This window comes from Sorangium sp. So ce327, from assembly GCF_051530205.1.
Lineage (GTDB): Bacteria > Myxococcota_A > Polyangia > Polyangiales > Polyangiaceae > Sorangium > Sorangium cellulosum_B.
The window spans coordinates 13140990-13256332 of the sequence record NZ_CP150330.1 but is presented as its reverse complement, the minus strand read 5'-3'; the positions used below and the strand labels follow the sequence as shown (position 1 = coordinate 13256332).

Sequence of the window (115343 nt, the reverse complement as noted above, 5' to 3'; positions counted from 1 at the left end):
CTCGACGGGGTCACGATCGTCATCTCTCCGCTGATCGCGCTGATGAAGGATCAGATCGATTTCCTCAGCGCGCGCGGCATCGCCGCGGTCCGGCTCGACTCGTCGCTGTCAGCCGACGACGCCGCGGAGGCGCACAGGGATCTGCGCTCGGGCAAGACGAAGCTGCTCTATGTCGCCCCCGAGCGGTTCGTGAGCGAGCGGTTCATGGCGCTGCTGAAAGAGCTCAAGATCGCCCTCTTCGCGGTGGACGAGGCCCACTGCATCTCCGAGTGGGGACACAACTTCCGCCCCGACTACCTGAGGCTCGCGGACACCGCCCGGGCGCTCGGCGTGCCGCGCGTGCTCGCGTTGACGGCCACCGCGACGCCCGGGGTCGTGCGCGACGTCTGCGCCACCTTCGGCATCCGCGAGGAGCACACGGTCATCACCGGCTTCTACCGACCGAACCTCGAGCTCCGCGCGACGGCGGTGAGCGCGAGCGCGCGCGACCGGGTCCTGATCGAGCGCCTGCGATCCCGGCCGCCCGGCTCCACCATCGTCTATGTCACGCTCCAGAAGACCGCCGAGCACGTGGCCGAGAAGCTCGCTTCTGCGGGGCTGCCGGCGCGCGCGTACCACGCCGGGATGGAGGCGGCGGAGCGCGCGCGCGTGCAGGACGACTGGATGCAGAGCGACCGCGGCATCGTGGTCGCCACCATCGCGTTCGGGATGGGGATCGACAAGCCCGATGTGCGTTATGTCGACCATTACAATCTCCCGAAGAGCCTCGAGAGTTACAGTCAGGAGATCGGCCGAGCCGGCAGGGATCAGGCGCACTCGGTGGTCGAGATCTTCGTGTGCGGCGACGATCTGCCGGTCCTCGAGAACTTCGCGTACGGCGACACGCCGACCGAGGACGCGCTCCACGGGGTGGTCGGCGCCGTGCTCGCCGCGCCCCAGGTGGAGCTCGGCCTGCACGCGCTGGGGACGCGCCACGACGTCCGGCCGCTCGTGCTCCGCACCGCGCTGACCTACCTCGAGCTGATGGGCGCGGTCCGGCAGCTCACGCCGCACTACGCCGGCTACGAGGTGCGGCTCCACCGCACGCTCGAGGAGGTCATCGCGTCGGTGAAGGGCGAGCCGGCGCGGTTCCTCGAGGCGCTCTTCGGCCATGCGAAGAAGGGGCGAGTCCTGTACGCGATCGACCCGGCCGCCGCCGCCGCCGCGCTGGAGCAGCCGCGCGAGCGGGTGGTGCGCGCGCTCGAGTACCTCGAGCGGCAGGGGCTCGCGGAGCTCAAGGCGTCGGACATCCGGCACCGCTTCGTGCGCGTGGCCTCGATGGACGACGCGGGCGCCCTCGTCGGCGAGCTCCTCGCGCGCTTCGCGAGGCGCGAGGACGCCGAGATCGGGCGCGTGCGGCAGGTGATCGAGCTGCTCACCTCGGCGCGCTGTCACGCCGCCGCGCTCGCCGCGTACTTCGGCGAACGCCTCGACGCCGCGTGCGGGCGCTGCACCTTCTGCCGCGCCGGCGTCGCCGTGACGCTGCCGGAGCCGGCGCACGCGCCGCCGATGCCGGTGGGGCTCGACGTCGACGCGTTCACGGCGCTGCGCGCGGCGCACGCGGGCGCCCTGGGCCATCCTCGCCAGGCGGCGCGGTTCCTCTGCGGCCTCTCGAGCCCGGCGACCACCCAGGCCAAGCTCGCGCGCGATCCGCTCTTCGGCGTCCTCATCACGCGCCGGTTCGCCGAGGTGCTCGACTGGTGCGCCGGGCTCCCCCGCCTCGTCGGCGCCGCAGCGGCGACCTGACCCTGAGCGAGCATCTCCATGACGAGGAGCGACGCAACAGCTCGCCGCTCGCGACATGCGGCTCCGCCAGCGATCCGAACAACCAGCATCTCCGCGGCGCGCTCCAATCCCAGCTTCGCGATCTTCCGGTCGCAGCCTCTTGGCTAGATAGGGGTGAAAGCCAGTCGAGCCCATGGGGTCGCGATCAGCTGCGCGGACCGACGCCGACGGCGTCCACGTCGGTCACGGGCCCGCCCACGGCTGGCGCCCGCGCAGCTCGCGCACGTCGAGCTCGCCGGCGTCGAGCAGGCCGGAGGCAGCGTCGTGGATCTGATAGGCCATCTTCGCGCCGCCGAGCGGCTGGCTCTCGACGAAGATGCAGCGCAGCTCGCCTGGGGCGAAGCCGCACTGGTCCTGGATCGCGCGCAGCAAGCCATCGCCGTGCAGGTGGCCGTCGCCGAAGTTCCAGCCGAGCGCGAGGCCGCCAACGAGCTCGCCGTCGAGGTACTCGTACTCGTGGAGCGGGCCCTCGATCGCCTTCGGCAGCAGGACCGGCAGCGCGCGGCCCTGGAGGTGCATGAGGCGGAACGCGAGCACCTTGCCGACGAGGCCGACCGACGTGGCGTGGTCGTAGAGCCGGCCGAGCTGGTCGTAGATCCACGGCGCGGCCTTCACGAGCCGGTCGAGCTTTCGATAGCTGTCGCCGCGGAACAGCCACACGCTATAGGGCCAGTTTCCGGCGTAGTACCGCATCGCGAGCAGGAACGAGATCCGCCCTGGCGCGATGTTGCCGAGGAGCGGAACAGCGACGAGCATGATCGCGAGGAGCGCGCCGAGCTGAGGCGGGCCGACGTCGAACGGGTACGCGCCGGGGTGGGCCCAGAACAGCGCGAACACGCCGTAGACCACCATCAGGTTCCACTCGATCGGCGCGCCCATCGGCACATTGCTCGTGATGAAGGCGTGGAGCGCGAGCGCCATCGCGATGCCGACGGCGATCGCCGTCTCGCCGGTCGAGCACGCGAGCACGATGGGCACGCCGAGCTCGAGCGCGGTGCCGGCGTGGCTCATCGCGATCGCGAGTCGCGACGGGCGCAGGTCGTCCGGATAGCGGACGTACATGCGCCGCCGCAGCCATGCGAAGCGGGCGAACGGGCTATTGCTCGTCATCACGCACACGACGGTCGGGAAGTGGTGATTGAGCTTCGAGACGCCGGCCCAGAGCCAGAGCGCGAGCTGGACCGCCTTTGCGCCGCCGATCCAGTCGGCGGTGGCCGCGAACACGACGACGGTGGTCCAGTAGTGTTCGGCGCGCAGCGCGAGGAAGATGGTGCGATCGGCGACGGCGAGGACGGGCACGAGCGCGGCGATCGGCACGAGGTGCGAGACGCCGAGCGCGGGGGCGAGCAGCGCGCGCACGAGCAGGGCGAGCAGCGCGAAGTAGAGCGCGACGTCGAGCGGGGTGCGCCGCGTGCCGCCGAGGAGCGGCGCGCGCGGGAACAGCGCGAGCTTCGTGGTGCCGGGGCGGAGGAAGTAGAGGGCGCCGCCGACGGGCGGGGCGTAGCGTCCGCTGAGCGGACCGAACCCGCAGCCGAAGCCCAGGCCCTCGAACAGCATGCTCCACAGGATCGCCTTCTGGAACGCGAGCGGGTGCAGCCACCAGTCGCCGATCGTCGAGAGGCCGCCGAGGCTCGGCGAGGTGCTGCAGAACAGGACCCAGGCGCCGGCATAGAGGGCGAGCTTGACCGCGTGGAGCACGTAGACGGCGAGCGGCGCGCCGGAGCCCTGCAGCGCCCACGCCTCGCAGACCATGCGCGCGCGCTCGGGGAACGGCCGCTTCACCCAGTCGAGCGGATCGTACGGCGGGGCGAGCGGACGCAGCAGGGGCACGGCCGCGATGCTATCCGAAGCCGTCCCCCGGCTCACACAATCGACGCGCGGCGGGCCTGCCATTCATCGCGGGAGAGCATGCGTTCCGGGCCAGACCAGCGCCCGGACGGACAGGTGTGCCCACGGCACGCCGATGCGCCCCGCAGCGCGCTCGGCGCCGCCCGGACCACGCTCTTTCGACCCAGGACCGAGCCATCACGACGCTCGCCGTCCCACCCTTCAGGTTTGCTGCGCTACACTTCCTCGCGAAGGGCGCTGTGGGCTCAGGTCGCGCCGGGTCAGCGGGCGACCGAGCTCAGTTGACGACCGGGGTGAAGCAACCGATCGACGTGTCGATGCGGAAGTTCGACTCGGTCGTGTGGCGCTCGGCGAAGAAGAAGTCGAGCGTGTAGCTGTTGCCCGGCGTGATGCCGAACTCCTCAGCGCGCGCGTCGAGGTCGATGGTCGCGCTCTCCGGCCTGTGAACACCGCCCAGATCGATCGCGAGGTGGCCGTTGATGAAGGTGAAGAGGTCGTCGTCGCCCGAGAAGGTGAACACCTCGCCGCCCTCGTATTCAAACTTGGTGCGGAGCTCGAGCGTGAAGTGGTAGTTGTGGCTCCGGTCCTCGTTGCCAAACCCCATGTCGTCGATCGGGAAGAAGTCGGTGCTGTCGTACGTGGACGTGCCATTCCCGCTGTCGGCGAGCGGGATCGATATCTGGACGGCGGTGTTCACGTCGGGCACGTCGCGGAACCACTGATCGAAGGCCTCTTTGCCGGTCGTGGTCCGCGTGCCCTCGCTGTCGCCCGCATACACCGGCTTGCCGTCCGCGCCGAGCTGAGCCTCCACGAGGCCCCGGTCGCTCCCGAACCGGCCCGCCTCGAAATCAGGGTGCGTGTCCTTGAAGTCGCGGGCGATTGCGATGAGATCGCTGCCGCACGCGTCGTCGCCCGAGCTCGGGTTACCGCCCGAGCTACCCTCGATCTCGCCGAAAGGAGGATCTTGCCCGAAGTCGCCGCCGCTCGCCGTCCCGGTGCCGCCGCTCGCCGTCCCGGTGCCGCCGCTCGCCGTCCCGGCGCCGTAGGAGGCAGCGTCACCAGCGTCGCTGGCCCCTCCTGCACACGCGGTCGCCGCCACGAGGGTCACGCACGCCGACACCGCCACCACCATCCGCCGATAAGCCATCATGTCTCGCCCCTTTTCCCGATCGCCAGAAGCCATCGAACCCGCACGGGACGACGTCGGAGGCCCCACGTCGCCAGCGTCCTTCCCGGTGGGCAGCGGTGGGTCGAACGGGTCAAAAATTCTTCGACAAAAAAGCTCGGCGTCCCCGGCCGCAACCCCGGAGACCTTCTGCATCAGGAGCAGAAAATTCAAACGTATCCGAAGCTCGTCATGGCGCTCTTCGCTCAGGCGTCCCCATGCGGAGCGTGACCTCGCGCGCCGTGCCGAGCAGCCGGCAGCGGAGGGCGTCTCCGTTGTAGAAGAAGCGTGCTCGACCGCACAAGGCTGGGCCTTGAAGGATCTCCTCTGTGATCGCGCCGTCGCCCTCGCCAGAGGCGACGCCCCCCCACGCCTGCAACGACTCACGCCTATCTGACGTCGAAGGTGTTCGTGGAGCGCCAACGCCAGTCGAGCAAGCACGTGAGGCCGAAGTCGAAGCCGCGCCAGTTGTTTCCGCCCCCGCAGCCGGCAGGGTGCGAGCTGTTGCGAATCGTGCGGTCCGAGGCGCTCCAGGACCAGCCGAGGGACGCGGGCGCGCCATTGCAATCGCGCAGGTGGATCCAGGCCGTGTTCTCGCGCACGTCCAGGTGGATGCACTTGTTCGCGGCGACGTTGCGCGGCGATCCGTCGCCGCCGAAGATCCAGCGCGAGGCGGGGCCGCCCGTGTTGTTCACGGCGAATGTCGCTATCCGCCTGCGCTGTCATCTGCTGGAGGAACGCCTGAAAAGAAGCGCCGAACGTCGACGGATCGAGGTTGGGGTCGGGATCTTCGACACCTCCGCCGCCCAGGCTACACGCGCCACGGCGGCCATGGATCTCTCCTTCGGCGGCGCGGCGCAGGGGGCACCGGCTCGCGTGCCCGCGCGGGGCCCGGCGGACCGCTCGGCGGCGCGCCCATTGACCGCGGCCCGTGCCGGCGCGAGTCATCCATCATGAACGCGCCAACGTACGAGCTGTACTACTGGCCTGGCATTCAGGGCCGCGGCGAATTCGTGCGCCTCGCGCTCGAGGACGCCGGCGCTCCTTATGTCGATGTCGCCCGGCTGCCCGCGGCGAAGCACGGCGGCGTCGCCGTCATGCAGAAGCTCATGAAGAGCCACGCGCTCGCGCTCGAGCCCTTCGCGCCGCCGTTCCTTCGCTCCGGCGATCTCGTGATCGCCCAGGTGGCCAACATCCTCTTCTACCTCGGCCCGCGCCTCGGCCTCGCGCCGGACGACGAGGCGAGCAGGCTCGGCGCCCATCAGCTCCAGCTCACCATCACCGATCTGGTCGCCGAGGTGCACGACACGCACCACCCCCTCTCTGTCGAGCTCTATTACGAGGACCAGAAGCCCGAGGCCCTCCGCCGCAGCCAGGCCTTCCTCGCCGAACGCATGCCCAAGTTCCTCGGCTATTTCGAGCGCGTCCTCGAGCGCCACGGCGGCCGTCACGTCCTGGGAGGCGCGATATCCTACGTGGATCTCTCGTTGTTCCAGGTAATCGCGGGCCTCCGCTACGCGTTCCCGCACGCCATGGCCGCCTTCGCGCCCAGGATCCCCGGGCTCGTCGCCCTGCACGACCGCGTGGCCGAGCGCCCGCGGATCGCGGCCTACCTGGCCTCGGATCGGCGGATACCCTTCAACGAAGACGGCATCTTCCGGCACTATCCGGAGCTCGATCCGGCGCCGTCGAAGAGGCGGTGAATCCGCCCGACGCGATCTCGAGCTTCGTGCGGGTCGCGCTCGCGCAGGGAGCGCTCGCGACGCTGCACCGCGCGTGCGTCACGCGTCGTCCCGACGCTGAGCCGCTGGGGCGGCGTGGAGCAGCTCGCTCGGCGCCGCCCGGACCACGCTCTTTCGACCCAGGACCGAGCCATCACGACGCTCGCGCTCCCACCCTTTCGCTCTGCCGCGCTACGCTTCATCGCGCGGCGATCCGGCTTGATTTACCTACGCGCCGAGATGACAAAGCCGAGAGCGTCGCGGTGCGCATTGCAATACCGGAACATTGACCGAGGCCTCGTTCCGAAGGAGACTCGCCGCATGGGACTGCTGACCTTCGCCATCAACGTCACCCTGGACGGCTGCGTCGACCACCAGGAGGGGATCGCCGACGACGAGACGCGCGCCTTCTTCACCCGCCTCATGGACGAGAGCGGCGCGATGCTGTGGGGCCGCGTCACCTACGAGATGATGGAGAGCTACTGGCCGGCGGTCGCCCGCGGCGACGAGGAGGCGCCTCCGGCGGTGCGCGAGTGGGCGGTCAAGCTGGAGACCAAGCCGAAGTATGTGGTGTCGTCCACGCGCAAGGACTTCCCGTGGACCAGCAGCCACCACATCGCCGGCGATCTGCGCATGGGCGTGCAGAAGCTCAAGGACGCGACCCCGGCCGGCGTGCTCCTCGGCAGCGGCAAGCTCGCGACCGAGCTGGATCGGCTGGATCTCATCGACGAGTACAAGTTCCTCGTCCACGCCAGGATCGCCGGCCACGGCCCGACCCTGTACCAGAGCGGGCTGCCCGCCACGCGGCGGCTCGAGCTGGTCTCGGCCAAGCCGCTCCGCTGCGGCGCGGTGGCGATGCACTACCGGCGCGCGCGCTGACTCAGAGGAGCCCCATCGCGCCCAGCGAACCAGCCGCGCGGCGCACCTCGGCGGGCACCACGAAGGCCGGCTCGGGACAGAGCGCGAGGGCGCGCAGCTGGGCGGTGAGCCACTCGTCCTGCCGCACCGGCTCGAACCGCGCGTCCGCTGGCGGAGAGCGTGACGACGGATCGCACCCCCTGAAAGCATGGACCCAACCCGGGCCCAAGGGTCAAGCCCCGGGCCTGGGGAGCTCGCCGTGACCGACCCGTCGCCTCGGGCGGCCGTGGTCGCCTCGCTCGCCAGCCCCCTGAGCCGCGCCGTCGCCCTCGAGGATGAGGTGGCGGCCCGGGTCGTTCACGAGGCGCTCGGCCGGCTGCTCGGGCTGTCGGTGGCACGGAGGGGTGAGCAAGCTTGGACCGAACGTCGAGCCCGCCGCTCGCGTCGGCTCACGATTCCGTGATCCCGGCGCCCGGCTCCGAACATAGCGGCAGCAGACCATGATCAGCGCGACCTTGGCCGCCCCCCCTGCGCGCGCGGAGGCGGCACGCGACGCGCGCCATGACAGCTCACGCCCACTCCTCTACCCCTCCCGCCGAGCGTGGCACACGGCTGCACAATCTGTCAGTCGTGAAAGTCGTTGCCATGGCGCGTGGGGGCACGAGCATCAAGTTTGACCGTGGATATTGCGCAACAAAATCGAATGGAATGTTTGTTGCGAAGTGGCACGCATTTGAGTGACCACGCATTTCAAGGAGGCGATCGATCATGGGCAGACAATTGAATTCGCGTGACCAATGGATCTTGAGCGCCGGCATCCTTGCCGGCCTGTGGCTGACGGCTGGGTGCCAGATCGATATCAAGGGGTCGCCAGGCGCAGAAGCGGCAGGCGGCGCGGGCGGTCAGGGCGGTGCGGGCGGCGCGGGCGGTCAGGGCGGCGCGGCGGTGACGTGCGATTCGGGGCCGGGCAACCACGACGACGCCTGTCCTGCGGACGCGCCTTGCGCGATCACGCTCGACGTGGAGGTGACCTGCACCGAGTACAACTTTGCGTTCGGCGGAGTGATGGCCGCGCCGGCGGCGGGCGCGACGTACCTCGTGGCGCTCGGCAACGACCCGACGCGGCTGTTCGAGCTCGACCAGGAGGGGGCGACGCAACGCGATCTCGACATGGAGGCCGGTTCCATGCACGTGGCGCTCTCGCCGGATGGAGAGGCGTACGCCGCGGCGGATGAGACGCAGGCCAGCCCAGGCGCCTTTCCCGGCGGTCTCGTATTCCTGCCGCTCGCCGGCGGCGCGACCGAGAAGCAGCCGGTGTTCGACCACGAGGACAAGGCCGTGCCGGTTTACGGCTTCGCGATGGACTCCCGGGGCGAGCCGCACATCTGGTTCGATGGGGACGGGCCCGATCGCTTCGTCCACGCGACGCGCGCGCCGAGCGGCACCTGGGACCTCGCGCCGGCGAGCCGGCCGAGCCGCAGCGACTGGACCCGTTTCGGCCTCGCGCCAGACGGCGCGCCGCTGGCCTTTGGGTTCGCCGAGGCGGATTCGTTGAGCTGGCAGCTCAAGGTGCTCGATGGCACCACGGAGCGGAGCCTCGGCGCTCCGGTCGCCGGATATTGGCCGCTCGAATACGGCGTCATCGCGCCGCCGCAGCCCGCCGGGGAAGCGATGGTTCCGCGCGTTGCCGCGGTCGTGCAGCACCCCGACGGGCTGCGGCTGGCGAGCGCCGCCGAGGGCGCCGGCTTCGACGAGATCGCGATCCCCGGAACCGCGACACCGACGCTCGAATGTTCGCGCGGCTGGGAGGCCGCGGACTTGAGCGAACCCACCGGCGGCTGCCCGGCCGAGTGCCACGACGTGACCTCGGGGCTCGGGTGGTCGGCCTTCTCGGCCGCGCGCACGAGCGATGGCGACGTATGGATCGCCGTCGTGATCAGCCATATCGACTGGACGATCGACTACGAGGTGCAGAACATCAACGGATCGCTCATGTGCGCCGGCAACGTCGCGGTGGACGAAAGCCGGGGCGAGCTGCGCCTCGTGCGCGTGCCGTCGGCCGGCGGCGCCCCGGAGGTCACGCTGGTGCTGCCGCTCCCCGCGCTCGGGAACAGCGGCATCATCGAGTCGAGCCGGGAGCAACCGCTCGTCCACGCTTCCGCGTTCGGCGCGGAGCTCACCGTCGCGGTGCGCACGCAGGCGTCTCCTATGGGGCCCTACACGGCGCGCGCCCTACGCATCGACACCTCGCTCCTTGCCCCTGTCGCGCCAGACGACTGAGGCGCGACGCACCCTCTGCCGTCCTCGCCCGCAGGCTGCTTCGTTCAGGCGGCCCCTTCGATGCATGGATACGTTGTTGATTTGGTGTCGTTTTTCTTAGGCGGTCCGGATCGTGTAGAAGAATCTTCTGTCAACCCGGAGCAGGTCCCGCACTTCGGGCTCGCCGAAAGCAGCGCGCGCACCCGGCGGTCGCGCAGCCCGAGCCCTCCCCAGAGGAACGCGGCGACGTAGATCGGGAAGAGCGTGCGGCTGAACATAGACCCCCCGCGGGCGTCAAGAATCATCGGTCGCCTCCAGAAAAAATCGCGCGCCTGGCCGGCTCCGCTCCCGGCCCGTGGCGACCCCGGAGAGCAGCCGGGGCCGCCCTGCCGGCCCCGGGACGACGAGCTCCCCGTCCGGGTCCACCGTCCAGCTCCGCCCGCCAGAAGAAAACCTCGTGACTACGAAGCCTTAGGTGTCATTCAAAGAAAGATCGCCCCGCGTGTCGATCGCGTGGTCGCCCGTTCGTCGTGACAGTGGAGGCGGGGCCGGGCGGTCGACGCCGCCGGGGCGCTCCTCTTCGAACCGGAAGGAAACTCGACGATGCGATTCATGATCACCGCTTCACGGGCGACCGACGACGCGAAGCACGACGCACAGGCAGCGGCGGATGCGCCCCCGGACGAGGCGCTGTTCGCCGCGTACATGAAATACAACGAAGACATGCAGAAGGCCGGCGTGCTGATCGCATCCGAGGGCCTCAATCCCGCCGGGGCGCGCGCGCGCGTCGGGATTTCGGGGGGGAAGCGCGTCCTGCTCGACGGGCCCTTCGCCGAGTCGAAGGAGCTCGTCGGCGGCTTCTACCTGATCGAGGTGGGCTCGAAGGAAGAGGCGATCGCCTGGGCGCTGCGCTGCCCCGTCGGGCTCGGGAGCGCCGAGGTGCTCACGATCCACCAGATGACGGAGCTCTCGGACATCCCGCCGCGGTTCAGGGAGATCATCGCCGAGGTGGCGCCGACGTGGAGCGTGTCCTTCTCGAGGGCGCAGTAGGCCGGGCGACGAAGCGCCGGCGGAAGAGCGGTTCGAGCCGCCGGATGAGACGCCGCACGAGCTGTCGCGAAGGGAGAAGGAATATGGTCATGAAGCGCGTCTTGATCGCGATGTGCCTGATCGTCGCTGCATGTGGGGGTGAGGAGGACGACGCGCCCGTCGCGTGGGAGGACATGAGCTTCGATCAGCGCTTCGCGTTCATGGAGGATGTCGTCCTGCCGGAGATGAAGGAGACCTTCGTCGCGTTCGACGCGAAGCTCGAGGGAATGACGTGCGTGACCTGTCACGGCAGCGGCGCGGCCGACGGGACCTTCGCGATGCCGAGCCCCGACCTCCCCCCGCTCCCCGCCACCGAGGAGGCGTTCGCCGAGTACGTGAAGGATCCGGAGATCGAGCGGTGGGGTACATGGATGTTCGAGACGGTCATGCCTCGGATGGCCGATGTGCTGCAGATCGCCGCGTACGACCCGATGACCAACACCGGCGACTTCTCGTGCAATGGCTGCCACACGCTTGAGGGCGTCGAGCAGTGAAACCGCCGGGCACGCCGCCGGCTGGATCTCATCGACGAGTACAAGTTCCTCGTCCACGCCAGGATCGCCGGCCACGGCCCGACCCTGTACCAGAGCGGGCTGCCCGCCACGCGGCGGCTCGAGCTGGTCTCGGCCAAGCCGCTCCGCTGCGGCGCGGTGGCGATGCACGACCGGCGCGCGCGCTGACTCAGAGGAGCCCCATCGCGCCCAGCTCGCGGGCCAGCGCGTCGTCGGGAGCCTTCTCGCCGCGCAGCACCGCGGCGATGTTCGGGGTAAGAGCTTGATTTGCAGAGAATCCCGCCCGAGCTCCGCGCCCTCTTCGCGCGCGTGCCGAGGCGGCGGCCCTCGCGCGCCTCGCGCCGCCCGCGTGAATGCGCAGCGCCGAGAAGGAGGACCGCGCTCGTCGCGCTCCCCGGCGCCCCTCCCGCGCGATGGCTTCAGGACGATCGCGCCGTCGTGCCAAGCGTGGCGAGGAGCTCATCGAGCTGCTCGAACGTCTCGCCCATCCCGCTGTACGCGCCCGAGGCCAGGGCGGCGTCGCGCGCTTGCTTCGATCGATAGAGCTCGTGCAGCACCTGCAGCGTCTTGCCGCCTTTTTCCTCGAGGGTCACGGTCGTGACGGCGCCATCGTCGCCCGCTTCGTCGTTCGTCCACACGATGCGCGAATGCGGTGTCACTTCGAGGTACGTGCCGAAGAACGCCATCGGCTGCGCGGCATCGTGACCAAAGACCAGGCGGTAGCTGCCGCCGGCGCGAATATCCGCTTCGTAGGAAAGTAGAGGCACGGGCATCGACTTCGGTATCCACCACCGCCTGAACAGCTCCGGCGTCGTCCACGCCTGGAACACGATGCGCGCCGGGGCATCGAAGGTCCGTGTGACGACGATCTCGCGATCGGACTTGGGTTCCACCGTCGTGCGATTACTCGTCAATTTGGGCTCACTCTCTTTACTTGCGTCCATCGACGTTCTCCTTTCGTTTCAGCTCCTCGATGACCTTGTCCAGCTCGTCGAAGCGTGCGGCCCAGAGCTGGCGGTACCTCTCGATCCACGCCGTCTCTTCGTCGAGCCGGCGCGGGCCGAGCTTGCAGGTACGCACGCGGCCGACCTTCTCGGTGGTGACGAGCCCGGCCCGCTCGAGGACGCCGACGTGCTTCTTCATGCCCGTGAGGGTCATGTGAAACGCCTCGGCGAGGTCCGTGATCGAAGCGTCGGCTCGTCCGAGCTGCTCCAGAACGCCGCGCCGGGTCGCGTCGGAGAGCGCGGCGAAGGAGGCATCCAGGCGGGCACTCGAATACTGAACCATGTGGTTCAGTATTTAACGCGCGCGTCGGCGTCGTGCAAGAGGAGATCGAGCGCGTGCTCCGTCGCGCGCCGACTCACCCCAAGGCGGTGGGGCGGGGCGGAGTGGGCCGCCGTGGTCACGCTGGCGACGCCCGCGGCCGCGTCAGGGCGCCGCGCACTCGAACGACGCGGCGTCGTCCGGATCTCCCGCCCCGCGATACCTCGCGAAGGTTGGATACCTGCAGAGCGGTCGCGTGCGCCCCGGCACGCCCGCCAGGTCCGTGACGACCTCGGCGTCACCAGGGTCCTCGCCGGCCTCGACCCACCTCTCGAGCGCGCTGAGGCCATCCCAGGACACCTGGAAGACGGTGCTCACGGAGTGCTGGAACCCAGGGACCTCGTAGTAGCGCAGCATCGCGCCGGCGGCCGTCGCGCCGAGCGACGCCTGCAACCCGTCCACGTAGCGCTCCGTCGTCCGCGGGCTCGTCAGCATGTCGCCCGTGCCATGGAGCAACAGGAGCTTTCCGCCCCGCGCGGCGAAGCCGCCCATGTCGGCGTCCCCCACGTCGAGCGCAGACAGCTCCTGTACGCGCGTAGCGTGGGGGCCGAACGTCCGCACGTCGAAGGTCCGATAGTCGAATGACGGATCCCTGACGACGACGTGGCGCATGAAGCCGTCGACGAGGGCCGCCGCGAACGAGCTGGTGAGCGGGTCGACAGGAAAGGTCGGGGCGCGCGAGCCAAGGTCGACGGACTGCACGTGAGGCTCCAGCGGCGAATCGGTCCCGACGCCCTGTGCAGCCGAGTACACGTTGAAGCCAGCAAACTCGGTGTCACCGTTGGCGAGCGGCGACGCCAGCCGTACGGGCGCGTCGATGGCCTCCAAGGCGTGGATCTGCGCGTCAGACAGGCACGCGTCGCCGGTGTCCTCACCACCCATACAACGCAGCGCCGTCACGTCGAATCGCCCGTTGCAGCTCGCCACGTCGCCGACCACGCCGTCGGCCAGACCGTCGAGAGCATCGCATTCAGCCAGCACCGCGTCCCATACGAGGCTGCGCTTCGCCGCGCTCGGGAACGCCCCTGGAGCCGACAGCGCCTGCAGCGTCGCGACGAGGCCGAGCGTCAAGCTCACCACGTCGCGCGCCGGGTACAACACGAGCGCGCCATCCCAGTCGGCCGGGGAGCGCGCCGTCGCGAACAGCGCTTCGCGCCCGCCCGTCGAGCTCCCCACCGCGTAGAAGCGCGCCGCGTCGACCCCGTAATACGCCCGGATGATCTGGCCCGCCACGTCGCGCGCCTTCTTGGGGGCGTCGGAGAGCCAGTTGCGATAGGCCTCCTCGTTCGCGAGCGCAGAGGCGTCCGCGCCGGGCGAGGCGGCCGTCGATTGGTGTCCACCATCGCTCGCGAACACGGCGTACCCGCGCGCGAGCGGCGTCGGCGCGAGCGTGTTGAGCGAGTTGCCCGTCACGTCGGGGATGACGCCGTCGAAGCCGCCGCCGCCGAGCCACACCGCCTTCTCGTTCCACCGGGTCGGCAGGGCTACCGCCAGGAGGATCGACGGCGCCTTCGGATCGACGGGGAGCACCTCCGCCGAGACCAGGCAATGCTCCGGCTTCGTGACCTGCCCGTCGGTGCGCGCCGGGACCTCCACCGCGGATACGATCTTTGCACCGCCCGTGGGCAAGCCGATCTGAGCCGCCGTGAACCGCGTCTCCGCGAGCCCGGCGCAGCTCCCAGCCTGGTCGTCCTCGCCAGGCTGGTCGCCCACGCATCCGAAGAGCGTGCCTGTCGTTATCGATGCGGCGCACAGCGCATTCATCCCGCGTCTGAACCTCATGTCGCCACTATCGTGCTGGCGCCAGCGATCGTCAATGCGCGCTCCTGATAAGCTGGTTTCCAGCCATGAAAAACGAGCAGGCCGAGCCGCGGCCCGCGTTTATCGTTTTTGCAAACCGAATTGGCGCCGGTGCGCGTTGCGCGGCAGCTCGCCCAGCCTCAGTGCCGGCGCATGCGTGCGGCGTTACGCCGGGTTCGCCAGCGCGAGAGTGGCCCAGGCGGAGGTGACGGCCCCCTTGTCTCGGCAGTGAAAGAACATCTTCTCGGCGGGCCCCGTCTCGAACCAGTAATAGAGCATGGGCTCGCCCTCCCAGCCGTCGGGCTTTTTGCGCGCGCGAAGCCACGATTTTGCCTTCCGGAGGGCGGCCGTGCCCGCTTCGCCCAGGGCTTCGAGCGCGAGCACCGCCGCCGAGGTCTCGAGCACCGTCTCGCCCCAGCTGCCGTCGTGGCCCTGGGTCGCGAGAATGAAGGCGGTCGCCCGCCATAGCTGGGGGCGGTACCTCTCGCCGTGAATGCCCAAGAGCTTGGCGGCGTGCAGCGTCGTCACGAACTTCGAAGAGAACCAGATGCTGCTCCAGTAGCCTTCCGGCTCTTGCAGCCCCGCGACGTACTGCGTGCAGGCGCCGACTTCTTGCGGGTAGCGCTCTGGCGCGACGCGGTGCAAGAGGTGGCCGGCGTGGGCCGACACGTACACGGAGGGCCCGAGCCAGTAGTCGGCGAGCCCCTGCGCGCACCCTTTGATCTCGGCCCGGCGCTCCGACAGGCTGTGAAACGCGCCTTGCGGCCGAGAGTAAAAGAGCTCGACCAGGCGGTCTAGCTTCGGCTGAAGTACGTCGCGGCCCACGCCCGCCGCGAGCAGGCCCTCCAAGACGAGCAGGCTGTCGTCGGCCGTCACGCCGAAGCCAACCTGATACTCCCACAGCGATTCGCGCGCGCTTTGCAGCAGATATTCGGTGAGCGGCCGGCTCGGGTTCGCGTGCAGCAGTAGCCCGTAGTAAGAAATGTTGCACTCGCTCTTGGTCTGAACGAACGCGGGCCGCTCGCCCGCCAGTCGGTAGATGGTCGTCTCGATCAACGTCTGCGAGCGAAACGCCTCGACCTCGGCCGGCACGTCGAGGTACGCCCGCACGCTCTCGGCCGCCCTCTTGCCAGACTGCAAGGCCTGGGTCGTGCCAAAGGGCAGAACGTTGTCTGGCTCGACGAAGACGTAGTCGCCGGCCAAGAAGATGCGTTCGCAGGCGCGGGCCTCCCAGTCGGTCCAATCGGCGTAACTCGCGGGCGAGATGCGAGGGCCTACCGTGGGCCAGCGGTGCACGTCCGCGAAGCGGAGCGTCTTCTCGGAGAGCGCGCCGACCTTCAGCGCGCGGGCGTGCTCGAGCGTCCGGCGGACGATCTCTTCGTGCGGCAGGCCGCTCAGCGCCTCGGACGCTTCGCCCACGTAGTACACGAAGAGGGTGTCGGGCTTGCCGTCTCGCCCCCGATGCTTGATGACGGTGTTGAACGGCAGGTCGGGGGTGACGATGTAGCTGAAGTCGGCGAGGTCGGCGCCCTCGAGGCCGAGCACCACCACGGTGCCTTCGCCGTACCGGAGCGAATCGAGGAAGACCCGGCACCGATCGTTGGTGAGGGTGGTGACGAGCCGCCTCGCCACCGGCGCCGGCGCCGTGCACACCACGGCGCGGGCGGCGAGGGTGTGGGGCTCTTCGCCGCGCCGGAAGACCACCTCCACCGAGCCGCCCTTCTCGGTCAGCGAGAGCACCTCGACGCCGGTCTCGAGCCGGCCCTCGAGCGGCCGCGCCAGCCCCTCGACGAGCGAGCCGTTCGCCGTCTCGTAGTGCCGCGTGGGAAACTTGATGAAGGCGTCGTGCTGCCGCTGCGGCAGGTACTCTCTCATGTCGCCCGGGTGAATGAGGCGAAAGAAGCTGTTGAGGTGCCGGTATGCGCCCGGCAAGAGGGTGCTCGCGTCCTTCTCGGGGTCGGTTTCGAACGCGTCGAGCGTGTCGAGCTCGTGCGGCGCCAGGTCGAGCTGGCGCAGGCACTCTCTCACCGAGGTGCCGTAGTGAACGTTGCCCTGGGCGAAGAGCCCGATGCGCTCGCTCTCGTGGTGCAGCGCGGGCGTCCGCAGGGCGATCGGCGCCGCCGCGGGGTCGTAGGCGAACACCGCGCCGAGGTCGTAGAAGCTCTCGCCCGCCGACTTCGTGTAGACGCGGCCCCCCGGGCGCGGCTCTTTCTCGAGGACGATGATGTTCCGGTCGCGCAGCGCGTGCGCGGCCGCCAGGCCCGCCAGGCCGGCCCCGATGATGGCCACGTCATAGGGGCCCGTGTTCTCGTGTTCGAAGAGTGTCACGTCATTCTCCCGCAAGGTTGGCGCCTACGAGGCGGCGTCGAGCACCACGAGGCTGACGACGGTCAGCAGCCGGCTCCCGAAGAAGGTCACGTCGGGTACCGCCAAGCGCAGCACGCGGTCTCGGCGTTGATCGAGCGGCGCCGCGAGCAGCGCGACGACGCTACCCCGCCAGAGAACGGCGGGCGCGAAGCAGACGAGCAAGAGCCTGCGCTGCTCGGGGCCGGCGAGGGCGCCGGTGAGCGAGAGCCCCGCCGCGGCGGCGAGCCAGAGCAAGGCCGCGGCGAGGCTGCTGCCCCTGCGCCCGAGCAGCGCGGCGAGCGTCTTGAGGCCCGCCCTCCGCTCTTCGGCGGCGTCGACGGCGCTCTCGGAGAGGAACACCGCGTACTCGGACAGCGAGACGAAGAAGAAGGCCGGGCCCCACGCGGCCAGCGCGCGCGCGCCGCCCGAGGTGTGCAGGCCAAGGCCCGCGCCCCAGAGGGCGAAGTAGCTGACCAGGCAGGTCAGAAGGTGCCCCCACCAGTACGCCTTCAAGCGCCTGGCGGCCGCGGTGCCGGGTGACAGGTAATTGTAGGAGTAAAGCACCGTAAGCGCGAGAAACGCGCCGAGCCCGAGGCCGGCCAAGGCGCGCCCCCGGGCCAGCAGCCAGCCGATACCGGCCGCGCTCGCCAAGAGCTCGGCCGCCAGGGCGCGGACGGTGAAGGTGCGGCTCACCGACAGCCAGCGGTAGAGCTCGGGCTTGGCGCTCGCGTCGAGCTCGGCGTCGGTGAGGACGTTGACGTGGGTCATGAACGCGGAGCTCGCGAGCAACGTGAGCAGCGCGACGGCGGCGGCGCCGGCGTCGACGGGCGCGGGCGAGACCAGCATGCCGCCGAAGAGGAGAAGGGTGAGCGGCAGGTTTTTCTTCCAACGCGCCGCGCGCCACAGCCCGAGAAAGGCAGGGGGCGGGCGCGCGGCGCTCGTGGGGCGCGAAACGGTAATGGAAGGCGGCGAATGGAGCGAGGATGTCGGCATGGTGGTCCTGCCAGGCGCGCGGCGGCGGGCTGGGCTTTGTGCAATGGCCGTTCGGAACGCCGACGAAGTCGGGGTCGTCGCGCCCGAACGGTCGAAGCCGGTTTTGCTCGTAAGGTCGTTAGGATCCGGTCCAAAATAACTTTTGTGCGCGGCCCATCGCACTTCGCCGGCCCCGCCGGCCGAGGCCTCAGGCGAACGAGAGGCGGTTCAGCGCGTCGAAGTACCGCCACATGGCGCGCATCATCTCTTCGGCCGCGCCCCAGAATTGGCGCAGCCGCTCGGGGTCTTGGGGCAGGTGGCGGGGCACCTCGTAGATGCCCTGGACGTGCTCGAGCTCGACGACGTCGTGGCACTGCGACCAGCGCATGGCCCCCTCCGACAGCCCGAGCCGCCCCATCACCTGGCTGATATGAACGGTGATGTCCGAAGCGATGATCTCGGTGCCGACGTAGGCGCCGAGGCTCTGGTCGACGTCGTCCGAGCCGAGGCACTGCTTCAGCTCTTGAATCAGCCGCTTCTGCGGCTCGCGCATGAACTCCATCGCCGCGCCGTCGGCCCAAGCCTCGAGCCCCTTGACCATGTCGCGGTACAGGTTGGGGTGGCCGTCGTCGGTGAACTTGCCCCGGCCGAGCTCGTCGTGCACCTGGCTCACGAGAATGCTGACCACGGGCTTGTTGGTGTCCCACAGCCGGTGCGCCAGCAGAGTGAGGTAGCGGCCCAGCACCTCGCTGAACTCGAAGCCGAGCTGCAACATCGTGCGCAAGAACCGAGGGTCTTTGGCGTCGGCGCGCTGAAAGAACGGGTGGTGGCGCATCATCAGATGCCCGAGCCGCGGCTCAACCTCACTGACCACGGCGCCCGGCCGCGGCTCGATGTTCGTCGCAAGTTCCATGGTTCACTCCGTGACGTTCGAAGCGCGTCGCCGAGGCCGCCCGGCCGGCGCGCGGTGCCCCCGCGCGCCGGGGCGCCCTCGCGCGGGCCGAGCCCACGACGGCGCACCACGGCCGCCGAGCGCGACGGCCTTGTCCCCCCACGAGGCGCTCTCGGCGACCTCGTGCGACGAGCTTGCCTGCCGCGGCCCCGGCGGTCGATTGGTTATTTTCGCCAGACCCTGTGCGCCGGTGCACGGGGGGTCACGAGCGCCTCTCGCTTTCGATGGAGGCTTATGCGCGGCGCCTGCCGCGGCTGACATCGCATGCCGCCTTCTTCATCGCTCGCTCCCCGAGGACGCCGCCTTTACGTGCAGCAGGACGCGAGCCGAACCCGCGCTCGACCCGGCGCCGCCCCGATCGAGGTGGTCGGCGGATGCCGCACCTGCAGGACCGCGGGCGCACCGTCGACCTGCGCGTGACATCAGGGCCCAGGTGAGCAGCTTCGCGCGCCGCGCGGGAGCTCTGGCCTCGCGCCGCACGGCCTCGCGCCGCAACCTGGGTCGGTTCAAGGATGTCGGGGGCGAATCGCCACGCTACTGTTTCCGGCGACCGTTCGCCCTCGAACGGTTGTTCTGGCGGATCCCCTGGGATCTCGGAGGGGCATGACGGCGGATCGTCCCCCCTCGGGAGGCGTGGGCCCACCCCGGGCCCTGGGGAGCTCGCCGTGACCGAGCCGTCGCAATCGACGACGGAGATGACGCCGCGCCCGCGACCGCGGAGTTCACGAAGGGACCCGCCGGCCGGCGCGGGTGATCATCCGATCAAGCCGATCGATCCGTTCGATCCATCCCTCCGCGCGCTCCAGCCACCACGTCCAGGCCTCGGAGGGTAGCCGCGGGGGGCGGAGCGTGCGTGGTGTGGCGCGCGGCGCCCCGGCCGCGGCTGCTTGACTGCGCGACCGAGGTTCGAGAGAATCTCAACAGGTATGTATTCAGCCCTCTTTCGGAACGTGCTCGTCGAACCGCCCGGGCCGGACCTGCACGCCGGGTGGTGTGGCAGGGGACGCGAGGGATCGCCTCGGGCCCCTGTGCCGATTCTGGGGTCCCTTCGATCGGCGGGTTTGGAGGATCAAGATGGCTGACGATCGAGCTCTCGCGTCCTTCTTAGACACTTCTCCTGCGCCCGTGGCCGAGCCAGAGCCGAGCGAGGCCCTGCGCGGCGCGCTCACGTTCGGCACCTACCGAGTCAGTGGCGAGACGGCCGCGCGCTTGGTGACGAGCGCGCTCGAAGCGGGGGTGCGCAGCGTCGACACGGCCCACCTGTACAAGAACGAGCCGGCCGTATTCGCTGCGGTGCGCGCCTTCGAAGCCGCGCATCCCGAGCTGCCGCAGATTCGTGTTTGTACGAAGATCTTCAAGCATCTGCTGTTCGATCAAACGTTGCGTGCGGTCGAAGGCTCTGTCGTGCGGCTCGGTCGCGCGCTCGATTTGGTGCTGCTGCATCGCCCGCTGCCCGCCGCGATGTGGCGCGCGCTCGATGCCGCGGTCGCACGCGGACTGGTGAATGAAATCGGGATTTCGAACTATTCCGCTGCGCGTTTGAAGGAGCTGCTGATGCTCTGCGACGGCGTGACAGGCGAGCCTTGCCGTCGCCCCGCGGTGAATCAAGTGGAGCTCCACCCCTTTGTCGGACCCGTGCAGCCACTCTTGGCGCTGTGCCGCGCGGAGGGGATCCGCGTGCAAGGACACACGGTGCTTGCGCGCGGGCAATTCCTCGAGTTTCCGCCGCTCGTGCGCCTCGCGCGGTCGCTCGGGGTTTCGACCGCGGTGGTCATGCTGCGTTGGGCACAACAGCTCGGTGCCGAAGTCGTGTTTCACACGACCCAGGCGCAACATCTGCGTGAGGTGATCGACGCGACGCGCGCCGCCGAGCCGGTGCTCAGCGCGCTTCAGCTGGCCGAGATCAGCGGCTACTATGGTTTCGAAACGCGTCGCTTCTTTCCGGAGGCGGCCACACCCTCGCTCGACGCCGAGCTCGGCGAGGTGACCGACACCGGGACCTACGTCGAACGGGTGGCGACGCGCTTGGCCGAAGATCGCCGTGCCCTCGAAGCCGGGCTGCCCGTGTCCGACCTGGCGCTGAACCTGCCCGCGAACTCCAATCGCCAGCTCTCGACGGACCCCGTGGCCAACCAGCTCGCGCTGCGTCTCTTCCCAGTCGAGGGCGACAAGACCGCGGTATCCAGCTATGGGCGTTTTCGCGATCTCGTGCGCAAGCTGCGTTCGCGCGCGCAAGCACAAAAAGAAGCACAACTCAAAAGCAGGACACCGATCTGCTCGCTCAAGCCGGGTCACCCGGCACTTCGTCCGCTGCGTTTCGTCGACGGCGAGCCGGTGTCCATGGCCGTGGCCTATCCCGAAGCCATGCCGGTAGAGGTCGCGCCCGCGCACGAGCTCGCCCCCTTCTTCGACTTTCTGCGGGATCCGGAGCGCCTCGGCTCCTCGCCGCCGGATCTCGGCGAGGCACCGCTCATCTTCCAGCGCGGCGCTTACTACGCGGACGAACGCATGGACCTGTGCAAGCAGGTCGTGGGGCCCGCTCACATCGCCGCGCTGTGCGAAGCCGTGGAGCGACCGTTCAGCGCGGCGCACGCGCCGCGCTGGGGCCGGGTGCGGCACTTCCTGCTCGGAAATAACATCGCGTGCCAGGGCGCGGGCGATGAAGGGGCGCGTGCGTTCGCGCGTCTGATGTCCAATCCCGAGGTGACGATCGAGACCTGGTACCTCGCAGGCAATTGCATCGACGCGGAGGACATGGGCATCATTGCCCAAGCGCTCGAAGACAATCGCCATGCGCGCGCGTTGTGGTTGAAGCGCAATCCGCTCGGCGCGGGAGGCGCAGCGCATCTCGGCCGTTTGTTGGCCAAGAACAGCACCCTGTCGCTCCTCGACGTGCACAACACGGGTCTATTCGACGAGGGCATCGAAGCCTTGGCGGACGCCTTCGAAGCCGCAGGTGGCGTTCTGCATCTCCGCCACCTGTACGCTGCTGCCAATGCGTTCTCACCGCGCAGCATCGCCGCGCTGCGCCGTCTGTTCAGCAGACAGCTGCCAGAACCGAGCTCGCTCGTGTCGCTGTCATTGTCTCTCAATCGCTTGGGCAACCCGGGCTGCGATGCGTTCGTCGACCTGCTCGAGACCGGTGCGCTCGCCCGCCTCGAACGCCTGGATCTCGGCTCGATCGGCCTCGATCGATTGGATTCGACGCGGCTCGTGGACGGACTCATCGCCCACTGTCCGAAGCTTCGCAGCCTGAACCTGGGCACGTACCTGAGCACGCGCGACCTGGGCGAAAAGACCAATCTGCTTCGGCCGGAGGTCAGCGCGCTCGTTCGCTTGCTTCGCGAGCACCCGACGCTCGAGCTGCTCGACGTTTCGATCTGCGGCTTACCCCAGGCCTCCATCGACGAGCTCGTCGCTGCCTGCGGCGCTCACCAATCGCTCCACGGCGTTGGCGGCCATGCGCTTCATCATACGGAGCGCGAACGGCGCTTCTTGAAGCACCCCGAGCGCGTGCTGCACATCGACTCGATCTATCGGGGACGGGCGTAAACCTGGCGGCCGCGGCGGTGCGCGTCGCGGGATCCACGAGCCACGGGCCCGGGCGGTGCCCAGGGCGCGGTGGTGTCGTACCCGTGACGGTAGAAGACGTCGCTCACGGATCCCGCGCGCACCGGACCCCGATGCCGGCTGCGCGGTTCGTCGGAACCCGATGATCGCGGGTGGAGAGGAGCAGCGCCTCCGGGACGCTGCGCCAGCCGCCGCCGCGCATCACCCGCTCCGTCCCGCCCGTCGTTACGGAGCAGTCCACGCAGTCGGGCGTATAATCCGCGTGCCAGTCCAGCGCCCACTCCCACACGCCCCCCGCCAGATCCGCTTGCTTGAACAGCCCGTCTCCCTGCGGTGACCTCGATCCGACCGGAAGGACGTCCTCGATCACGCACCCCGCCGCATCGCTACCATTGCAGGCATAGACGGCGTGGTCCGGATCGATGGCCACATCGTCCGGCGAGGCGGACCACGGATATGGACGCTGCTCGGCGCCGCCGGCCGCCGCGTAGCCCAGCTCCGCGTCTGTCGGCAGCCGGCCGCCGTCCCACGCGCAGAACGCAAACGCCAGGTGCCAGCTCACGCAGTTCATCGCCAGGCGCTCGTTCGCGCCGGGCTCATCCGTCCACACCCACGCCGTGCCCTCCGAATCGCAGAGCAGCCCTTCCAGGAGCTTCGCTCTGTCCGCCGGCAGATGTTCGTCCCACGTCGCGTACCACCCGCTGCCCGCGATCCTCGGGTGAGCGCCCGCGTCCACGGCGGGCCGGCTCCCGGGATACGCGTCCACGAACGCGCGGAACCGCCCCAGCGTGACCTCGAACCGATCCAGCAGGAAGTCGCTCACGGTGGCCGGGAAAGCCGGGTCGTTGCTCCGGTTGAACGTGCCGCCGGTCACCAGCTCGCTCGCACAGCAGCTCTCGTCTTCCGCCGGCCCGCACGTCGCAGGCAGCCCGACGCAGCGACTGCCGGTTTCCACGCTGCCGCCACCACCACCACGGCCGCCGCCGCCGTCGGCGCCGCCGCCGCCGCCGCCACCGCTGCCGCCGTGCTCCTCTACTGGATGGTAGGGCTTGTCCAGCCCGACGATCGTCGTGCACCCGACGCCCGGCAGGCACAGCGCCACCCAGGACCACCGCGCAGATCGCTTCCTCATGCTCGTATCTCTGTTATCGAGGCGAGAGCCAGGAATCAATAGAGCGCTGCTGGATGGTCGGAGGGGCATCCTCGTGTGACGCGCGCGGGCGCGGCTCGGCCGCAGGACGCGCGAGGTGGATCAAGGGCCGACATCCACGGCCTCGAGGCCGTAGCGCCCGAATGAGCAGAGCGCGCGGTCGCCGGAGAGATGCCCTGAGGGGTGTTCCACGAACGAGTTGACGATGCGCGCCGAGGACCGTAGCTTTCGCCGCCCAAATGGCACCAAGCGGTTATCTCGAGCGAATCCTGCGCGCCCGCGTCTACGACGTGGCCCAGGAGAGCCCCCTGGAGGATGCGCCGCGGCTCTCCGCGCGCCTGGGCAACCGCGTGCTGATCAAGCGCGAGGACCTGCAGCCCGTCTTCTCCTTCAAGCTGCGCGGCGCTTACAACAAGATCTCCTCGCTGAGCGCGGCCGAGAAGGGGCGCGGCGTGATCGCCGCCTCGGCGGGCAACCACGCGCAGGGGGTGGCCCTCGCCGCCCAGCGGCTCGGCATCCGCGCCTGCATTGTGATGCCGACCACGACTCCCCGGATCAAGGTCGACGCCGTGCGCGCGCTCGGCGCGGAGATCGAGCTGATCGGGGATTCTTACGATGAAGCCTACGCCCATGCCAAGACGCTCGAAGCGAGCGAGGGGCTGACCTTCGTGCACCCGTACGACGACCCGGACGTGATCGCGGGTCAGGGCACCATTGCCCTGGAGATCATGCGCCAGCATCGCGGGTCGCTGGACGCCATCTTCGTGCCCGTGGGCGGCGGCGGGCTGATCGCCGGTATCGGCGCGTATATCAAGCATCTGTACCCCGAGATCGACCTCAGCATGGACGAGATGGCCAAGTTGCACGTGCGCTACATGGTCGGCGGGCGCGCCCCGACAGCGAACGAGCGGCTCCTACGTTTCGAGGTCCCGGAGCGCCCCGGGGCGCTGATGCAGTTCCTCACGCACATCGGCGGGCGCTGGAACATCAGCCTGTTCCACTACCGCAACCACGGGGCCGCGTTCGGGCGAGTCCTCGCCGCCTTGCAGGTCCCGGAGCCGGAATACGACGAGTTCGACCGTTTTCTCACCGACCTCGGTTATCCATTCATCGAAGAAACGAAGAATGCGGCCTATCATCTCTTCTTGAGATGATGAAACACCAGCACTCGCCGGTGGGGATGTACGTCACGTCCGTCACCCAGACTTGGTTGGGCGCTTGGTGGGCGTGCTCAGGTGAGCGTCGACTCTAATCCTGGCGGGACGATTCCGCGGCGGCGAACCGTCGCGATCCGGTGCTTTGCCCCGAATTTCAGGGAGGCGTGACGACGGATCGCTGCCCGTCGGAGGGGTTGGGCCCAACCCGGGCCCAACCGGCGAGCCTCGATCCTGGGAAGCTCGCGTCGGCCGGCGCGTCGCCTCGGGCCCGGAGATCCGCGGAAACCGAGCTGTCTTGGCCTTGGCCGGCACTGTCGGAGATGGCGGCCGATGTGGCACAAGACAGCTGTTCGCGCCCGATCGAGTGAACGAGCTGAGCCCTTGGGTCGCCGCGTCTCCGACGCCTGCTCTCCGTGTTCACGGAGACCAAGCCCCGGGCCGACCGAACATCCAGTACGACACGCCATCGAGGACGAACAGGATCCGGAGATCGATTCACGTTGCCGATATCGTGGAGGCTCGGCCAGCGCGAGCGGCGGCGCGTCAGCGCGACAGGTCGAGCTCGAAGAGCGGGAGCAGCCGGCCAGGGATGCTGGCAGAGCCCTTCTCGCCCACGCGCCGCGCGCCGCAGGCCTCGTAGAATCGCCCGGCGTTCGGATCGCCCTGGATCACGAGGACGCGGTACCCGCGTCGCCGCGCTTCGTCGCGCGCGTGCGCCAGGAGCGCGCGGCCATGACCGCGCCCGATCTCCTCCGGCTCGACGAAGAGGTGGCCGAGCTCCACCCGGGTCGAGCTCAGGGCCTCGAGCGTGTAAAACCCGAGCGCCTCGTCTCCGCGCACCAGGACGAAGGTCGGATGCCGCGCCACGTACGCCGGCGAGATCGAGAGCTCCGCGCGGCACGCCTCCATGAACTCGCGCGTGTAGCCCCAGTGCGCCTTGGAACGGAGGGCGAGCGCGCCGAGGAGCTCAGCCTCCTCGGGGCGAGCGGCCCGGATCACGGGGACCTCAGGCAGGCGAGCCGACCGGGCGCGCCGGGGACGGCGGCGCGCCGGTCTCCGCCGGGCGGTGTCTGCTGGCGCAAGGGCATGGCTTCGGCATTCTAGCGACGGGCTCCCGACCTCGCGATGTGCTGCGAGCGGAAGAGCTCTCCGCGCGACGGCGTCTGCAACCGGCCCCGTCGGGTGATAAGAGAACGTCATGGGGTTCGATGTGCCTTTGATCCGAGAAGCACGGCCGGAGGACGCGCCGCTGCTCGCGGCAGCCGAGCGCGCGATCGCGAGCGTTCCGGGGAAGCTCGCCTCGATGCCCGACGAAATCGTCGACGACGACCTTCGAAAGAAGATCGTCGAGCTCGACGATCGCTGCGGCGGCACCTATCTCGTCGCCGAACACGCGGGCACGGTCGTCGGGCATGCGTTCTTGGAACCGCTCTCACTTGCCGCGACGTCGCACGTCGTCAGGCTGATGATCGCCGTTCACGAAGGCCATCAACGCCAAGGCGTTGGCAGAGCCCTCATGAACTCGCTCTTGCGCTGGGCGCGGTCGAACCCGCGCGTTGAAAAAGTCGAGCTTCAGGTGCGCTCGTCGAACGAGCCCGCGATCGCGCTTTATCGATCGCTCGGGTTCGTCGAAGAGGGGCGTAAGACGAGGCGGCTGAAGATCGGTCCGAACGAGTATCTCGACGACGTTTACATGGCTCTGTGGGTTGGTCCGTAAAGCGCGAACCTTGCGCGCTCTCTAGAACGATACTCTTGCGTTCTGGCTTGTATGGGAGGTGCCGGCCACTGCGAATCGCCAACGTTGACGTTGCGTGGTTCTGAGTGCGGCGATGCAACTACCAGTCCCGCGCCGGTCGGCCCGACCGCGCGCGAGAGGTGCGGCAGGAAGTAGCCCGTGCCGGCCCCGAGATCGGCGACGCGCATGCCGGGGGCGAGCCGCATGGCGGCGATGACCTCCGCGGGCTTCTGCCTGGCGTCGCGCTCGGGGCCCTCGAACGCGGGAACCCAGTCGTCGGCCCGCTCGAAGCGGTGCACGAGCGGTCCTCCGCCGTGGGCGTGCCCGCCATGCCCTCCGTGGTGGCCGGCGTTGCCGCCGTGGCGGCCGGCGTGCCCGCCGTGAGCGCCGGCATGACCGGCTGGACCGGCGCCGTGCTGCCCGTGCGCGGGGGCCTGGTCAGGGGAGGCGGCGTCGGGCGTGGCGCTGCAACTGCTGAGGAGCGCGGTGAGGGCGGCGCAGGAGGCGGCGGGGAAGGCGGCGGTGCATCGCTCCCTACCAAGAACCGCGGGCCGGAGTCCCCTGCGGGGCGCTGTCGCGCAAGTTGCGCAAGCTCTCGCCCATTTGAGCAAGCCCCTGCCCGATCCGGACCGCCCGGGGACCGCGGAGAGGCGTGAACCCCGCAAGAGCCGCGTGGCCCGACTCCTGCCAAGGGAACCACGCCTCCGCAACACGGCGACGGACCCCCGATGGCGCGTCGCCGAGGCCTCCTCGACACGGCGATCGCCGCGTCGAGCAACGCGTCGATCCTTCGCTTCGACGCTGCGGATGTCGCCGCCGCGGAGGGAAGTGCTCGTGCATTGCAACCGCCTCGCCGGGAACGGCGCGGCCCCATGGAGAGACATCATGAACGTTCAGCGTCGTATCAACAATCATCGATTCGCCTCCGCGCTCTGGCTCGCGCTCTCGATGGCCCCGTTCGCCGCGGGCTGTCAGGTGGAGGTGGCCGACGAGGCCGTCGAGCCGATCGCCTCCGAGGCGCAGGAGGCGAGGGCAGGCGGCACCATCTCGGTGGCCCTCTGCGGCGGCCTGCTCGGCCTCACCTGCAAGCCCGGCTTCTTCTGTGATTACGAGATCGATGCCATGTGTGGCGCGGGCGATCAGTGGGGCGCCTGCACGCCCATCCCGAAGATGTGCACGAAGGAGTACGACCCTGTCTGCGGCTGCGACGGCAAGACGTACGGCAACGAGTGCGCGGCGAACGCGGCGGGCGTGTCGGTGGCGTCGCTCGGCGCGTGCGGGGCTCCCGAGGAGCAGGCGTGCGGCGGCATCGCCGGCCTCGCGTGCGAGCGCGGGTTCTTCTGCGACTACGGCCCGGAGACCCAGTGCGGCGCGGGCGATCAGACGGGCACCTGCGAGCGCATCCCGGAGGCGTGCCTGGACGTGTACGACCCGGTCTGCGGCTGCGACGGGAAGACGTATGGCAACGCCTGTTACGCGAACGCGGCGGGCGTGTCGGTTGCGTCGTCCGGCGAGTGCGGGGATGTCGGGGAGCAGGCGTGTGGCGGCATCGCCGGCCTCGCGTGCGAGCGCGGGTTCTTCTGCGACTACAGCCCGGAGGCCCAGTGCGGCGCGGGCGATCAGATGGGCACGTGCGAGCCCACCCCGCAGGCCTGCCTCCATGTGTACGCCCCGGTCTGCGGCTGCGACGGGCGGACGTACAGCAACGCCTGCACCGCGAACGCGGCGGGGGTGTCGGTGGCGTCGCGCGGCGCCTGCGACGCGCGCCTGTGAGAGGGCGCTTTGGACACCCTCTGCCATACCGGCGGTGGAGCGGATGATCCGATCGACGCACAGCAGGGCGTCGGCCCCTCGATGCCCCTGAATCGAGGGGCCGACTGCGCCTCGCACCGCGCTGAAGGAGGCGCGAAACCGCCTCCCACGTGCGCACTCTTCAGCAAGTACGCTATACGCCCATCGGGCAGGAGCTCGATTCGATCGAGTGCGAAGGCCGGGCGGGAGCAGTACCGCACGAGCCTCTCGCGCGCGGGTCGTCGACCGCCGTCATCCGCTGCGATGCGCACCGCGCAATGCACGTCGAACTCCAGAATCAGGCGAACCAGGGCGCACCGCCGAACGAGCTCGTGGATCTGGTGGGCCGCACCACGCCGGGCATCGACAATCCGAGCCCCGAATTGTTGATACAGCGTCGCTTTTTCTCGAGGGATGCGGATCGCGTGAGGTTCTCTATGTCAACCAGCGCGTGCATCGTGGCCGTACGGTGATGCCGCGGGCCCTTCACCGCGGGCGACGCGGCGGTGCAGGGCGCTCCGTTGGGCCACACCGAAGCCACCCGCGGCGGCGTAAAAGGCGGAAACTATTAAAATCGCTGCTGTTTTCGGCGACCGCTCGCCATCGAGCGGCTTTCTGGCGGGATGATTTCGCGGGGGCGAACCGGTGCGATCCGTCGCTTCCCTGGGGATATGGGGGGAGCGTGACGACGGATCGCACCCCCTCGGCAGGCATGGGCTCAACCCGGGCCCAAGCGTCAAGCCTCGGGCCTGGGGAGCTCGCGTCGGCCGACGCGTCGCCTCGGGCCCTCGTGGTTGCCTCGCTCGCCGGCCCCCTGAACCGCGCCGTCGCCCTTGGGGATGAGGAGGCGGCGCGGATCGTTCACGAGGCGAAAGGGAGGCTGCTCGGCCTGGTGCCAGCACCGGAGGGGAGAGAAAGGTCGCGCCGACGGTAGCACGCCGCATTGACGAGGCGCCCGGATAGGACAGGTGCGGAGATCCGCGGAAACCGAACTGTCTTGGCCTTGGCCGGCACTGTCGGAGATGGCGGCCGATGTGGCACAGGACAGCTATCCAGCGAGCTCCGACGCCACGAGCACGGGGACGTCCGGCGGGGGCGGCGGCTTGCCCGCTTGCGATGATGGGCAGACCTTCTGCTCCGGATTCTGCGCGGACACGAGCTCCGGCATCGCCCACGCATCGTGAGCGAGCTGATCGAGTCGGCACCACTCATGGCGTGTCTGTCGGATCGCGAGCGGCTTCTCCGCTCGATGCTGCGCCGCGCGACCGGGCAATGTGCTCTTGTCTTTGTTGAGCTCCTCGTGACGGTGAGCGACTGGTCCACGAGGACGTCGTCGCCGAGCTCGACCCAGTTCGGGTGTGCGTAGAAGTCCTGCACCGCGTGAAGCGAACGGGAAAGGGCCAGGCGACACCTCGCCACGCGCGTCCGCGCAGGGCGCGTGTTGGTCGAGGCTCCTTCCGGGCGAGTTTGCGGTGCAGGACCGTGGTTATCGGCTTGGCCTGTCCAGGCCGCACGGCACCACCATCACTGCGTCATGAACCGTCCGCGCGACGCGGGCGAGGTCAGCGCTCTCTCCGCCACGCGGACGGAGCCCACTGCACTGCCACGCGACATTCGCTTGCTGGCCTTGCGGACGCTGGGTAGAAGTTGCGGATGCTGGCGGCGGCCTGCGGCCGCCAGGCCTGATCCGCCGGCGCCTTACCAGCCTGCCAGCCGGGGGACGAGCACCCGGATGCTGACGCCGGCGATGAGCAGGCAGCCGGCCAGAAACAGCATGGGGGCGAGCTGGCTGCCGGTCGCGTCGTAGATGCGCGGCACCACGTTCTGGGCCACGAAGCCGCCGAGGTTGCCCACCGAGTTGATGGCGGCGATGCCAGCGGCGGCGTGCGGGCCCGCGAGGAGCTTCTGGGGCACGCTCCAGAACACCGGCTGGCCGGCGAAGATGGCGGCGGCGGCGACGCACAGCAGGGCGAACTTGGGCGCTGCGCCCGGCACGACCACGCTCAGCACCAGGGTGACGGCGCCGAGCAGCATGGGGCCGGAGATGTGCCAGGCGCTGACGCCGTTGCGGGCGGCATGGCGCGGCACCCACCAGAGCGCCAAGGCGACGAAGACCCAGGGGATGACGTTGATGAAGCCGTTCTGGATGTTCGAGGCGCCGAAGCCCTTCACGAGGGTGGGCAGCCAGTAGCTGAGGCCGTAAGCGCCGAGCGGCAAGCCGACATACAGGCCGGCGAGCGCGATCACTCGTATGTCCAGCAAGGCCCGCCAGGGGGAGCCTTCCGCCTGTTGGCGGGGCTCCGCGGCGAGGGTCCTGGCGAGCCAGGCCTTCTGGTCGGGGGTGAGGAAGCGGGCCTGCTCGGGGTGGCTCGGCAGGCGCCAGAGGACGTAGGGCGCGAGCAGGACGGCGGGAGCGCCGGTGGCCACGAACACCCACTGCCAGCCAGCCAGTCCCAGGAGGCCGTCGAGATCGAGCAGCGCGCCGCCGACGACCGAGCCCACCGCGTTGGCCACGGCGCTGGCCATCATGAAGGCGCCGATCATGCGGGCGCGGTGCGCATGCGGGTACCAGAGGGTCAGGACGTAGAGCACGCCCGGGAAGAAGCCGGCCTCCGCCACGCCCAGCAGGAAGCGCAGGACGAAGAACATGGCCGGGCTCTGGGTGAACCCCAGCGCGATGGTGACGAGGCCCCAGGTGCCCATGATCCGGCTGAACCAGACCCCGGCGCCGACGCGGACGAGGATCAGGTTGGCCGGCGCCTCGAACAGGAAGTAGCCGAGGAAGAACAGCGAGGCGCCGAGGCCGTATGCGGCTTCGGTGAGGCCCAGGGCGCCCACCATCTCCAGCTTGGCATAGGAGACGTTCTGCCGGTCGATGTACGCGATCAGGTACATCAGGCAGAAGAGCGGCATCAGGCCACGGGTGATCCGCTTCAGGGTCGCGGCGCCGATGTCCGGGGTCGCGACGCCCATGTCCGGGGCCGCGGGGCCCATGTCCGGGGCTGCGCCCCCTGCGTGCTGCATGCCATCCTCCAATCCTCTCGATAGGCCAAGAAATCCAAACTCGATCCGAAAGTCAAGTTCCTCTCGTAGCGGCCGTCCAATCGTACAGCCACGCTGCATGCGATGGTTGACATGCGCTTGGCTGTGGGTTGCCGTGTCGCCGCTCCGCGGAGCGGCTACTCCTGCGGAACAGCCATCTAAGCGGATAGGCAACCATAGAGCTCTCGCGCGTCTCAAGCGCCGCGGGAACGACGCCTGGCGAGCCGTCGTTGCGAACAACTCCCCTTCGAGCAGCCGCCCCCAGTGCAAGACCGAGATCAGGGTCGGCTCGACTCGCACCGTGGGCTCGGCATGCGCGAGCGACCTCGCTGAGAGCGCCGGCGGAGCGCACGGCGACGCGGGCGCGGGCGATGCGGGCGCGGGCGCGGCGGGCAGAGGCGCGTGCCCCGCGCACGGCTCAGACTTCGCGGCGCGGGCCGGAGGTTTGGGTGTCACGCGAGAGCGCCACGACGAGCGAGGCGCGAACACGCCATGGTATCTCACAAGCGGGATCTTCGGCTGCAAATCAGCTTCACCGCTGATCATCCAGACCTGGCGGGATTGGGCTGGCGTGCGCGTCGGCTCAAAGGTCAGGCCGCCGGGAAATATCGACTTGAAGACCTCGCGGAGATCGACCGCTCCGGCTACTCCTTCAGGCGGAACCCTAGCTTGTCCAGTACCTGCTGGCCGAGTTGCGCGTTTTGTGGGGATTGCGCGAGGTGAGCCGCTAGTCCGGCGATTGTCAGCCGGCCGCGTCGGATGGAGTCGAGAATTCTCTCGTATTGCTCGACGGCGGCTCTCATGAGTCTTCTCGCCGAGCCCTCGGCGATCAGCTGGCTCAACGCTTGGCGCGCCGATCCGTCGTGTTCGATCTCGATCGCACACAGCGTAACTTCGTCCGTTCCATCAAAGACGATCAGTCGCTTGTCGAAGTTGCCGCCGTTCTCTCGGTCGCGCGTGAGGTAGTCGACGTCCTCTCCGGGGATCCAGCGAACCGAGGCCAGTCGTATGTGGAACTGGTTGTATACTTTGGGATCTAGCTTGCCTTTCGGCGAAAACTGAGAGTAGTTGATCTGCTCACTGTCGCTGGCGATCGTGATCGCCTTGTTTTCGACGATCTCTCTGCGCCTGTTGAGCGTCTGGCGGACCAACAGGACTTCGAATTGCACATTTGAAAATTCCACCGCCACGGGCGAGAGCATCTCCAGTACGCGATTTGCGGAATCGCCGGAGACCATGGTCTCGCAAAAGCCAATTCTAACCGATTTACCATTGTACAAGCCTATGTAGCGGCGCAGCGCGGCTCGTACGTTCTCCGCGATCGTTCCTCGATCTAATTCGTGTTGCCTGGTGGCCCACTCTCGCCACTTCGATATCTTGAAGAACTGCGGGGGATGCGCGACATCGAAAAGCATGCGATTCTCGATGTGGTCGGACAGCAGGGCGCCGCCGCGTTCGATGCTGAACACGGCGACGCACGATCTGGCGTACGGGATCAAGGATCGAACCGCGGTCGTCATCTCGTCGAGGAACGGGAGATATAGGTATCCCTTGTTGCGGTTGAAGCCTTGGTCCTTGCCCCGCATCTCTTCGATCGCCTTGGCGCGTTGTCTATCGTCTTGCGTATTCAGGACCTTGTTGATGACCAGATAGTTGGCCAGACAGCTCTCGTAGTTCCCAGCGTGTGTCACCGGCAGGAACCTGGCGGTGAGCCTCACGCGCACGAGCCTGTGTATTTGCCTTTGCCTCGGCTTGGGCAGCCTCAACCCGAGGCTGCTGGATTCGCTGTATACGAGGCCGATCATGGACTCGCTCAGCGAGCCTGCGCCGGCCTGGCGATACATACCGCGCAAGAATGCGATAGCTCGACTGGCGTCCTGATTGAACATCCGGAGCGCCTCTCTGGCGATGATCAGGTTGTCACGGAATCCGCCCCGGTTCCGGATCAGCCCCAGTATGAGAGAGAGCTGGCGGTCCCGGGGGTTTCCCGAGGGGGGAGCGACGAGCGCTCTCGCCAGCTGGATCGCACCCGAGGATTTCGATCCCTCCGCCGCCCATCGCCCCATCAGCTCCGCCTCCGCTTCCAGCGCTGGATCCGTGGCCGGATGCGGAGCGGGCTTCATCTGGGCTGCCGCCGGGTGCGGCGGCCTGGCGTCAACGTTCCCGAACGTCGGCTTCGCCTGCGCCACGGTCGCCGGGTGCGGCGGCCTGACGGCCGCGTTCCCGAACGTCGGCTTCGCCTGCGCCACGGTCGCCGGGTGCGGCGGCCTGACGGCCGCGTTCCCGAACGTCGGCTTCGCCTGCGCCACGGTCGCCGGGTGCGGCGGCTTCGGAGCCACCAGCTCCAACGCCTGCGTCGGCTGCGCCACCGTCGCTGGATGGGGAGGCTTCACCACGGTCGCCGGGTTGGGCTCGTCTGGCCTCTTCGGGGGAGTCGGCGGCATGGTCCTCCTGTGCCCCCCATGCTGCTGCACGCGCGCCAGACGGGCCAAGTTCGCCTGCCGTGCTGGCGAAATAGCCGTTTGCCTGTGCTCGGGCTGGGCGGCGGCGAAGTACCTGGTCGCGCCGGGGCCTACCGGCCTCTCCGGCGCGCCATCGGGCCCCGCTCCCAATCTGGACGCGTGTGTAGTATGGCGGTAGCCGCGGGGCCTGATGGGACACGCTTACTTGCTAAAGTTGCTCGGCATTTCTGGATGGCACGACCACGTCGTGGTTGTGGCATTAGGTTAACTGGAGGGCGAGGCAATGTGGTCGTGGACCAGCCGAACCCGTTTGCGAAGCGGATAGGAAACCATAGAGCTCTCGCCCGTGTCAGGCCCCGCGGGAACGGCGCCGGGCGACCCGTCTATCGCGCATCAAACACCCGCTCGCCCCGTCGCAGGGAGCGCGCGCCGTGCATTGGGTGCAGCTCTGGCTCGACGACCGCGACGTGCGTTCGCCATGACGGGCTCGGGCCGGGTGCCCACCTACGCCGCGTCGAACCCGAACGCCATCGGTTCCCACGTTGGATCGCGCGCGGGTGCTGCCGTTCGGGGCTGCGAGGTCAAGTTCAGGTGATCGAGGATGCGGCGCATCACCCGTGCCCCGCGCACGGCTCAGACTTCGCGGCGCGGGCCGGAGGTTTGGGTGTCACGAGAGAGCGCCACGACGAGCGAGGCGCGAACACGCCATGGTATCTCACAAGCGGGATCTTCGGCGGAGGAATCAAAGCCGCGAGCCGGGCCATGAACTCCATTGGACTGATGACGCGGTGAGTGCGTCCCCGCCGAGGTGTCTTCAGCAAGTACGCTATACGCCCATCGGGCAGGGGCTCGATTCAGATCCCGGCCGTCTGGCAGAGGACCACCCGCCACCCGTCGGGGTCCTCGAAGGTGAACCCTTTGTCGCGCCAGTAGGGGTTCTCGGGCTCAACCAGGTGGTGCCCCAGCGCCTCCAGCCTGCCGCGCACCTGCTCGAGTTCGACAGGATCGGGGACGTAGAGCACGAGGAGATTGTCGCGCGAAGGCGCCGGGCACGCGCTGCCTGCCTCGTGCTGGGTGAACTCGAGGTGGTACTCGCAGCCCGACAGGCCCAGCACGACCCCGTCGTAGCCGGCGTGTCCCTCGAACGCGCAGAGGCGCGGCAAGCCGAGGCCCTGCTCGTAAAACGCGACGACCTCCTTGAGACGCCGGCCGACACGCGCAGGTCTTTTCCCACGAGCCGTGATGCGCGACCAGGCGCCGCCCAACACAGAATTGGACCTGACGGCGCTTCGCGCCGCAGGTCAATTCAACGTTGGGCTGGCAGAGTGCGGGCACGCAGGCACGATCCCGAAACAGGCGGCAGCGCATCGAGGGGCCCGACAACAGGGCGGCGAGCGAAGGAGAATCCCGCGGCGCTGCGCCGCCAGGCCAGGCGCCGACCCCGATCGGTGATGCCGCGGGCCCTTCACCGCGGGCGACGCGACGGCGGAGGGCGCCCCGTTGGGCCACACCAGAGCCGCCCTCGGCGGCGAAACAGGCGGAAGCCATGAGAATCGCTGCTGTTTCCAGCGACCGCTCGTCATCGACCGGTTTCTCTGGCGGGATTTCTGAGCCGCGGTACCCGTCTCGAGGTGGGCATAGCTGCCTGACACCGGGCAGCTGTGCCCTCGTCGAGACTAGGGCCGAGCGGCGCCCGGCGCGGCGCCCTCGGCTCCTCGCTCCGCTTCACGCGCCGCCTCGGCGTACTCGCGCCGGAGCAGCGGGTCGAGCTCGAAGGCGCGCCCCAGCGAGGCCTGGGCCTCTCGCGCTTCCTGGCGGCGCGCCCTCGCGTCGGCCGCCCCGCGCGCCCGCGAGAGCAGGAGCCCGCCGCGCACGGCGTGGGCGTGCGCGAGGAGCGGATCGCGACGCAGCGCCTGCTCGACGTGCTTCAGCCCCTCGTCGGCGGCGCCGCGGGCCTCGGCCGGCGACGACGCCCGCGCGAGGTGCCAGCAGGCGCGCGCGAGCTCGACGTGGCCCTCGGCGTGGGGGTAGATCTCGATGGCCCGCCGCGCGTCGTCGCGCGCCCTCCGCAGCGCGGGCAGGGGTGAACGCCCTCTCTGCCGCGCCCATTGCGCCTCGACCGCGCCGAGCTGCGCGCCGGCGAGCAGGCAGCCGAGGCAGCTCGGCTCTGCCCGGTAGGCCTCGGCCAGCGCGGCCCGCCCGGCCTCGAGATCGTCGCTCGGGTCTCCGCCCGAGCGCAGGGCGTGGAGCGCGGCCAGGCGGTGGCCCTCGGCGCGGTAGGACGAGGTCCGCCCCGCGGCGGGGTTGATGGCGCGCGATCGGTCGAGGTGGACGAATGCGCGCTCGATCGGCGGGCGCGGGTCGGCGCCGCGCGCGGCGAGGTGCTGCGCCAGGGTCAGCTCGGCCACCGCGGCCTGGTTGAGCGCCTGGTAGAACTGGGCGTCGAGCGCGAGGGCCCGGCGCCCGATCTCGAGCGCCCTCTGCACCGTGTCCTGCGGGTCGAACCCGTGCGCGAGGTCGTACGAGGCCCAGTCGTTGTAGAGGTCGCCGAGGTTCCAGTAGGGAAAGAGGTATTTCGGATCGCTCTCGATCGCCTGGCGATAGGAGCGCGCGGCCTCGGCGTACTCGGGGCGCGGGTCCTGGCCCTTGTCGCGCCGGTGGTTGCCCTTCCAGCGGTGGACGTTCGCGAGATCGTTGAGCGCCCAGGGGTAGTTGGGCTCCAGCTCGAGGGCCCGCGTCAGCTGGACGTGGGCCTCGTCCCAGGCAGGGCCCGGGTCGAGGCCGGCGCGCGCCTGCTCGAACCCCCGCGTGAAGTGGGCCAGCCCCGCGGCGTCGTGCGCGTACACGTCGCTCGGGTCGAGCGCGATGGCGCGCGCGGCGGTGGCGAGCCACTCCTCGAGGATGGGCTCGGGCTCGAGGCCGCCGCCTTCGTCCTTCATGAGCTGATACCAGCTCATCAGGACCTGGGCCCTCCGGGTGTGGCCCGAAGCGCGCCCCGGCGCCGCCCGCACCGCCTTGCCCGAGGCATCGAGGGCGCGCTCGAGCGCTTCTTTGCGGGGCCTGCCCTGCCGCTCGTCGACCTCGGCCCGCTTCAGCCAGGCCACGGCGAGCGCCTCGTACGCCAGCGCGTCGCTGCGCCCCACCTCGAGCGCCTCGTCATACCGCGCGACCGCCCGCTCGAGATCGGCGCGCGCGCCGTCGTAATCCCCTCGATCGAAGCGATCGACCGCCTGCGCGTGGGCGATGTCGCCGGCGAGGCGGAAGGCCTCGTACGACCAGGGCGCCTCGCGGCCGGCGAGCTCCGCGGCGCGCGCGGCGGCGTCGTGGTCGCGGCGATAGAGGGCGATGAGCCCCTCGAGGTGGTGGGGCGACTCGAGCCCGAGCCCGCGGCTCTTCTCGAGCGCGGCGAGCGCGGGCAGGAGGTACTGCTCCTCGAGCGCGCGCCGCCGCCCGGCCACCCACGCGACGCCGCCGCTGCGCCGGGCGTCCTCGATGGCGCGGCGGTACAGCTCGCCGAGCGCGCGCCCGAGCGCGTGGTGGAGCTCGGGCGAGTCGACCCCGAGCGCACGGGCGCGCTCGAGCTGCTCGCGCGCCTCGTCGAACTCGAGCAGGGCCAGGTGCCCGCGCCCGAGCGCGTAGCGCGCGAGCCCCGCGCCGGCGCCGCCCGTCTCGACGTGGCGGGCCGCGATGCGCGCCATGCGCTCGCGGACGCGGGCCTGCTCGCGGCCGGTGTCGTGCAGCGGCAGGCCGTAGGCGACGCGCAAGAACCACTCGATCTCCTTGACCTCCTGTCCGATCTCCTCGCCGAGCCTCGCCCGCTCGGCCGCCTCGGCCCGGGCGCGCCGCGCCTCGAGCTGCGAGCGCAGGCCGAGGGCGCCGAGCGCCGCGATGAGCGCGAGCGAGAGGGCCGAGACGGCCACGAGCGCGCGGTGCTTGCGCGCGAGCCGCTTCAGCCGGAAGGACAGGCGGGGGCGCCGGCCGAGGATCGGCTCGCCGTCGAGGAAGCGCCCGAGGTCCTCGCCGAGGGCCCTCGCCGTGGGGTAGCGCTGCTCGGGCTCCTTGTGGAGGCACTTGAGGGTGATGGTCTCGAGGTCGGCGGGCAGCTCGGGCGCGAGCGCGCGCGGGGGTCGGGGCTCTTCGTGCAGCACCTTGAGGAGCGTTGCGGCGGGCGTGGCGCCCTCGAACGGCGCTGCGCCGCAGAGGAGCTGGTGGAGCGTGGCGCCGAGGCCATAGACGTCCGAGCGCTGGTCGGCGCCGTGCACCTGGCCGCGCGCCTGCTCGGGCGCCATGTACGCGGGCGTGCCCAGGAGCGCCCCGGTCTCGGTGAGGCTCTGCTCGCCGCCGGCCTCGTAGGCGAGGCCGAAATCGACGACCACCGGGTGGAAGCTCCCGTCCTCGACCCGCTCGATCAGGATGTTCGAGGGCTTCAGATCGCGGTGCACGATGCCGAGCCTGTGCGCCTCGTGCACCGCCTCGGCCACCGCGCGCATCGCCCGCACCTTGGCGGGAAGCGACATCTCGCTCGCCGCCTCGTCGAACCTCCGGCCGCGCACGAGCTGCATCGCGATGTACGCTTTGCCCGCGACCTCGCCGACCTCGTAGACCTTGCAGACGTTCGGGTGGTCGATGCGCGCCTGGGCGCGGGCCTCCTGCAAGAGGCGCAGGGCGCGGTCGGGGTCGGCCCCGCGAATGAACTTGAGCGCGACCGCTCGGCCCAGGCGCTTGTCGCGCGCCTCGACCACCTCCCCCATGCCGCCCCGCCCGAGCGGCCGGACGAGCTCGTAACGGCTCCACGCAGCGACGGGAACCCCGGCCGCTCCGGCCGCGGCGCCGCGCGTGGGCGCGCCCCCTTCCGTTTCGGTGTCAGACGCGTGCGCCTCTTCGGCCGGAGGGAGGGGCCGAGTCGGCGCCGAGGCGTCTGCCGGCGGCATCGTCATCGACGCCGGGTCGCTCGTCTGCGCCGGGCCCGCGGCAAGCGGGCCGGGGCGCTCCGGCGGGAGCGTGGGGTCTTCTTCCGGCGCCGGCATGGTTGAAGCGCTGACAGGGTGGCACAGCCAGGCGGGCGGCGAAACGTGTCCATGGGGGCCAGGCCGATGGCGCTCTGCGGGAGGCTCCTCCGCTCGCGTGTTCGGCGCGGCCCAACTCATCACGTCGCCCTGGGGGGGGTGGACACCACACCAAGGGACGCTCGGATCTAGTCAAGTGGATCTACCCGTGGTGCTGGACGGCGCGATGAGGGCGAGGAGGATGATAGGCGCGAGTCGCCGACGCGGGTTTCCGGCACATCGTGGACAAAGTAACCGAACGGCTCAAAATTCCCCTCCAGAAGTACCGCACCGACCTCGTCCAGACTACCGGAGATGATCTCATTATGGTTGGCATCCCATGCGGCGAAACGACCGTCCGGCCCCTCCCTCAGGAACGCGACTCCACCGGCAAAAGGCGATGCTTTCCGCAGCCAGAGCTGGTACCACCTTCGTTCGCCAAGGATACTATCAACACAATCAATAAACTCCGAAATCTTCGCATCGTCGTTGCGATAGGGCGCAAGGAGAAGACGGACATATTCTCGTTTTTCGGGAAGCGCAGCCGTTCGGAGATAATCTTGATCCGACAACGCTCGGTTGACCGCGAGTTCCCACGCTGGGTGCCGCGGCGACAACGATCGCCAGGAGTCGTCGTCCCACTGCGGAATATCCCTGAGGGCTGCCGTTAGACGCTCCGCGATTGTCGCCAGAATCGCGCTAGCAGAGAGATCTTGATCGTAGGAGAGCAATGGAAGCTTGGCTTCATTCACTGCCCTGTGAAGAACGATGACCTCGGTGGGGTCGGACACAGCAAACAGATCTTTCATAATCCTCAACACGGATCGGAGCCAGCGAACGTAATGTCGACATGCCGCCCGAAGCGGAGGGTGCCTCGATGGATCAGTTCATCGACATTCTTTCCTGCCTCGAAGGACACGCCAGGTTTTGGCTGAAATTCGATCACATACGCACCTCGTCCAGCATGGGCTGGGACTCGCCGTCACCAGAGCTTCACATCGTGGTTTGCCGAAAAGCCCTTTGCCGTCAGCTCAAACAATAATCCTCTGAGCGCCAGTGCCATGGCATCTGCCTCCGTGTCCGCGTACGAGCGGCCGCTGATCACCCGCATGGTCTCCCCTGCCAGCACCGTCTGCGCGGGCGTCAGCGGCGGCACAACGGCATCTGGATCGTAGACGTGAGCAGTGGCTACTGCCATCCATTTCCGGGCCGGCACGTTCGGGTCCGAGGGAGCATCGATGACCTCGAAAGCTGTAATCTGGCACGTGATCCCACGCCTATAGCTCATCACACTATCTCCCTTCGTCGAATGACTCATCTACACGCTCCCCACACGCATACGCCCATGTTGGGCTGGAGGATGTCCTGCAACAGAGTTGACCGCGTCACGATCGTGGAGGAGAGCCTCACGAACATGTCGGACGTGGGCGGATGCAGAACCAGGTTCGGCGCCGTGCCTCCGGCGGAGCTCCTCGCCGCTCACCCGGCGCTCGTTCTTGTTCGATCGATCGCTCCAGACGAAGTCGATCTCGCGACGCCCGGTCGTCCCATCGCTGTGGGACGTGTACTCGCTCTTGTCGATCAGCCGCGGCGTCGTGTGGTACGAGCCGTCGGGACCAACCTCCCCGGCGCCCGGCAGACGGGGAGGCTGCCAGCTGCCCCGAAGAGACCCCGATCCCTGGGATGGCGCGCGAGGTGGCGCTCCTGGGGTGTCCGACGGCCGCCGCGCACGTCGCGCGGCCGGACCCCGGCGCTCTCTACTGCCCGCCGGGCACGCAGATCGCCGTCGCCGAGCCCGCGCCCATGCACGAGAAGCCCGCCGCGCAGTCGGTGTTCGCCGCGCAGGGGAAGGCGCACTTGCCCACGGCCGTGTTGCACTTGTGCGTGCCGCAGACCATGTCGTTCGAACACGGGAGCGCGAGCGGGCCCGGCTGCCCCGTCGTCGCCGGAGCGGTCGTGCCCGGCTGCTGGTACTGGCCGGGCTGCTGATACCCCGGCTGCTGGTACTGCCCGGGCTGCTGATACTGCCCAGGTTGCTGGTACTGCCCGGGTTGCTGGTATCCCGGCTGCTGGTACTGCCCAGGCTGCTGGTACCCCTGCTGCTGCTGGTTGTACGCGTTGTACTGCGGATCCGACGGATCCTCGGCGTCTCGGCCCCGGCTGCACGCGGAGGTCAGGAGCCCGAGGCCTCCGAGGGCAAGGACGACCGAGGCGGCCGAGCGCGCGCTGGTGAACCACATGGATCGCTTCATCAAGGTCTCCTCGAGGTGCGGGGCTCTCCCCGCGTGAGCGACGGGCCGGTGACGGCCCGTCGCTGAGATCTGAGCCCCGGCCCCCGGAGGAGGAACCGCAGGCCCTTCGCCGGCGAGCGCCGCGCCGCGGGCCCGCTGGACAGGAGCGTACCCCCGGTCGGCGGCCGCGCGCCCCTCAAAAAGGACGCGCCACCGCGCGCTCACCGCGCCGCAGCATCCTTGCAGCAACGAAACCCTTGCTCGTAGCCGTAGTCCTCTTCCTTGTGGAACCCCACCGTGGGGCGGCAGCGGCCGCGCATGGGGCCCCACCAGCCGCCCTTCAGCCCGCTCCGCTCCGGCGACTTGCGGCCCGGCCGCACGACCCACTCGTTGATGTTGCCGTTGAGATCGTAGGCGCCGAACGGCGACACACACGCCGGCATCGAGCCCGCAGGCACGCGCTGATCGAGCCGCTCGAGCTCCGCCTTGCACTTGGGGTGCCGCATGCACCGCTCGTAGTGGTAGAGCGTCACCTCGCGCTGGCGAAAGGGCCGGTCGATGTTGCACTTCGTCGCGTCGCGGGCGAAGCCGTACGTGTACGGGAGCATCTCCTCGCCCTCGCAGGCGAAGTTGAACTCGTCCTCCGTGCAGAGGCGCTTGCCGACGCCCTCGCACGCCTTGACGGCCTGGCGCCACGAGACGAGCAGCGCCGGGAGCTCGCCCTTCCTGTTGGGCCACTCGTACCGGTCGACGCAGAACCGCATCGGCGCGCGCTTCTTCGAGAGGCACTCGCTCGGGCGCCTGTACTCGAGGCACCGCTCGCTGACGGTGGTCGGGCCCTCGGCCTCGTTGGAGGGCGTCGCCCGTCGCTCCTGGTCCTTCTCGTACTCCTTGTGGTGCTTCAGGCAGATCTGATCGACCACGGGGCAGTAGTCGCCCTCGACGAGGACCATGTCGTCCGGGCACCCCTCGGAGCTGCCGGGCAGCCCCGCGTCCGGAGCGCCGCCGTCGAGGGCTGCCGCCGCGGCGTCCGGCGAGCCGCCGTCGAGGGCTGCCGCCGCGGCGTCCGGCGCGCCGCCGTCGAGGGCTGCCGCCGCGGCGTCCGGCGCCGCTGCCACGTACGACATTGCTGCCCCTGCGTCCGGCGGCGCCGCCGGGGTGTAGGCAAGCTCCACCGCGGCGTCCGGCGGCTCCGCCGGGGTGTAGGCAAGCTCCGCCGCGGCGTCCGACAGCTGTGCCGCAGCGGCGTCGGGCGGCGCCGGCTCGGCATCCGCAGCTGCGCCGGCGCGCTCGGGCGCTCCGGAGGCCACGGCGCCGGTCGCCGCGGGCGGCGGGCTGTCGCAGGCGAGCATCGCGGCCGCGAGGCCGCAGAGGAAGGCGAGGCTGACCGCGCAGGGCCCTCGTGGAGCCCTGCGCCGTCGAGGTGGCGCGACCGGCGGCGCGGCGCGGCGATGGCGCCGGCTCATCGGCCGGGGGCGGGGATGACCTTGAGCGGCACCCGGGTCCCGCCGCGATCCACCTCGATCTCGACCTCGCGGCCCGGCTCGAGATCGCCGAGCGCGAACATGAAATCGTGGATGTTGGTGACGGCGTGGGCGCCGATGCGCATGATCACGTCCCCCGCCTGCATGCCGGCGCGCGACGCCGGCGCGTCGGGCCGCACGCCCGTGAGCTTCACGCCGGGCCCCTGGTACGCGTAGTCCGGCATCGTGCCGAGCGACGCGCGGAAGCCGCCGCGCATGCTGCGGTGCGGGTCGGCGGGCGCGTCGGTGAAGGCGAGGCGCGCGTCGCGCCGCGACAGGGCGAGCGCCATCCGCGCCGCGAGCACCGAGCACCGCGAGACGCCCGCGGCGTTGATCTTGTCCGCCGTGTCGCTCGGCCGGTGGTAGTCCTCGTGGACGCCCGTGAACAGGAAGGCGATCGGGACGCGCGACGCCGTGAACGACGCGTGATCGCTCGCGCCGAAGCCCTCGACGCCGAACTGGAGCGTGAGGCCGAGCCCGCGGGCGGCGTCGTCCACGATCGACTTCCAGTCGGGCGAGGTCCCCAGGCCGTCGACCAGGAGCTTGTCGTCCCGCATCCGGCCGACCATGTCGGCGTTGATCATGGCCACGATCGGCTTCATCCCCGCGAGCGGCGCCGGCGGGTGATCGACGAAGTGGCGCGAGCCGATGGTGCCGAGCTCCTCGGCGCCGAACGCGATGAACAGGAGGTTCCGGGCCGGCCGCTCGGGGAGCGAGGCGAACCGCCGCGCCACCTCGAGGAGCATCGCGGTCCCCGAGGCGTTGTCGTCGGCGCCCGGGTGGACCGCATGCACGCCGGGCGCGCGCGAGAACGACGTGCCCCCGTAGCCGAGGTGATCGTAGTGCGCGCCGACGACGACGTACTCACCGGCATGCGGCGAGCCGTCCCGCGCCGGGAGCAGGCCGATCACGTTCGACGCCGGCGCCATCCGCGCGGTGACCTTGGTCGTGATCTCGACGGTGGCGCCGCCGAGCGGCTTCGGCGCGGCGGCCTTGGTCGCGGCCGGGGGCTTCGCCGGGGCCGGCTTCGCGTCGGCCGGCTTCACCGCGGCCGGCTTCGCGGGCGGCGCGAGCCCGGCCGCGGGGAAGAGCGCGCGGGCCGCGGAGCGCGTGATCACCACGGCCGGGATGCCCATGCTCGCCGCGTCGTCCGACACCCGCGGGAGCTCGTCGCCCGCCGCGACCAGGATCACCCCGGCGGCCTTGTGCTCGCGGGCGGTGCGGAGCTTGTAGCGGACGCTGCCGAAGTCGCGGAGCGCGTCCGCCGGCCGCTGAGGCGGCGCATGATGATGAGGATCGGCGGGCGCTGCGCCGGCATGCGCTCCGCCGCCGTGCGCTGCGCCGCCGTGCGCTGCACCGGCATGCGCTCCACCGCCGTGCGCTGCACCGGCATGCGCTGCGCCGCCGTGCGGACCGGCAGTCGCAGCGCCGCCGTGCGGCCCCCCGGGCGCTGCGCCGCCATGCGCGCCGGCCTGCGCCGCTCCACCCGGACCGCCGTCCAGCGTGGGCACGCCGTCGAGCACGATCGCGATCTTCCCCTCGATATCGCGGCCGGCGTAGTCGTCCCAGGAGAGCGCCGGCGCGGTCACTCCATGGCCGACGAGCACCGCGGCCCCCGACACCGTGCCGCTCGCGCTCCCGTCGGCCGTGACCAGCTTGCCGGCCTCGACGCTCTGCTTCCGGCCCGCGCGCTGCACCGCGAGCGCCGCGGGCGCCACGTCGGCGCCGACCCGCGCGTCGAACACCTGCCGGTACGCCTTCGCGTCGCTCCCCGGCCCGCCCAGCGGCGAGAGCTTGAGCTCCGCGAACCGGCGCGCGATGAACTCGGCCGCGCGATCGGCGCCGGGCTCGCCCGTCCCGCGCCCCGCGAGCTCGGGCGACGCGAGGTACGCGACGTCCGCCGCGATCCGCGCCTCCGCGGCGGGATCGACCTCCACCGAGGCCGGCGCGGCGGGCGCCGGCGCGGCAGGCTTCGAGGCCGGCGGCGCGTCAGGCTGGCGGGGCGGCGCGGCCGGCGGAGCGCACGCCGCGACCGCGGCGAGCAGGCCGGCGGCGAAGGCGCGGCGAAGGCCCCATGCGCGGGGCGACAGCGGGGCCGCGGCGCGCCCGGCGCTCACCACGGCGACGCCTTCTGCGCCGCGCGGACCAGCTCGAGCGCGCGACGGCCGATGTACTCCTCCACGTCGGCGGGCGCGATGTGGCGGTCCTTCGCGAAGTCGAACTCGCGCGGCTTGCCGTCGCCGAACGTCACCCGGACGATCGCGGACTCCCGCAGGAGCTCCAGGGAGAGGCTGAAATCGCCGAGCGCGAGCCGGTGCTTGTCCTGCTCCTGGGCGAACGCGATGGGCTGCCCCTTCTCCTGCAGCCTCTCGTGCGCGAACTTCAGCGACTCGGCCCCCAGCGACACGGCCGACTCCGCGGCCGCGAGCGCCTCGGCGACCCGCTTCTTGTGCCGCGCGAGCTCTTCAGCCTCGCGCTCCGCCTTCGATTTCACGGCTTCGATGAGCTCATCACGCCAGGTAGCCACAGTGCACCTCGGCGCGAACACTCTTCCGAAACGTGCGTTTTGTCCAGCCCGACACGCGCCGGTCACCCGACCACCCCGGCCAGCCCGACGCGCGCCGGAGACGGAAATGGCCGCGCTGCCAGCACAAAAACAGGAAGCCCGGAAGCTCCGGAGAGGACGACCTCCTCCTCGAGCGCTCCCGGGCTCCCTGCCCCTGGATCGTGCGCCGCGGCTTCGCGCGCCGGCCGGACGCCGGCCGCGCCGGACCGCGCGCCGCTACTGCGTGTCGGCGCCCCCGGCCTTCGCCGGGGCGAACTTGCTCAGGTCCTCGGCCACGGTGGCCTTCGGGTTCATGAGCTCGTGGAACGCGCGCTTCGCGAGCGCGCCCGTCTCCCCCTGCTCGTGCCGCAGGGCCATGAGCACGCCCTTCTCCTTCATGAACTTGAGCGTCTCGATCGCGCCCTTCTTCTTCGCGCCGTCGCCGCTCTTGGCCTCCTGGAAGAGCCGGTAGCGCAGCACCACGCGGGTCTCCGAGTGCGGGCCGTTGTCGTACTTCAGGTTGTCGAACTGGGCCTGGAGCCGCTGCCGCGCCCACTCCTGCGGCGCGTCGGCGACCTTCACCCGCGTGATCGCCTCGGCGTTCGCGACGTACCGGTAGAGGTTGCCGCGCTTGAAGTCCTCGTCCGACCAGTAGCCGAAGGCGCGGTAGTAGTGGTCCTTCAGGTCGTCGAGCGCGGACTTGTCGAAGTCGGCGTACATCGCGACCGTCCGCGCCGCGGTGTCGCTCGTGCCGCCGAGGATGAGCGCGAGCGCCGCCGCGTTCCGCACCTCGACGTCCTTGAGCTTCTCGAACAGCTGCCCCTGCACCGCCTCGTCGAAGCCGCCGACGCCGATGGCGCGCGCGATGGCCATGCGCACCCCGGGCTCGACGTCGGCCGCGAGGAGCGGCACGAGCTCGGCGGCCGCGCCGGGCACCGGCCGGAGCGCGAGCGACGACGCGTAGCAGGCGCCGATGAGCTGCTTGCGCGGCTCCTTCTTGCTCGCGAACTCCTTCGCCTTCTTCGCCACCTCGATCATCGTCTTGTCGTCGGCGCACCAGGCGATCGCCTCGCAGGCGGCCTGGCGGGCCTCCTCGTGCCACATCTCGTCCTCGATGAGCTTCGTCAGCCTCTCCACCGCGCGCGGGTCGCCCCACTCGGCGAGCCCCTGCGACGCGCCGTAGGCGACCGCGCGGAGCGCCATCCCCAGCATCGCGAGCCCGGCGCCCTGGAGCGCGTCCTGGGTGATGTCCAGCTTCGGGTCCTTCTTCCGGTTGAACTGATCGAGGAGCTTCGGGTACGAGGGCTCGTCCTTCATGCGCCCGATGTACCGGAGCGCGCTCTGCGCGGTCTCGAAGGCCGCGGGGAACGGCGGCTGCTGCCCCTCCTTGGGGAGCGGGTCCGTCGGGAAGGCCCAGTCGCGCATGTCCTTCAGGATCTTCTCGGAGCGGACCGTGGCGAGGAAGCGCAGGCCGTTCGCGTGCGGCTGCGGGCGATCCTTGAGCCACAGGATGACCGGGGCCTCGGCCGCGGCCTTCAGCTCGGCGGCCTTGTCCGCGTGGATCGAGGCGAGATCGGCGAGCATGCGGGCGCCGACGACGCGCGGCAGATCGGTGCGCGACAGGTGCCCGCCCTCGTCCGCCTCCCAGAACTTCTCGAGCTTGTAGAGCTTGAGCGGGTCGGCCAGCAGCCGCTCGCCGAGGAACTTGGCGGCGCGGATGTCGCCGACCTCGGCGAGCCGCGTCCCCGCCTCGCCCTGCCAGTGCAGCGGCGGCTTCCTGGCCTCGATCCACTTCACGAGCGGGTCGGCCGACCGCGGGTCGGCGAGCTCGCGCAGCATCTCCATGATCTGCTTCGTCTGGAACCAGGTCGTCTCCTCGGGGTCCTGCTTCACGCTGTCGAGGGCGAGGACGAGCCCCTCGCCGCCGATGCCGTCGCGCAGCGCCTCGAGGAAGCGCTGGCGGCTGGCCTTGTCGGCGTTCGCGAGGGCCTCGAGGAGCGGGGCGCGCGCCGTCTCGTCGCCGATCCTCCCGAGGCCGTTCGCGGCCTCGCGCGCGACCTCGACGTCCTTGTCCTTCACGAGCGTGATGAGCGCGCTCGTCCACTTGGGCTCGGCGTTGCGCGACAGGACCGTCGCGACCAGCTGCCGCACCGACGAGCTCTCGTCGGTCGCGAGCTTCGAGAGCTCCTCGAGCGACACGAGGCCGGCGAGCTTCTCGGGGTCGAAGGCGATGCCGCCGCCGAGCCGCTCGACCTTCGAGAGGAACCCCTTCCTGTACTGGTCCATCGCGTCCTTGAACGCGGCCGGCTCCTTGAGCTCGACGAGGGCCCAGACGATCTGGGGCCTGTCGCTCTCGTCCGCGACCTTGAGCGCCTCGAGCAGCGCGGGCTTGGCGCTGTCGGCCTTGGGCGAGCCGTAGTACGCGAGCACCTGCGCGGCGACACCCTTCACGCGGTGGTCGGGCAGCGCGAGCGCGTTCTGCGCGTGGGTGACGCCCTCGGGGTCGTCGGCCCACGCGAGCTGCATGAGCGCCTCCTGCTGGAGCGACAGCTCGGCGCTCGCGGCGGCCCACTTGCGCCACAGGGGCAGCTGGTCCTTCTTGGGCAGGACGAAGATGTTCTTCTTCTCCTTGGAGACGGCGTCGACCGTCATCTTCTGGCTGTCCTGCTTGACGCCGAGCCAGATGGCGCCCGCGGCGCCGAGCGCGACGACGAGGCCGACCACGATCGACACGGGGCTGAACCGCCCGCGCTTGAAGTTGCCGTCGTCCGCGAAGCCGCCGCCCGCGGGCGCCGGCGGGGCGCCGGGCAGATCGTTGTCATCGGGGGGCCACTTGGCCGCCTGCTTGGCCGGAAGGGGCCCCGGCGGCGGGCGCCGTCCGCGCGGCCCCGCGGGATTCTCTCGTGAAAGATTCGGACGATCGAGCATGGTTCCTCCAGCGCGCGGGCGACGACGTGACCCGAACGGCGGTGGCATCGCGCGGCGTGCCGCGCTGCGCCCCCGACCCCTCCCGGCGGCGGCGGCGTCGCACGGCGAGCCGCGCTGCGCCCCCGCCCCCGGGCCAGGCGGCAAAGCGCCCGGCCGGTCGAGGCGCCGGACCGTACCAGAGCCGCTCGGACGTAGGCCCAAAGATTTGCTATGAAGCCCAGGGCCCGTATGGCCGAACCCCAGCCCAATTCCGGCAAGATTCTCTATCCTGCAGTCGCGTTGCTCATCGCCCTGAGCGCGCTGATTGGTCTTGTGATCCTGCCGCGCCTTGCGCCGGGGGCCTCGGGCATGGTCGGCGCGGAGGCCCCCGACGTGACGCTGCCGGTCGCCGCCAACGGCGAGCCCGGCGCGCGCATGCAGATCGCCGAGCTGAGGGGCCAGCCGGTGATCCTGGATTTCTGGGCGACGTGGTGCGGGCCCTGCGCGGTCCAGGCGCCGATCCTCGACCGGATCGCGCGCCGCTACGAGAAGAAGGGGCTCGTGGTGCTCGGCGTCAACGTGGACGACCCGCCCCAGGTGGCCAGCCAGTACGCGCTCAAGAAGGGCCTCTCGTATCCCATCCTGATCGACGACGCGAAGGAGGCCTCGGCCCACTACGGGGTCGACAAGCTGCCGAGCCTCGTGGTGATCGACCGGCAGGGGAAGGTCGCGGCCTACCTGACCGGCGTCGTCGACGAGGCGAGCCTCTCCGAGATCATCGAGGCGGCCCTCTGATCTCGCTCGACGCGCCCCGCTCGCTCCACGTGCCTCTCTAGCTCGACGTGCCCCGCTCGCTCCACGTGCCTCTCTAGCTCGACGTGCCCCGCTCGCTCCACGTGCCTCTCTAGCTCGACGTGCCCCGCTCGCTCCACGTGCCTCCTCCCTCCCGTCCCTTGCACCTCGTGCTGGCGGCGCTCGCCGCCGCCGCGCCGGCCTGCTCCCGCGGCGACGCCGATCGCGGCCGCGACGCGGGCGCGCCGCCTCCGGCCAGCGCCTCCGCGCCGCCTCCGGGCCCGGCGGCCTCCGCCCCGGAGGCGCCGGCCCCTCGGGCCTCCGGCGAGCCCGGCGCGGTCAGCGGCGACGCCGGCGCGCCCGGGGCGGTCGGGGATCCGATGGCGACCCACTACGAGGCGCGCGAGGATCTGGTGCGGCTCTTCTCGCTGAAGGAGTTCTCGGAGCGAGAGCGGAAGCTCAAGAACCCCGAGCTCTTCCTGGAGAAGAACTTCGGCGGCGGCTCCCCTGCCCGGCTCAACCAGGGCAACAAGGAGCTCGCGCGGCACACGCGATCGAAGGAGCAGTGCCTGGAGGGCCTCCGGGGCGTCGTCCTCCAGACGGAGGAGCAGCGCGCCCGCTGCGGCGGCCACGAGAACATGGTGCCCGTCTTCAAACACGCGCGCGGGAAGCCGGCGTCGGCCGAGTTCTGCATCGACATCTTCGAGTTTCCCAACAAGCCGTGCGAGCTGCCGATGGTCTGGGCGAGCCCGACGCAGGCGGCGGCCGTGTGCAGCCTGCAGGGCAAGCGCCTCTGCACCGAGGACGAGTGGAGCCTCGCGTGCCGCGGCGATCCCGAGGGCGGCAAGCCGAGGACGTACGCCTACGGCGACGAGCTCGATCTCGCCGTCTGCCACACGCAGACGCCGCACCGCGACATCGACGGCAAGCCGTGCGACGGCGACACCGCGCGCTCTGCCTACAAGACCTGCGCGACCGACACCGAGCCTGCCGGGTCCTTCCCCGCGTGCCGCTCGCGGTTCGGGGTGTTCGATCAGCACGGCAACGTGGCCGAGATCATGACCCGCCGCGACCGCGACGACGGCAAGCTGTACAGCCAGCTCAAGGGGAGCGCCTGGTTCTATGTCGAGGTAGCCCGCGAGCACGACGCCCCGAGGCCGAAGGGCCGCGAGACCTACCCCGATCACTGCGCCTACAGCCCGCGCTGGCACGTCGAGCCGATGGAGGACGCGTGGCACGCGAACTACCACCTCGGGCTGAGGTGCTGTAAGACGATCCGCTGAGTTGACACGCCCTGCGCGCGCGGCTGGCTCGCGCCCGCGTCGACGGGTACCCTTCCCCTGCGATGCAAGCGCTGGCGCCTCGCGCTCGGATCACCCGCGGCAACTCCGCTGAGGGCCGCTGGGAGATCGCGACGCGGCCCCCGGCGCCGAACCTCCGCCCGTACATCCGCGACTACAGCGGCTACACGGAGGAGACGCCCGGGCCGCTGCGGCGGCGCGAGCTCCCGGCGCCGCAGATCGTCGTGATCATCGAGTTCGGACCGCCGCTGCGCGTGTTCGACGCGGGGAGCGATCGCCGTCATTCCTCGCACCCCGGCGGCTTCGTCGCGGGCCTCGACGCCACCTTCACGATCACCGAGCACGACGGGTTCCAGCGCGGGCTCCAGGTGAACCTCACCCCCATCGGGGCGCGGCTCTTCTTCGGCGTGCCCATGGAGGAGCTGACCGGGCGCGTGATCCCGGCGCGCGATCTGCTGCCCAGGAAGCACGCCCGGCTGGCGGAGCGCCTCGAGGAGCTCCCGACGTGGGACGCGCGCTTCGACCTGATCGAGCGGGCGCTCAGCGAGCGCGTGGACGAGGCGCGGCTCGAGGTCGGCGTTGTCTCGTGGGCGTTCCGGCGGATCGAGGAGCGCGGGGGCGCCGTCGACATGCGCGCCCTCGCGCGCGAGCTCGGCTACAGCCAGAAGCACGTGATCGGCCTGTTCCGCGAGCACGTCGGCGTCCCGCCCAAGCTCCTCGCGCGGCTCGTGCGCTTCGACCGGCTGGTGCGGCACCTCAAGACGGGCGCCACGGGGACCTGGGCGGAGCTCGCCCAGCGGTTCGGCTACTACGACCAGGCGCACCTCGCGCGGGACGTGAAGCAGTTCAGCGGGACGACCCCGACCCGGACGCGCGCAGCGCTGATCGACGTCGCCGGCATGAGCCCGTAGCGGGCGAGCGCTCTTCGGGGCCTCGGGCGTCGGGCGCGCCGGGTCGAACGTGGGACTCCCTGTACGCGGCGAGGGCGGCGCTCGCGTGGAAAAGCTGCGCGCGCCGTTCGCGGAGGAAAGGAATCTTCTCATCGAACGTAGACCTGGCTGAGCAGCGCAGTCGCCCGGAAGGCGCCGCGCCCAGCGCTTCCAGGCGCTGTGGCGTCGCCTGGAGGGCCACGCGGGCCTGCTCAAGGTGAACGTCCTCGTTCTTTCAAGGAGATCTCGACATGACACGGATGAAGCTTCTCGGGTTTCTGATGGCTGGTCTCGCGCTCGTGGCTTGCGGCGATGATGAGGGGAATGGCGATGGCGGTAGCGGGAGCGACATCGAAGGCAAAGAGCTCGGCGCGCTGACGGCCGACGAGGCCGACGGCCTGTGCGACGACCTCCGCGGGCAGGCCAAGACGATCTCGAAGGAGGACTCGTGCGAGGCCGCGGGGGTGCTTGCCTCTCTGTTCGGAACGGAGTGTGAGACCACCAGGCAGGAGTGCATCAGCGCTCCGGAGGAGCCCGAGGAGACGGACGACCTCGAAGCGTGCGGAGCGTCCCAGTTCACCGGCTGCACCGCCACGGTCGCGGAGGTCAGGGCCTGCGTGGACGCCATGGTAGGCACCATCAAGGCGCTCACATGCGAATCGACGCTCACTGACCTCGCGGAGAAGCCGGCGGCGTGCGCCGCGATCGAGGAGAAGTGCCCGGGGGCCTTGGGCGGAGGGGAAGGGGAAGAAGAGGAAGACGAGAGCGAGGGCTAACACTCCTGAGCGCAGCACCCGCCCCGCCGCGCGGCTCGGTCTCGCTGGCACGAGCCCGCGGCGGGGTAAAATCTTTACAAGACCGCCGGCATCGCCTTCTCCAGGATAGGCTTCGAAGGGACGAACACCATGTCGAGCCTGTCTCCCACGCCTCCCACGCCCCCCACGAATGCTCCTCCTGGTCTCCGTTCCGAAGAGTTCCAGAGGCTCGCGCTGTCGCTTCCCGAGGCCGAGGAGCAGGACCATTTCGGCAAACCATCGTTCCGCGTGCGAGGGAAGATCTTCGCGACCCACTGGGTGGCGGAGGAGCGCGCCGTCCTCAAGCTGTCCCTCGAGGAGCAAGACAGCCTGGTGCAGGCGCAGCCCGACGTCTTCTCCGTGACGCCGTGGGGACACCAGGGCTGGACCCGGGTGGAGCTCCGCCGCGTCGATCGGACGCTCCTGGAAGAGCTGCTCGTGGGCGCCTGGCGTCGCGTGGCGCCGAAGCGCGTGGTCGCGCAGTGGGACGCGGGCCGCAGCGGGGAGCCGGCGGCGCCGCCGGGCTCTCCCTCACCTCCCCGGAGACGCCGGCGCGCGACGTGACCGGCGCCGGGATGCGCGGTCCGGAGAGCGCCTCGGCCGCGCGCGGCGAGCCCCGGGCCGGAGGCTGCGGTCCATTTTCCGATGGTGAGGAAGGAAAGTTCGATACTGGTCGTAGTAGGTTCACGCATGGGCGCCTGCCTGATCGACGGGGCAGCCCGCCCGCTTCCTCCGGCGGAGCCGTCTCGAGCGCCGCGCGGACACCCAGGTGGACCTTCTCGATGATGGAGTACTCGATGACACGAATGAAGCTTCTTGGACTCTTGATGGCCGGGCTCTCGCTCGTGGCGTGCGGCGATGACGAGGCAGGCAATGGGGCCGAGACCGGCGGCAACACCAGCGGCGGGGGCGATCTCGACGGCAAGCAGCTCGACGAGCTGACGGCCGCGGAGTCCCAGCAGGTGTGCGCGGACATCGCAGGGTCGATCGAGTTGTCGAAGGAGGACTCGTGCGAGCTCATCGGGCTGGGCAACACCATCCTCGGGGGGGATTGCGAGACCTTCAAGGACCAGTGCATCAGCGAGCCGGAGGATCCCGAGCCGATCGGCTCGTGCGATCCGTCCGAGTTCGCGGGGTGCACCGCCACGGTCGCAGAGATGAAGGCCTGTATGACCGCAATGACGAGCGCCATGAGAGCGCTCACGTGTGAATCGAGCATCGCGGACCTGGCGCAGCAGCCCGCCGCGTGCGCGGTCGTCAACGAGAAGTGCCCGGAGCTCGGCGAGACCGAAGGCGAAGGCGAGGGCTCCTGAGGTCGCCCCTCTCCCAGATCACCGGTCGATCTCGGGCGTCACGACCTCGAAGCGCGCGATGAGCGCCACGAGGTCGGCCAGGAACAGCCCGGGGAGCTTGGCCTCATCGCCATGGCGGTGAAGCCCCCTGTCCGGAACCGCGCCCGTCACGCCTCCTCTCCGACCAGGCCATGACATGCGGTGGGCCGAGCACCTCCGCGAGCTGCGCGCGACCGTGCATGGCTCGAGCGCCATCCCGCGCTTTCCGCCGATCTGAGCCTCACCGACGAGACCGTCGACCGCGTGGCACGCAAGGCCGACGTGGCGCTCCGGATGGGACGCTGCCCGAGCGCGCGGAGCGCGGGTATCGTCGGGGCGACGGGGCGCCTGCGGGTCCTGAACGGCCAGGAACGCACCTTCCTCGTCAAGGAGAGCTCGAATGAGACGGATGACGCTTCTCGAGGTCCTGGCGGCTGGGCTCGCGCTCGCGGCGTGCGGCGACGATGGGGGCGAGACCGCAAGCGCCCTCGACGAGAACCGGCAGCTCGGCGAGCTGACGAGCCGAGAGGCCACCCAGGTGTGCGACGACCTCAAAGAGCCGATGAAGCTCGCGAGAGCAGACCAGTGCGATCTCATCGGACTGCTCAACGCCTCTGACATAGAGGAGTGCGCGGCCATCTGGCGGGCGTGCCTCCTCTCTGCCAATGAACCTCTGACGTCGACCAGGTGCTTCACGTACGACTTCAAGGGGTGCACCGTCACGGTCGCGGAGGCCAAGACCTGCCTGATCGCCATGGCCGGCACCCTCAAGGCGCTCTCGTGCGGGTCCAGCCTCGACCTCTTGCAGCCTCCCGCGGAGTGCGCGGGCGTCCGCGCGCTCTGCCCGTCGATCCTCGAAAACGGCGAAGGCTTCTGAGGTCGCCTCTCGCCCGCTTACCGGCCGCCCGGCCGCTCTCGATCTGGCTGCACAGCCGGCGTCCGCCGCGTCACCGCATCGCCTCGCGCCCATGCCTTCGGTCGTCGAGCGCGAGCGTCGAGCTGTCGGGCGCGCCGCTGACGAAGAGCCTGTCCCGAATCGGCCGGAGGCCCGAGGAGCGCATCGACGCTCCGGCCGAGGTCCTCCCTGGACGACAAACATGTTGAAGATCGTCTAGTTCCGATCCCCAAGGCTTCGAGAACACCGGGCCTTTCGCGCGGATCACGTCATCAACGATGGGACTGTTCACGTAGGCGCGATCGATGTGGAGTTCGATCGGTCGGACGCTCCGTGATCTTCGACACGAACACCGCACGCCTCTCGCCCTCCGTCATCGCGCCGGACCGAACAAGCGCCACGGTCCGCTCCAGCAGCATCCGGTCCATCTCGTGCGCGACCATGACTTCAGCGAGCGATCGAGGTAGGGAGCATGCGAGGACGAATGACGTCGAACCGGGGACCGTCGTGGAGCGGGTGTCGAAAGAAAACCACGGGAGCGTTGCTCTTCCCCGTGCTGCTCGCGGTGGAGGCCTGCTCTAGCCCGCAGCTCTCCACGCCCAGGCCAGGGCTGCTCCCTCCGGGCGGCCCACCGCCTGCTGGCCAGCTCGATCGCGGGCAAGCGGGGCCAGTGGCGACGTCCAGCGACGGCGCGGAGCCTGAGCCCCTGCGCTGTCCGACGCGGGACAGCGATTCCAGCACGACGGGCGATTGGGTGATGGCCAGCGGAGGGCGCCTCTGCTGCGCGACGCGGTCACCTGCCCCGGGCTGGCAGCAGTCCGACGTCGAGGAGTGCCTTCGTTCGGCAGCGCCCGCGCTCGCCAAGCCGGTGCTCCTTGACCGTTCTCTGGACGGGGGCCCGCTTCTGCAGCCCGTCCGCTTCGCGCGCGGCTCGGCCAAGCTGGGAGGGCCGTTGCTCGACATCGCGCAGCTTCTCACAACACATCCCGGCATCCAGCTCTTCGTCCACGGGACGACACGCTGTGGCGAGACAGCGTCCGAAGCCGCGGCCGCGCGGCTCGCTGCGGACCGGGTGTCTGCCGTTCGAAACGACCTCGCGCAGCACGGCGCGAAGGACTCGCAGCTCGTGACGCACGATCAATCCGAGTTCCTGCGCACGCGCGAGGATCTCCGGCACCGCGAGGCGCTCGCCCTGCTCGATGCGCCTTCGGTGCTCGTCTACTCGCCTTCCAGCAACGAGCCCCGGCCTCCGCAGTCCCTGCATCATCAATGCGTGCCGGGGGCCATCGCGACGCTCCTCCTCCCGACGGCCGAGCTCCAGGGAAGTCGCCTCACCATCGAGACGTGTCACGCTGCCCGGTGTGCCAGCGCGTCACTCTCGCTGGACACCTTGCGCTGGGGCGACCGCCTCGTGCTCACGCTCGAAGGTGGGCTCTCCGCGGGTGCGCTGCTCAGCTGGACCCATCCGGACGGCGCCGTCCTGAGGGTGGGCACGGCGATGGGCAAGGCGAGGCTCGCCTCGGGCGACTGGTTCTCGCTGCGCGTGAAGGTCGACGAGGGCGTCGTCGCGCACGTCGAGGAACCGCTGAAGTATATCCAGGAGAAGAACCTCACCGCTTGGCGCGGGCCGTGCCTGCGCGCGCAGGTAGGGGGCGACGTGCCGTTCCCTTGACGAGGCGCCGGCCCCCGGGATCGTGGCGCCTCGTCGCGGCGCACCCTATGGCTGCGGGAGCTCGTGGCGACCTCGGCCTGCCGTCAACGTACGTGGTTGGTGAGAGGAGGAGAGCGCTTGATCCGGAAGCCATCGTGGGACTCATGCCGACCGCGTATCGCCGCGACGCTCGGGCTCGCCGTGCTCCTCGCCGTGGCGGCGTGCGGGAGCCCGCAATCCTCAGCGCCGAACGCGGGGCCACCACCGTCGGACGCGGCGCCGCACGTCGAGCCGCCCGGGCACGGCGCGGTGGGCGACGGGCCAGCGCGCCCGGCGAGCGAGGCCTCGGCGCCCAGCGACGCCGGGGATTCCGGGCTGCTCCGCTGTCCGGCGCCGGGCAGCGATTCCACCGGTGCAGGCTGGATCATGCGCGAGGAGGGCCGCATCTGCTGCGCGCCACGCGCGCCTGTCCCGGGCTGGAAGCCGACGACGCTGGAGGGCTGCCTCGACGCGGTCGCGAAGGGCCTCGCGCCGCCGAACTATGTTGTTCATCCGGTCGAGAGGAGGCCTGTCTACGAGACCATCCCCTTCGCGCGAGGCTCGTCCGGGCCCACGCACCCCGCGCCGCTGGAGAGCCTGGCGCGGCTGCTTTCCGAGTATCCTGACGGCAACGTCCTCGTCCATGGGACGACGCCGTGTGGCGAATCTCCCTCCGAGGCGGCGGCCGCGCGCCTCGCGGCGAGCCGAGTGGCCGCCGTCCGAGGCGAGCTCGAGCGGCGCGGCGTCCCCGCCTCGCGGCTCCAGACGCTGGATCGGGACACGTTCTTCTCTTTCCGGGGGGAGATGCATCACGAGGAGGTGGTCATCCTCGCGGGCTCGCCAGCGGTCCTCCTCCGCGCGTACCTGTCGAAGCCGAGAAGGGAAGCGGAGCTCTCGGGCGATCGCTGCCTGCCAGGCGCCAGCGCGGCGCTCTCGCTCCCGGCGGCAAAAATGGCGGGAGGCACCGTCACGATCGAGGCCTGTCATGCCGCCCGATGCGCCACCGCGCAGCTCTCGCTCGCCGGGATGCGCTCGAGCGATCGCGTCGCGCTCGCGCTCTCGGGGCAGCTCTCCGCGGGCGTGTTCCTCGCGTGGAAGGAGCAGACGCGCTGGGCGCTCGACGTGCGCACCGTGGTGGAGGACGAGCAGACACTCGCCCCGGGCAACGTGTTCTCGCTGCGGGTGCAGGTCGACGGGCGCCCCGTCGCGCAAGTACAGGAGCCGTTGACGTACACCAAGGAGAAGCAGCACCCCGGCTCTCGCTTCACATGCCTTCAGGCGCGGGTTCAGGACAGGTCGCAGACCGCCGATGGGGCCCCGCGCCGGTAGCCGTCAAGGCCAGCATGATCCCCGTGACCGGCACCCTCAAGGCGCTCTCGTGCGGGTCCAGCCTCGACCTCTTGCAGCCTCCTGAGGAGTGCGCGGGCGTCCGCGCGATGTGCCCGTCGATCCTCGAAAACGGCGAAGGCTTCTGAGGTCGCCCCTCGCCCGCTTACTGGCCGCCCGACCGCTCTTGATCCGGCCGCACGCCCTGCGCCTCACATCTTACATCCGCGCACCTGGAGCGGCCCGCGCCCGGACCCGCGCCGGCCGGGCATCCCGGACCTTGACAGGTGACCATTTGGTAACATATCAAGGAGGTGACGGACGACGATCGCGTCTTCAAGGCGCTGGCCGATCCCACCCGGCGCTCCCTCCTCGACCGGCTCTTCGCGCGTGACGGCCTCACGCTCACGGAGCTCGAGTCCGAGCTCGAGATGTCGCGGTTCGGCGTGATGAAGCACCTTCGGGTGCTCGAAGCCGCGGGGCTCGTCGTCACGGTTCGATCGGGCCGGAAGAAGCTCCACTACCTGAACCCGGTCCCCATTCGCCAGATCCACGATCGTTGGATCGACAAGTACACCGAGGGGCGCATTTCGGCGCTCGTTGATCTGAAGAAACACCTGGAGAAGAACAATGACGACGAAGAGTGAGAAGCCGGTCCACATCTACCGAGTCCACATCAAGGCGACGCCCGAGGCCGTCTGGGAGGCGATCACGAAGCCCGAGTGGATCGAGAGGTACGGTTACTGCGCCCGCGCGGAGTACGATCTGCGCCCCGGCGGCAAATACCAGGCGTTCGCGAACGCGGAGATGTCCCAGCACGGCGGCCCCAGCGTGATCATCGATGGAGAGGTCATCGAGGCCGATCCCCCGCGAAAGCTCGTTCAGACGTGGCGCATCCTCTGGGATCCCGAGATGAAGGAGGAAGGCTTCAGGCGACTTACCTGGGAGATCGAGGTGAGCCCCTACGGCATCACGTCGCTGACCGTGACCCACGAGGTCGGCGACGCGCCCAAGACAGCCGCCATCACCTCGGGCGTGATCAAGGAAGCCGGCGGTGGCTGGAGCTATATCCTGAGCGATCTGAAGACGCTGCTCGAGACAGGCAAGACGCTGTCGGCGGCTTGAACGCGCTGCGCCGCGCGTCCGGACAGCCGATCGCGCCGTCGGCCCGCGTCACCCGGCGCGGGCCCAGCGCCAGAGCTCGCGGAGGGTCGGCGTCGATCCATGGGAGAGGACGCCTATCCGGAAGATCCTTGCGGCGACCCAGATGAAGAGCAGCACGGTCGCGCCTGTGCCGCCGATGGCGACGAGGATCTGCCAGAGCGGCGGGTCGGAGACGAGGACCCGGACGAACATCACCATCGGGGCGTAGATCGGGATCATCGAGAGCACGACGGCGAGCGTCGAGCCGGGGTGACCGGCGATCACCACGAGGAAAAACGGCGGCGCGGAGAGCGCCATCGAGATCGGGCTCATCAGCTGCTGCGCGGCCTTCTCGGAGCTCGCGGCCGCGCCCCCGACGGCATAGACAGCCACGTTCACGAGGTATCCAAGGACGAAGAACACGACGAAGTACACGGCGACCATGGGGCGAAGCAGGGTCTCGGCGTCGATGAGGCGCGGCCCTCCCAGCGCGCCTATCGCGACGCCCGCGACAGCCGCCATCCCGAGCCACACGACGATCTGCGTGAGGCCGGCGGCGGCGAGGCCGAGGATCCTCCCGGACAGGAGCTCGAACGGGGTCACCGAGGAGAGGAGGATCTCCATGATCCGGTCCGACTTCTCCTGCACGATGCGGCGCAAGATCTCGCGACCATTCAAGAGGATCGCGACGAAGAGCAGGCCGCCGAAGCCGAAGGCGACGAGCAGGTCGAGGTCTCCGCCGGGGCCCCCGGGGCCGCTCGAGGAGAGAGGCGCCGAGTCGAACGCAGGGGGCGACAGGAGGCCCTCTATCTCGGCGGCGTCGCGGCCGCGCGCCGTCCACCGCGCCACGGCGACGCCGCGCGCCACCACCGCCGCGGCGTGCTCGACGGCATCGAGGTCAGCCCCCTTCGCGTACAGCGCGCCCCGCGCGCCGGGGTCCTCGAGCATCGCGGGCGGGAGCACCACCACGCCGTCCACGGCGTGCCCTCCCGTCTCGACGCCCGCCCTGGCGTCGTCGAGCAGCGCCGCGACGGTCGCGCTCGTGGCGGCGGCGTCCCCGGGGGCCACGTAGGTGAGCCGCAGCCGGGCGGCCCTCGGGAGCACGGCGCTGCCCATCGCGGCGCCGAGCGACCTCGTGGAGGACCGCGCCGACGCCTCCTCGGCCAGGCTCGCGGAGGCGGCCTCCACGACCCCGCGGAGCCGGCCTGTCCCGTCGACCACGACGACCGAGCGATCTCCGGCGCCGACGGCGACGAGGAGCGCAGGGAGCAGGCCCACCGCCGCGAAGAGGACCGGCAGGAGGAGCGTCGTGAGGGCGAAGGACGCGGTCTTCACCGAGGCGACGTACTCACGCTTCAGCACGACGAGGACGCGGCTCATGACGCCTCCAGCGCCACTTCGCGACCCGCGCGCGCCCTGTGGGCGAGCGGCGGCGGGGCGCCCTCGCCGACGACGCGAGAGAAGATCTCGCCGAGCGACGGCGACGAGACCTCGAACCGCCGCACCTGGAGGCGCGAGAGCGCGGCCGAGAGCGCCCGCTGCGCGTCGCCGGCGTCGCGCAGCACGAGCTCCGCCGCGCCGGGCTCGATCCGCGCGCTCACCACGCCGTCGACGCCGAGGAGGAAGGTCCCGTCGCCGTCGAACTCGATCCGCGCTGTGTTGCCGGCGAAGGACGCCTTCACCTCGCCGACGGGCCCCTCCAGGACGACGCGCCCCCGATCGACGACGACCACGTGGTCGGCCAGGCTCTCGGCGAGCGGCATGACGTGGGTCGAGAGCAAGAGGGTCTTTCCGGCGGCGCGGAGCTCCCCGAAGAGCCGCTTCACGAGCACGGCGTTGACGGGATCGAGGCCCGACATCGGCTCGTCGAGGACGAGGATCTCCGGGTCGTGGACGAGCGCGCCGCAGAGCTGCACCTTCTGCTGGTTGCCCTTCGACAGCGTCTCGATCCTCGCGCGCGCGACGTGCTCGAGCTCGAGCGACCGGAGGAGCCGCGCGGCGCTCTCGCGCGCGCGGCGCGGGCGGACGCCCTTGAGCTCGCCGAGGAAGGCCAGGTGCTCGGCGACCGGCATCTGCTTGTACAGGCCTCGCTCCTCCGGGAGGTAGCCGACGCGATCGCGGATCGCGACGCTGTCGCTCCTGCCCCCGAGCACCTCGACCGCGCCCTCGTCGGGGAGGAGGATGCCTGTCACGAGGCGCATCGTCGTCGTCTTCCCGGCGCCGTTCCGGCCGAGGAGGGCTGTGGCGCCGCCGCGCCGCACCTCGAACGACACGGCGTCGACGGCCCGCCGCGACGCGAAGACCTTCGTCGCCCCGCGGAGCGAGATCGCGGGCGTCATCGGCGCTCCGGCGCCGAGGCGCTCGCGGCGCGGCGATAACACACCTCGCGCAGCGCCACGCGCTTGAACTCGTCCGCGTCGGCGAAGCCGGCGGAGCGCAGCGCGCCCGCCGGATCGGGCGGCACGGGCGTGCCAAGGCATCGCTCGAAATACCACCGGATCAGGTCGCCTTCGACCATCCCGGCGTCGGAGAAGGCGGGGTTCGACAGGCCGAGCTCGGCGAGGCGCTGCTGCTTGTCGCGGGCCCGGGAGAGCAGCTCCGCGTACTCGCCGGAGACCGAGAGGTGGTCGCGGACGTGGCCTTGCGCGACCTCGTCGACCGCCTTCTCGACCCAGCCGATGAGCGCCTCGTCGCGGAGCAGCCGCGTCAGCTCGCCCCAGCCGACGCTGAACCGACCCATCCACGCCTTCACGTCGTCCGGCTCGTAGAGCCGCCGCTCGCGGCGGAAGGCGTCGGACGCCCGCTCCAGCGCGGCGTTGTCCACGGTGAGCCCGCGCCGCTCGGCCTCCTGCAGCGCGAGGTACCGGAGCATGGCGCCGCGCTTCGCCCGGCCGTAAGCCGCCGCGTCGAGGCGGAGCTCGTCCAGGATGCTGTCGAGGGCGACTGTCTCATACGGCGACGGGTCGCCGGCGCTCGGGCGCTCCGCGGCGACCATCTCGCCGGCGGCCTGCTCGGCGCGGCACCAGAACTCGGTGACCTCGAACCTGTACGTGACGGTCTTCAGCGAGAAGCCTGCCTCGGCGCGCGCGCGGAGGTGCCGGAGCAGCGCGATCGCGTCGTCGCGCTTCTGGTTGACGCGCCCCTTCGGCAGGAAGTCGCGCAGCGACGTGAGCTCGCTTTGCGGGACGCCGTGGCGGGACGCGGCCTCGAGGATCACGGGATAGACGCGGTCGGGATAGTAAAGAGACTTTGCGACCGCCGTGAGCGCGTCGCGCGTGGCGGCGGTGATCACGCCCGCGGCCGCCGCGGCGTCGAACGTCCTGCGGATATTGACCATCGCCTCGGAGCCGGCGCGAAAGCCGCTGTCCGCGGGGCCGTGGACGACGGCCACCTCGTCGTCGTCCTCGAGGAGGCCGTCGCGGTACGCCTCGAAGATGGCGCCCACGCCTTCCATGCCGAAGGCCGAGAGCTCGGCGGCGCGCAGCGCCCCCATGCTGGAGCTCCCGAAGACGTGGATGCCCTGCGCCATCGCGAAGAGGATCTCCTTGTGCCAGACCGCCGGGACCCGCTCGAAGTAGCCGTCGATGATCGCGATGGCGCTCGGGCGCTTCGCGCATGCCCGGTAGACGTCGCCCTGCGAGACCGGCGGCAGATAGGTGGCGTCGAGCTCCGCCCGCGCGGCCTCGAGCGAGAGGGTCGGACCGACAAAGACGATGATGCTCATACGATCTCCTTCAGGCTCGCCGCGCTCCCGCTCCGGCGCTCGAGCGCGCGGCGGAACCGGCGGCCAGGGATGTAGTTGGGGAACGAGTGGATCCCCTCGAGCCCGGGAATCACGATCTTGACGACGGGGATGCCGAACTCCGGCTTCGTGAGATCGAAGGCGACGACGCTGTCGATCCCGACCGCGCGCAGCCGCTCGAGCTGCCAGGCGACGTCGTCCTCGAACGTCTCGCCCGCGAACGTCGGGCCTGCGGAGAACGGGCGCTCTCCGCGCGCCGTCAGCAGCCGGCGGAGGTGCCGGACCTGATCGGGGCTCCGGTGGCGGTCGTACTCGGTCCGGAGGAGATCGTCGCGCGCGCCCGAGATGACCGTCAGCCGGGTCTGCGCGGCCTCGGTGAGGGCGCGCAGCAGCGCGACGGCGCGAGACGGGTGGCAGCCTTGCCCGCCGGAGCCGTGGAGCGCCCGGACGGCGTCCTCCGTCCGCTCGGCGATCAGACACTCGTACGAGGGGATACCGACGTCGGAGGTGGTCTCCCACGCGCCGACGGCGATCCCGGCGGCAGAGAATCGCGCGAGCACCTCGCGGCAGCCGGGATCATCGATGCTGTCGAGATCGAGCCGCCTCGCGTCCCGCTCCTCGTCGGTGAGCGCCCCCCACACGGCCGTGGCGTCGCGCTCGACCACCTCGCAGATACCGTAGCTCACCGCCTCGAGGATCCCGTTCCCCGACGAGAGCCCGTTGGTCGAGCAGCAGAAGATACCCGGGTTGACGCGGCCCGTGGCGGTGGCGTTGACGTGCACGAGCTCGTAGGGGACCCACACCGGGGCGCCGCGCATGAGGTCGTAGCCCTCGGCCCACAGGAGCGGGGTGTCCTCGTCGAGCGGCACGCTCGAGGTCCGCGGCAGCGCGGAGACGTCGGCTATCGCGTGGGAGCGCCGGAGCTCGCGCGAGGAGCCGAGGAGCAGCGGCCGGACGATGTTCTCGCCGTGATAGGCCTCGATCGACTCCATCAGCCCCGAGACCTTCGCCGCCGCGAGCGTCAGCCCCTTTCCCTGGCTGACCGAGAGAGAGCGCGAGTTCGGGCGGCAGACGACGACGACCGGTATCCCGATCGCGTCGAGCCCCGTGACGTTGGCGATCCGCGTGATCCCCATCGCCGGCATGAAGCCCTTGATCCGATCCAGGGTCTCCTCGGGCGAGGCCGCGCGGTGGGTGCCGTTCATGAAGCGCTTCTTCTCGGGGCCCGAGAGCCCCGGCATGGGCGGAAGCTTGGTCTGAGTCTCCACGATGCTTCTCCTTCGCTCTGCGCCGATGGCGGGCGCGGCTCGAGTTCGTTCTCGTTCAAGTGCTCTGCAAACCGAGGACCACCGGCCTGTCGCGGCGGCCGTCGCCGCGGCAGGCGTCGCGCCGCGCGCGGGCGATGGCCGTGACGAGCCGCCGCTCCTCCGGCGGGACGCCCGGGGTGAGCTCCGCGGCGCGCGCGAGCGCGGCCGCCCTGCCTGCGTCGTCCTCCGCGGAGGCGGCGACGTCGGCCTCGAGGTGCGCCGCGGCGAGCGCGAGCAGGGGCGCGCTCCGCGGGGCGGCCCCCCCGAGCGCGGCGAGGCGCGCGCGCAGGCGATCGAGGTGCGCCCCCGCCGCACCGGCCTCCCCCCGCGCGAGGGCCGACTCGGCGCGCGCGTAGAGCACGGCGAGCTCGCCGTAGGGCGAGCGCCACACGCGGGCGCGCGCCGGCCGCGCGCCGTCGAGCCACGCGCGGACCGGGGCCGCGTCGCGGCGCGCGAGGCCGAGCGAGATCGCGTTCTGCGCGGCGAGCGACGCGAGGTCGAAGAGGCCGATCCACGCCGCGTGACAGGCCGCGATCTCGAAGAGCGCCGCCGCCTCGGCGAGCTCGCCCGCGGCCGCGACGCTGCTCGCGAGGCGCACGCGCACCATGAGGGCGCGGCGGAAATCGGCGAGCTGCTCGGCGAAGGCGAGCGCCCGGCGCTGGTGCGCGAGGCCGCGCTCGTGCTCGCCGCTGGCCGCGTGCGCGGCGCCGCGCCACGCGTGCGCGGCGGCGAGGCACTGCGGCGGCGCGTCGCCGCGCGGCGCGGCGAGCAGGGCGTCGAGCCGCGCCTCGTGCTCGGCGCGGCGCTCGTCGGTCGCGCACGCGAGCGCGGCGTCGAGCTCCGCCCAGCAGCGCTCCGCGGCGGACGCGCCGGGCGCGAAGCGCTGCGGGGCGACCTCGTCCCGGAGCGCGTCGAGCGCGGCGGTCTCACCCAGGTTGTGGAGCGCGGCGAGGAGGACGCGCCGCGCGAGCGCGCGGCGGCGCTCCGGGAGGCCGAGGCGGAGCGCCGCCTCCGCCGCCTGCCGCGCGAGGGCGGGGCGCGACATGCGGAGCATCGTCCTCGCGAGCGCCACGAGCGCGTCGGCCCGCGCCTCGGGCGAGAGGCCGGGCGACGCCAGGGCGTCGCCGAGGATCGCGGCGGCCTCGTGCAGCGCGCCGGCGCGGCAGAACGCTTCGCCCCGCGCGACCATCGCGGGCCCCGGCGTCACGGCGGGGGCGGCCGCTTCGCCTTCGGGCGCGGGCGCGGCCGCGACGCGGAGGAGCCCCGGCCCCTCCTCGATCTCGGCCACGATCGCGGCCCACCCGGGGCTCGGGCGCCCGCTCGCGGTGATGACGAGGGCGAGCGGCTCCGTCTCCAGGGCGCGCGCGAGGAACGCGACGGCGTGCTGCGTGTCGGCGTCGGCGCCGTCGACGTCGCGGAGGACGAGCACCGTGGGCTCGAGCGTGTGCTCCGCGAGGAAGGCGCGGAGCGCCTCGGCCACGGAAGCCGGGTCGGGCGGCAGCGGGCACTCCGGCGCGTCGTGCGCGGCCTCGATGCGGCCGAGGGCAGCGAGGAGCGCGCCGCCCGCCGGGTGGGCGTCCGCGAGGGCGCGCAGCAGCGCGAAGGGCGCGGACATCCCGCCGGCGGGCGCGGCGGGCGCGATGAACCGGAGGCCGTCGCGGCGGGCTGCGTCGCGGAGCGCGTCGAGCGCGGCGTTTTCGCCAGGGTCGAGGAGCGCGGTGACGGGCCGGCGCTGCTCGGCCGCGCGGGCGAGGCGCTGCCACGCCTCGCCCGGCGAGGCGCCCGGCGGGCGAGCCCGCGGCGGCTCGCGCGGGGCGCCTGCCTCGGCGAGCGCGTCGGCCACCCACACCTCGAAGGCGAGCGTGAGCCCGAGGCGGTTGTGGAACGTGTGGGCGAGGTTGGTCACGACGGTCGCCAGCGGCATGCCGAGCGCTCCGCGCCGCGACGCCTCGGCGAGCTCGGGCAGGTCTGCGTCGAACGCGGTGAGGAGCGCGCGCTCGCCGTCGACGAGCTCGCCGAGCGCGGCGAGCCCCTCTCCCCGCACGAGCGCGCGCACCAGCGCGATCGACTCGGCGTCCGGCGCTGCGCAGACGAGCTCCATGCCCGAGATCGCGCGGGCGAACGTGCGCCAGTGCCGCGCGTACCCCGCGAGGAACGACCGCCGCGCGTCGCCCGCGATGCCCGCGCGCGCGAGCAGCGCGTCGAGCGCGCAGGCCGCGACGAGGGCGCGCGCCCGCGGTCGCCCCGCCGTCTTCCGGATGCAGCCGAGCGCGAACCTGCTCGACGCGAAGAACTGCCGCTCCGCGATCTCCATCCCCGCGGGCCCTCCGTGCTTCTCGAGCTCCGGCTCGTACGCGGCGGCCTCCGCGCGCGACACGGCGGCGCAGCACGCCGCCGCGGCGTCCACGCGCGCCGCCACGTCGACGGGGTCGTGCCCGGGCGCCACGCGCGCGCGCAGCCGCAGGTGGTCGCCTCCCTCGGCGTACCGGAGGAAGAAGAAGCGATCGATCGCGCCGCGCTGCTCGAGCTCGGACACGAGCGGATCGATGAGCCCGAGGAGGAGCGCGTCGGTCCCCTCGCCCTCGAGGCCCCGATCGTGGAACAGCTTCCGGTAGATCCAGCTCATCGCGCGCTCCTCTCGCCGTCGATCTCGACAAGCAGCTCCGCCGCGTGCGGCCTCCCGTCGAGGCGCAGCCACGACGCCTCGGGCTCGGGCAGGAGCTCGGTGAAGACGAGGTACCCGTCGCCGGGACCGCCGAGCAGGCGAGCCAGCCCGATCAGCGTGAACGGGCTCTCCCAGTCGACGTACATGTTCGTCTCGGTGAAGCCGTAGCCGGCCACCTCCCGCCCGACGTACCGGGCGAACCCCCGGCTCGGGAGATCGAGCTCGCGCCGCAGGCGCGCGATCGCGCGGAAGTACGACGCATACGGCTGCTTCGGCTCCTTGCGCGGGATCGCGCTCACCGGGATCGCCCACCGCGCGCGCTCCACCACGACGCGACCGACCGTGAGGCGCGGGCGCCGCGGGGCCAGCGCGACGCCCCGGGCCAGATCGAGGCGATCGAGCACGTTGTAGAGGTCCGCGCGCTCCGCCACCGTGTCGTCGCGGAGCCGCGGCGAGAGCGCGCGGAGCAGGAAGTGCGGATCGGGCAGCGCGGCGTCCCGCAGGAAGCCGAGGTGGATCGGCTCGATCTCGCGGCCGAGGCGCCGCGATCGCAGCCGGAGCTCGACCGCCGCCGCGTCGAAGCGGAGGGAGAGATCGCGGAGCGGCAGGACCTTGTCGCCGGGCGCGCTCGGCTCCCACGGGAGCTCGAGCGCCCACGCCGTGAGGCGCGGGTGCACCTGGAAGTTGAGGCCGAGCGTGGGCGAGAGCTCGACGGGCAGCGGACCGTCCTGCTGCGCCAGGCGGCGGCGGATCGCCTCGAGGGCCTCGGGGGCGCGCCCCTCGGCGTCCACGAGGTAGCGCGACAGGTACTTCGCGCGCCCGGCCTGCGCGCCGTTGAGCACGACGCGCGGCGCTCCGCCGTCGCGCGGGCAGGGAGGCGCGATCTGGAGGAAGAGCGCCATCGACGACGGCGCGTCCGGGGCGGCGAGCCCCTCGAAGAGGCCTGGATCGAGGCGCACGACGTCGCCCGTCGCCGCGGCGGCGACGCGGCCGAGCTCCGCGTCGATCCAGCGGATCGGCTCGGACGCGCCGCGGATGACCGCGACGCGCCGCGGGTCCTCGAGGATCTCGGTCACGAAGCCGCCGACGTCGTCGCACACGCCGTCACGACCGAACCGCTCGATGAACGCCGCGCAGAGCCGGCGGTGCGCGGCCCCGCAGGCGCTCGCGCGCACGAAGCGCACGACCGGCTCGAGCGCCTCGGCGAGGGCCCCGCGTGGGACAGGGAGCTCCGCGCCGAAGGCGCCGTCCACCATGACATCCTCGAGCAAGGCCGAGCGCCCAGGGCCGCGGCCGAGCTCGACGGCGAGGCGCGCGCGGGTCTCGACGCCGGCGGTCGCGTAGTCCTCGAGGCGCCGCGCGACCGAGCGGAGCTCGTCCGGCGCGCCCGCGCACCCCATCTCACCCAGGGCGTCTGCCGCGGCGCGCAGCCCCGCAGGGGTCGGCCCCATCGGGACGCTCGCCGGCTCGAGCATGCCCGCCTCGACGAGCTGCTCGAGCACGTCGCGGCACGCTCGCTCGTCGGCGTCGTCCGACGCGAGCGCCCGGGCGGCGTCCTCGATCGTGCGCCCCTCGGCGCCCTCGACGAGACGGGCGACGGCGGGCGTCCACCCGAGCGACATCAGCTCGCCCGACCCGGCGCGCGAGAACACGACCGACGGCGCGGCGCCCGCCACGAAGCGCCGGAGCGGGTTCATCCGGAGCGGCAGGCGCGCGCGTGCGTGGGCGTGAGCCGCCGGCTGAGAGGACATCGCGCGCGCGACGAGCTCCCCGGCGTGCGCGAGCGCGAGCTGCGGGAGGCTGCGCCACCGCGCTTCCTCGGCCGTGGGAGGCGCGCTGCAGACGCCTTCGGGCGACGCGGAGAGGTCGAGCAGCGCGACGCCCGCGAACCCCGCGAACGGCGTCGTGCGCGCCGTGGCGCGGAAGACGTAACGCGCGATCGTGGCCTCGCGGATCTGCTGCGCCGAGGTGAGCGGCGCGCCGCTCGGGATCTCCGCGAGCTTCTGCGCCGTGGTATGATGGTCGGCGCTCGAGAGCAGGATCCCCCCGAGCAGGCGCGAGCTCCCGAGCGTCCTCCGGAAGCGCTCCGACGCCGCGATCCACTCCGCGGCGAACGTCGCCTCGTAGCGCTCCTCCAGCGCGGCGCACCGGGCCGCGCGCGCGTCGACGAGCGCGAGCGCGGCGCGCGCCCCTTCCGGCGGCGCGGTCCTCGCGCCCTCGAGCGCGCCGGCCGCCACGGCCTTTCCATTGAACAGCCGCCGCTTCACCTCGAGCGCCGCGCGGCGCAGCGCCTCGTCGTCGCACCCGCGCACGACGTCGAACATGCGCGCCGCCGCGTCCGCCCGCGCGGCCGCGAGCTCGAGCTCGGCCACGGCGAGCTCGCGTTCGACCGCGGGGCTCTCGCGGAGCCGGAGCCCGGCGAGCGCGTCGGCCGGCATCCCCGCGACGCGCAGCGCGCCCCACGGCGCGATCTGGAGCCCGCGGCTCATCGCGGCTGCCCTCCGCGAGGCGCCTCTCGGGGCGTCGGCTGGCGGGGCCCTCCGACGGCGAACGCGAAGAACGCGGTATGATCGCGGCCGTCGAGCCCGAGGACCTCGTCGACGACCGCGGGGGCGAAGCCGCCGGTCGCCGTGTAGGTGAGCCCGAGCGTCTCCGCGACGAGGTAAAGGCGATCGGTGAGCCACCCCGCCGCGAACGCCGCGCCCCGGTAGCCGCGATCGCCGAACGCCACGAGCCACCGCCCGATCGGGACCACCAGGAAGAGCACCGCCGCGCCCATGGCGTGCTCGCGCTGCAGGATCGCGGTCTCGGCCATCCACGCGCGCGGCGCCGGGCCGATCGGCGCGAGGCGGTGCTCGCCGCGGTCGTAGCGGTGCGCGCCGGGCGGGACACCGTCGACGTCGAAGACCACCGGAAACAGCAGCGGATCGAGCGTCGCGTCCGCGAGCCCCGCCGGCCGCGCCGCGGCGGCCGCGAGCAGCGTCCCGAGCGTCGCCGCGTCGATCGCCCCCGCCGAGAGCCTCCCGCTCCGCCGCGCGGCGATGACCGACGCGAGCGAGCGCTGGACCGGCTCGAGCGCGCGCGGCGCGGGCAGCGAGAGGGCGCGCTCCGCGTCCCCGGGCAGCGGCGACGGCGCGGGGAGCGCCGGCTCCGGCGACGGCCGCGTCTCGGGGTAGCGGCTCGCGACGACGAGCTCGGCGACCCCCCGCAGGGGCTGGGTCGCCGCGGCGAGCGTGGACGAGATCCTGTGATCAGCGAGAGACATCGCGGGCCTCCGTGGCTGCGCCCCTGAGCGCGATGAGGAGATGCGGTGCGAGATCGATGCCATCGACGCCGACAACGCGCGCGACGACCTCGTCGTCGAACGTCCAGACCGCCGTCGCCGCGAGGCCGAGCTCCTGGGCGAGGAGCTCCACGCGGTGGGCCATCAACCCGGCGTCGAGCAGCGCGTAGGTGTACCCGCGCGCGTAGTACTTGGAGCACGCCCGCGCGACCGAGCCGACGACGACGATCACGGCGCCCGCGGACTCCACGGCCGCGGCGTGCTCGGCGCTCCCGCCCGCCAGCGCGGCGCGCGCGAGGGCGCCCGAGGCCACGCCGGCGCGGAGCGGCGTGAGCGCGCGCGCGGCGAGCTCGAACCGGTGGACGCCCGCCGCGATCCCGGGGACCCGCGCCACGGCGACGTACGCCTCCGCCGAGCCGAGGTTCCCTGCCGACGCGGTGGTGCGACGCACGTGGGCCTCGCCCTCGGCGCGGCGCTCGACGCGCCCCCCGAAGCTCAGCTCGAGCAGCGCGGCGAGCGCGCCCGCGTCGAGCGTGCCCGTCGCGTCGCGCCGTCGCGACAGCGCGGCCCCCACCGGCGCGCCGAACGCGGCGCCGAGCGGCGTGGCGTTCGTCGCACCGGCGCCCTCCGGAGACCGCCGCGGCGACGGCGCGGCCGGCGTGCTTTGCAGCTTCCGCACCTCCGGGCTGATGTGCGCCTGCATCCCCGCGTGCTGGCCGATGTGCCACGGCTGGACGACCGTCGTGTTGTGGAACATCCGCGCCAGGCTCTCCGCGTGGCCGGACGGGAGCGTCGCCGTCCGCGGCGGCGCGTCGCCGCCGCAGAGCGGACAGCTGGGCAGCCTGGTCATGAAGGGGTGGAGCGCCGTCTCGCCGGCGCCGGGCCGCCACACCTCGACGTGCTCCAGCGGGGCCACCGCGAGCAGCCCGCTCGCGTGGAAGATCACGTGCTGCGCGACCCGGCTCACGAGCGCGCGCCCCCAGAGCGCGCGAAGAGCGCCGTCGTCGAGCGCCGGATCCGCCGCGGCAGCGCCGATCTGGAGCCGGACGCACGCCGGGCACGCGGACGCCCCGGGCATCGTGAGCGGCCCGATCGTCCACGTGCCGGGGTTCGCCGCGAGCATCGGGACGCGCGCCGCGATGCACGCGCGCGCCGCCGCCTCGAGCGCCTCCTGGTCGCCGATCACCACGGCCAGATCGACCTCGCCCTGCGCGAGCTCCCCGGCGCTCGCGGCGAGGCGGACGTCGGCGACGCCCGCCTCGCGGAGCATCGTCACGAGCATCCCCGCGAGCGACGCGTCGCCGTCCCCCAGGGCGCGCACGCGCGCGCCTTCGAGCGCCCGCTGCGCTTCCCCCCGGCTGCGGTTGCGCCCGGTCCGGCGGAGGTACCTGCTGAAGAACGCGCGCTGCGCCCGGCGCGGCTCCTCGGCCTCGTCGGCCGCGGCGCCCTCGCCCTCCTCGAGCATGCCGTGCATGTGCATCAGGTGGATCGCGTCCCGCAGGTCGGAGGCGACCACGCCCGGAAACGCGGCCTCGACGTCGCCGACGGTGCGCGTCCCGTCGAGCAGCGGCACGAGGTTCTCCATCACCCACGGGAGCGACGCCCCCTGGATGATCTGCGCCTCGCCGCCGAGGACGTGGAGCTCTCCGCCCGGGAGCGTCACGCGGAGGAGATCCTCGACGAAGCGCGGGCGCTCCGGGCAGCGGAGCTCCCAGTAAAGCTCGGCGAAGCGGCTGAGATCGCGGGCCTCGTAGGCATCATCGGACGGGCTCATCGGTCACCTCCCACGCCGGACGATCCGGCGATCGCGAGCGGGTGCTCGGCGAAGTACCCCGCGAGCGACGCCCCCCGCCCCGCCGCGTGCTCGCCGGCGGCGCACCGCCCGCACAGCCCGACCCGGGCGAAGCGCCGCGCGCGGAGCGCGCCCGACGTGACGTCGCACTCCCAGAAGCGCCCCATGCGCGCGGCTCCGGCGCGGGGCGGCTCCGGCGCGCCGCGCTCCCTGGAGAGCGCGAGCGCCTCCGCGGCGAGCAGCGCCGCGGCCTGCTCGGTGACGGCCGCGAGCTCGCCCTGGAACCAGGGGCCAGGGTCGCCCGAGGCCCCGAGCGCCTCGAGGGCGTCGTGCGCCTCGAGGTCCAGCGCGACCGAGCGCACGCGCCGCGAGAAGCAGGCGAAGCACGGCGTGCGGCCTGGGATGATCGACGGCCCGATCCGGAGCTCGTGCGCGAGCAGCGTGCCGGACGTCCAGGCGACCTGCGCCGCGAACGCCGCCGCGTCGAGCGCGAGCGCCGCCGCGGGCCGGGGGCGATCGGTCGCGAGGACGATCACCGCGTCGGGCAGCGCCTCCGGCGCGCCCGTGCCCAGCGCCGACGTCGTGACCCGCGCCCCCGCGCCGGTCAGGAGCTCCGCGCAGCGGGCGCCGAGCTCTCCGTCACGGAGGACGTGCACCGCGGGCGCGCCGGCGGCGCGCTCCGAGGCCGGGCTCTCCTCAGGCGAACGGGATCGGATCATCGGTGATCGACTCCTCTGTGCGAGCGCCGTACCCGAGCCTCTCCGGCGCGTCGTACAGGCGGGGGTGCGCGAGGTACCGCGCGTGGTGGGTGAAGCTGATGGGCAGGAGCTCGGGCACGATCACCTTCACGACGACGATCCCGAAGTCGCGGACCTCGGGCATCGTCACGTCGACGGCGACCACCTCCATGCCGAGCGCCGCGAGCCGCGCGACGATCGCCGCGAGCGGGTCGTCGCCCTCGATCGGGCGGGGGAAGGCGGTCGCGACCGGCGCCTCGCGCGTGGCGAACGCGAACCGCGCGGGGCCGTCCGGTCCCGCGTAGAGGCGCCCGAACGACTCGGGTGTCTGATCGGCGTCGGTGAAGAACGACGCCCGGGTGACCGGCGGCGCGGGCTCGCTCAGCGCCACCCGCAGGCTCCCCACCTCCTCGAGGACGCGCGCCGCCGCGGCCTCGCCGTCGGGGCGGCAGGCCGCCATCGCGATCGCGTGCGGCGCGCCGTGCGCGCACGTCTGCACGGCGCCGATCACGGGGACGCCGACGTCGGTCGTGAGATCGAGCAGCGCCGTCTCCGTGCCCGCGGCCTCGGCGCTGCGGAGGAGCGCCGCGACGAGCGGGCTCCGCGCGCTCCCGGGCGCGATGCGCGGCATCCGGAGCTGGTGCAGCCAGAACAGCGCGAGGCTGTCGCGCTCGATCACCTCGCACAGGCCGGAGAGGATCGCCTGCCGGAAGCTCGCGCCCGCCGCGAACCCCGTCGAGAGCGGGAAGAGCGCGTGCTCGCGGATCGGCAGCGGCAACCCCATGTACGTCGCCGTGAGCGGCACCCAGATCGGGCGCCCGTGGGTGAGCGAGAAGCCGCGCACCCAGAGCTCGTCGCGATCCGGATCGGGCTCGCGCAGGCGGAAGGCCGACGGCGCGCGGGCCCGCTCGCGCGCAGAGCAGCGCGGCAGCCGCGCGGGGTCGAGCGCGCGATCGCCGAGCGAGCGCGGCGTTGCGCGCAGCACCCCCTCGGTCGGGTACATGACGCCGCAGTAGCGCTCCAGGGCCTCGCAGACGGCCCGGATCTGGGCGGTGGTCTCGTCGACGGCCGTGCCGGAGCCCGTGAGCGACCCGAGCTTCGAGCCCGTGCGGGACGGGCCCGGGTGGAGCGCCGCGGGCCTGCCGAGGAACGCGGTGAAGCCGTGCATCTGCCCCTCGAAGCCGGGGGGAAAAATGAAGCGCCGAACACGGCGGATGATCCCGCAGCGCTCGTCGATGAGCGGCGCGAGGCGATCGATGAGCGAGATCTCCGACATGACGGCGGCTCCTTGAACGGGGCAGGCGGCGCCCCGGGAGCCCGGACGCGCGACGCGCGTCCGGGCCGCCCGGGGTGCGCCTACGGGTTCACTTCTTGTCGGCGCCGAGCTCGACGCCCTTGGCGATCGCGGCCGAGACGAGGGCGTCCTGGCCCATGACGTCGAGCGCCTTGTCGTGCATGCGGATGACGCTCTCGAGCTGCCCCTCGTCGAGGCTGTCGAAGGACGAGTTCGACGCGACCTCGATCGAGCTGATCGAGGAGAAGCACCCGCTCGTACAGGCGGAGCTCAGCGGGGCGGCCTGGAGCGTCTCGTTGCTCTTCTCGCTGATCTTCTTGAGGGTGAGCTCGAGACGCTGCACGCCGGCCTTCGTGTCGACGACGTCGGTCGCGCCGGCGGTCGTCTGCGTCTCGAACATCGACTCGGTATTCTGGATGGTGAGCATGGCAATCTCCTTACAGACGTTGACTACGTATCGACGCGCGCGGTCGCTCGCGAGGATTCGCGAACGACCGCGCGCGCCCTCTCGGATGCGCTCCGAAGAGTCCTTGAGGCCCAAGGCGGCATGTCGCCTTTGACACCCCGTGAGCGTCGGACAGCGAGCGTGCCTTCCGGCGCCGCTCCAGCCCTGAAGCTCGCGTTCCTTCGTTCCTTCACGTCAAAGCAACGCGCATGCCGCGGGGCCCGAGCTCACGACCGCAGCCCGGGACCGGCGGAGCGCCGGCCAGGGCGCGGGCGGCATCCCCACGATGCGGCCCTCGATGCGCAACTACGCGCCCAAGTGAGCAAGGTTTCGCTCAACATGCGCAGGCGGGTCTCCGAGGGCGCCTCGGGGACGAGGAGCGCGTATCGTTCCCGCGAGGCACCGAAGCACCATGCGTCTAGACCGGCTCGCCCTCTCTCTCCTGCAGATCGCGCTGCTCGCGGCGTGCGTGCAGCGCCTCGACCCGGTCGGCGGCCCGGGGACGGACGCCGGGCCCACGTTCCCGTGCCCACCGGGCGCGGTGGAGACCGGCGCGGGCTGCGAGCCGGCGGGGGTCCCGCCCGGGCGGTGCGGGAGCGGCTTCACGCCCGACGGAGCGCAGGGCTGCGTGCCCGTGCTGCCGGCGGAGGCGGGCCCGCCAGGGCAGATGGCCGTCCCCGGCGAGGCGGCGTGGCGCGAGGTCGCTCCGTGCGGGGCGGGCCCGTGGGGCGGCGCGCCGATCGAAGAGACGACCGAGTTCGTCGACGCGGCCTACGCCGGGGCGGACAGCGACGGCACGGAGGCCAGACCGTGGACGACGATCCAGGACGCGATCGACCGCGCGGCCGAGGGCGCCCTGATCGCGATCGCGGAGGGCAGCTACGTCGAAGAGCTGCTGATCTCAGGGCAGCCCGTGCGGCTCTGGGGCCGGTGCCCCGCGCGCGTCGAGATCGTCGGGCCGCCCTCGGCGATCGCCGTCCAGATCGAGAGGGGCGCGAGCGCCACGGAGATCCACGATCTCGCGATCCGCGGGCAGGGCATGGGTCTCGGCGTGGCGAACGCGCGCGATGTCCTTGTCGAGCGGGTCTGGATCCACGACACCAACGATGTCGGCGTCCTCGCCGCAAGCCTGGGCTCCGAAACGAGCCTGACCGTGCGCGGGGCGCTCGTGGAGCACACAACGGGCGCGGGCATGGTCGTGGCGGACGCCGCCGTGACGCTGGAGGGCACGGTCCTGCGCGATATCGATCTCGCCACCGGGGACCGGGGGCACCCGTTCTACGGCCATGCGATAGCGATGCAGGTCGAGTCGTTCGAGCGCCGCGCGAGCGTGACGGCGCGATCCGTCGTTATCGAGCGCGTCGGGGGGCTCGGGTTCAGGTTCTCCGGGGCGGACGGCGTCGTCGAGGACAGCGTCGTCCGCGACGTCGCCTGGCTCGCGGCGGAGCTGCCGGGCACAGGGCTCACGGCGACCCATATCCCGGACTTCGATCCGGGGACCCTCACGGTCCGGGGCAGCGTCCTGGAGCGGAATCACACCGCCGCCATCGCGATGATCGGCGCCGAGGCGACCATCGAGGCGACGGTCGTGCGCGACACGGGTCTGGTGCTGACGGAGGGTGATCCGGGCCACGGCATGGGCCTCTACACCGAGCCGAGCCGCGTCGACGGCCGCCCCGCCCTCGTGGCGCTGCGGCACGTCCTTGTCGAGCGGAGCCGCGAGAGGGGGGTCGTCATCAACGGCTCCGACGTCGAGATCGATGGCCTCCTCGTGCGGGAGATCCTCCCCGGCGCGCCCGACTACGGCGCGGGGATCGAGATCGCGCACGATCAACGGCGCTCGAGCGCCCAGGTGCGCGGCAGCGCGGTGGAAGGCAGTTACGGGATGGGGATCGCCGTCTTCGGGGCCGACGCGACCCTGGACTCGACCGTGGTGCGCGACACGAGGCCGCTGCCGTCGAACGAGGAAGTCGGCCGGGGCGTCAATGTCCAGTCGCTGCCCGATCTCGGCGAGCGCGCGAGCGCTCACCTGCGCAATGTCCTTATCGAGTCGAGCAGGGACGGCGGCCTCTTCCTCAGCGACTCGGACGCGACAGTCGACGCGACGACGATCACGGACACCCTGGGGCGCACGCTCGACGGCGGGGACGGCTACGGCTACGGCATCATCGCCTACAACAACGAGACGGGCCAGGCGGAGGCCCTCGTCCGGGACAGCGTGATCGAGCGGAGCACCGCGGCCGGCATCTACAACGTCGGCGCGACGGTGCGGCTCGCGTCGACGACCTTCACGTGCGAGCCGCTCGACCTCGTGAGGTACGTCGATGAGCGCTCCCCGGCGGTCTACGAGGATCTGGGCGGGAACGTCTGTGGCTGCGATGGCCGCACCGTCGCCTGCAAGGCGGAGCCGACGCGCCTCGAGCCCCCCCGCGCGCTGCCGCCGCCCCCGCCGCTGCCCGCAAGCGAGGACTGAGACAGCCATTCGCCGGCTACCACCTCGAGCCCCTCGCCCGCTCACCTGTCGATCTCGGGCGCCACGACGTCGAAGCTCGCGATGAGCGCCACGAGGTCGGCCAGGAACAGCCCGGGGCTCTTGGCCTCGATCATCGCCATCGCGGTGAAGCTCCCTGTCCGGAAGCGCGCCCGGTACGCCTCCTCCGCGCCACGCCCGATGACGTAACAGCCCATGTCGCCGCGGGCGCTCTCGATGCGAGCGTACGCCTCCCCGTCGGGCCGCATCTTCTTCGGCAGCTTGCCCAGGATGTCGTCCTCGGGGTGCTCGTCGATCTTGTCGAGCGCCTGGCGGAGGATCTTCGCCGACTCGCGGCACTCCTCGACACGGACGTAGAACCGGTCCCAGCAGTCTCCCACGGTCCCGTAGCGCCCGCGGCCCACGGGGACGTCGAACTCGAGCTCGGGGTAGACCGAATACGCGTCCTCCTTGCGGAGATCCCATTTCACGCCGGACCCGCGCAGGTTGGGGCCGACGAGCCCCCAGTCCTTCGCCTCCTCGGCCGTGACCACGGCGACGTTGGCGAGGCGCTTGATGAAGATGTCGTTCAGGCTGATGAGCCGGTCGAACTCGACCATGATCGGCTCGAAGCGGTCGAGCCAGTGCCTCACCTTGTCGGCCCACCCCTTCGGCATGTCGAACGACACGCCGCCGATGCGGTGGTAATTGAAGGTGAGCCGCGCGCCGCACAGCTCCTCGATGAAGTCGTTGATGTACTCCCGCTCTCGCAGCGCCCACGGGAACGGCGTGACCGCGCCGACGTCCATCGCCATCGCGCCGAGCGCGATCATGTGGCTCCCGATCCGGTTGAGCTCACAGGAGATGACGCGGAGGTACTGCGCCCGCTTCGGCACCTCGATGCCCATCAGCTTCTCGCAGGCGCTCGCCCAGGCCTCGTTGGCGAACATCGCGGCGATGTAGTCGACGCGATCCGTGTACGGCATGAAGCCGCTGTACGTGCAGCGCTCGCCGATCTTCTCGATGCTCCGGTGCAGGTAGCCGACGTCCGGCACCGCCTTCCGGATGATCTCGCCGTCCGTCGAGATGATGAAGCGGAGCACGCCGTGGGTCGACGGGTGATGAGGCCCCATGTTGAGGGTCATCTCGTCTTCCATCTCGGCGCCCGGCGCCGCGCCCCCGCGATCGACGCTGAAGATGACCTGGCTCATGACGCCTCCGCGTCCTTCTTCGGGAGCTTGATCTTGAAGAGCTCGACGGGGTTCGGCCGCTGCGTCGGGATGCCGCGGTACTCGGCCTTCTCCTGCCAGTCCTTGCGCAGCGGGTGCCCCTCCCAGTCGTCGGGCAGGAGCAGGCGGCGGAGATCCGGGTGCCCCTCGAAGCGCACGCCGAGCAGGTCGAAGCACTCCCGCTCCTGCCAGTTGGCCGCCGACCACACGTCGACGAGCGTCGACACGGCGGGGCTCTCCCGGTCGAGGAACACCTTCAGGACGACCCGGTGCTTCTTCGCGTACGAGTAGATGTGATAGACGACGACGATCTTCTTGAGATCGGGATAGTCGACCCCGGTGATGCACTCCAGGTAATCGAAATCGAGCTCCGGCGCCTCGCGCAGGAGCCGGCACACGGCCTCGAGCTTCGCGGGCGCGACCTGGAGCCAGGCGTCGCGATCCTTCGGGGACACGGGGTGGAAGTCGAAGACCGCGTCTTCGCCGAGCTTCGCCTGGAGCGCCTGGAAGATCTCTTCGGGTGACATGGGGGTACGGGAGGTGTCGAGTCGAGAGGAGGGGGCTCAGCCGCCCGTCGCGCCGCGGCGGCCGAGGGCCCGCTCGCTCTTGATCTTCTCCTGGATCTTGAGGAGCCCTTCGAGCAGCGCCTCGGGGCGCGGGGGGCAGCCGGGCACGTAGACGTCGACCGGGATGATCTGATCCACGCCCTTGCAGACCGAGTAGGCGTACTGGAAGAGGCCCCCGCAGTTCGAGCAGCTGCCCATCGAGATGACGAAGCGCGGCTCCGACATCTGGTCATAGAGGCGCTTCACGCGGGTCGCCATCTTGTAGGTCAGCGTCCCCGCGATGATGAACAGGTCGCTCGACCGGGGGCTCGGCCGCGGCGCGGCCCCGAAGCGCTCGAGATCGCCGCGGGGGCCGCCGGTCTGCATGAGCTCGATGGCGCAGCAGGCCAGGCCGAAGAGCATGTACCAGACGCTGTTCGACCGGCCCCAGTTGAGCAGCCAGTTGACGGTCTGATCGACGCTCGTCGTGATGACGCCGCCGCCGTCGCTCTCGTACTTCGCTTCCCACCCGCGGGGCGGGGCCATCAGGTTCAGGTTCGATGTCATGACTCCGCACCTCCCTCGGCGGCCGCCGCCTGACCCGGGAGGCCCGCCGGCGCGCCTTCGCCCGCGCCCGCGAGCGGCGCGCGCGGTCGAGCCCGGCTGCTCACGTTCTGAGCCCCGCGCGGATCCCCCTTGATGGAGCGGATCCAGTTGAAATCGCCCTTCACCCAGACATAGGCGAAGCCGAGCATCAGGATGGCCACGAAGAGGAAGATCTCGATCAGCGCGAAGAGCCCGTTGCCCTGGTCCACCCAGCGCTTGAACACGGCCGCGACCGGGTAGATGAACGCTATCTCGACGTCGAAGATGATGTAGACGAGCGCGATGATGTAAAACCGCGGGTTGAAGTTGAACCATGCGGGCCCGACAGGCGCTTCGCCGCACTCGTACGTCTCGACCTTCTCGGCGTACATGTTGTTGGGGCGCAGCAGCCTCCCGAACAGCAGAGAGCCGAGCATGAAGCCGATCGCCACCAGAAAGAACGCGGCAACGCTGGCGTAGGCCATCAACATCGGGCGGAACCTCGCTCGGCTCGCCCCCCTCGTTTCAGGCGAGAGGGGTCGGATCCAGGGGTGGTTATGTAGGTGAAAAGCTGAACCGCGGCAAGCCAGCAGACCCTGGCCTCGCCGGCGCTGCTGCTCGGGATCGACAGGACGCGCCGAGCTGGGATATCGCTCGGATGTGGGTCTCGTTGACGTGACGGTGCTCGCGGCCGTGCAGGGGGCGGCGCAGGCGCTGCCCATCTCGGCGACCGGGCATGGCGCGGCGGCCCGGCTCTGGCTCCGCGCGGCCGACGGCGACGCCTGGATCGCCGCCGCGCAGGCGCTCGCGACGGCGGCGGCGCTCGCGCTCGCCGTGCGGCAGCGGCTCCTCCGCGCGCTCGGCGAGGGCGCCCGGGCGCTCGCGAGGCCGTCGCTCTTCAGCTCGTCGCCGCCGGCGCGCGACGCCGCGGGGCTCGCGCTGGGCGCCGCCGTCAGCCTGCTCGTCGCGGCGGCGCTCCGTCCGTACGTCGCGCCGTGGCGGGACGCGCCGCTCGCGGTGGGGCTCGGCCTGCTCGCCACCGGCGCGGCCCTCGCGAGCACAGCGCTCGCGCCGCGGCGGGACGGCCGCGACGAGACCGACGCGCCGTCGATCGTCGGGGCGCTCGCGGCCGGCGCGGCGCACGGGGTCGCGGCGCTGCCCGGCGCGTCGCGGGTCGGGGCCGCGCTCGTCGTGCTGCTCTGGCTCGGCGTCCGGCCCGCGCGCGCCGTCGAGCTCGCGCTCGCGCTGAGCCTCCCCGCGCTGCTCGTCTCGGCGCTCGCCGAGGCGCGCGCGTTCCACGGCCCGGCGCCAGGGGCGAGCGCCGTGGCGCTCGGCCTCCTCGCCGCCTTCGTGAGCGCCGCCGCGGCGGCCTCCGCGCTCCGAGCCCTCGCCGAGCGGCGGCGCGTCGGCGCGCTCTCGCTGTGGGTCGTCCCCCTCGGCCTCGCGATGGTGGCCTACGCGCGCGCGCTGCCCGGTCTCGCCTGAGCGCCCCTCGGCGGCCGCACCGCAACCGTGCGACCCTCTTCGCCGTCCAGACCGCACGTCCACACCGAGGAGAAGCGCCGATGACCCCGACCGACCCCTCGATCCATGTCCTGATCCTCGCCGGCGGCGCGGGCACCCGCTTCTGGCCGGCGTCGCGCGCCGCGCGCCCGAAGCAGCTCTTGCCGCTGCTCGGCGGCGAGCCGCTCCTCGCCGCGACGGCGCGCCGCGTGCTCCCGCTGTGCGCCCGCGGCGGGCGCGCGGGCTGGGAGCGCGTCTGGATCGCGACCGGCCAGCACCTGGTCGCGCCCACCCGCGCGGCGCTGCCCGAGGTGTCCGAGCGGCGCCTGCTGGTCGAGCCAGCGCCGCGCAACACGGCGCCGTGCATCGGCTGGGCGGCCGCCACCATCGCGCGCGACGACCCCGAGGCGGTCGTCGTCGTGCTCCCGAGCGACCACCACATCGCCGACGTGCCGCGGTTCCTCGAGGCGCTGGGGGCCGCCGTCGCCTCGGCCCAGGGCGGAGCGATCACGACGATCGGCGTGCGCCCGACGCACCCGGAGACGGGCTTCGGTTACATCGAGGTGGAGGAGGCCGCCGGGGCGGAGGGCGCGGAGCCCCGCCGCGTGCGGCGCTTCGTCGAGAAGCCGAGCCGCGAGCGCGCCGCGGAGTTCGTGGCGAGCGGCCGCTTCCTCTGGAACGCGGGGATGTTCATCTTCCGCGCGGGCGACATGCTGGCCGCGATCCGCGCCCACCTGCCGGCGCTCGCCGCGGGGCTCGACGAGATCGACCGCGCCGCCGCGCTGGGCCCTGGCGCCGAGGCGGAGGCCGTCCTGCGGGTGTTCCCGGGCCTCCCGGCCATCAGCGTCGATCACGGCGTGATGGAGCACGTCGCCGGGCTCGCCGTGGTGCCCGGCGACTTCGGCTGGAGCGACGTGGGCAGCTGGCAGAGCGCCTGGGAGCTCGCCGACAAGGACGAGCGAGGCAACAGCGCGCCCGCGGGATCGGTGCTGATCGACGCGCACGGCAACCACGTGGTCGATCTGCGCGCGCGCGCAGCGCCCGACGATCGCCGGGTCATCGCGCTCGTCGGCGTCGAGGGGCTCGTGGTGGTCGAGACCGACGACGCGCTGCTGATCGTGCCGCGTGATCGCGCGCAGGACGTGAAGCACGTCGTGGAAGCGTTGAAGGCCGAGAGGCGGGACGGGCTGACCTGACCGGCGCTCGCTCCGCGCTGCCTGCGCTCCGGCGCAGGCAGAACTCCCGCGACGGAAGCACGGTTTTCATTGACAGCTCGCCGACGACGTGCCTGGAACGATGTAGCGTCGCCCTCTCACGACCGAGAAGGTCTGGGGACGCGTACACCTAGCGCTGCGCCACCGCGGACTCCACATCCGCCTGCTTGCACGACAGACGGTGTGTGAGCACGCGGGTCAGCGGCTTCGCGCACGGCCCGGCGTGATCCAGGTGCCCGCCGCAGCTCCGGGGGGGAACCGGCACAGCGAGCCGTTGGCAGCGCGGACTGGCCGCTGCTAGCGTCCCTGGAGGTGCCTGCTGACCGGCGCCACCGAGCCCCCATGCTGAACCGATCGCGGGTCATTTTTACGTCATCGCTGGATGGGCTCCCCGGGGGGATCCCCACGGTTATGGCCTACAACGAGCAAGACGATCACCTACGCCTCACCGTCCTGCTTGCCCACTTGCTCGGCGCCGGCTGTGATCCGAAAAACTTGAAGGCCTGTCTGGAGAAGAAGACTCCATGGTCGGCGCGCAAGAAGGCACTTCGTGAGCTCCTCGAGGAGAAGCGGAAGAAAAGCGACGGCACGATCGTCCGTCTCGTAGATCCGGACGCCTTGGATATCAGACTTCCTGCCTCCGCGCGCTGGGACGACGCGTTCTTCCGGCGCGAGCGGAGCGATCTCTTTCGTCTCCTGATGGATCGCTTCGATGAGGGGGGCTGGGACCTGGTGCGCCCCGAGCCTCGCCGCTCGACCAACGAAAAGCTCGCCGAGCTCAACCTCGAGATCATCGACGCCACCCCGCCGACCGACGCGACTAAGGGAGCTGATGACCTGCGTCTTGCGGCCGCGGCGGCTGCCCGTACCTCGCCGGCACTCCAGCCGCTCATCGAGGCAATGGTCCACATGGACAAGCTTCGCGCGCGCGAGGCCGCACGGATGCTGGAGGCGTGCGCGGTGCCGCGGGCCGATGAATTCGTCATCGAGATCGCCTATGACACACTCAGCGTCGACGCGATCGAGGCCGCGAAGCGCCTCTCGCTCCTACGCGGCCCGCAGAGATGGAACGGCATCGCCGGTGCGTTCCAGATCGAGATCGACCCCGGTGAGGGCTGGACGGAGCGCCTGGACGGCGTCCCCCGGGCGGCCGCGGACGAGCTCGCGCGCGCAGCATGGCTGGACATCCGGACGCAGCCGGACGGGAGCCAATGCTTCTCCATGACGAACGCGGTGCGCCGCTTTCTCCAGAGGCGCGCCGTCTTCACCAGCCCCGAGCGTGTCCGGCGAGAGCACAGCTGGCTGGCGCAGCGGCAGCCAGAAGGAATCGAAGAAGAGGTCGAGATTCACTATCACGCCATCGCCAGCGGGGACAGCGACTTTGCAATCAAGACAGCTCATTACTATGGCGCTGACCTCCGCAAGATCGCGTTCGAACTAAGCACACAACAGGGCAAGTACGACGAAGCAGCCACGCTGTACCGTGTCATCGTCGAACAGTTCGATGAGGAGGACGCTTACGCCTGGGAGTACTTTGCGTACAACCTCGCATACCATTACGACACAATAGGCCGTCATCCCAAGGCGATCCCGTCTCCGGACGTCGACAGGATTCGCAGCGCGTACATCAAGGCCAGCAGCTACGATGACAAGAACCCCCTCTACAAGGGACGCGAGCTCGCATTTCGTGTCCGCCTAGGCGAGGTCGTGCACGAGGAGTTCGGGAGAAAGCTGGCTCTCTTCCGAAAGGTAAGCGGCGACGAGGGTATTTCCTTTCTCGCCAAGCCCGTACTCCAAGCGCTGCGTGACGAGGGCTACCCGCTCGCCGGTGCGCCCTGGGCCGCCACGATCAAGCAGCATCCCGAGCTAGTGAGCTTCTTTCAGTGAGCTCGGCACACGCGGCCCTCTTCGCGGGCCTCCCTGCCCCGCAGATGGGCAAGCTCACACTTTATGTTTTTGGACCGGGCTTCGGCGAATCACAAGTAGTAGCGCTCCCCGATGGTAAGTGGATGGTTGTCGACTCGTGCGTCCACCGTGGCGTCAACCTTCCGCTGGAGCTGCTCCGGCACTTTGATGCGCCCGCGATCAATCTGCTGGTGGTGACACACCCGGATCTCGATCACTACAAGGGACTGCCCGAGCTCATCGCGGCGTTCAAGGTGGAGCGGCTCTGGCGTTACCCCGGCTTTCACACCGCCAGAGAGATCATACTCTCTCTCGAGAGAGGCGAGACCGACAACAAAAGCCTCCGCGAGCTACGACGCATGCAGGACGCCATGCTGCCGCTCATGAGGTCGGCGAGCGGACGGGAAGCCGCATACGACACACGCTTGCTGCCAGAACCCAAGGACTACCGGATTCACTGCATTGCCCCGTGTCCGCAGGAGAAGGTTCACGAGACGGAGCGGCTGGGGGCGCTCTTCAAGCGCGTCGAGCAGGGCAAGAAGCTCACGAAGGACGAGAAGCGCTGGCTCATGGGCAAAGCGAACCGCCTCTCGCTCGCCGTCGTGATCTGGTGGGACAATATTGGCATCCTCCTTGGCGGCGACGTCGAGCATGAGGATGGAACGCCGGACCGGGGGTGGCCCGGCATCCTCGCTGTGATGAACGAGGACGAGACGCTCGGACTCGTCCAGGGGCTACGGATCGTCAAGATCCCCCATCACGGCTCGAAGGGAGCTTTCTGTGAGCAGGCCTGGAAGCACCACGCCTCGAAAGGTCCCATCGAGATCGCAGTCTCTACTCGTTTCAATAAGAGCGCGAACCCACCGCCTCATCCCTCCGGCCTCGACAAGCTCATCCCCTATGCCCAGCAGCTCGCAATCACCTCCCCACCCGGCGACTTTTCGCCTGTGATCACCGCCGGCTGGCTGCCCGTCTCCCACGCATCGGGCCCTGGCGATGCCGCCTGCGTCGCCATCACCCTCGCGCCAGAGCCGCCCTCCTCGCTCGATCTCTCCGCGCAGGCCGCGCTCTTCGCGTCGCCCATGACCGTGCCCCCGAACGCCGGATGAGCAACGTCGTCACCGAGCTCCACAGTCCGACGATACGCAAGCCATCTCGGTGAGCTGGCTCCTTTCGGCTGCGCTACCCGCGCGGCTCCCCCCGCCGCGCCACGGCCCGCGTGTAGATCTCGCGCCGCGGCAGCCCGAGCTCCACCGACAGCTCCTCGGCGATGTGCTTGGCCCGCCTCCCCTGGGCGAGCTCCCGATCGATGCGCGCGTCGAGCTCCTCGTCGCTCGGGCGCGCGCCCTCCGCGGCCGGCTCCGCAGGCGCGAGCACGAGCGTGATCTCCCCGAGCCACTCCCGCTCGATCGCCGCGAGCTCCTCCACGCTGCCGCTCAGGATCTCCTCGTGCACCTTCGTCAGCTCGCGCGCGACGACGGCGCGCCGCCCGGGCATCCGCTCGGCGAGCTCGGCCAGCGTCTCGCTGAAGCGCCGCGGCGACTCGAACAGCACAACCGCCTCCGGCGTCGACGTGACGAGGGCCAGCGCCTCGCGCCGCTCGCGCCCGCCGCGGGGCAGGAACCCGACGAAGCGGAAGCCCCCCGTCACCAGCCCCGACGCGCTCACCGCCACCATCACCGCGCTCGGCCCGGGGATCGCCACGACGCGCGCCCCCGCCTCCGTGGCCGCGCGCACGAGCGCCGTCCCCGGATCGCTCACGACCGGCGTGCCGGCGTCGGTCATGAAGGCGATCGACTCGCCCGCCGCGAGCCGCGCGGCCGCGCGCGCCGCGTCCGCCTCCGAGGCGTGCGCGTCGAACCGGTCGACCGGCTTGCCCGAGACGCCGAGGTGGCCGAGGAGCGCCCGGGCCCGCCGCGTGTCCTCCGCGAGGATCCGGTCCGCCCCGCGCAGCGTCTCGACCGCGCGCAGCGTGATGTCGCCGAGGTTGCCGATCGGCGTCGCCACCACGTAGAGGCAACCGCGGTCGCTCGACCCGCCCTGCTCGCCGCCGCTCGACACGGCCTAGTCCATCTCGACGGCGTCGCCGAGCTCCTCCTGGAGGTACGTCCGCAGCTTGGACTGGAGCCGCGCCTCGAGCTGGCGCACGCGCTCGCGCGAGATGCCGAACTCGTTGCCGAGCTCCTGGAGCGTGAGCGGATCCTCGGCGGCCATGCGCTTGTCGAAGATGATCACGTCCTTGCCCTTCAGCGTCTCGCGGAACTTCGAGAGCCGATCGTGGACGAGCCTGCCCATCTCGCTCGCCTCGTACGCGGTGTCCGGGCTCGCCCCCGACGACACGAGCAGCTCGACGCGCGGGATCGTCCGGCCCTCGAGGTCGCCGACCGGGGCGTCGAGCGAGGCCTCGCCGCTCGCGAGGCGGCGGTCCATGTCGACGACCTCCTTCTCCTCGACCGACAGGCGCTTCGCGATCTCCGCCGCCGTGGGCTCGATGCCCATCGCCGAGAGCTTCGCCTTCTCCTTGTTGAGGTTGAAGAAGAGCTTCCGCTGCGCCTGCGTCGTGCCGAGCTTCACGAGGCGCCAGTTGTTGAGGATGAAGCGGAGGATGTACGCGCGGATCCACCAGGCCGCGTACGAGGAGAGCTTCACGCCGCGGTACGGGTCGTAGCGCTTCACGGCCTGCATCAGGCCGATGTTCCCCTCCTGGATGAGGTCCATGATGTTCTTGTAGGCGCGCCGGTACTCGTACGCGAGCTTGACCACGAGCCGCAGGTTCGCCGTCACGAGCCGCGCGGCGGTCGCGACGTCCTGCGTCTTCGTGTACTTGATCGTCAGCTCCTTCTCCTCGTCCGGCGTGAGCAGCGCGTGGCGCTGCACCTCGCGCAGGTAAGCCTGCAGCGGGTCCGTGCGCGACAGCGCGGCGTCGCTGCCGCCGCCGCCGCGGCCCTCGCCGCCGCTGGCCCGCGCGGAGCGCGGCAGCTCGATGTCGTTCAGATCGACGCCCGCGTCGTCGATCACCTCGCCGACGACCTCCACGACATCGCCCTCGTCGACGTCGCCCGCCCTCGCGGCGCCGCTCTCGGGCGCGCCGTCCGCCTCGTCGTCCTCCTCGCGCGGGCCCTCGTCGTCGCTCTCCGCGGGCTGCGCCTCGCCGCCCGCGCGCCCGCCGTCCTTCGCGGTGGAGCGCGCGCGGCGCTTCGCGGCAGGCCGGGGGGCCGCGTCCGAGTCGGGCCGGAGGTCCGCGCCTTCACCCTCCGCTCCGGCCTGGAGCCCCGCCTTCGCCACCCCGTCGGGCTGGGGCGCTCCGGTCCCCTTCGTTCGCTTCGTTCGCGGCTCGCTCTTGCTCTTCGCCACCCGGACCTCGTCCTCGAAGTTCTAGTACAGCCCCGCCGCACCGCGCCACCTGTGCCGGCGCGCAGGCGCGCGGGCGCTTCGCGATCCGGAGGCTACCCGCTCCGCGATCCGCAGGTAAGGAAGAGAGCGCGCGAGATCGGAGAACGTGCTACACGCCAGCCTCCTCCACGTGGACTCGCACCGCCCTCCGCGCCCGCGCTCGCTGCGCCCCTGGTACCTGGTGGCCACCATGCTGCTCACCTGGCTCATCGGCGTGCGCGGCTTCATGGCCGGGTGCGGGACGGCCATGTACCTGCGCGCCGGCATGGCCCCCGACGTCATGGCCGTGGCCGAGCAAGCGCGCGACCAGGGGGATCCATTCCAGTTCACGTTCCTCGTGCTCGAGGCCGCGCAGGCGCGCGCGCTGAGCCTGTACCAGGACGTCTCCTTCCCCCTCAGCATCGGGAAGCTGCTCCTCGGCGGGCTGCTCGTCGTCGCGAGCGGGCTGGCGCTCGGCGGGCGGCCCGGCACGCGCGGCTTCGTCCTCCAGGTCCTCATCGCCAACCTGGCCTTCGCCGCGGTCGAGTACGCGCTCACGCGGGGCGTCCGCGGCGCCTGGATCGACATGGTGGCGCAGGCGGGGGCGCTCCTCCCGCCGGACATCCCCGAGCGCGCGGGCCTCACGAACACCGGACTCTGGTGGACCGCCGAGCGGGTGCGCTTCGCGATCTTCGAGCTGGCCGTCCTCGGCTCCGCCGCGGTGGCGCTGACGCGGGAGCGCACCAAGACGTACTTCCAGGCGGTCGCCCGGGCGGTCGACCCCGGCGACGAGCCATGAGCACCGCGGAGAGGATCGCCGGCGCGGATCCTCGATCGACGCTCACGCAGGCGCAGGTCGAAGAGCGGAGGGTCGCCATCCTCCCGGACGACCTCGCCAACCAGATCGCGGCGGGCGAGGTGGTCGAGCGGCCGGCGAGCGTCGTGAAGGAGCTCGTCGAGAACGCGCTCGACGCGGGCGCGCGCCGCATCCGCGTCGACATCGAGGGGGGCGGCGTCGGCCTGGTGCGCGTCGCGGACGACGGGCGCGGGATGAGCCGCGAGGACGCCTCCCTCGCGGTGCTCCGCCACGCCACGAGCAAGATCGCCCGGATCGACGACCTCCGCAGCATCCAGAGCTTCGGCTTCCGCGGCGAGGCGCTCCCGAGCATCGCCTCGGTGAGCCGCTTCTCGCTGCGGACGCGGCGCGACGGCGAGGCCGAGGGGACGGAGATCCGGATCGAGGGCGGCGGCGCGGCGCAGGCCATCCCCTGCGGGTGCGCCGCCGGCACCGTGGTCGAGGTGCGCGATCTCTTCTTCAACGTCCCCGCGCGGCGCAAGTTCCTGCGCGCCGTCGGCACCGAGTCGGCGCACGTGTCCGAGATCGCGCAGGCGGTCGCGCTCGGCGAGCCGGGCGTGACGCTGGTCCTCTCGCGCGACGGGCGCGTCGCCCGGGAGTGGCTGCGCACCTCGAGCCGCGCGGAGCGGGCGCGCGCGATGCTCGCGGGCGAGGAGCTCGCGACGTGCGCGGGCCAGCGCGGGCCGCTCACGGTCGAGGCGTTCGTGTCGCGGCCGGAGCGCGCCCGCTCGGGCGCCAGCTGGCTGTGGATGTTCGTGAACGGCCGGCACGTGCGCGACCGCTCGCTGGCGCGCTCGATCGCGCTCGCCTACGGCAGCGTCCTCGAGCCGGGCCGGTACCCGATCGGCGCGGTGTTCATCGATCTGCCCGCCGAGCTCGTGGACGTGAACGTCCACCCCCAGAAGGCCGAGGTCCGCTTCGCCGACGGCCGCGCCGTCGCCGACGCGCTCTACAAGATCGTCGCCGCGCAGGTGGCCGCGGCGTTCGGCCTGCCCGCGCCGGCCCCCGGCGGCTTCCAGGGCCGCAAGGGCAAGCTCTTCGAGGACGCGGCGTCCCCGCCCGGAGACGCCTGGGTCTGGTCGAGCGGCCCCGCGGCGGAGGCGCCGGCGGCAGGTCCATCGGCGCCCGCCGCGGGCGCATCGGGCGAGCGGCAGGGGCCGCCGGCCGATCCATGGGGCCTCGGCGGCGACCTCGGCGGGGTCCCGCCGGCGCGTCCTCACGCTGCGCCGGCCGGGCCGGCAGCGCCGGCGCAGCTCGGGGCGTGGGCCGACGTCGCGGCGCTCGATCTGCTGGCGCGCGGCGGGCCAGGCGAGCCGCCGGCGCCCGCGCCGGGGTCGCCGCCCGTCCCCTACCCGGATCTACCGGCGCGCAACGGGCCGGTGCTCTCCGCGGCCGAGCGCGTTGTCTCCTGGGGGTCGCTGCGCTTCCTCGCCCAGGTGCGCAACACCTTCTTCGTGTGCGAGGGGCCGGACGGCATCTACTTCCTCGATCAGCACGCGGCGGCGGAGCGCGTGACGTTCCACCGCCTGCGCGCGTCGTTCGACGGGCGCGACGTCGCCACGCAGAAGCTGCTCTTCCCCGTGATCGTCCAGGCGGCCCCGGCGGAGGTGGCGCTCGTCGAGGAGGCGCAGGAGGCGATCGCGCGGCTCGGGCTCGACGTGCGCCCGGCGGGCGCGGCGCAGCTCGCGGTGCACGCGGTGCCGACGCTGCTCCGCCGCGCGGCGCCCGAGCGCCTCGTGCGCGACCTCGTGGACGAGCTCAGCCACTCGGGCGAGCGCGCCTTCTCGGGCGCGGTGGACCTCGCGCTGGCGACGATGGCCTGCCACGGCTCGCTGCGCGCGGGCGACCCGGTGGCGCCGGAGGAGGCGCGGGCGCTGCTCACGGCGCTCGACGAGGTCGACTTCGCCGGCCACTGCCCGCACGGTCGGCCCATCGTGATGCGCGTCGGCTGGCCCGAGCTGGAGCACCGCGTGGGGAGGCGGTGAGCGAGGCGGCGCTCGAGCTCGCCCCCGACGCCGGCGCGGCCGCGCCGTCGTGGGAGACGATCGCGCCGCCGGCGCCGGGTGAGCTGCTCGTCGTGGTCGGCCCGACGGCGAGCGGCAAGACCGAGCTCGCCATCCGGCTCGCGGAGCGGTTCGGCGGCGAGGTGGTGAGCGCCGACAGCGTGCAGATCTACCGGGAGTTCGACCTCGGCTCCGGGAAGCCGACCCCCGCCGAGCGGGCGCGCGCGCCGCACCACCTTGTCGACGCGGTCGATCCGCTCCAGGCGATCGACGCCCAGCGCTTCGCGGAGCTCGCGGAGGCGGCGATCGACGACATCCGCGGCCGCGGCCGGGTCCCCGTCGTCTGCGGCGGCACGTTCCTCTGGGTGAAGGCGCTCGTGCTCGGCCTGTCGCCCGCGCCGCCCGCCGATCCCGAGGCGCGCGCGCGCCACCGCGCGATCGCCGACGCCGAGGGGCGCGCCGCGCTCCACGCGCGCCTCGCCGCCGTGGATCCGGAGAGCGCGGCCCGCCTCGCGCCCAACGACCTCGTGCGGGTCAGCCGGGCGCTGGAGATCTACGAGCGCTCGGGCCGGACGCAGAGCGCGTGGCACGCGGAGCACGGCTTCCGGGAGCGCCGGCACGCCGCGCGCCTGCTCGCGGTGCACCGGGACCGCGCCGAGCTCGACCGCCGCATCGAGGCCCGCGTCGCCGGGTGGCTGGAGCAGGGCTGGGTGGAGGAGGTCCGCTCGCTCCTCTCCCGCGGCCACGGCGACGCGCGGGCGATGGGCTCCGTCGGCTACCGGCAGGTGCGGGAGCACCTGGAAGGGCGCCTGCCGGCCGACGAGCTCGCGCCGGCCATCGTGCGCGCCACACGCACCTTCGTGCGCAGGCAGCGCACGTGGTTGAGGGACCAGGCGGTCGCGTACGTCGCGCTGTCATGAGTCCTAAACCATAATAGTTACAACAACTTATACCTGGGCCGCCCGCCGGCGAGGCGCCGCGGGCGACGCTCATCTGCGCTCCTCGCCGGTCCCGCCGGCGCCGCGGCGCCTGCCCGCTCCAGCCGGGGGCATGCGCCACCGCACCTCTCCGTCGCAGCGCGGGCAGGCCGCGGTGGACGGCCGCGCCTCCTGGGCGAACGCGACGCGCCCGCAGTGCGAGCAGACGGTCATGTGGCGCTGATAGATGTCCGGGCTCGAGAGGATCGCCGCGGCGAAGAGGCTGAGCACGACGTCGCTCAAAAAGTCGCTCTCGCGCGGCGCTGGCAGCCAGCCGGATCGGTCGCCCACCACGGCCCAGCGGACGCGCGCGCTGTACAGCGCTGCACGGAGAAAGTTGCCCTCGGGGTCCGGCGCCACGAAGTCGAGCAGCGCGCTCCCCACGCGCCGGCGCGCGCGCCCGGTGAGCGCCGCGACCGCCTCGGGCCGCTCGTCCAGCTCGCGGAGCGCCACGGTCTCCGCGCCCGGCTCGCGCACCGCGCGCGGGGCCGTCATCCACCCCGGCGCGATCACGTGATCATCGAGCCACGCCCTGAGCTCATGGGGCTCCCAGGGGCGGTTCGCCACCTGCATGAAATGGAGCGCCCCGGCCAGGCTCGGGCTCGCGAGCATGCGCCCGCGCAGGGCGACGAACGATCGGGCCCTCCCGGCATCGGCGCGCGCGCGCCACCCGAGCCTCCTGCTCCGGCTCGCGAGGTCCGTCGGCGCGGCGCCGGGCATCGGGATCTTCAGGGAATTGCTCATGAGTTCCATGGGGTCTTCCGCCCCGCTGTGCGCCGCGGGGAGCGGCCGGCGGATCGGCGATGTGCGACGCGGTAAGCGCCCGGCGTGCCAGCCGCCGCGGAGGCCCGGAGCTCCTCGCGCGCGCGGGCGGCGCGCGCAGATACGGCATGTTCGCGCGCGCCGGCGGCGCCGCTGAGGCCTCGAAACCGCCGTCCGCCGAGCGCGGTTGCGGGGTCCAAGCCTCAGGGGGCCACCAGCGCGTCATCGACACCGCAGCTCGCGACGCTTCATGGGCTCACCCCGGCGGCGCGGGCGCGCGCGCGTCCGATGCCGCGCCGCGCCGCTCCGCTCCGACAGCCTCCCTCGGACGATGTCGAACCCCAGAGGGCGGGGGGGGCGGGGCCCTTCTCGCCTTTTTACGTCCATGCTAACCGCATGTCTCCTCCGGCCAGGAACGGCTCGAGAGAGCTCACCACGGAGCACGACGCCTCCTGCTCCACGCGACGAAAGGACGACCATGACGCGAGAGTTGAGTGACGTGCAGGCGATCCAGAATGTCGTTGTCCGGATCGCTCACCACATCGATAAGCGGCGCTGGACCGAGCTCCGCGGCCTCTATGCCGACGTCGTGGTGGCCGATTTCACGTCGGTCTTCGGGGGCGAGCCGCAGGAGCAGAAGACGGACGATCTGCTCGCGGGCTGGAGCAAGTTTCACGACGCGATCGACGCATCACAACATTTCCTCGGCCCCCTCGACATCGAGGTGAAAGGAGAGCACGCCTCCGTGGAGTGCCATGTCCGCGCCCACCATCGGTTCGCGCGCGCGCCGGGCGGCGAGGACTGGCTGGTCGCGGGCCACTACCGCTATGAGCTCGCCAGGCACGCCGGCGGCTGGAAGATCTCCAAGGTCAGGTTCGAGGTGTCGTACCAGACCGGTAACACGAACATGTTCGAGGAAGCGCTCAGGTAAGGCCGCCGCGGGTCATTGCGGGTGTGGCGGCGCGATCGCCAGGCCGAGCGCGTGCGCCGCGCGCAGGGCCGCGACACGGAGGTGGCCGTCTGGCAGGCGCTCTCGCCCTGCGACGAGCTCGATCAGCGGCACCCACGAGAGCCGCCGAGCGGCATCGGACCCCGGCGCGAGGTCGGGCACGGCGGCAGCCGAGGCGGGCGCGCCGGCCGAGGCAGGCGCCGCGGTGACCACGAAGGCGAGCGGCTGGACCAGCTCCGGGGTCAGCCCAGCCGAAGGGCGGTAGGCCCCGCCGAGCTCGACAGCCGCCCCCACCCGAACGCCGTACTCGGCCTGCAGCCGCTCGCGCACGAACGCCTCGGCGGCCGAAAGCGCGCTCACGCTCCGCGGCAGCCGCCACGCCGGCGCGACAAGGATGCCGCTGTTGCCGGAGAAGCTCTGGGCGGCCGGCAGATCGTCGTCGTCCACGCCGAGCACCACCTCCCCCGACGGCGCCCGCGCGAGCAGCGCCGTCGAGACCGTGAGCACCCCGAGCGGCCGAGGCACCACGTACTCCAGCTCCCGCGCGGCCACCACGCCGCCGTCTGCTGTGAGCTCCTCGAAGCGCGCCCGCCGCACCTCGAGGAACCCCGCGCTGGCGCTCGGGTCCACCCGCGAGAACCTCCGGCGGCTCGGGCGCCCGAGCAGCGCGGCGAGCGGTGTCGGCTGCAGGGCGGCCCCCCCGGCGTCTTCGTCGCCGGCGCCGGCACCGCCAGCGACGCCCGCGCCGGCCGCCGCGAGCGGGATCTCGTCGCCGATCCACGGCCCGAACGGCAGGCCGAAGCGCGCCAGCAGATCGTAGACGTTCAGCTCGAGCCGCGCGTCGGGCAGGCCGCCGACCTGCGCGGCGCGGAGGAGCTGGCGCGCCTCGATGGCGCGGATGCGCCCCGAGGTGCCGAACCCCGACACGTTCTCCGAGGGCGCGTTCACGAACGTGGGCTCGACCTCCACCAGCATCGAGCGCACCTCTTCGAGGATGCCGCCCGGCGACGGGTAGTACGTCGTGCCCGGGATCATGCGCTGGATCGCCGCCGCCCGCACCCCGGCCGCCCGCTCCAGCGCATACTCGACCGTGTGCCCGACCGGGAACTCGGTCTGCACGACCGCGATCGGCTCGGCCAGATAGTCCGCCGGCCCGCTGCCGTCGAGCGGAGGCGTCTCCTCGCGGCAGGCGCGCGCGATCGGCCGCGGATAGCTGGTCCGCGCCAGCACATACGCCGTCTCACCCGCGAAGAAGAACGGCACGATGTCCAGCGTGGGGTGCGGCCGCGCGGCCAGGTCGAACACCTGCCCTGTCGCCCGATCCTTGTGGTGCTCGATCCGCAAGAACTGCCTGGCGCCCTCCGCGGGCGCGAGCCGGAACGAGACCCCTTGACCGGCCTTCACCTTCTCTCCGACGATCAGGTAGTTCGTGGGCGGATAAGGCAGGCGCGCGCCCGTGGCGTCCCGGAGCTCGAAGCGACCGACGAACCTGTTCCGCACGATCCAGGGGTTGCGCAGCGGCGTCGACGACAGCACGCGCAGGCCGAGCCGCGCGAAGAGCGCCTCGAACTGCGCTTGAGAAAAATAGGTGTACTCCTCCTTGACCTCGGCCTCCCAGTCAGCGCGGTAATCCTTCCTCAACACGAACTCGACAGCATGCTTGTGGGCGAGGCGATACCGGCGCCACCCCGGGCGCGGCGCGGGGAGCGCGCCGGAGGGCTCGCTCGCGGCGCGCGCCAGCGGGAACCCCGGCTCCGGCGAGAGCGAGCGAAACTCGCCCGCGAACCGCTCGAGCAGCGCCGCCGTCGAGGCGCTGCGGGGATCGCGGCCGTCGTCGCCGTCCTCGGCGGGCACGTCAAGAAACACCGTCTCCGGCCCGGGATCGACGAAGTCCCTCACCACGAGCACCCCGCCCGGCGAGAGCTGCTCCACCTGCGCCGCCAGCGCATCGGCGGCGTTCGCGTGGCGGTAGCCCCCGTACGAGGTGACGTGGTGGAGCACCGACGAATCGAAGATCCCGTCGAGGCTCTCGGGCGGGAATACCGTCCTGGCGATGTCGCCCAGCTGAAAGCCCAGGTTCGGGTGCTGATGAGCGCGGCGCGCGAGCTCGACGACCGTCGGATCGATGTCGACGCCGATGACCTCGAGGCGCGGGTAGAGCTGGGCCAGCGCGGCGCTGCCCTGCCCCGAGCCCATGCCCATGTCGGCGACGCGGCCCTCGCACAGGAGGTGCGCTGCCGTGAGCGCGACCTTCTGGCGCATCGACGCGTCCATCGCCGACAGGTACCGCGCGTACGCGGACAGGTCGTCTCGCCGTTGATCTGCCTCGTATCCCGCCGGCGCGCGCGTCGTCATGGTGACGAGTGTACGCCGGGCGCGGGACGGGGGTCGACGGCGGCGTGCGCCCGGGAGAGCGCAGGCGCCCGGGCGCGACGCGGCGGTCGCGGGGAACCGGAGAGAGAGAGCGCGCGCGCCGGGAAGCGGCGCGCAGCCGCCTCAGGTGGCCGAGAGGCCCGGGAGCGGCGACTTGGACCGGAGGTTCGGATCGCCGAAGCCGGAGAAGTCCGTGACGCCCATCGCGTCGCACAGGCTGAGCAGCACGCGCTCGTGCCGCTCGCCGCTCTTGATGTACCGGCCGCCAGGGGCCGTCTTCAGATAGCCGCCTTCACCGCTCGCCAGGACGAACTTCATCTCGTTCTGGTTGTGGTTCGGCGAGTCGCCCATGTCGCGGCACCAGGCGATCAGCGTGTTGTCGAAGAGCGTCCCGGAGCCGTCGGCCTCCGGGATCGCCTTCAGCTTGTTGATGAGGTCGACGAACCGCTGCGACAGCCACTTCTCCAGCTTGATCAGGTCGAGGTGCGCCGGTGCGCCGGTGTGGATCATGGCGCCGTGCTCGTCGCCCTTCAGCCCGATGTCCGGGAGATCGACGTTCATGGCCTGATCCGAGCCCCACTGGATCGCGCCGACGCGGGTGATGTCGCACGCGAACGCGCCGACGAGGAGATCCATGTGGAGCAGGTTGGCCTGGAGCGGGTTCGCCGGATCGGTGGCGGGCTTCGTCGGCACGCTGCAGCCGCCGGTCTGGCCGGACGACGCGTTGGACAGCCGCTCCTCGACCTGCCGGATCGAGTCGATGTGCAGCTCCAGCTTGTACTTCTGCTCGGAGCCGAGGTTCCCCTCGAGCGCCTTGATCTCGTTCTTGAGGTGATCGAGGACGCTCTTGCGGCGGCGCAAGAGATCGTCTGACGACGTGTTCGACGGGATCGCCGAGCCGAACAGGGTGGAGTAGGCGGACGTCGGAGAGGCGATGCCCGGCAGGTTGTCCTTTCGATAGTACGGCGATTTCCCGCCGCTCACCGTGCTCTCGGCCCCGAGCAAGAGCGAGGGGATCTGCGTCTTCGTGCCGGCGGCGATCAGCTTGTCCGCGATGAACTGGTCGACGGAGATCAGCTTGGCGGGGTCGCTGAAGCCGAGCCCCGTCAGGGCGTCGGGCGCGCCGTGGTTGTTCCCCGGATTCCCGCTGGGGAGGCCGTCCACGAGCACGACGTGCTGCTTCACGTCCGCGAGCGGCGACGTCGACTCGCTGAACGTGGGGGTCTCGCCCGAGACGCTCGTGGGCTTCCAGATCGATGGCGCGGTCCCCATCGTGCAGAACAAAAGGAGCCGCTTGGGCTTCCGGCCGGGCGCCGCCTCGGCGATGGAGTCCAGGAATGGGTTGAACAGGAAGCCGGCCCCGACGCTGGCCCCCAGCCCCATGAGGAAATCTCTACGACGATGGCTGCGCATGAACGACCCTCTCACGCTACCGATCTCGCGCCAGTGGAGCTCGCCGCGACAGGCGCGTGGGGGCGCACCTGTCGCGGCGAGCGGCCTCGCGCCCTCGGTGTCAGGTCGCGGCGATGCCGGGGAGCGGCGACTTGCTGCCCAGAGCCGGATCCCCGAAGCCGGAGAAGTCCGTGACGCCCATCGCGTCGCACAGGCTGAGCAGCACGCGCTCGTGCCGCTCGCCGCTCTTGATGAACCGGCCGCCAGGGGCCGTCTTCAGATAGCCGCCGTTGCCGCTCGCCAGGACGAACTTCATCTCGTTCTGGGTGTGGTTCGGCGCGTCGCCCATGTCACGGCACCAGGCGACGAGCGTGTTGTCGAGGAGCGTCCCGGAGCCGTCGGCCTCGGGCGTCGCCTTCAGCTTCTTGATGACGCCGACGAACTGCTGGTGCAGCCACTTCTCGAGCTTGATCAGGTCGAGGTGCGCAGGGGCGCCGGTGTGGATCATGCCGTTATGCTCCTCACCGCTGAGCCCGATCTCGCTCAGGTTCGCGTTCATCATCTGATCCGAGCCCCACTGGATCGCCGCGATGCGGGTGATATCGCACGCGAACGCGCCGACGATGATGTCCAGATGAAGCTGGTTGGCCTTCAAGCCATTGGTCATGTCGCCGGCGGGCGTTCCCGGGACAGAGCAGGAGCCTGTCCCTCCTCCTCCTCCTCCCGGGGTCATCGTGTTCGAGAGCCGCTGCTCGAGCTGGCGGATCGACTCGAGGTGCAGATCCAGCTTGTACTGCTGCTCCTTCCCCAGGTTCCCCTTGAGCGACGAGAGCTCTTTCGTGAGGTTGTCGAGGACGCTCTTGCGCCGCTTCAGCAGGGCCTCGGCGGCGCTGTTGTCGGTGCTGCCTTGGTTGTTGGACGGCGTGAAGCCCGTGAACACGGTCGAGTAGGCGGACGTGGGGGAGCCGATGGGCGACAGGTTGGTCCCCTTGTAGAACCCCGTCTTGCCGCCCTCGACGGCGGCGCCGAGCAGGAGCGAGGGGATGGGCGTTGACAGCCCGCTGCCCTTCAGCTTCTCGACGATGTACTGGTCGACCGAGATCAGCCCGTAGGGGCCGTTGCTGTAGTAGCCCATCCCGGTGAGGCCGTCGGCGGAGCCGTGGTTGTTGCTGGGGCTCCCGCTGGGGAGGCCGTCCAGCATCACGATGTGCTCCTTCACCTCCTCGAGCGGCGAGGTGGACTCGCTGAACGTGGGGGTCTCGCCGGAGACGCTCTTGGGCTTCCAGATCGAGGGGGCCGTCCCCATGGTGAAGAAGATCAGGAGCCGCTTCGGCTTCTTCCCGGGAGCCGCGTTGGCGATGGAATCATAGAAGGGAGAGAACAGAAGGCTGGCGCCCAGGCTGGCCCCGACACCCTTGAGAAACTTCCTACGACTGTGGCTGCGCATGACCGATCCTTTCACTCGCTACCGATCTGTTCTTGGGTTGCAGCCGTGGGGTCACGGACCTTGGACTCTGCGGGTGAAGTGCGGCGCGCGCGTCAGCGCGAGCCACACGCTCTTGAGGCGGAACTCGTCCGCCGCGGCGACCTGCTGGACCGTCTCGTACGTGCAGCCGTCCTGCTCCCAGGTGCCGCCGAACGCGTAGTACGACCAGTAACGGACCATGCACGCCTTGACGTCCTCGCTCGCCGCGAGGTAGTCGGCCAGCTCGGTGACGCCGCTGAAATTGACGTCTCCACCGGTGGGCGGCTCGACGACCGTGCCGGTCACGTCGACGGGGATCCCGTTCTCATCGTTCCGCCACCGGCCGAACGTGTCGTAGTGCTCGAAGCCGACGCCGATCTTGTCGGTCAACTTGTGGCAGCCCGCGCAGTATTCGGCCTTCGTGTGCTGCTCGACCATCTCGCGCGTGGTCGCCGGGGTCTCCAGGGGCTTGACGTTCGGATCCACGCCGGGCGGCGGGGGCTCGAGCGGCTGGCAGAGGAGCCGCGTGCGGACCATCTTGCCGCGCTGGGTCGGCGAGGACAGCTTCGCGCTGCCATGCCCCGTCAGGAAGCTGCCGTGGGCCAGGATGCCCCCGTCGCGCTGCCCCGGGGGGAGCGTCACCTTCGTCAGCTCGGTGCCCCCGGCGCCGTTGATGCCGTAGTGCGAACCGAGGCTGGCGTTGATGAACGTGTAGTCCGCCTGCAGGAGGTTGGCGAACGTGCCGTTCTGGTTGAACGCGGTGTCCACGACGAGCGCCTGCGTCTCGGCCATCATGTCCTTGCGCATGGCGTCCGTGAGATCGAAGACCGTGTTGTCCTTCACCGCGGTGACGAGGCGGTTCAGCTGGAGCCAGCCGCGCATGAACCGCATCATCTCCTTCTCGGCGAGCGGCCTTGTCGCCGAGTCCTCCAGCAGGCGCAGCGCGTGCTGGGCGATCTGCTCGCTGGTCAGGTTGGCGCCCTGGGCGGCGGCCGCGTCGGCGGCCTGCAGCAGCGCCTCGTCCGGCATGGTCCCGGTCAGCAAGTACGAGAGGTTGCTCGCGATCTCGTGCGGGGTGAGCTCATAGACGCCCGAGCCGCTCGCCTCGGTCCCGATCTCGTGGCGATAGAGGAAGTACGGCGACTGCAGCATGGCGCCCACGACCACCTTGGCGCCGTCCTCGAACGACTTCTCCGCCCCGAACAGCGCGTCGTAGGACAAGACGCGCTCGTCCGTGAGCTTGTCGCGGAACGCGCGGCGGCCGAAGTCGCGGATGAACTCGGTCCGGCAGCTCGCGTCCAGGGTCCTGCACGTCGTCGTGGTGATGCTGGCGAGCTTGTTCGTCACCGCCCAGTCGGCGGTCGTCTCGGCCCAATCCATGATCTGCTGGGCCGTCAGGTCGCGAATCACCAGCGCGTTCGCGTCGGCCGAGAACCCGAGCACCTGCGGATCGTTGAAGATGCTCGGAAGGGCGACGGACTGGTCCTTGAACAGATCGCGGACAGTGGCCTCGAATTGATCCACCGTCAGGCGACGCACCACGCGCGGGCCCGGGGTGCTCTTGTCCGCAACCTCGCACTCCGACACCTCCGGGATCTCCGGGGGCACCTCCGGCGGATCGCCGGGGCCGCCGCCGTCACCGCCGCTGCTGCTACTGCCGTTGCCGCTGCCGTCGCTGCTGCCGCCGCTACTGGTCTCGGAGGGCGTCCCGTCGGGATTGCCGAGGTTGCCCAGGCAACCGAGCGGGCCGGCGAGGAGAAGCGCCACTGCGGAGTAGCGGCGACACGCTTTCGCCGAAACTAAGCTATTAAGCGTGCTCATCATTGCTTGAGAAAAGCTGATGTCTCTCATGTTGTCAAGCCCCGATCAAGCGGTGTCGCCTCGATAATCCATGCGCATACCCGCGCGCTTCAATGGCCTGTCACCGAATCGTCCGCGTAATTTATGTCGTTTACGTTGATTGCGTTGGCCGCGTTCGAATCGTTTTCAGCGTCGTTTTCAGCGTCTTTGCCCTGTCTGCTCGCCTGTATGCGTCATGGTGGGCCCTTGGTGGCTCTCCCCGGAGCGACGTCGAGTTCGACGCTCCGCGTTGAGCCGACTCACGGTGTCACCCGCCACGCCAGAGAGCTCGACCTCCCACCGGATCCGAGGTCGAACCGGAGCCGCTGGATCGCCGGGCGCGTTTCGACCTCAGGGCTCTGGGCGAGCCGCTGGGCAAGGCCTTCGTCGTCCATGAGCGTCGAGAAGCGATCCACAAAAAGCGGTTAAGCAACCCTCGTGCCGAGTGTTCTCGCGGGGTTACCCGGCGCCGCTGTGCCCGGTTTCTGGATTTTTTCGAGGATTGCGAGGGGTGGACGCCGAGGGGTCCAGGAAGGGCGATCCACCGCTTCCGCGATCCATCCATGCGCCGCTGCAACCCGACCCCCACGGCCAGCCGAGTCAGCCCTTGGACCAGGCGCTGATCGAGCGATAGCTCGCGACGGACTCCTCGATGACCTCCAGGGCGCGGTTCCTGTCGTACATCGTATCTACCTCTGCGAGCTTGTTCTCGAGCGTCTTGTAGTCGATGAAGAACCGCATGAGCTCCTTGGTCACGTGCGGCGGCAGCTCCTCGTGGGTCAGGTAATGGGCCACGGAGGGGTCGTCGACGGCGACCGCGATGATCTTGTCGTCGACGCCCTTGTCGTCGCGCATGAAGAAGCCGCCGATGGCGCGCGCCCTCACGATCGTGAGCGGCACGACCGGCTCCTGCATGATGACGAGGACGTCGAGAGGGTCGCCGTCGCCCGCGTGCGTCTGCGGGATGAAGCCGTAATTGGCCGGGTAGTGCACTGACGAGTAGAGCACGCGGTCGAGCATCAAGAGCCCGGTCTTCTTGTCGAGCTCATACTTGCACTTCGATCCTTTCGGGATCTCGATCACCACCGGGAAGAAGTCGTGTCGGCTGTCGGGGAGCAAGATGTCGTGGAGCGGATGGGTCATTGAATCGTCCTGGGCTTTCGCCCCCGCCCGGGAGGCGGGCGAGGGCGCACAGGATACCAGGAGTTCGATTCGGTGAGATCGGCGTCCAGACACCCCCGCATTCCCGCTCTGGAACGAGATGAGCCACGCCACCGCCGGGGCCCTCCAGGCGCGGGGCGGCGGGGGCGCAGGACCGACGTTGGCGAGCATGGGCAAGGGCGGTCGCTCGTGCGATGAGCTAGCGCGAAGCCGCCGGGGCAGACTCGCCGGCGGATCTCCGGATACCAGGTGCGCTTCCCATGAGACCGTTCCCCACACGCGCCCCAGCGGCGCGACCAGAGCGAGCGCCCGCGCTGCGACGCAAGGCGCCCTGGGCGCTGGTGGTCCTCGCCCTGGGCGCGGCCCTCGGCGGCCCCCCTGCGGCAGCGGCGCGCGCGGCGGACGCGCCGTCGGCCAGGCCGCCCTCGCCCGTCGCGAGCGCGCAGGCCGGGGCGCCTCCCGACGACAGCGCCTCGGAGGCCGCCGCCCCGCCGGCCGAGGGCCGACCCGTGGTCTCGCCGGTGCAGCGCCCGGGCGAGCGCGATGTCCGCGATGTCCAACAACGCGCTTGCTCCTTCACGCTGCCCGTCTGCGTGCACGCGCCCGCGGACGTCCCCGGCGCCGCCCTCCTCGAGAGCCTCACCCACCTCGAGACCGCGATGCGGACCTACGACGCGCTCGGTTTGCCGCGCCCGCTCCCCGATGGCGCGCGGGGCGGCGGCCCATCGTACGATCTCTACCTGGAGCGCGGCCCGCGCCGCGGCCCGAGACGCGTGGGGCACGATATGCGGGCGCTCGGGGAGCGGTTCGACGCCGCGAGCGCGTTCGCCATCATCGCAGCGCCGGGGCGCGGCGGCGGGTGCGCGAGCGCGTCCGACGCGGCCTACGCGCTCGGAGCCGCCGTCGCCATGCGCCTCGACGCCGGGGCGGAGGAGGGCGCGATCGCCATGACGGCGAGCTACCTCGCCGCGATCGCGGCGCCCTGCGCGGCCGAGGAGCTCGCCGCGGTCGACGCCTTCCAGCGGGCGCCCGAGCGGGCGCTCACCGGCGCGGCGCTCGGCGCGCTCGACGGCGGCCTGCTCTTTCCGTGGTTCCTCGACGACGCGTACGGCGCCGGGACGCCGGCGCAGGTCGCGACGTCGCTGCTCGCCATCGCGGCGCAGTCCACGCCCGCGGGCGCGGCGCGCTTCCACGCCGAGCCCGACACCTTCGATGCGCTCCGGGCGTCCCTGCGATCCCGCGGCGAGGACCTCGACGACCTGCTCCTCGAGTTCGCCATCGCGCGAGCGTTCCTGGGCAGCCGCAGCGACGGCGCGCACCTCTCCGACGCCGAGCGCTTCGGCGATTTCGGCCGGGTTCGCTTCGAGTGGTCGCTGCCCTACGCCACGCTCCCGCGGCGGGTCGCGCCCCTGCGCCCGATCGAGCCGACCGGCGCGACGTACCTCTGGCTCGATCTCTCGGCGGAGAACGCGGCCGCTAGGCCGGATCTCGAGACGGCCGAGATCACCTTCGTGGCCGACTGGGAGCTGCCCGCGCTGTTCCGCTGGGCGATCGTGAAGGTCGACGCGCACGGCGCCGAGGCCGGCCGCGTCGACGTGGCCGGCGTCTTCGGCAGCAGCCGCGCGCAGCGCACGGTGGTGGGGCTCGACGGGCTCTCGGGGCTGCTCGTCGTGGGCGTCAACGCGGGGAGCATGATCCGGAGCCTCCCGTTCGATCCCGACGACGCGCCGTTCATGCCGCACGCGTACACGGTCTGGCTCTCCAGGTAGGCGCCGCGCCGGCCGGCGCTCCCGCCGGGCGCCCTGCGCAGGCCGCCGGCAGGCGCGTCACGCCCTCGCCTCGGCTCCTCGCGCGATCAGGTGCTGCGCGAACCACTCGCCGGCGAGCCGGGCGACCGCCGCGAGCGCGCCCGGCTCCTCGAACAGGTGCGTCGCGGAAGGCACGACGGCGAGGCGGCGCGGGCCCGCGAGGTCGTCGAGGGCAGCCTGGTTCAGCGCCAGCACCTCGGTGTCCGCGCTGCCCACGATGAGCAGCGTCGGCGCGCGGACCATCGCCAGGGCCGCGCCCGCGAGGTCGGGCCTGCCGCCGCGCGACACGACGGCGCCCACGGCGCGCGGCCGCGCCGCCGCGGCGATGAGCGCGGCCGCCGCGCCGGTGCTCGCGCCGAAGTAGCCGACCGCGAGGTGACGGAGCTCGGGTCGCGCGAGCGCCCAGTCCGTCGCCCCGATCAGCCGCCGCGCGAGCAGATCGACGTCGAAGCGGAGGTGGGCGCTCCGGCGATCTTCCGCCTCTTCCTCGTCGGTGAGCAGGTCGAAGAGCAGCGTGGCCAGCCCCCACCGCCAGAGCGCCTCCGCGACCGAGCGGTTGCGAGGGCTCCTGCGGCTGCTGCCGCTGCCGTGCGCGAAGATCACGAGGCCGCCCGCCCTCTCCGGGATCGCCAGGTCCCCGGGGAGCGCCGCCGTCCCTGCCTCGACGAAGAGGGGCCGCTCCGCCCCTTCCGGCCTCGGGACCTCGCGCCGCGCCTCGGCGAGCAGCGTGGCGACGACGTCGTCGGATGTCTGCGAGAAATCCTCGTAGTAGGCGCCGATCGCCTGGAGGCCCGGGTCCTCCTCGATGCAAGCGATGCCGTCGACCTCGCGGCTGAGCGACGACAGGCTCGACGGCGCGGCGACCGGCGCGGCGAGCACGAGCCGCCTCGGCGAGCGCTTGCGCAGGTCGCGCAGCGCGGCCCGCACGGTCCCGCCGGTCGCGATGCCGTCGTCCACGACGATCACCGTCCGCCCCTCGACGCGGGGCATCGGCCTGTCGCCCCGGAACCGGCGCACCCCGCGCTCCACCTCGGCGGCCTGCCGCTCCGCGATCTCGGCGAGCTCCGCCTCGGAGATCCCCAGCAGGGCGACGAGGCCCCGATCGATGTACACCTCGCCCCCCTCGGCGATCGCGCCCACGCCGAGCTCCGGCTGCCCGGGTGCGCCGAGCTTGCGCACGATCCACACATCGAGCGGCGCGCCCAGGGCGCGCGCCACCTCGTAGCCCACCTCGACGCCGCCGCGCGGCAGGGCGAGCACGAGCGGCGCCTCGCTCCTGTACCCCGAGAGCAGCTGCGCGAGCCTGCGCCCGGCGTCCCTGCGATCCTCGAACAGCTTCGCTCGCCCCATCGCCCCCTCCCCTCACGTCCCCTCCCGCGACCCCTTCAAGAGCGGTGCCGCGGGGCGCGCGCGGCGCGGGCTCGGCCGCGCGCGACGCGACGAGAGGCGGGGGTTGACCGCGAACCGGGCAAGGCCGCGCCCGTCACCGCCCCATCAACCGAACAGGCTCCACTCGTCCTCGATGAGCGAGAGCGCGTTGATCAGCTCGACCGCGAGCTCGCGCTCGAGCCACTCGTCGATGCGCTGGCCCGCGGCGATCGCGCTGAAGCCCGCGCGTGGGATGCGCTTCGCGAGGTGCGAGAGGCACGAGCCGGTCCGATCGAGGCGCGCGACCCAATCGGTGTCGCGATAGGCATATCTGGCCTGGTGGAACAGCGAGTCGCTGAGCGCCGAGATCCTGTCGCGCACGACGTCGGCGGGCTCGGCGCGGGACGCGATCGCCTCGCGCACCTCGCCGATGGCGCGCAGCACGAGGCAGACCGGCGCGCCCGGATGGAACGAGGTGCGCTTCGGTGTGAACGTCAGCCCGTCGAGCGCAAGGAAGTACCAGGCCTGCGGCGAGGACACGCGATAGAGGAATGCGGCGTTGCAGGCGTCGGCCGCCCTCATCGCGATCTGCCATGCGCCTTGCTCGTCGATACCGTCCTGCTCCGCGGGCATCCCGTCGATGCGCTCGATCCCGGCGCCGCTGGCGAGCGGGTCGGCCCACGCCATGACAAGGACCGAGGTCGCGCACGACCAGCTGCACAGGAGGCGCGCGCTCGCCTCCGCGGACACGCGCCCGCTCGGCGCGATCCAGACGAAGCGCCCCTCCTTGAGATCGGCGCGGTACTCGTGGAGCGCGGCGCCGTGGCCTTCGAGCTGCTGGAAGAGCTCCTCCCCCCGCGCCGCCCAGCGCTGGGCGAGGGCCTCCTCGGCGCTCTCGGACGGCGTGTCGTCCCAGTCGAGCTCAGGCGGCCGGGGCGGCGAGAACTCCGCGTCGTCCGCTCCGCTCTTCGCCTTCGCGTCCCGGGGTCGGCGCTTCGGCGGCGCGGCGCTGGCCTGCTCGCCGGCGCGCGCTCTCGGGGGCCGCATCCTCGGCGCCGCCGGTGGCTCGGCCGCCGCGCGCTTCCCCGGCGCTGCCGGTCGCTTCGCGACGGCGGCCTCCACGAGCGAGGTCGCGCCCTTCGCCTTCCTGGGCCTGGCGCGCGAGCTTGCGGGCGCCCGCTCCTGCCCGTCGCGCAGCGCGGCCGGCGGGCCCGCCTTCGCGCCCGCCTTGCCATGACGCCGCGCGCGCGCGGATCCGCTCGATGCCTTGACGGTGCGCCTGGGTTCGGCCGATGTCCCTCGACCGCGCGGTTTGGGCATTGCGACAGGCTATCACGAGCTCGAAGCGCGATATCGATGGAGGCGCCCCGGGAAACGCACATGGTGAGCCGAGCGCCACATCGCTCGGAGCGCAGGTCCTGGGGCCCGGAGCCGGAGCGCGCGCCGCCGAAACGCGCGTGTCGTGCGTGTTCAGTTCGCTTCGCTGAGGGCGCGCCGAACTACCTTCTTGAATTTCGCGAGCGGCTGGGCTCCGCTGACCAGGTAACCGTTGATCACGAACCCGGGAGTCCCGGTGATGCCGGCGCTCCGCGCGGCCTGCGCGTCGGCCTCGACGGCGGCGCGATGGGTGTGCTCGTCGAGCGCCTTTGCGAAGCGCGCCGCGTCGAGCCCGAGGCTCTTGGCGTGCTGCTCCAGGGCCGCGCGGTCGAGGTTTGAGGCGTCGCTCACCTTGAAGAGCAGGTCGTGCATCTTCCAGAAGCCGGCCGGCCCTTTCTGCGCGAGCGCTTCCATGGCCGCTTCGGCGGCCAGCTGCGCCTCCGGGTGGAAGGGGAGCGGCAGGTGGCGGTAGACGACACGGACCTTGCCCGGGAACGCCTTGATGAGCTCGTCCATCGTGGCGGCGGCGCGCCCGCAGAAAGGGCACTGGAAGTCGGAGAACGCCTGGATGACCACCTTGCCCGCGGCCGCGCCCTTGCTGGGGTGGCCCTTGGGCGCCGGCGGCACGGACACCTTCGGCGGCGGCGCCGGCGGGACCGCCTGCTTCTGGATGGCCTCGTACACCTTGGCGCGCGGCGTCCCGGCCACGACCATCGCCTCCGCCTTGGCGATCTCCTCGTCGATGATCGCCTGGAACTTCTCGATCGGCTGCGCGCCGACGAGGCTGCGGCCATTGATGAAGAAGTGCGGGGTCCCCTGGGCGCCGAGATCGTCGGCGAGATCCACGTCGGCCTCGATCTTGGCGGCGTGCTTGTGCGAGGCGACGGCGCGCTTCACCGCGTCGACGTTCAGCCGGAGGTCCGCGGCGACGGCCTCGAGGGCGGCGTCGTCGAGGGCGGCCTCGCCGGCGAGGAGGCGATCGTTGGCCTGCCAGAAGGCGTCGTTTCCCTTCTGGGCGCGGGCCTCGCGCGCCAGCTCTGCAGCGGGCTCGGCCCGGGGATGGAACGGGAGCGGGTTGTCCTTCCAGACGACGCGCAGCTTGTCGCCGTACTGCGCCCTGAGCTTCTCGACCGTCGGCGTGACCCGCCTGCAGAACGGACACTGATAGTCGCTGAACAGCACCATCGTCACGAGCGCCGTGTCCACGCCGCGCACGGGCGAGTCCCCGACGGGCACGAGGTGCACAACGCCGCCGTCGCCTTCCTCTTCGGCGTCGTCGGGCTCCTCGGCGGGAGGAGCGAAGTTCTTCTTCGCGAGCGCCGCGTAGATCTTCTCCGGCGGCGTCCCCTCGGCGCGGAGCGCCTGCGCCGCGGCGAGCTGCGCGTCGATGATCTCGGCGAACCGCTCCGCCGGCTGCGCGCCGACGAGGAGGACGCCGTTGATGAACGACGCCGGCGTGCCGTTCACGCCGAGCCGCCCGGCGAGCGCCATGTCCGCGTCGACCTTCTGCGCCGCCCTGCTCTGCTGGACGAGCTGCTGGATCTGGCCGGGGGTCACGCCGGCCCGCCGGAGCGCGGTGGCCTGGACCTCCGGCGAGAGCCGCTCGTCGGCCGTGAAGATGGCGTCGTGAAACGCCCAGAAGGCCTTGGGACCCGCGTGCGCGAACACCGCCATCGCGGCCTCGGCCGTCGGCCGCGCCTGCTTGTGGAAGGCGAGCGGGAAGTTCTTCCACACGACCCGCAGCCGCTCCGCGCCGTACCGCTGCTCCAGCTGCCTCAGCGTGCCGCCCAGGTGCTTGCAGAAGGGACACTCGAAGTCGGAGAACACGACGATCGTCACGGGCGCGAGCCGGCCGCCGCGCGCCGGATCCGCGCGGGTCACCGGCACAGGACCGGGGTCGCCGTCCGCGACCATCACCTCGTCATCGAACGTCGCTCCCGGATCCGCGGCTGGGCCCGGCTGCCGCGCAGGGGCGCCGCTGCTCCTCGCCTGCGAAGCGTCTGGAGGGGGCGGCGGCAGCGCGGAGCTGCAAGCCAGGGCGAACAGCAACGAGAGCCAGGCGACGGCGGCGATGGCGCGGCGAGACATCGCGCGAGTGTACTCCGGTTCCGCGATGACGCCTTCGCCGCGCGGGCGTCGCTGTGCCCAGCGCGGAACGCCTCGCCGCGCCGCCAGGCGCGATTGACGCCCTCGCCGCCTTCGGCCATGACGGGCGCGGCGCGCCGCTCTGCCGCGCCAGGAGAGCGCACCGGAAAGCCATGGAGAAGGTCTACAGCGCCGCCCGCGTCCAGCCGGAAGAGCACAGGGACGTCCTCGCGCAGCTCTGGAAAGAGAACCTCGCCCACGGCGAGGTGTCGCAGGAGCTCGTGGAGCGGCGGATGCGCTGGTTCCAGGAGCAGAACCCGGCCGGCCCCCCGCGGACCTGGATGGGCTTTCACGGACCGGAGCGGGAGATCATCGGGAGCGGCTCGTTCTACCCGCGCGACCTGGTTGTCGGCGGGCGCAAGCTCAAGGCCGGCGTCCTCGGCGACTTCGGCGTCACCAAGGCGCACCGCATCGCGGGGGCCGCCATGAGCATCCAGCGAGAGCTCGCGAGGGGCTGCCGCGACGCCGGGGTCGATTTCGTGTTCGGCTTCCCCAACAAGGCCTCTTTCCCGATCTTCCAGCGCGCCGGCTACAAGAAGATCGCCGATTCCATCATCTGGGTCCGGCCCCTCATGGCCGCGTACAAGCTGAACGAGCTCGCGGCCTCGTCGGCCGGTGAGCAGCGGAGCACCGTGAGCGCGGTGGTGCAGCGGGTCGCCGAGCGGGCCGCGTCGGCGGTCCCCCACCCTCGCTGGCGCGCGCTCTGGGAGGCGGCGGAGCCGGGCGCCCCGCCCGCCCCGCTCGCGCAGGCGCTGTCGACCGCGGCGGAGCGCGCCGTCCAGCGGGCGACGGTGAAGCCGGACAACCTCCTGGTCCGCGCCGCGGGCAGCGCCCTCGACGCCTCGATGGCGCTCCGGGACACCGCCGCGCTGCTCGCGAAGGGGAGCCGCGTGCGCACCGAGCTCGTGGACACCGCCGATCACCGCTTCGACGGGCTGTGGTCGCGGGCGAAGCCCTGGCCGGTCGTCGGCGAGCGGAGCGCCCAGTTCCTGAACTGGCGCTATGCGCAGCTCGGCAACGTCCGATACCGCTTCTTCTGCATGCTCGACCGGCACGACGGGCGGCTGCTCGGCTACGCCGTCTACTCGGTGCGGAACAACAAGGTCGAGATCAGCGACCTGTTCAGCGAGGACAACGGCCCCACGTTCGACGCCCTGCTGCTCGAGTTCTGCCGGGCGATGCGGCGAGAGGGGCACGTCTCCGTGGGCATGCTCCTCGTGACGCCCCCTTCGTTCAGCGCCCGCCTGCGGGCGCTCGGGTTCTTCTCCCGCCCCCACCCGCCGAACGTCGGCTCGCGGTGGCTCATCGTCCACCTCGATCCCGCCTTCCCCGACGAGCTGCGGCGCGTGCTGCTCGACGCCGAGAGCTGGTTCATGACCGACGGCGAGCTCGACGTCTGAGCGCCCGGGCTCCCGCCTTTCGGGGGATCCCACCGATCCGCTGGACCACCTCCGCCCGCCGGTTACCCTTGCCTCTCCATGGATAACGAGGCGCCGGCCCTGTCCATCGCGCGGCTGCGCTCCGTCTGGGATGCGGAGGTGGGCCCCTCCGCGCGCCGCGCGCTCACCGCGGCCGCTTGCGCAGGGCTGTTCGGCGCGGCGCACGTGGCGCGCGTGGGGTCTCCGCTCGCCCGCGGGCTCGCCGGCGCCGGGCTCACGCTGCTGCTCGCGGCGATCGCCGCGCGGGCCATCCTCGTGCACCGCCGGCGCGGCGACGCCCGGCGCACGGTGCGCGAGATCATCGGCCGCACGGACGAGGCGCTCGGCGCCGCCACCCTGCGGGCGCTCACGCTCGCGGATCGCGCCGCGGCCGACGATCGCGTCGGCTCGCCGGAGCTCGCCGGCCTTCACCTCCGGCGGCTGCTCGGCCGGGCCTCGCAGGCGCGCGTCGTCGAGCGCGCGCGCCAGGCGGCGACGCGGTGGGCGAGCGCGGGCCTCGCCCTCGGCGCGGCGGCGCTCGCGGCGGCGGTGATCGAGCCGTCGCGCGTCGTCGAGGGGCTCGATGTCCTCGCCGCCCGCCGCGGCGAGGCTCCCCTCGATCTGCCGTGGATCGAGGAGGTCGAGATGACGGCCGCGCCGCCCGATTACCTGCACCAGGGCGCGGAGGAGCTCCTGCCGTTCGCCCCGACGATGCAGCCCCGAGGGACCGTGATCACGGTGCGCGGCCGCCCCGTCCGCGCGGGGCGCGCGCTCGTGCTGACGGACGGCGGCGCCGAGGTGCCGTTCGTCGACGACGGCAAGGGCAGCGTGGTCGCCCGCTGGACGCTCGGCGACTCGACGACCCTCCAGGCGGCCGCGCGCTTCGGGCAGGTGCGCGTCCGGCAGGCCGACGCGCAGCGCGTCGTGTCGATCCCGGACGACGCGCCGCGCGTCACGCTCGAGGGCGCGCCCCGCACGGTGAAGCTCCTCGACGAGCCCAGCATCCCGCTCCGCTACGAGATCACCGACGATCACGGCCTGCGCGAGGTCGATCTCGTCCTGCGCGCCGGAGCGAAGGAGGAGCGGCGGGTGCTCTCGCGGCCGGCGGCGGACGCGAAGGTCGATCGCGGAGGCTACGAGCTCCGGGCGCGCGATCCGTTCTTCCGCAGGACGTACGTGCCCGTCGAGGTGCGGATCGAGGCGCGGGACAACGATCCGATCGAGGGCCCGAAGTGGGGCAGGAGCGAGGCGATCCTGGTCGTCCCGCCGCAGGTGGGCGAGCCCGAGGCGCGGCGCTACGCCGCGCTCGTGAAGGCGCGCGACGCCCTCACCGATCTGCTCGCCGACCGCATCGGCCAGAGGACGCCGGAGGCGGGCGGCGCCGCGGCACACGCGGCGCACGAGGCCGAGGTGCAAGCGACGGCCAAGGCGGCGGTCGAGGCGGCGCTCGCCGCGGATCATGGCGGGCTGCGGGTGCGGGGGCGCGTCGCGTCGCTCGCCCGAGGTCAGCTGGCCCGGCTCGACGCGGCGCTCGCCGCCGAGCGGAAGTCGACGACCCGTGCGGCGCACCAGGAGCTGCTCGACGAGACCGAGGGCGCGCTACTCGCGTTCGACGCCGGCCTGCGCGGCCTGGGCCACCGCGACGCGCGGGCCGTCGCGCAGCGGCTCGCCGACGTCGCGGACGAGGCGGCGGCGGCGGCCGAGCTCCTGGGCAACGGCGACCGCGAGGGCGGCGAGGTCCGCCTGGAGGCGGCCGTCACGGTGCTGGGCGGCGGGGGGGTCGAGCTCGGCAAGCTCGGCGAGCTCGGCCTCGACCTCGGCGAGATCGTCGCGAACGACCTGCGCCGGATCGCGCGCGCCCGAGGCGCCAGCGACTGGCTGCACGCCGAGCTTTCGGCGCGCGACCTCGCGGCGCGGCTCAGGCGGCCGGAGCCTTCGTTCGGCGGCGGCGGCCGCGGCGGGGTGGAGTCGGGCGCGCCGCGCGGGCCTGACCCCGGCGACGCGTCGAACGCCGACGAGAGCGTCGCCCAGAGCGAGCGGGATCTCGAGGAGCTCGCGCGCGATCACGCCGCCGAGACGAACGCGGTCGCCGAGGAGCTCTCGCGCGCGTCGCGGCCCGAGGACATCGCGGCGCTCCGGGAGGAGGCGAAGAAGCACGCGGAGGCGATCCGCGAGGCCGTGCGGGACCTGCCGCAGCCGGGCGCGGCGCCGGGCTCGGCCGAGTCCGCCGCGGCGGCTGGCAGGGAGCAGGCCGAGGCGATGGCCGGCGCGCTGGAGCAGGGCCGCCCCGAGGAAGCGGTGACGAGCGGCCGGGGCGCGATGCGCTCGCTGGGCGACGCGAAGCGGCTCGGCGCGCAGGCCGGCGGCTTCTTCCCCGAGGAGCGCGCCGCTCGCGAGGCCGGCGAGGCGCAGCAGGCGCTCGCCGAGGAGCTGGCCTGGGCCGAGGAGGCGCTGCGCAAGCTGCGGCAGGCGGCGGCAGAGCGAGCGCGGGACGGCCTCGGAAAGTCGAGCCAGCGCGAGGGGTCGCTCGCCGACCGCGCGCGCGATCTCCGCAAGCGGGGCGAGCGCGGCGACGGCCGCATGCCCGAGGAGATGCTCGATCGCCTCGACGAGGCCGAGCAGGCGATGCGCGACGCCCAGCGCGCCCTCGCCGAGGGGGACGGCGAGGGCGGCAACGAGCGCCAGCGCGACGCGCAGCGGCTGCTCGAGATGTCGCGCAGCGAGGACCAGGGTCAGGACAGCGACGCCGAGTCGGAAGGGGATCGGAACATGGCGAGGAAGGCCGACATCCCGGACAAGGACAAGCACAAGGGCCCCGAGGAGTTCCGCCGTCGCGTGCTCGAGGGGCTCGGGGGGACCTCGGAGCCGCGGCTGCGAGAGGCGGTCAAGCGTTACGCGGAGGGGCTCCTGAAATGACGCGCACAGGCGGTGGGGCAGCCACGGCCCGGCGCGGGGCGACGGCGATCGCGAGGCGCGGCCTCCGGGCGGCGATCCTCGCCGGGCTCGCGACGGCGTCGGCGACCGCGTCCGGACGCCTCACGGTCGGCGATCTCGACCGCGCGGCGCGGGCGCGGGCCGCGATCCTGGAGATCGACGTCCCCGCGGCGCGGGACGCCCTGAAGGACGCGGATCCGGCCGACCTCGCGCTCGCGCTCGAGCGCGGCCGCCTCGCCATCTACGAGGGCGACTGCGACGCCGCCTCGGCGATCCTCGCGCGCCCCGATCTCGCGGCGACGGCCGAGGGCGCGGCGCTCGGGGACATCGCGCGCGGCTGCGCCCGGGCCACCGCGGCGACGGTCGTCGTGAACGACGAGGAGCGCGGCGTCTGGGTGCGGCTCCAGGACGACGACGATCGCGCGCTCGTGCCGCTGCTCGTCGACGTCGCGGCGAGGACGCGCGACGTGCTCGCGAGGGACCTCGGCGTCGAGCTCCTCCGGCCGCTGCGGATCGATCTCGTCCGCGATCAGTTCACGCTCTCCGCGATGACGGGGCTGCCCGAGGAGGCGGCGCGGACGACGGGCACGGTCGCCATCGCCAAGTGGGGGCGGGTGACGATGCTCTCGCCGCGCGCCACGCCGAACGGCTACCCCTGGCTGGACACGCTCGCGCACGAGATAACGCACCTCGCTCTGTCCCGCGGGACGCGCGACAACGCCCCGCTGTGGCTGCAGGAGGGCGTGGCCAAGCGCGAGGAGGTCCGCTGGCGCGAGCCCGACCCGCTGGACGACGTGCCGTCCGCGGACGCGATCGCCTTCCTTGGCATCCAGAGGGGCCTCGGGCGGCCGCTCGACAAGATCGGCCCCTCGATCGCGATGCTCCCGAGCGCCGAGGAGGCGGCCGTCGTGTTCGCCGAGGTCGCGAGCTTCATCCGTTACTGGACGAGGGAGGCGGGCGACACGGCGCTGCCGCAGCTCCTGCGCCGGCTCAAGGACGCGAGCAGCGACGCGGACCTCGAGCGGGCGATCGCCGAGATCTCCGGCGCGGACCTCGCGGCCTGGGACAAGCGCTGGCGCGCCTACCTCGCCAGCGTGCCGGCCGACGTGCCGCCCGACCTCGCGCCCGGCGCCGACATGCCGCACCGGCAGGAGGTGAGCAAGCGGGTGCGGCTCGGCCAGCTGCTCCATGACCGCGGCCACCACGCCGCCGCCGCGGTCCAGCACGCGCGCGCGCAGGCGCTCGCGCCGCACGAGCCGGCGGTGCGCTGCTTCCTCGCCGCCGCCCTGCTGGCGTCGGGCGAGCGCGCGAGCGCCTCGCCCCTCGTCGAGCGGGTCGAGGACGTGCACAGCCGCTACGGCCGGTGGTGGTCGCTGCACGGGCTGCTCCACGGAGGCCCCGACGGGGACCGCGCCTTCTCGGCGGGCACGGCGCTCGATCCGCTGGACCCCGACGTGGCCTGCGAGGAGAAGCTGCCGCCCGATCTCCCCGGCGACCCCCTCCGTTCGGCCCTCTGCGAGGCCGCGCGCCGCAGGGCGCGCTAGCCCGTCGCCTCCGAGATCCAAAAAAAGACGGCGAGCCGAGGAAATAGCGCCGCTCGACGCAATGGCGCGCGAGCGGCGGTTTGTTCGCGAGCGCGCCCGCTCCGGATTCCGTCGCGCCGGAGCGCGCTCCTACGGTGCGCGGGATGCCGAACCCTGGTCGCATCCCCTTGATGATCGCGCTGGGCCTCGCCCTGCCGGCCCCGGCCTACGCCCACGGCGCGCAGCGCGCGCCAGAGCCGCATGTGCACAGCGAGTTCAGCGCGTCCTCCGTGATGGCATTTGGCCTGACACCCACGGTGGGCATCGGCATCTCGCCCGCTGCCGCGCTCCGCTGGTCCGACCTGTCCCTGTCGCTCGAGGCGCGGGCGATCGTCGCGCTGGGCGGCCCTCCGAGCGATCTGCCGAGCGCCGGGCCGCGGCGCATCAGCGCCGGGCTGGGGGTCATGTCGCTCTGCAGGCACCGGGACGGCGTCTTCCTGTGCAGCGTCTTCCAGCTCGGCGCTGTCCGCGCGCCCGTCCCGGAGAGCATCACCCAGACGGGAAACGACGTCCTCTGGCTGCTCACCTCCGGCGCGCGCGGCGGCGCCGAGTGGCGCATCGCGCGGTACCTCCAGCTGCGCAGCTTCCTCGAGCTGCACCTCGTCCTGGCGCGCCCTCTGCTCTCGGCCGGCCCGGCCGCGAGGTGGAAGACCTCCGCCGTCGCGGCGATCGCCGGGATCGGCCTGACGTTCCCGGTGGACCCGGGGTGAGGAGGGTCGCGCCTGCGCGCCGTGACCCACGCCCCGCGCCTCCTCGGGCCTCGCGCGGCGCGGGCGTCGTGCCGGAGGAGGCCGTGCGCTCCGCGCGGCCTCAGTGCTTCGCGCGGAGCGCGCGCGCCAGGGTGTTCCTGCCGACGCCGAGCCGCTTCGCCGCTTCCGTCTTGTTCCCCTCGCACGCCCGGACCATCGCCTCGACGTAGCGCCGCGTCACCTCGTCGAGGGTGAGCCCGAGCGGCAGCGCGACCCGCGCGTCGCCCTCGGGCGCCGCGGCGGCGTGCGGCGGGGCGCCTTCGCCCCGGCGCGTCGGGAGGTGCCCCGCGGAGATGCGGCCGTCCGGCGCGAGGGCGATGGCGCTCTCGACCCAGTGCTCGAGCTCGCGCACGTTGCCTGGCCACGTGTGGGCGCGGAGGTGGCGGAGCGCGTCCGGATCGAAGCGCGGCGGCGGCCTGCCGTACCTCGTCGCGTAGACGTCCGCGAAGTGCCGGGCCAGCGTCTCGACGTCGTCGGGGCCGCGCTCGCGCAGGGCCGGCAGATCGATCTCGACGACGCGCGCGCGGTAGTAGAGGTCCTTCCGGAAGCGTCCGTCGGCGACCGCGCGCTCGAGGTCGCAGTGCGTGGCGCACACGACGCGCACGTCGGCGCGGAGCGACTGGCGACCGCCGACGCGCTCGAAGGAGCGGTCCTGCAGGAAGCGAAGGAGCTTGCCCTGGATGTCGAGCGGCAGGTCCCCGAGCTCGTCGAGGAACAGCGTGCCGCCCTCGGCGAGCTCGACCTTGCCCGGCACGCGCCGGTCCGCGCCGGTGAACGCCCCCCGCTCGTGGCCGAAGAGCTCGCTCTCGACGAGCTGCGCCGGCAGCGTCGTGCAGTCGACGGTGACGAAGGGCCTCGTCTGGCGCCGCGAGTTGACGTGGATCGCCCGGGCGAACAGGCTCTTGCCGGTGCCTGTCTCCCCGCGGAGCAGCACGGTCGCGTCGGTCTGGGCCGCGAGCTGGACCTTCTCGTACACGGCGGCCAGCCGCTCGCTCCGGCCGACGATCCGGTTGAACGGCCCCTGCAGCACGACCCCCGGGCCGCCGCCCTCGGCGGCGCGGAGCGTCGTCAGCGAGAGGGCGCGGGCGAGCTGCGTCGCGAGGGCGACGAGGTAGCGCTGGTCCTCCTCGTCGAAGGGCGCGCCCGCGCGGTTCAGCAGCTGGACGACGCCGCGGACCGGCGCGGCGCCGTCCTCGCGGATGGGCGCGACGAGCATCGAGCGCGTCGTGTAGCCCGTCGCCCGGTCCGCCGACGGATCGAAGCGCGGGTCGCGCGAAGCGTCGTCGACGCGCACGACCTGCCCGGTCGTGGCCACGTGCCCCGCGATGCCGCGCTCGAGCGGCTGCCGGAGCGAGGGGAGCTCGGGCAGCAGGGCGACGCGCGTCACGAGATCGCCGCGCTCGGCGTCGACGAGCCAGATCGTCGCGCGGTCGGCGCGGAGCGCCTTCGCGAGCCGCTCGCACGCCGTGCCGAGGAGGGCGTCGAAGTCGACCTCCCGGGCGAGGAGGGAGGCGAGATCGACGAGCAGCGAGAGGCGCGACATGGATAGCGGAGCAGTGTCCAGCATAGAGGGCGCCACGCTTGTCGTCATCCGCGTCATCACGCGGCCCGCGCGAGCGCCTCGACGTGGATGCAGAGCCCCTCGCGCGCGGCGACCGAGCCAGGGAAGAGCTCGCGGGAGAGGCGCTCGATCTCGGCGACGCCGGCGTCCGTCCGCTGCGGGTCGTGATGGAACAGGACGAGCTTCCGCGCGCCGCACGCCCGCGCGATCTCCGCGCCCGCGACGTACGTCGAGTGCCCCCAGCCGACCTTCGAGCGCCCGCCGTCGCCGCGGTACTCCTCCGGGGTGTACTGCGCGTCATAGATGAGCACGTCGGCGCCGTCCGCGAGCGCGCGCAGCGCCGGATCGACGCAGGCGTAGTGCTCGGTGTCGGTCGCGTAGACGACGCTGCGGCCCTCGTGCTCGACGCGGTAGGCGAGGACGCCGCCCGGGTGGTTGAGCTTGGCGATCCGCACGTGCACCTCGCCCACATCGAACGCCTCGCCCGGCCGCGCCTCCCGCACGGCG

The 115343-nt window shown here is 71.6% G+C and carries 90 protein-coding genes and 1 pseudogene (2 of these 91 cut by a window edge); 38 read left to right on the top strand and 53 right to left on the bottom strand.

Annotated elements, in window-relative coordinates:
• Nucleotides 1-1785 carry the 3' portion of a RecQ family ATP-dependent DNA helicase gene (locus tag WME95_RS49820; RefSeq protein ID WP_437906202.1) on the top strand. Its footprint begins 183 nt before the window's first position, so 1785 of the gene's 1968 nt are visible here — the last part of the coding sequence; its start codon lies off the left edge, out of view; it ends in the stop codon at nt 1783-1785.
• Nucleotides 1786-2007: 222 nt separating this feature from the next.
• Here WME95_RS49820 and WME95_RS49815 read toward each other — a convergent pair whose 3' ends face one another.
• From WME95_RS49815 to WME95_RS49805, 3 genes are all read right to left on the bottom strand, one after another.
• Nucleotides 2008-3654: a DUF3556 domain-containing protein gene (locus WME95_RS49815; protein WP_437906201.1), complete on the bottom strand. Its 1647-nt coding sequence runs from the start codon at nt 3652-3654 to the stop codon at nt 2008-2010.
• A 295-nt stretch (nt 3655-3949) separates the two neighbouring features.
• Nucleotides 3950-4822: a fibro-slime domain-containing protein gene (locus WME95_RS49810; protein ID WP_437906200.1), complete on the bottom strand. Its 873-nt coding sequence runs from the start codon at nt 4820-4822 to the stop codon at nt 3950-3952.
• A gap of 404 nt (nt 4823-5226) precedes the next feature.
• Nucleotides 5227-5532, bottom strand: a complete 306-nt coding sequence (locus tag WME95_RS49805) for a hypothetical protein (RefSeq protein WP_437906199.1) — start codon at nt 5530-5532, stop codon at nt 5227-5229.
• A 258-nt stretch (nt 5533-5790) separates the two neighbouring features.
• Here WME95_RS49805 and WME95_RS49800 point away from each other — a divergent pair, with 258 nt between their 5' ends.
• Complete coding sequence (locus tag WME95_RS49800) at nt 5791-6540, top strand: glutathione S-transferase (protein ID WP_437906198.1); 750 nt, start codon at nt 5791-5793, stop codon at nt 6538-6540.
• Between the two features lie 339 nt (nt 6541-6879).
• Nucleotides 6880-7437, top strand: a complete 558-nt coding sequence (locus WME95_RS49795) for a dihydrofolate reductase family protein (protein WP_437906197.1) — start codon at nt 6880-6882, stop codon at nt 7435-7437.
• A gap of 1 nt (nt 7438) precedes the next feature.
• Here WME95_RS49795 and WME95_RS49790 read toward each other — a convergent pair whose 3' ends face one another.
• Nucleotides 7439-7564: a hypothetical protein gene (locus WME95_RS49790; RefSeq protein WP_437906196.1), complete on the bottom strand. Its 126-nt coding sequence runs from the start codon at nt 7562-7564 to the stop codon at nt 7439-7441.
• 620 nt (nt 7565-8184) lie between these two features.
• Here WME95_RS49790 and WME95_RS49785 point away from each other — a divergent pair.
• The 4 genes and pseudogenes from WME95_RS49785 to WME95_RS49770 form a co-directional block, all read left to right on the top strand.
• Nucleotides 8185-9696, top strand: a complete 1512-nt coding sequence (locus WME95_RS49785) for a hypothetical protein (protein ID WP_437906194.1) — start codon at nt 8185-8187, stop codon at nt 9694-9696.
• Between the two features lie 582 nt (nt 9697-10278).
• Entirely contained in the window at nt 10279-10725 is a 447-nt protein-coding gene (locus WME95_RS49780; RefSeq protein WP_437906192.1) for a YciI family protein, read from the top strand.
• A gap of 89 nt (nt 10726-10814) precedes the next feature.
• Nucleotides 10815-11258: a hypothetical protein gene (locus WME95_RS49775; RefSeq protein ID WP_437906190.1), complete on the top strand. Its 444-nt coding sequence runs from the start codon at nt 10815-10817 to the stop codon at nt 11256-11258.
• Nucleotides 11259-11276: 18 nt separating this feature from the next.
• Nucleotides 11277-11444, top strand: a pseudogene (locus WME95_RS49770) (dihydrofolate reductase family protein); the annotation flags it as partial.
• A gap of 251 nt (nt 11445-11695) precedes the next feature.
• Here the strand turns inward: WME95_RS49770 and WME95_RS49765 are convergent.
• The 6 genes from WME95_RS49765 to WME95_RS49740 form a co-directional block, all read right to left on the bottom strand.
• Nucleotides 11696-12220: an SRPBCC family protein gene (locus tag WME95_RS49765; RefSeq protein WP_437906188.1), complete on the bottom strand. Its 525-nt coding sequence runs from the start codon at nt 12218-12220 to the stop codon at nt 11696-11698.
• Nucleotides 12207-12563, bottom strand: coding sequence for an ArsR/SmtB family transcription factor (locus WME95_RS49760; protein ID WP_437906186.1), 357 nt, complete (start codon nt 12561-12563; stop codon nt 12207-12209). The genes WME95_RS49765 and WME95_RS49760 overlap by 14 nt, the downstream gene beginning before the upstream one ends.
• A 141-nt stretch (nt 12564-12704) precedes the next feature.
• A complete protein-coding gene (locus tag WME95_RS49755) occupies nt 12705-14381 on the bottom strand; it encodes a tannase/feruloyl esterase family alpha/beta hydrolase (RefSeq protein WP_437906184.1) in 1677 nt (558 codons plus the stop codon).
• Nucleotides 14382-14564: 183 nt separating this feature from the next.
• Nucleotides 14565-16727 carry an FAD-dependent oxidoreductase gene (locus WME95_RS49750; protein ID WP_437906182.1) on the bottom strand — a complete coding sequence of 721 codons (2163 nt, stop codon included), beginning with the start codon at nt 16725-16727 and terminating at the stop codon, nt 14565-14567.
• 24 nt (nt 16728-16751) lie between these two features.
• Nucleotides 16752-17738, bottom strand: coding sequence for a UbiA family prenyltransferase (locus WME95_RS49745; RefSeq protein WP_437906180.1), 987 nt, complete (start codon nt 17736-17738; stop codon nt 16752-16754).
• Between the two features lie 187 nt (nt 17739-17925).
• Nucleotides 17926-18630, bottom strand: a complete 705-nt coding sequence (locus WME95_RS49740) for an iron-containing redox enzyme family protein (protein WP_437906178.1) — start codon at nt 18628-18630, stop codon at nt 17926-17928.
• A 1113-nt stretch (nt 18631-19743) separates the two neighbouring features.
• Between WME95_RS49740 and WME95_RS49735 the strand changes: the two genes are divergently transcribed.
• A complete protein-coding gene (locus WME95_RS49735; protein ID WP_437906176.1) occupies nt 19744-22221 on the top strand; it encodes an aldo/keto reductase in 2478 nt (825 codons plus the stop codon).
• 103 nt (nt 22222-22324) lie between these two features.
• Here WME95_RS49735 and WME95_RS49730 read toward each other — a convergent pair whose 3' ends face one another.
• The gene (locus tag WME95_RS49730; protein WP_437906174.1) at nt 22325-23371 is read right to left on the bottom strand and encodes a formylglycine-generating enzyme family protein; all 1047 of its coding nucleotides are present in this window, start codon (nt 23369-23371) and stop codon (nt 22325-22327) included.
• 257 nt (nt 23372-23628) lie between these two features.
• Here WME95_RS49730 and WME95_RS49725 point away from each other — a divergent pair, with 257 nt between their 5' ends.
• Nucleotides 23629-24543 (top strand): pyridoxal-phosphate dependent enzyme, encoded by a 915-nt coding sequence (locus WME95_RS49725; RefSeq protein WP_437906172.1) that lies wholly within the window; start codon nt 23629-23631, stop codon nt 24541-24543.
• 546 nt (nt 24544-25089) lie between these two features.
• Here the strand turns inward: WME95_RS49725 and WME95_RS49720 are convergent.
• On the bottom strand, nt 25090-25545 hold the full coding sequence (locus WME95_RS49720; RefSeq protein WP_437548022.1) for a GNAT family N-acetyltransferase: 456 nt from the start codon (nt 25543-25545) through the stop codon (nt 25090-25092).
• A gap of 199 nt (nt 25546-25744) precedes the next feature.
• Here WME95_RS49720 and WME95_RS49715 point away from each other — a divergent pair, with 199 nt between their 5' ends.
• The 3 genes from WME95_RS49715 to WME95_RS49705 all read left to right on the top strand — a co-directional run bounded on the left by WME95_RS49715 (nt 25745) and on the right by WME95_RS49705 (nt 28545).
• Nucleotides 25745-26263, top strand: coding sequence for an N-acetyltransferase family protein (locus WME95_RS49715; protein WP_437906170.1), 519 nt, complete (start codon nt 25745-25747; stop codon nt 26261-26263).
• Nucleotides 26264-27166: 903 nt separating this feature from the next.
• Nucleotides 27167-28054: a Kazal-type serine protease inhibitor family protein gene (locus tag WME95_RS49710; RefSeq protein ID WP_437906168.1), complete on the top strand. Its 888-nt coding sequence runs from the start codon at nt 27167-27169 to the stop codon at nt 28052-28054.
• A gap of 149 nt (nt 28055-28203) precedes the next feature.
• A complete protein-coding gene (locus tag WME95_RS49705; RefSeq protein WP_437906166.1) occupies nt 28204-28545 on the top strand; it encodes a hypothetical protein in 342 nt (113 codons plus the stop codon).
• A 1225-nt stretch (nt 28546-29770) separates the two neighbouring features.
• On the opposite strand, the gene WME95_RS49700 is transcribed toward WME95_RS49705, so the two are convergent.
• The 12 genes from WME95_RS49700 to WME95_RS49645 all read right to left on the bottom strand — a co-directional run bounded on the left by WME95_RS49700 (nt 29771) and on the right by WME95_RS49645 (nt 47848).
• Nucleotides 29771-31045, bottom strand: coding sequence for an MFS transporter (locus tag WME95_RS49700; protein ID WP_437911118.1), 1275 nt, complete (start codon nt 31043-31045; stop codon nt 29771-29773).
• A 713-nt stretch (nt 31046-31758) separates the two neighbouring features.
• On the bottom strand, nt 31759-33510 hold the full coding sequence (locus WME95_RS49695) for a hypothetical protein (protein ID WP_437906164.1): 1752 nt from the start codon (nt 33508-33510) through the stop codon (nt 31759-31761).
• Between the two features lie 677 nt (nt 33511-34187).
• Nucleotides 34188-34406: a transposase gene (locus WME95_RS49690; protein WP_437911117.1), complete on the bottom strand. Its 219-nt coding sequence runs from the start codon at nt 34404-34406 to the stop codon at nt 34188-34190.
• Between the two features lie 24 nt (nt 34407-34430).
• Nucleotides 34431-34844: a VOC family protein gene (locus WME95_RS49685; RefSeq protein ID WP_437906162.1), complete on the bottom strand. Its 414-nt coding sequence runs from the start codon at nt 34842-34844 to the stop codon at nt 34431-34433.
• Between the two features lie 408 nt (nt 34845-35252).
• Entirely contained in the window at nt 35253-38603 is a 3351-nt protein-coding gene (locus WME95_RS49680) for a protein kinase domain-containing protein (protein WP_437906160.1), read from the bottom strand.
• Between the two features lie 167 nt (nt 38604-38770).
• Nucleotides 38771-39430 carry a hypothetical protein gene (locus tag WME95_RS49675; protein ID WP_437906158.1) on the bottom strand — a complete coding sequence of 220 codons (660 nt, stop codon included), beginning with the start codon at nt 39428-39430 and terminating at the stop codon, nt 38771-38773.
• A gap of 173 nt (nt 39431-39603) precedes the next feature.
• Nucleotides 39604-39909, bottom strand: coding sequence for a hypothetical protein (locus tag WME95_RS49670; RefSeq protein WP_437906156.1), 306 nt, complete (start codon nt 39907-39909; stop codon nt 39604-39606).
• Nucleotides 39910-40378: 469 nt separating this feature from the next.
• Nucleotides 40379-40873, bottom strand: coding sequence for a hypothetical protein (locus WME95_RS49665; protein WP_437296842.1), 495 nt, complete (start codon nt 40871-40873; stop codon nt 40379-40381).
• 200 nt (nt 40874-41073) lie between these two features.
• Nucleotides 41074-42204: a formylglycine-generating enzyme family protein gene (locus WME95_RS49660; RefSeq protein WP_437906154.1), complete on the bottom strand. Its 1131-nt coding sequence runs from the start codon at nt 42202-42204 to the stop codon at nt 41074-41076.
• Nucleotides 42205-42314: 110 nt separating this feature from the next.
• Nucleotides 42315-44492 (bottom strand): M20/M25/M40 family metallo-hydrolase, encoded by a 2178-nt coding sequence (locus tag WME95_RS49655; RefSeq protein ID WP_437906153.1) that lies wholly within the window; start codon nt 44490-44492, stop codon nt 42315-42317.
• Nucleotides 44489-44869 (bottom strand): hypothetical protein, encoded by a 381-nt coding sequence (locus tag WME95_RS49650; RefSeq protein WP_437548004.1) that lies wholly within the window; start codon nt 44867-44869, stop codon nt 44489-44491. Before WME95_RS49650 ends, WME95_RS49655 begins: the two co-directional genes overlap by 4 nt.
• Nucleotides 44870-45157: 288 nt before the next feature.
• The gene (locus WME95_RS49645; protein WP_437906152.1) at nt 45158-47848 is read right to left on the bottom strand and encodes a HEAT repeat domain-containing protein; all 2691 of its coding nucleotides are present in this window, start codon (nt 47846-47848) and stop codon (nt 45158-45160) included.
• Between the two features lie 228 nt (nt 47849-48076).
• Here WME95_RS49645 and WME95_RS49640 point away from each other — a divergent pair, with 228 nt between their 5' ends.
• From WME95_RS49640 to WME95_RS49615, 6 genes are all read left to right on the top strand, one after another.
• Entirely contained in the window at nt 48077-48622 is a 546-nt protein-coding gene (locus WME95_RS49640; RefSeq protein WP_437906150.1) for a TlpA family protein disulfide reductase, read from the top strand.
• A gap of 119 nt (nt 48623-48741) precedes the next feature.
• Entirely contained in the window at nt 48742-49902 is a 1161-nt protein-coding gene (locus WME95_RS49635; protein ID WP_437906148.1) for an SUMF1/EgtB/PvdO family nonheme iron enzyme, read from the top strand.
• 62 nt (nt 49903-49964) lie between these two features.
• The gene (locus WME95_RS49630) at nt 49965-50831 is read left to right on the top strand and encodes a helix-turn-helix domain-containing protein (protein ID WP_437906147.1); all 867 of its coding nucleotides are present in this window, start codon (nt 49965-49967) and stop codon (nt 50829-50831) included.
• Nucleotides 50832-51100: 269 nt separating this feature from the next.
• Nucleotides 51101-51625, top strand: coding sequence for a hypothetical protein (locus tag WME95_RS49625; protein WP_437906146.1), 525 nt, complete (start codon nt 51101-51103; stop codon nt 51623-51625).
• 129 nt (nt 51626-51754) lie between these two features.
• Nucleotides 51755-52207, top strand: coding sequence for an MmcQ/YjbR family DNA-binding protein (locus WME95_RS49620; RefSeq protein ID WP_437906145.1), 453 nt, complete (start codon nt 51755-51757; stop codon nt 52205-52207).
• A 233-nt stretch (nt 52208-52440) separates the two neighbouring features.
• On the top strand, nt 52441-52956 hold the full coding sequence (locus tag WME95_RS49615; RefSeq protein WP_437906144.1) for a hypothetical protein: 516 nt from the start codon (nt 52441-52443) through the stop codon (nt 52954-52956).
• An 18-nt stretch (nt 52957-52974) separates the two neighbouring features.
• On the opposite strand, the gene WME95_RS49610 is transcribed toward WME95_RS49615, so the two are convergent.
• Nucleotides 52975-53106: a hypothetical protein gene (locus WME95_RS49610; protein ID WP_437906143.1), complete on the bottom strand. Its 132-nt coding sequence runs from the start codon at nt 53104-53106 to the stop codon at nt 52975-52977.
• 277 nt (nt 53107-53383) lie between these two features.
• Here WME95_RS49610 and WME95_RS49605 point away from each other — a divergent pair, with 277 nt between their 5' ends.
• From WME95_RS49605 to WME95_RS49580, 6 genes are all read left to right on the top strand, one after another.
• A complete protein-coding gene (locus WME95_RS49605; protein WP_437906142.1) occupies nt 53384-53851 on the top strand; it encodes a hypothetical protein in 468 nt (155 codons plus the stop codon).
• Nucleotides 53852-54410: 559 nt separating this feature from the next.
• Nucleotides 54411-55541: a hypothetical protein gene (locus WME95_RS49600; protein ID WP_437906141.1), complete on the top strand. Its 1131-nt coding sequence runs from the start codon at nt 54411-54413 to the stop codon at nt 55539-55541.
• Nucleotides 55542-55658: 117 nt separating this feature from the next.
• A complete protein-coding gene (locus WME95_RS49595) occupies nt 55659-56888 on the top strand; it encodes a hypothetical protein (RefSeq protein WP_437906140.1) in 1230 nt (409 codons plus the stop codon).
• Nucleotides 56889-56902: 14 nt separating this feature from the next.
• On the top strand, nt 56903-57034 hold the full coding sequence (locus tag WME95_RS49590; protein WP_437906139.1) for a hypothetical protein: 132 nt from the start codon (nt 56903-56905) through the stop codon (nt 57032-57034).
• A 165-nt stretch (nt 57035-57199) separates the two neighbouring features.
• Nucleotides 57200-57532: an ArsR/SmtB family transcription factor gene (locus tag WME95_RS49585; RefSeq protein WP_437296829.1), complete on the top strand. Its 333-nt coding sequence runs from the start codon at nt 57200-57202 to the stop codon at nt 57530-57532.
• Nucleotides 57516-58010 (top strand): SRPBCC family protein, encoded by a 495-nt coding sequence (locus WME95_RS49580; RefSeq protein WP_437906138.1) that lies wholly within the window; start codon nt 57516-57518, stop codon nt 58008-58010. The genes WME95_RS49585 and WME95_RS49580 overlap by 17 nt, the downstream gene beginning before the upstream one ends.
• 48 nt (nt 58011-58058) lie before the next feature.
• Here the strand turns inward: WME95_RS49580 and WME95_RS49575 are convergent, their stop codons facing one another.
• The 11 genes from WME95_RS49575 to WME95_RS49525 form a co-directional block, all read right to left on the bottom strand.
• Nucleotides 58059-59408, bottom strand: a complete 1350-nt coding sequence (locus WME95_RS49575; protein ID WP_437906137.1) for an ABC transporter permease — start codon at nt 59406-59408, stop codon at nt 58059-58061.
• Nucleotides 59405-60367, bottom strand: coding sequence for an ABC transporter ATP-binding protein (locus WME95_RS49570; protein WP_437906136.1), 963 nt, complete (start codon nt 60365-60367; stop codon nt 59405-59407). The genes WME95_RS49575 and WME95_RS49570 overlap by 4 nt, the downstream gene beginning before the upstream one ends.
• On the bottom strand, nt 60364-61752 hold the full coding sequence (locus WME95_RS49565; RefSeq protein WP_437906135.1) for a TfuA-like protein: 1389 nt from the start codon (nt 61750-61752) through the stop codon (nt 60364-60366). Before WME95_RS49565 ends, WME95_RS49570 begins: the two co-directional genes overlap by 4 nt.
• Complete coding sequence (locus WME95_RS49560) at nt 61749-63038, bottom strand: YcaO-like family protein (RefSeq protein ID WP_437906134.1); 1290 nt, start codon at nt 63036-63038, stop codon at nt 61749-61751. The genes WME95_RS49565 and WME95_RS49560 overlap by 4 nt, the downstream gene beginning before the upstream one ends.
• 55 nt (nt 63039-63093) lie before the next feature.
• Nucleotides 63094-65703 carry a thiopeptide-type bacteriocin biosynthesis protein gene (locus WME95_RS49555; protein WP_437906133.1) on the bottom strand — a complete coding sequence of 870 codons (2610 nt, stop codon included), beginning with the start codon at nt 65701-65703 and terminating at the stop codon, nt 63094-63096.
• Complete coding sequence (locus WME95_RS49550) at nt 65700-68231, bottom strand: lantibiotic dehydratase (protein ID WP_437906132.1); 2532 nt, start codon at nt 68229-68231, stop codon at nt 65700-65702. Before WME95_RS49550 ends, WME95_RS49555 begins: the two co-directional genes overlap by 4 nt.
• Complete coding sequence (locus WME95_RS49545; RefSeq protein WP_437906131.1) at nt 68228-69007, bottom strand: nitroreductase family protein; 780 nt, start codon at nt 69005-69007, stop codon at nt 68228-68230. The genes WME95_RS49550 and WME95_RS49545 overlap by 4 nt, the downstream gene beginning before the upstream one ends.
• A complete protein-coding gene (locus WME95_RS49540; RefSeq protein WP_437906130.1) occupies nt 68994-70799 on the bottom strand; it encodes a SagB family peptide dehydrogenase in 1806 nt (601 codons plus the stop codon). The genes WME95_RS49545 and WME95_RS49540 overlap by 14 nt, the downstream gene beginning before the upstream one ends.
• On the bottom strand, nt 70796-71536 hold the full coding sequence (locus WME95_RS49535; RefSeq protein WP_437906129.1) for a hypothetical protein: 741 nt from the start codon (nt 71534-71536) through the stop codon (nt 70796-70798). Before WME95_RS49535 ends, WME95_RS49540 begins: the two co-directional genes overlap by 4 nt.
• Entirely contained in the window at nt 71514-72830 is a 1317-nt protein-coding gene (locus WME95_RS49530) for a YcaO-like family protein (protein ID WP_437906128.1), read from the bottom strand. The genes WME95_RS49535 and WME95_RS49530 overlap by 23 nt, the downstream gene beginning before the upstream one ends.
• An 88-nt stretch (nt 72831-72918) precedes the next feature.
• A complete protein-coding gene (locus WME95_RS49525; RefSeq protein ID WP_437906127.1) occupies nt 72919-73275 on the bottom strand; it encodes a hypothetical protein in 357 nt (118 codons plus the stop codon).
• A 430-nt stretch (nt 73276-73705) separates the two neighbouring features.
• Between WME95_RS49525 and WME95_RS49520 the strand changes: the two genes are divergently transcribed.
• On the top strand, nt 73706-75766 hold the full coding sequence (locus tag WME95_RS49520; protein ID WP_437906126.1) for a hypothetical protein: 2061 nt from the start codon (nt 73706-73708) through the stop codon (nt 75764-75766).
• A gap of 41 nt (nt 75767-75807) precedes the next feature.
• Here WME95_RS49520 and WME95_RS49515 read toward each other — a convergent pair whose 3' ends face one another.
• From WME95_RS49515 to WME95_RS49500, 4 genes are read right to left on the bottom strand one after another with little or no spacing between them, the layout of a single operon-like run.
• Complete coding sequence (locus WME95_RS49515; protein ID WP_437906125.1) at nt 75808-76974, bottom strand: NADH-quinone oxidoreductase subunit D; 1167 nt, start codon at nt 76972-76974, stop codon at nt 75808-75810.
• Nucleotides 76971-77519, bottom strand: coding sequence for an NADH-quinone oxidoreductase subunit C (locus WME95_RS49510; protein ID WP_437906124.1), 549 nt, complete (start codon nt 77517-77519; stop codon nt 76971-76973). Before WME95_RS49510 ends, WME95_RS49515 begins: the two co-directional genes overlap by 4 nt.
• A 36-nt stretch (nt 77520-77555) precedes the next feature.
• The gene (gene nuoB, locus WME95_RS49505) at nt 77556-78104 is read right to left on the bottom strand and encodes an NADH-quinone oxidoreductase subunit NuoB (RefSeq protein WP_012241670.1); all 549 of its coding nucleotides are present in this window, start codon (nt 78102-78104) and stop codon (nt 77556-77558) included.
• Nucleotides 78101-78613, bottom strand: coding sequence for an NADH-quinone oxidoreductase subunit A (locus WME95_RS49500; RefSeq protein WP_437547962.1), 513 nt, complete (start codon nt 78611-78613; stop codon nt 78101-78103). The genes nuoB and WME95_RS49500 overlap by 4 nt, the downstream gene beginning before the upstream one ends.
• Nucleotides 78614-78782: 169 nt before the next feature.
• On the opposite strand from WME95_RS49500, the gene WME95_RS49495 reads away from it, so the two are divergent.
• The 4 genes from WME95_RS49495 (at nt 78783) to WME95_RS49480 (ending at nt 83853) form a co-directional block, all read left to right on the top strand.
• Complete coding sequence (locus tag WME95_RS49495; RefSeq protein WP_437906123.1) at nt 78783-79607, top strand: undecaprenyl-diphosphate phosphatase; 825 nt, start codon at nt 78783-78785, stop codon at nt 79605-79607.
• 80 nt (nt 79608-79687) lie between these two features.
• Entirely contained in the window at nt 79688-80821 is a 1134-nt protein-coding gene (locus tag WME95_RS49490; RefSeq protein WP_437906122.1) for a mannose-1-phosphate guanylyltransferase, read from the top strand.
• A gap of 429 nt (nt 80822-81250) precedes the next feature.
• Nucleotides 81251-82726, top strand: coding sequence for a hypothetical protein (locus WME95_RS49485; RefSeq protein ID WP_437906121.1), 1476 nt, complete (start codon nt 81251-81253; stop codon nt 82724-82726).
• A gap of 44 nt (nt 82727-82770) precedes the next feature.
• A complete protein-coding gene (locus WME95_RS49480; RefSeq protein WP_437906120.1) occupies nt 82771-83853 on the top strand; it encodes an MBL fold metallo-hydrolase in 1083 nt (360 codons plus the stop codon).
• Between the two features lie 73 nt (nt 83854-83926).
• On the opposite strand, the gene rsmI is transcribed toward WME95_RS49480, so the two are convergent.
• Entirely contained in the window at nt 83927-84805 is an 879-nt protein-coding gene (rsmI, locus tag WME95_RS49475; protein ID WP_437906119.1) for a 16S rRNA (cytidine(1402)-2'-O)-methyltransferase, read from the bottom strand.
• A gap of 3 nt (nt 84806-84808) precedes the next feature.
• Nucleotides 84809-86098 carry an RNA polymerase factor sigma-32 gene (locus WME95_RS49470; protein ID WP_437906118.1) on the bottom strand — a complete coding sequence of 430 codons (1290 nt, stop codon included), beginning with the start codon at nt 86096-86098 and terminating at the stop codon, nt 84809-84811.
• 145 nt (nt 86099-86243) lie between these two features.
• On the opposite strand from WME95_RS49470, the gene WME95_RS49465 reads away from it, so the two are divergent.
• The 3 genes from WME95_RS49465 to miaA are packed head-to-tail and all read left to right on the top strand — an operon-like array spanning nt 86244 to nt 89895.
• Nucleotides 86244-86915, top strand: coding sequence for a hypothetical protein (locus tag WME95_RS49465; RefSeq protein ID WP_437906117.1), 672 nt, complete (start codon nt 86244-86246; stop codon nt 86913-86915).
• Nucleotides 86912-88957, top strand: coding sequence for a DNA mismatch repair endonuclease MutL (mutL, locus tag WME95_RS49460; RefSeq protein WP_437906116.1), 2046 nt, complete (start codon nt 86912-86914; stop codon nt 88955-88957). Before WME95_RS49465 ends, mutL begins: the two co-directional genes overlap by 4 nt.
• A complete protein-coding gene (gene miaA / locus WME95_RS49455) occupies nt 88954-89895 on the top strand; it encodes a tRNA (adenosine(37)-N6)-dimethylallyltransferase MiaA (protein WP_437906115.1) in 942 nt (313 codons plus the stop codon). The genes mutL and miaA overlap by 4 nt, the downstream gene beginning before the upstream one ends.
• Before the next feature lie 69 nt (nt 89896-89964).
• Here miaA and WME95_RS49450 read toward each other — a convergent pair whose 3' ends face one another.
• Entirely contained in the window at nt 89965-90696 is a 732-nt protein-coding gene (locus WME95_RS49450) for a hypothetical protein (protein ID WP_437906114.1), read from the bottom strand.
• 496 nt (nt 90697-91192) lie between these two features.
• On the opposite strand from WME95_RS49450, the gene WME95_RS49445 reads away from it, so the two are divergent.
• Nucleotides 91193-91645, top strand: a complete 453-nt coding sequence (locus tag WME95_RS49445) for a nuclear transport factor 2 family protein (RefSeq protein WP_437547947.1) — start codon at nt 91193-91195, stop codon at nt 91643-91645.
• 12 nt (nt 91646-91657) lie between these two features.
• Here the strand turns inward: WME95_RS49445 and WME95_RS49440 are convergent, their stop codons facing one another.
• The 5 genes from WME95_RS49440 to WME95_RS49420 form a co-directional block, all read right to left on the bottom strand.
• On the bottom strand, nt 91658-94018 hold the full coding sequence (locus WME95_RS49440; RefSeq protein ID WP_437906113.1) for a methyltransferase domain-containing protein: 2361 nt from the start codon (nt 94016-94018) through the stop codon (nt 91658-91660).
• A gap of 141 nt (nt 94019-94159) precedes the next feature.
• Nucleotides 94160-95449 carry a DUF1552 domain-containing protein gene (locus WME95_RS49435; protein ID WP_437906112.1) on the bottom strand — a complete coding sequence of 430 codons (1290 nt, stop codon included), beginning with the start codon at nt 95447-95449 and terminating at the stop codon, nt 94160-94162.
• Nucleotides 95450-95549: 100 nt separating this feature from the next.
• Entirely contained in the window at nt 95550-96875 is a 1326-nt protein-coding gene (locus WME95_RS49430; RefSeq protein WP_437906111.1) for a DUF1552 domain-containing protein, read from the bottom strand.
• Between the two features lie 51 nt (nt 96876-96926).
• The gene (locus WME95_RS49425; protein WP_437906110.1) at nt 96927-98660 is read right to left on the bottom strand and encodes a DUF1592 domain-containing protein; all 1734 of its coding nucleotides are present in this window, start codon (nt 98658-98660) and stop codon (nt 96927-96929) included.
• A 672-nt stretch (nt 98661-99332) separates the two neighbouring features.
• Complete coding sequence (locus WME95_RS49420) at nt 99333-99875, bottom strand: inorganic diphosphatase (protein ID WP_272096779.1); 543 nt, start codon at nt 99873-99875, stop codon at nt 99333-99335.
• A 359-nt stretch (nt 99876-100234) separates the two neighbouring features.
• On the opposite strand from WME95_RS49420, the gene WME95_RS49415 reads away from it, so the two are divergent.
• The gene (locus WME95_RS49415) at nt 100235-101662 is read left to right on the top strand and encodes a hypothetical protein (RefSeq protein ID WP_437906109.1); all 1428 of its coding nucleotides are present in this window, start codon (nt 100235-100237) and stop codon (nt 101660-101662) included.
• 57 nt (nt 101663-101719) lie between these two features.
• Here the strand turns inward: WME95_RS49415 and WME95_RS49410 are convergent, their stop codons facing one another.
• The 3 genes from WME95_RS49410 to WME95_RS49400 form a co-directional block, all read right to left on the bottom strand.
• Nucleotides 101720-103051 (bottom strand): phosphoribosyltransferase family protein, encoded by a 1332-nt coding sequence (locus tag WME95_RS49410; RefSeq protein WP_437547936.1) that lies wholly within the window; start codon nt 103049-103051, stop codon nt 101720-101722.
• Between the two features lie 144 nt (nt 103052-103195).
• A complete protein-coding gene (locus WME95_RS49405; RefSeq protein WP_437906108.1) occupies nt 103196-104389 on the bottom strand; it encodes a hypothetical protein in 1194 nt (397 codons plus the stop codon).
• A 150-nt stretch (nt 104390-104539) separates the two neighbouring features.
• Nucleotides 104540-106534, bottom strand: coding sequence for a DsbA family protein (locus tag WME95_RS49400; protein ID WP_437906107.1), 1995 nt, complete (start codon nt 106532-106534; stop codon nt 104540-104542).
• Nucleotides 106535-106704: 170 nt separating this feature from the next.
• Between WME95_RS49400 and WME95_RS49395 the strand changes: the two genes are divergently transcribed.
• The 4 genes from WME95_RS49395 (at nt 106705) to WME95_RS49380 (ending at nt 113236) form a co-directional block, all read left to right on the top strand.
• The gene (locus WME95_RS49395; protein WP_437906106.1) at nt 106705-107991 is read left to right on the top strand and encodes a GNAT family N-acetyltransferase; all 1287 of its coding nucleotides are present in this window, start codon (nt 106705-106707) and stop codon (nt 107989-107991) included.
• 78 nt (nt 107992-108069) lie between these two features.
• Complete coding sequence (locus WME95_RS49390; protein ID WP_437906105.1) at nt 108070-110925, top strand: DUF4175 family protein; 2856 nt, start codon at nt 108070-108072, stop codon at nt 110923-110925.
• Nucleotides 110922-112487, top strand: a complete 1566-nt coding sequence (locus WME95_RS49385; RefSeq protein ID WP_437906104.1) for a hypothetical protein — start codon at nt 110922-110924, stop codon at nt 112485-112487. The genes WME95_RS49390 and WME95_RS49385 overlap by 4 nt, the downstream gene beginning before the upstream one ends.
• A 143-nt stretch (nt 112488-112630) precedes the next feature.
• The gene (locus tag WME95_RS49380; RefSeq protein ID WP_437906103.1) at nt 112631-113236 is read left to right on the top strand and encodes a hypothetical protein; all 606 of its coding nucleotides are present in this window, start codon (nt 112631-112633) and stop codon (nt 113234-113236) included.
• A 100-nt stretch (nt 113237-113336) separates the two neighbouring features.
• Here WME95_RS49380 and WME95_RS49375 read toward each other — a convergent pair whose 3' ends face one another.
• Complete coding sequence (locus WME95_RS49375; RefSeq protein ID WP_437906102.1) at nt 113337-114842, bottom strand: sigma 54-interacting transcriptional regulator; 1506 nt, start codon at nt 114840-114842, stop codon at nt 113337-113339.
• Between the two features lie 32 nt (nt 114843-114874).
• Nucleotides 114875-115343, bottom strand: partial view of an MBL fold metallo-hydrolase gene (locus WME95_RS49370; protein WP_437743285.1) — the 3' portion only. 374 nt of this gene lie beyond the right edge of the window; 469 of the gene's 843 nt are visible here — the last part of the coding sequence; its start codon lies beyond the right edge, outside the window — the gene reads right to left on this strand; it ends in the stop codon at nt 114875-114877.

What these genes read in the sequence shown, in the direction of transcription:
- WME95_RS49775 (WP_437906190.1), top strand. Translation starts at nt 10,815, where the DNA reads ATGAAGCGCGTCTTGATCGCGATGTGCCTGATCGTCGCTGCATGTGGG.
- WME95_RS49780 (WP_437906192.1), top strand. Translation starts at nt 10,279, where the DNA reads ATGCGATTCATGATCACCGCTTCACGGGCGACCGACGACGCGAAGCAC.
- WME95_RS49710 (WP_437906168.1), top strand. Translation starts at nt 27,167, where the DNA reads ATGAACGTTCAGCGTCGTATCAACAATCATCGATTCGCCTCCGCGCTC.
- WME95_RS49485 (WP_437906121.1), top strand. Translation starts at nt 81,251, where the DNA reads ATGGCCTACAACGAGCAAGACGATCACCTACGCCTCACCGTCCTGCTT.
- WME95_RS49570 (WP_437906136.1), bottom strand. Translation starts at nt 60,367, where the DNA reads ATGACGCCCGCGATCTCGCTCCGCGGGGCGACGAAGGTCTTCGCGTCG.
- WME95_RS49535 (WP_437906129.1), bottom strand. Translation starts at nt 71,536, where the DNA reads ATGATCCGATCCCGTTCGCCTGAGGAGAGCCCGGCCTCGGAGCGCGCC.
- WME95_RS49545 (WP_437906131.1), bottom strand. Translation starts at nt 69,007, where the DNA reads ATGTCTCTCGCTGATCACAGGATCTCGTCCACGCTCGCCGCGGCGACC.
- WME95_RS49555 (WP_437906133.1), bottom strand. Translation starts at nt 65,703, where the DNA reads ATGAGCTGGATCTACCGGAAGCTGTTCCACGATCGGGGCCTCGAGGGC.
- WME95_RS49735 (WP_437906176.1), top strand. Translation starts at nt 19,744, where the DNA reads ATGGCTGACGATCGAGCTCTCGCGTCCTTCTTAGACACTTCTCCTGCG.
- WME95_RS49515 (WP_437906125.1), bottom strand. Translation starts at nt 76,974, where the DNA reads ATGAGCCAGGTCATCTTCAGCGTCGATCGCGGGGGCGCGGCGCCGGGC.
- WME95_RS49615 (WP_437906144.1), top strand. Translation starts at nt 52,441, where the DNA reads ATGACACGAATGAAGCTTCTTGGACTCTTGATGGCCGGGCTCTCGCTC.
- WME95_RS49795 (WP_437906197.1), top strand. Translation starts at nt 6,880, where the DNA reads ATGGGACTGCTGACCTTCGCCATCAACGTCACCCTGGACGGCTGCGTC.
- WME95_RS49510 (WP_437906124.1), bottom strand. Translation starts at nt 77,519, where the DNA reads ATGTCACCCGAAGAGATCTTCCAGGCGCTCCAGGCGAAGCTCGGCGAA.
- WME95_RS49450 (WP_437906114.1), bottom strand. Translation starts at nt 90,696, where the DNA reads ATGAGCAATTCCCTGAAGATCCCGATGCCCGGCGCCGCGCCGACGGAC.
- WME95_RS49440 (WP_437906113.1), bottom strand. Translation starts at nt 94,018, where the DNA reads ATGACGACGCGCGCGCCGGCGGGATACGAGGCAGATCAACGGCGAGAC.
- WME95_RS49670 (WP_437906156.1), bottom strand. Translation starts at nt 39,909, where the DNA reads ATGAGCTATAGGCGTGGGATCACGTGCCAGATTACAGCTTTCGAGGTC.
- WME95_RS49395 (WP_437906106.1), top strand. Translation starts at nt 106,705, where the DNA reads ATGGAGAAGGTCTACAGCGCCGCCCGCGTCCAGCCGGAAGAGCACAGG.
- WME95_RS49530 (WP_437906128.1), bottom strand. Translation starts at nt 72,830, where the DNA reads ATGTCGGAGATCTCGCTCATCGATCGCCTCGCGCCGCTCATCGACGAG.
- WME95_RS49640 (WP_437906150.1), top strand. Translation starts at nt 48,077, where the DNA reads ATGGCCGAACCCCAGCCCAATTCCGGCAAGATTCTCTATCCTGCAGTC.
- WME95_RS49745 (WP_437906180.1), bottom strand. Translation starts at nt 17,738, where the DNA reads ATGCCGACATCCTCGCTCCATTCGCCGCCTTCCATTACCGTTTCGCGC.
- WME95_RS49520 (WP_437906126.1), top strand. Translation starts at nt 73,706, where the DNA reads ATGCGTCTAGACCGGCTCGCCCTCTCTCTCCTGCAGATCGCGCTGCTC.
- WME95_RS49755 (WP_437906184.1), bottom strand. Translation starts at nt 14,381, where the DNA reads ATGAGGTTCAGACGCGGGATGAATGCGCTGTGCGCCGCATCGATAACG.
- WME95_RS49390 (WP_437906105.1), top strand. Translation starts at nt 108,070, where the DNA reads ATGGATAACGAGGCGCCGGCCCTGTCCATCGCGCGGCTGCGCTCCGTC.
- WME95_RS49430 (WP_437906111.1), bottom strand. Translation starts at nt 96,875, where the DNA reads ATGCGCAGCCACAGTCGTAGGAAGTTTCTCAAGGGTGTCGGGGCCAGC.
- WME95_RS49625 (WP_437906146.1), top strand. Translation starts at nt 51,101, where the DNA reads ATGACACGGATGAAGCTTCTCGGGTTTCTGATGGCTGGTCTCGCGCTC.
- WME95_RS49405 (WP_437906108.1), bottom strand. Translation starts at nt 104,389, where the DNA reads ATGCCCAAACCGCGCGGTCGAGGGACATCGGCCGAACCCAGGCGCACC.
- WME95_RS49765 (WP_437906188.1), bottom strand. Translation starts at nt 12,220, where the DNA reads ATGGACGCAAGTAAAGAGAGTGAGCCCAAATTGACGAGTAATCGCACG.
- WME95_RS49665 (WP_437296842.1), bottom strand. Translation starts at nt 40,873, where the DNA reads ATGAAGCGATCCATGTGGTTCACCAGCGCGCGCTCGGCCGCCTCGGTC.
- WME95_RS49410 (WP_437547936.1), bottom strand. Translation starts at nt 103,051, where the DNA reads ATGGGGCGAGCGAAGCTGTTCGAGGATCGCAGGGACGCCGGGCGCAGG.
- WME95_RS49605 (WP_437906142.1), top strand. Translation starts at nt 53,384, where the DNA reads ATGACGCTTCTCGAGGTCCTGGCGGCTGGGCTCGCGCTCGCGGCGTGC.
- mutL (WP_437906116.1), top strand. Translation starts at nt 86,912, where the DNA reads ATGAGCACCGCGGAGAGGATCGCCGGCGCGGATCCTCGATCGACGCTC.
- WME95_RS49375 (WP_437906102.1), bottom strand. Translation starts at nt 114,842, where the DNA reads ATGCTGGACACTGCTCCGCTATCCATGTCGCGCCTCTCGCTGCTCGTC.
- WME95_RS49480 (WP_437906120.1), top strand. Translation starts at nt 82,771, where the DNA reads ATGGGCAAGCTCACACTTTATGTTTTTGGACCGGGCTTCGGCGAATCA.
- WME95_RS49590 (WP_437906139.1), top strand. Translation starts at nt 56,903, where the DNA reads ATGATCCCCGTGACCGGCACCCTCAAGGCGCTCTCGTGCGGGTCCAGC.
- WME95_RS49700 (WP_437911118.1), bottom strand. Translation starts at nt 31,045, where the DNA reads ATGGGCGTCGCGACCCCGGACATCGGCGCCGCGACCCTGAAGCGGATC.
- WME95_RS49490 (WP_437906122.1), top strand. Translation starts at nt 79,688, where the DNA reads ATGACCCCGACCGACCCCTCGATCCATGTCCTGATCCTCGCCGGCGGC.
- WME95_RS49680 (WP_437906160.1), bottom strand. Translation starts at nt 38,603, where the DNA reads ATGCCGGCGCCGGAAGAAGACCCCACGCTCCCGCCGGAGCGCCCCGGC.
- WME95_RS49620 (WP_437906145.1), top strand. Translation starts at nt 51,755, where the DNA reads ATGTCGAGCCTGTCTCCCACGCCTCCCACGCCCCCCACGAATGCTCCT.
- WME95_RS49740 (WP_437906178.1), bottom strand. Translation starts at nt 18,630, where the DNA reads ATGGAACTTGCGACGAACATCGAGCCGCGGCCGGGCGCCGTGGTCAGT.
- WME95_RS49445 (WP_437547947.1), top strand. Translation starts at nt 91,193, where the DNA reads ATGACGCGAGAGTTGAGTGACGTGCAGGCGATCCAGAATGTCGTTGTC.
- WME95_RS49675 (WP_437906158.1), bottom strand. Translation starts at nt 39,430, where the DNA reads ATGAAAGATCTGTTTGCTGTGTCCGACCCCACCGAGGTCATCGTTCTT.
- WME95_RS49810 (WP_437906200.1), bottom strand. Translation starts at nt 4,822, where the DNA reads ATGATGGCTTATCGGCGGATGGTGGTGGCGGTGTCGGCGTGCGTGACC.
- WME95_RS49435 (WP_437906112.1), bottom strand. Translation starts at nt 95,449, where the DNA reads ATGCGCAGCCATCGTCGTAGAGATTTCCTCATGGGGCTGGGGGCCAGC.
- WME95_RS49385 (WP_437906104.1), top strand. Translation starts at nt 110,922, where the DNA reads ATGACGCGCACAGGCGGTGGGGCAGCCACGGCCCGGCGCGGGGCGACG.
- WME95_RS49540 (WP_437906130.1), bottom strand. Translation starts at nt 70,799, where the DNA reads ATGAGCCCGTCCGATGATGCCTACGAGGCCCGCGATCTCAGCCGCTTC.
- WME95_RS49580 (WP_437906138.1), top strand. Translation starts at nt 57,516, where the DNA reads ATGACGACGAAGAGTGAGAAGCCGGTCCACATCTACCGAGTCCACATC.
- WME95_RS49760 (WP_437906186.1), bottom strand. Translation starts at nt 12,563, where the DNA reads ATGGTTCAGTATTCGAGTGCCCGCCTGGATGCCTCCTTCGCCGCGCTC.
- WME95_RS49785 (WP_437906194.1), top strand. Translation starts at nt 8,185, where the DNA reads ATGGGCAGACAATTGAATTCGCGTGACCAATGGATCTTGAGCGCCGGC.
- WME95_RS49525 (WP_437906127.1), bottom strand. Translation starts at nt 73,275, where the DNA reads ATGCTCACCATCCAGAATACCGAGTCGATGTTCGAGACGCAGACGACC.
- nuoB (WP_012241670.1), bottom strand. Translation starts at nt 78,104, where the DNA reads ATGACATCGAACCTGAACCTGATGGCCCCGCCCCGCGGGTGGGAAGCG.
- WME95_RS49660 (WP_437906154.1), bottom strand. Translation starts at nt 42,204, where the DNA reads ATGCTCGCCTGCGACAGCCCGCCGCCCGCGGCGACCGGCGCCGTGGCC.
- WME95_RS49730 (WP_437906174.1), bottom strand. Translation starts at nt 23,371, where the DNA reads ATGAGGAAGCGATCTGCGCGGTGGTCCTGGGTGGCGCTGTGCCTGCCG.
- WME95_RS49715 (WP_437906170.1), top strand. Translation starts at nt 25,745, where the DNA reads ATGGGGTTCGATGTGCCTTTGATCCGAGAAGCACGGCCGGAGGACGCG.
- WME95_RS49630 (WP_437906147.1), top strand. Translation starts at nt 49,965, where the DNA reads ATGCAAGCGCTGGCGCCTCGCGCTCGGATCACCCGCGGCAACTCCGCT.
- WME95_RS49400 (WP_437906107.1), bottom strand. Translation starts at nt 106,534, where the DNA reads ATGTCTCGCCGCGCCATCGCCGCCGTCGCCTGGCTCTCGTTGCTGTTC.
- WME95_RS49800 (WP_437906198.1), top strand. Translation starts at nt 5,791, where the DNA reads ATGAACGCGCCAACGTACGAGCTGTACTACTGGCCTGGCATTCAGGGC.
- WME95_RS49725 (WP_437906172.1), top strand. Translation starts at nt 23,629, where the DNA reads ATGGCACCAAGCGGTTATCTCGAGCGAATCCTGCGCGCCCGCGTCTAC.
- WME95_RS49500 (WP_437547962.1), bottom strand. Translation starts at nt 78,613, where the DNA reads ATGTTGATGGCCTACGCCAGCGTTGCCGCGTTCTTTCTGGTGGCGATC.
- WME95_RS49565 (WP_437906135.1), bottom strand. Translation starts at nt 61,752, where the DNA reads ATGAGCATCATCGTCTTTGTCGGTCCGACCCTCTCGCTCGAGGCCGCG.
- WME95_RS49380 (WP_437906103.1), top strand. Translation starts at nt 112,631, where the DNA reads ATGCCGAACCCTGGTCGCATCCCCTTGATGATCGCGCTGGGCCTCGCC.
- WME95_RS49550 (WP_437906132.1), bottom strand. Translation starts at nt 68,231, where the DNA reads ATGAGCCGCGGGCTCCAGATCGCGCCGTGGGGCGCGCTGCGCGTCGCG.
- WME95_RS49575 (WP_437906137.1), bottom strand. Translation starts at nt 59,408, where the DNA reads ATGAGCCGCGTCCTCGTCGTGCTGAAGCGTGAGTACGTCGCCTCGGTG.
- WME95_RS49420 (WP_272096779.1), bottom strand. Translation starts at nt 99,875, where the DNA reads ATGACCCATCCGCTCCACGACATCTTGCTCCCCGACAGCCGACACGAC.
- WME95_RS49645 (WP_437906152.1), bottom strand. Translation starts at nt 47,848, where the DNA reads ATGCTCGATCGTCCGAATCTTTCACGAGAGAATCCCGCGGGGCCGCGC.